The sequence below is a fragment of the Streptomyces sp. NPDC041135 genome (genome assembly GCF_055592085.1).
This window is the reverse complement of the sequence record NZ_JBVIYZ010000021.1, coordinates 1-89,988: the sequence shown is the minus strand read 5'-3', so window position 1 is coordinate 89,988 and position 89,988 is coordinate 1. Positions and strand designations below refer to the sequence as shown.

General features: G+C 68.3%; 103 protein-coding genes and 8 pseudogenes. 67 read left to right on the top strand and 44 right to left on the bottom strand.

What is annotated here, in order from left to right:
• Nucleotides 1–101 precede the first annotated feature (101 nt).
• Nucleotides 102–292, bottom strand: a pseudogene (locus ACZ6CZ_RS31115) (IS5/IS1182 family transposase); the annotation flags it as partial.
• A 206-nt stretch (nt 293–498) separates the two neighbouring features.
• Here ACZ6CZ_RS31115 and ACZ6CZ_RS31110 point away from each other — a divergent pair.
• Nucleotides 499–1,272, top strand: a complete 774-nt coding sequence (locus ACZ6CZ_RS31110; protein WP_469027767.1) for a ParA family protein — start codon at nt 499–501, stop codon at nt 1,270–1,272.
• Nucleotides 1,262–2,266, top strand: coding sequence for a hypothetical protein (locus ACZ6CZ_RS31105; protein WP_469027764.1), 1,005 nt, complete (start codon nt 1,262–1,264; stop codon nt 2,264–2,266). The genes ACZ6CZ_RS31110 and ACZ6CZ_RS31105 overlap by 11 nt, the downstream gene beginning before the upstream one ends.
• A gap of 80 nt (nt 2,267–2,346) precedes the next feature.
• Here the strand turns inward: ACZ6CZ_RS31105 and ACZ6CZ_RS31100 are convergent.
• Nucleotides 2,347–2,541 (bottom strand): annotated as a pseudogene (locus tag ACZ6CZ_RS31100) (IS5/IS1182 family transposase); the annotation flags it as partial.
• An 805-nt stretch (nt 2,542–3,346) separates the two neighbouring features.
• A complete protein-coding gene (locus ACZ6CZ_RS31095; RefSeq protein ID WP_469027762.1) occupies nt 3,347–4,024 on the bottom strand; it encodes a hypothetical protein in 678 nt (225 codons plus the stop codon).
• Nucleotides 4,025–4,660: 636 nt separating this feature from the next.
• Here ACZ6CZ_RS31095 and ACZ6CZ_RS31090 point away from each other — a divergent pair.
• Nucleotides 4,661–4,825 (top strand): annotated as a pseudogene (locus ACZ6CZ_RS31090) (WhiB family transcriptional regulator); the annotation flags it as partial.
• Between the two features lie 410 nt (nt 4,826–5,235).
• A complete protein-coding gene (locus ACZ6CZ_RS31085; RefSeq protein ID WP_469027759.1) occupies nt 5,236–5,370 on the top strand; it encodes a hypothetical protein in 135 nt (44 codons plus the stop codon).
• Between the two features lie 6 nt (nt 5,371–5,376).
• On the opposite strand, the pseudogene ACZ6CZ_RS31080 reads toward ACZ6CZ_RS31085, so the two are convergent.
• The 3 genes and pseudogenes from ACZ6CZ_RS31080 to ACZ6CZ_RS31070 all read right to left on the bottom strand — a co-directional run.
• Nucleotides 5,377–5,472 (bottom strand): annotated as a pseudogene (locus ACZ6CZ_RS31080) (IS5/IS1182 family transposase); the annotation flags it as partial.
• 1,143 nt (nt 5,473–6,615) lie between these two features.
• Nucleotides 6,616–7,716, bottom strand: a complete 1,101-nt coding sequence (ku, locus tag ACZ6CZ_RS31075) for a non-homologous end joining protein Ku (RefSeq protein ID WP_469027757.1) — start codon at nt 7,714–7,716, stop codon at nt 6,616–6,618.
• Between the two features lie 457 nt (nt 7,717–8,173).
• Entirely contained in the window at nt 8,174–8,611 is a 438-nt protein-coding gene (locus tag ACZ6CZ_RS31070) for a DUF4259 domain-containing protein (RefSeq protein WP_469027754.1), read from the bottom strand.
• 749 nt (nt 8,612–9,360) lie between these two features.
• Between ACZ6CZ_RS31070 and ACZ6CZ_RS31065 the strand changes: the two are divergent.
• From ACZ6CZ_RS31065 to ACZ6CZ_RS31050, 4 genes and pseudogenes are all read left to right on the top strand, one after another.
• A pseudogene (locus ACZ6CZ_RS31065) lies at nt 9,361–9,644 on the top strand (hypothetical protein); the annotation flags it as partial.
• Between the two features lie 930 nt (nt 9,645–10,574).
• Nucleotides 10,575–11,060 (top strand): MarR family transcriptional regulator, encoded by a 486-nt coding sequence (locus tag ACZ6CZ_RS31060; protein WP_469027751.1) that lies wholly within the window; start codon nt 10,575–10,577, stop codon nt 11,058–11,060.
• Nucleotides 11,057–11,377: a replication initiation protein, RepL2 gene (locus ACZ6CZ_RS31055; protein WP_469027749.1), complete on the top strand. Its 321-nt coding sequence runs from the start codon at nt 11,057–11,059 to the stop codon at nt 11,375–11,377. The genes ACZ6CZ_RS31060 and ACZ6CZ_RS31055 overlap by 4 nt, the downstream gene beginning before the upstream one ends.
• Nucleotides 11,378–12,153: 776 nt before the next feature.
• On the top strand, nt 12,154–13,095 hold the full coding sequence (locus ACZ6CZ_RS31050; protein WP_469027746.1) for an RNA-binding protein: 942 nt from the start codon (nt 12,154–12,156) through the stop codon (nt 13,093–13,095).
• A gap of 120 nt (nt 13,096–13,215) precedes the next feature.
• Here the strand turns inward: ACZ6CZ_RS31050 and ACZ6CZ_RS31045 are convergent, their stop codons facing one another.
• Nucleotides 13,216–13,476, bottom strand: coding sequence for a hypothetical protein (locus ACZ6CZ_RS31045; protein ID WP_469027743.1), 261 nt, complete (start codon nt 13,474–13,476; stop codon nt 13,216–13,218).
• Entirely contained in the window at nt 13,473–13,778 is a 306-nt protein-coding gene (locus tag ACZ6CZ_RS31040; RefSeq protein ID WP_469027784.1) for a DUF6247 family protein, read from the bottom strand. Before ACZ6CZ_RS31040 ends, ACZ6CZ_RS31045 begins: the two co-directional genes overlap by 4 nt.
• Nucleotides 13,779–13,839: 61 nt before the next feature.
• Between ACZ6CZ_RS31040 and ACZ6CZ_RS31035 the strand changes: the two genes are divergently transcribed.
• Nucleotides 13,840–14,379 (top strand): YfbM family protein, encoded by a 540-nt coding sequence (locus tag ACZ6CZ_RS31035; RefSeq protein ID WP_469027740.1) that lies wholly within the window; start codon nt 13,840–13,842, stop codon nt 14,377–14,379.
• A 191-nt stretch (nt 14,380–14,570) separates the two neighbouring features.
• Here ACZ6CZ_RS31035 and ACZ6CZ_RS31030 read toward each other — a convergent pair whose 3' ends face one another.
• Nucleotides 14,571–14,819, bottom strand: a complete 249-nt coding sequence (locus ACZ6CZ_RS31030; RefSeq protein WP_469027738.1) for a DUF7660 family protein — start codon at nt 14,817–14,819, stop codon at nt 14,571–14,573.
• 902 nt (nt 14,820–15,721) lie between these two features.
• Between ACZ6CZ_RS31030 and ACZ6CZ_RS31025 the strand changes: the two genes are divergently transcribed.
• The 4 genes from ACZ6CZ_RS31025 to ACZ6CZ_RS31010 all read left to right on the top strand — a co-directional run bounded on the left by ACZ6CZ_RS31025 (nt 15,722) and on the right by ACZ6CZ_RS31010 (nt 19,138).
• Nucleotides 15,722–16,156, top strand: coding sequence for a hypothetical protein (locus tag ACZ6CZ_RS31025; protein WP_469027735.1), 435 nt, complete (start codon nt 15,722–15,724; stop codon nt 16,154–16,156).
• Nucleotides 16,157–17,419: 1,263 nt separating this feature from the next.
• Nucleotides 17,420–18,088, top strand: a complete 669-nt coding sequence (locus tag ACZ6CZ_RS31020; protein WP_469027782.1) for a hypothetical protein — start codon at nt 17,420–17,422, stop codon at nt 18,086–18,088.
• Nucleotides 18,085–18,531, top strand: coding sequence for a helix-turn-helix domain-containing protein (locus ACZ6CZ_RS31015; RefSeq protein WP_469027733.1), 447 nt, complete (start codon nt 18,085–18,087; stop codon nt 18,529–18,531). Before ACZ6CZ_RS31020 ends, ACZ6CZ_RS31015 begins: the two co-directional genes overlap by 4 nt.
• 193 nt (nt 18,532–18,724) lie before the next feature.
• The gene (locus tag ACZ6CZ_RS31010; RefSeq protein WP_469027731.1) at nt 18,725–19,138 is read left to right on the top strand and encodes a DUF6281 family protein; all 414 of its coding nucleotides are present in this window, start codon (nt 18,725–18,727) and stop codon (nt 19,136–19,138) included.
• Nucleotides 19,139–19,183: 45 nt separating this feature from the next.
• Here ACZ6CZ_RS31010 and ACZ6CZ_RS31005 read toward each other — a convergent pair whose 3' ends face one another.
• The 7 genes and pseudogenes from ACZ6CZ_RS31005 to ACZ6CZ_RS30975 form a co-directional block, all read right to left on the bottom strand.
• On the bottom strand, nt 19,184–19,528 hold the full coding sequence (locus tag ACZ6CZ_RS31005) for a hypothetical protein (protein ID WP_469027728.1): 345 nt from the start codon (nt 19,526–19,528) through the stop codon (nt 19,184–19,186).
• Nucleotides 19,529–19,736: 208 nt separating this feature from the next.
• On the bottom strand, nt 19,737–20,009 hold the full coding sequence (locus tag ACZ6CZ_RS31000; RefSeq protein ID WP_469027726.1) for a hypothetical protein: 273 nt from the start codon (nt 20,007–20,009) through the stop codon (nt 19,737–19,739).
• A complete protein-coding gene (locus ACZ6CZ_RS30995; protein ID WP_012477033.1) occupies nt 20,009–20,242 on the bottom strand; it encodes a hypothetical protein in 234 nt (77 codons plus the stop codon). The genes ACZ6CZ_RS31000 and ACZ6CZ_RS30995 overlap by 1 nt, the downstream gene beginning before the upstream one ends.
• A gap of 176 nt (nt 20,243–20,418) precedes the next feature.
• The gene (locus tag ACZ6CZ_RS30990) at nt 20,419–21,072 is read right to left on the bottom strand and encodes a hypothetical protein (protein ID WP_469027724.1); all 654 of its coding nucleotides are present in this window, start codon (nt 21,070–21,072) and stop codon (nt 20,419–20,421) included.
• Nucleotides 21,073–21,364: 292 nt separating this feature from the next.
• Nucleotides 21,365–21,749, bottom strand: a pseudogene (gene tpg, locus ACZ6CZ_RS30985) (telomere-protecting terminal protein Tpg); the annotation flags it as partial.
• 112 nt (nt 21,750–21,861) lie between these two features.
• Entirely contained in the window at nt 21,862–22,212 is a 351-nt protein-coding gene (locus ACZ6CZ_RS30980) for a hypothetical protein (RefSeq protein ID WP_469027722.1), read from the bottom strand.
• A gap of 77 nt (nt 22,213–22,289) precedes the next feature.
• The gene (locus ACZ6CZ_RS30975; RefSeq protein ID WP_469027719.1) at nt 22,290–23,357 is read right to left on the bottom strand and encodes a hypothetical protein; all 1,068 of its coding nucleotides are present in this window, start codon (nt 23,355–23,357) and stop codon (nt 22,290–22,292) included.
• Nucleotides 23,358–23,752: 395 nt separating this feature from the next.
• Between ACZ6CZ_RS30975 and ACZ6CZ_RS30970 the strand changes: the two genes are divergently transcribed.
• Nucleotides 23,753–24,031: a hypothetical protein gene (locus ACZ6CZ_RS30970; RefSeq protein ID WP_469027717.1), complete on the top strand. Its 279-nt coding sequence runs from the start codon at nt 23,753–23,755 to the stop codon at nt 24,029–24,031.
• Between the two features lie 296 nt (nt 24,032–24,327).
• Here ACZ6CZ_RS30970 and ACZ6CZ_RS30965 read toward each other — a convergent pair whose 3' ends face one another.
• Nucleotides 24,328–25,431: a hypothetical protein gene (locus ACZ6CZ_RS30965; protein WP_469027715.1), complete on the bottom strand. Its 1,104-nt coding sequence runs from the start codon at nt 25,429–25,431 to the stop codon at nt 24,328–24,330.
• A 987-nt stretch (nt 25,432–26,418) separates the two neighbouring features.
• On the opposite strand from ACZ6CZ_RS30965, the pseudogene ACZ6CZ_RS30960 reads away from it, so the two are divergent.
• Nucleotides 26,419–26,634, top strand: a pseudogene (locus tag ACZ6CZ_RS30960) (hypothetical protein); the annotation flags it as partial.
• A 126-nt stretch (nt 26,635–26,760) separates the two neighbouring features.
• Here ACZ6CZ_RS30960 and ACZ6CZ_RS30955 read toward each other — a convergent pair.
• Nucleotides 26,761–27,465, bottom strand: a complete 705-nt coding sequence (locus ACZ6CZ_RS30955) for a hypothetical protein (RefSeq protein ID WP_469027789.1) — start codon at nt 27,463–27,465, stop codon at nt 26,761–26,763.
• A 209-nt stretch (nt 27,466–27,674) separates the two neighbouring features.
• Between ACZ6CZ_RS30955 and ACZ6CZ_RS30950 the strand changes: the two genes are divergently transcribed.
• The 4 genes and pseudogenes from ACZ6CZ_RS30950 (at nt 27,675) to ACZ6CZ_RS30935 (ending at nt 29,422) form a co-directional block, all read left to right on the top strand.
• Complete coding sequence (locus ACZ6CZ_RS30950; protein ID WP_469027712.1) at nt 27,675–27,995, top strand: hypothetical protein; 321 nt, start codon at nt 27,675–27,677, stop codon at nt 27,993–27,995.
• A gap of 265 nt (nt 27,996–28,260) precedes the next feature.
• Nucleotides 28,261–28,413: pseudogene (locus ACZ6CZ_RS30945) on the top strand (DnaA ATPase domain-containing protein); the annotation flags it as partial.
• Complete coding sequence (locus ACZ6CZ_RS30940) at nt 28,406–28,972, top strand: hypothetical protein (RefSeq protein ID WP_469027710.1); 567 nt, start codon at nt 28,406–28,408, stop codon at nt 28,970–28,972. The pseudogene ACZ6CZ_RS30945 and the gene ACZ6CZ_RS30940, both read left to right, overlap by 8 nt.
• A 303-nt stretch (nt 28,973–29,275) precedes the next feature.
• On the top strand, nt 29,276–29,422 hold the full coding sequence (locus ACZ6CZ_RS30935) for a hypothetical protein (protein WP_469027707.1): 147 nt from the start codon (nt 29,276–29,278) through the stop codon (nt 29,420–29,422).
• A 58-nt stretch (nt 29,423–29,480) separates the two neighbouring features.
• Here ACZ6CZ_RS30935 and ACZ6CZ_RS30930 read toward each other — a convergent pair whose 3' ends face one another.
• The 4 genes from ACZ6CZ_RS30930 to ACZ6CZ_RS30915 form a co-directional block, all read right to left on the bottom strand.
• Nucleotides 29,481–29,822, bottom strand: a complete 342-nt coding sequence (locus tag ACZ6CZ_RS30930; protein ID WP_469027704.1) for a hypothetical protein — start codon at nt 29,820–29,822, stop codon at nt 29,481–29,483.
• Nucleotides 29,823–30,377: 555 nt separating this feature from the next.
• A protein-coding gene (locus ACZ6CZ_RS30925) for an IS5 family transposase (RefSeq protein WP_469027780.1) occupies nt 30,378–31,237 on the bottom strand; the annotation gives its coding sequence in 2 pieces (ribosomal slippage) (nt 30,378–30,871 and nt 30,871–31,237; 861 coding nt in all).
• 334 nt (nt 31,238–31,571) lie between these two features.
• On the bottom strand, nt 31,572–32,678 hold the full coding sequence (locus tag ACZ6CZ_RS30920) for a tyrosine-type recombinase/integrase (RefSeq protein ID WP_469027701.1): 1,107 nt from the start codon (nt 32,676–32,678) through the stop codon (nt 31,572–31,574).
• Nucleotides 32,675–33,532 (bottom strand): helix-turn-helix domain-containing protein, encoded by an 858-nt coding sequence (locus tag ACZ6CZ_RS30915; RefSeq protein ID WP_469027699.1) that lies wholly within the window; start codon nt 33,530–33,532, stop codon nt 32,675–32,677. Before ACZ6CZ_RS30915 ends, ACZ6CZ_RS30920 begins: the two co-directional genes overlap by 4 nt.
• A 113-nt stretch (nt 33,533–33,645) precedes the next feature.
• Between ACZ6CZ_RS30915 and ACZ6CZ_RS30910 the strand changes: the two genes are divergently transcribed.
• Nucleotides 33,646–34,026 (top strand): hypothetical protein, encoded by a 381-nt coding sequence (locus tag ACZ6CZ_RS30910; RefSeq protein WP_469027697.1) that lies wholly within the window; start codon nt 33,646–33,648, stop codon nt 34,024–34,026.
• Nucleotides 34,027–34,159: 133 nt separating this feature from the next.
• Here ACZ6CZ_RS30910 and ACZ6CZ_RS30905 read toward each other — a convergent pair whose 3' ends face one another.
• Nucleotides 34,160–35,080, bottom strand: coding sequence for a hypothetical protein (locus tag ACZ6CZ_RS30905; RefSeq protein ID WP_469027694.1), 921 nt, complete (start codon nt 35,078–35,080; stop codon nt 34,160–34,162).
• 340 nt (nt 35,081–35,420) lie between these two features.
• Between ACZ6CZ_RS30905 and ACZ6CZ_RS30900 the strand changes: the two genes are divergently transcribed.
• Nucleotides 35,421–36,356: a sigma factor-like helix-turn-helix DNA-binding protein gene (locus tag ACZ6CZ_RS30900; protein WP_469027691.1), complete on the top strand. Its 936-nt coding sequence runs from the start codon at nt 35,421–35,423 to the stop codon at nt 36,354–36,356.
• On the top strand, nt 36,353–36,532 hold the full coding sequence (locus ACZ6CZ_RS30895; RefSeq protein ID WP_469027689.1) for a hypothetical protein: 180 nt from the start codon (nt 36,353–36,355) through the stop codon (nt 36,530–36,532). Before ACZ6CZ_RS30900 ends, ACZ6CZ_RS30895 begins: the two co-directional genes overlap by 4 nt.
• Before the next feature lie 139 nt (nt 36,533–36,671).
• On the opposite strand, the gene ACZ6CZ_RS30890 is transcribed toward ACZ6CZ_RS30895, so the two are convergent.
• A complete protein-coding gene (locus ACZ6CZ_RS30890; protein WP_469027687.1) occupies nt 36,672–37,256 on the bottom strand; it encodes a hypothetical protein in 585 nt (194 codons plus the stop codon).
• Nucleotides 37,249–37,809 carry a hypothetical protein gene (locus ACZ6CZ_RS30885; protein WP_469027684.1) on the bottom strand — a complete coding sequence of 187 codons (561 nt, stop codon included), beginning with the start codon at nt 37,807–37,809 and terminating at the stop codon, nt 37,249–37,251. The genes ACZ6CZ_RS30890 and ACZ6CZ_RS30885 overlap by 8 nt, the downstream gene beginning before the upstream one ends.
• Nucleotides 37,810–38,953: 1,144 nt before the next feature.
• Here ACZ6CZ_RS30885 and ACZ6CZ_RS30880 point away from each other — a divergent pair.
• The 3 genes from ACZ6CZ_RS30880 to ACZ6CZ_RS30870 all read left to right on the top strand — a co-directional run bounded on the left by ACZ6CZ_RS30880 (nt 38,954) and on the right by ACZ6CZ_RS30870 (nt 41,142).
• On the top strand, nt 38,954–40,339 hold the full coding sequence (locus ACZ6CZ_RS30880) for a hypothetical protein (RefSeq protein ID WP_469027681.1): 1,386 nt from the start codon (nt 38,954–38,956) through the stop codon (nt 40,337–40,339).
• Nucleotides 40,340–40,484: 145 nt separating this feature from the next.
• Nucleotides 40,485–40,661, top strand: a complete 177-nt coding sequence (locus ACZ6CZ_RS30875) for a hypothetical protein (protein WP_469027679.1) — start codon at nt 40,485–40,487, stop codon at nt 40,659–40,661.
• Nucleotides 40,662–40,974: 313 nt separating this feature from the next.
• Nucleotides 40,975–41,142, top strand: a complete 168-nt coding sequence (locus ACZ6CZ_RS30870) for a hypothetical protein (RefSeq protein ID WP_469027677.1) — start codon at nt 40,975–40,977, stop codon at nt 41,140–41,142.
• Nucleotides 41,143–41,162: 20 nt separating this feature from the next.
• Here the strand turns inward: ACZ6CZ_RS30870 and ACZ6CZ_RS30865 are convergent, their stop codons facing one another.
• From ACZ6CZ_RS30865 to ACZ6CZ_RS30855, 3 genes are all read right to left on the bottom strand, one after another.
• Nucleotides 41,163–41,993, bottom strand: a complete 831-nt coding sequence (locus ACZ6CZ_RS30865; RefSeq protein ID WP_469027674.1) for a DciA family protein — start codon at nt 41,991–41,993, stop codon at nt 41,163–41,165.
• Nucleotides 41,993–42,721: a hypothetical protein gene (locus ACZ6CZ_RS30860; RefSeq protein ID WP_469027672.1), complete on the bottom strand. Its 729-nt coding sequence runs from the start codon at nt 42,719–42,721 to the stop codon at nt 41,993–41,995. Before ACZ6CZ_RS30860 ends, ACZ6CZ_RS30865 begins: the two co-directional genes overlap by 1 nt.
• Nucleotides 42,722–44,718: 1,997 nt before the next feature.
• Nucleotides 44,719–44,985, bottom strand: a complete 267-nt coding sequence (locus ACZ6CZ_RS30855) for a helix-turn-helix domain-containing protein (protein WP_469027669.1) — start codon at nt 44,983–44,985, stop codon at nt 44,719–44,721.
• A 93-nt stretch (nt 44,986–45,078) separates the two neighbouring features.
• Between ACZ6CZ_RS30855 and ACZ6CZ_RS30850 the strand changes: the two genes are divergently transcribed.
• Together ACZ6CZ_RS30850 and ACZ6CZ_RS30845 are read left to right on the top strand one after the other, a co-directional pair.
• On the top strand, nt 45,079–45,726 hold the full coding sequence (locus ACZ6CZ_RS30850; protein ID WP_469027666.1) for an HAD family hydrolase: 648 nt from the start codon (nt 45,079–45,081) through the stop codon (nt 45,724–45,726).
• Nucleotides 45,727–45,730: 4 nt separating this feature from the next.
• Nucleotides 45,731–46,570 (top strand): NAD(P)-dependent oxidoreductase, encoded by an 840-nt coding sequence (locus tag ACZ6CZ_RS30845; RefSeq protein ID WP_469027664.1) that lies wholly within the window; start codon nt 45,731–45,733, stop codon nt 46,568–46,570.
• Nucleotides 46,571–46,577: 7 nt separating this feature from the next.
• Here ACZ6CZ_RS30845 and ACZ6CZ_RS30840 read toward each other — a convergent pair whose 3' ends face one another.
• The 3 genes from ACZ6CZ_RS30840 to ACZ6CZ_RS30830 form a co-directional block, all read right to left on the bottom strand.
• Nucleotides 46,578–47,147: a phosphotransferase-like protein gene (locus ACZ6CZ_RS30840; RefSeq protein ID WP_469027661.1), complete on the bottom strand. Its 570-nt coding sequence runs from the start codon at nt 47,145–47,147 to the stop codon at nt 46,578–46,580.
• Nucleotides 47,144–48,181 carry an AAA family ATPase gene (locus ACZ6CZ_RS30835; protein ID WP_469027659.1) on the bottom strand — a complete coding sequence of 346 codons (1,038 nt, stop codon included), beginning with the start codon at nt 48,179–48,181 and terminating at the stop codon, nt 47,144–47,146. The genes ACZ6CZ_RS30840 and ACZ6CZ_RS30835 overlap by 4 nt, the downstream gene beginning before the upstream one ends.
• 182 nt (nt 48,182–48,363) lie before the next feature.
• Nucleotides 48,364–49,116 carry a GntR family transcriptional regulator gene (locus tag ACZ6CZ_RS30830; RefSeq protein WP_469027656.1) on the bottom strand — a complete coding sequence of 251 codons (753 nt, stop codon included), beginning with the start codon at nt 49,114–49,116 and terminating at the stop codon, nt 48,364–48,366.
• 264 nt (nt 49,117–49,380) lie between these two features.
• Between ACZ6CZ_RS30830 and ACZ6CZ_RS30825 the strand changes: the two genes are divergently transcribed.
• From ACZ6CZ_RS30825 to ACZ6CZ_RS30755, 15 genes are all read left to right on the top strand, one after another.
• Nucleotides 49,381–49,764: a hypothetical protein gene (locus ACZ6CZ_RS30825; protein ID WP_469027654.1), complete on the top strand. Its 384-nt coding sequence runs from the start codon at nt 49,381–49,383 to the stop codon at nt 49,762–49,764.
• Between the two features lie 368 nt (nt 49,765–50,132).
• Nucleotides 50,133–50,993, top strand: coding sequence for a hypothetical protein (locus ACZ6CZ_RS30820; RefSeq protein WP_469027651.1), 861 nt, complete (start codon nt 50,133–50,135; stop codon nt 50,991–50,993).
• Nucleotides 50,994–51,162: 169 nt separating this feature from the next.
• Nucleotides 51,163–51,363 (top strand): hypothetical protein, encoded by a 201-nt coding sequence (locus ACZ6CZ_RS30815; RefSeq protein ID WP_469027648.1) that lies wholly within the window; start codon nt 51,163–51,165, stop codon nt 51,361–51,363.
• A 253-nt stretch (nt 51,364–51,616) separates the two neighbouring features.
• A complete protein-coding gene (locus ACZ6CZ_RS30810; RefSeq protein WP_469027645.1) occupies nt 51,617–51,913 on the top strand; it encodes a WhiB family transcriptional regulator in 297 nt (98 codons plus the stop codon).
• A 193-nt stretch (nt 51,914–52,106) separates the two neighbouring features.
• Nucleotides 52,107–52,295: a DUF5999 family protein gene (locus tag ACZ6CZ_RS30805; protein WP_469027777.1), complete on the top strand. Its 189-nt coding sequence runs from the start codon at nt 52,107–52,109 to the stop codon at nt 52,293–52,295.
• Nucleotides 52,296–52,416: 121 nt separating this feature from the next.
• On the top strand, nt 52,417–52,788 hold the full coding sequence (locus tag ACZ6CZ_RS30800; RefSeq protein ID WP_469027642.1) for a hypothetical protein: 372 nt from the start codon (nt 52,417–52,419) through the stop codon (nt 52,786–52,788).
• A gap of 141 nt (nt 52,789–52,929) precedes the next feature.
• Nucleotides 52,930–55,119: a DUF2637 domain-containing protein gene (locus ACZ6CZ_RS30795; protein ID WP_469027640.1), complete on the top strand. Its 2,190-nt coding sequence runs from the start codon at nt 52,930–52,932 to the stop codon at nt 55,117–55,119.
• A gap of 246 nt (nt 55,120–55,365) precedes the next feature.
• Complete coding sequence (locus tag ACZ6CZ_RS30790) at nt 55,366–55,881, top strand: hypothetical protein (RefSeq protein WP_469027637.1); 516 nt, start codon at nt 55,366–55,368, stop codon at nt 55,879–55,881.
• Between the two features lie 3 nt (nt 55,882–55,884).
• The gene (locus ACZ6CZ_RS30785) at nt 55,885–56,085 is read left to right on the top strand and encodes a hypothetical protein (protein ID WP_366016842.1); all 201 of its coding nucleotides are present in this window, start codon (nt 55,885–55,887) and stop codon (nt 56,083–56,085) included.
• Nucleotides 56,086–56,826: 741 nt separating this feature from the next.
• Nucleotides 56,827–58,515 carry a hypothetical protein gene (locus ACZ6CZ_RS30780; RefSeq protein WP_469027634.1) on the top strand — a complete coding sequence of 563 codons (1,689 nt, stop codon included), beginning with the start codon at nt 56,827–56,829 and terminating at the stop codon, nt 58,513–58,515.
• An 11-nt stretch (nt 58,516–58,526) separates the two neighbouring features.
• Nucleotides 58,527–58,961: a hypothetical protein gene (locus ACZ6CZ_RS30775; RefSeq protein ID WP_467404897.1), complete on the top strand. Its 435-nt coding sequence runs from the start codon at nt 58,527–58,529 to the stop codon at nt 58,959–58,961.
• Nucleotides 58,962–59,048: 87 nt separating this feature from the next.
• Nucleotides 59,049–59,891, top strand: a complete 843-nt coding sequence (locus ACZ6CZ_RS30770; RefSeq protein ID WP_469027631.1) for a hypothetical protein — start codon at nt 59,049–59,051, stop codon at nt 59,889–59,891.
• Entirely contained in the window at nt 59,888–61,327 is a 1,440-nt protein-coding gene (locus ACZ6CZ_RS30765) for a DNA/RNA helicase domain-containing protein (RefSeq protein WP_469027628.1), read from the top strand. The genes ACZ6CZ_RS30770 and ACZ6CZ_RS30765 overlap by 4 nt, the downstream gene beginning before the upstream one ends.
• A 296-nt stretch (nt 61,328–61,623) precedes the next feature.
• A complete protein-coding gene (locus ACZ6CZ_RS30760) occupies nt 61,624–61,833 on the top strand; it encodes a hypothetical protein (protein ID WP_469027626.1) in 210 nt (69 codons plus the stop codon).
• Nucleotides 61,834–61,917: 84 nt separating this feature from the next.
• On the top strand, nt 61,918–62,418 hold the full coding sequence (locus ACZ6CZ_RS30755; protein ID WP_469027623.1) for a hypothetical protein: 501 nt from the start codon (nt 61,918–61,920) through the stop codon (nt 62,416–62,418).
• Nucleotides 62,419–62,503: 85 nt separating this feature from the next.
• On the opposite strand, the gene ACZ6CZ_RS30750 is transcribed toward ACZ6CZ_RS30755, so the two are convergent.
• The gene (locus ACZ6CZ_RS30750) at nt 62,504–62,698 is read right to left on the bottom strand and encodes a hypothetical protein (RefSeq protein ID WP_355399424.1); all 195 of its coding nucleotides are present in this window, start codon (nt 62,696–62,698) and stop codon (nt 62,504–62,506) included.
• 115 nt (nt 62,699–62,813) lie between these two features.
• Here ACZ6CZ_RS30750 and ACZ6CZ_RS30745 point away from each other — a divergent pair, with 115 nt between their 5' ends.
• The 14 genes from ACZ6CZ_RS30745 (at nt 62,814) to ACZ6CZ_RS30680 (ending at nt 69,833) form a co-directional block, all read left to right on the top strand.
• A complete protein-coding gene (locus ACZ6CZ_RS30745; RefSeq protein ID WP_469027620.1) occupies nt 62,814–63,632 on the top strand; it encodes a hypothetical protein in 819 nt (272 codons plus the stop codon).
• Nucleotides 63,633–63,892: 260 nt separating this feature from the next.
• Nucleotides 63,893–64,354, top strand: coding sequence for an RRQRL motif-containing zinc-binding protein (locus ACZ6CZ_RS30740; protein ID WP_469027617.1), 462 nt, complete (start codon nt 63,893–63,895; stop codon nt 64,352–64,354).
• Between the two features lie 28 nt (nt 64,355–64,382).
• Nucleotides 64,383–64,883 (top strand): hypothetical protein, encoded by a 501-nt coding sequence (locus ACZ6CZ_RS30735; RefSeq protein ID WP_469027614.1) that lies wholly within the window; start codon nt 64,383–64,385, stop codon nt 64,881–64,883.
• Nucleotides 64,884–64,885: 2 nt separating this feature from the next.
• Entirely contained in the window at nt 64,886–65,170 is a 285-nt protein-coding gene (locus ACZ6CZ_RS30730; RefSeq protein ID WP_469027611.1) for a hypothetical protein, read from the top strand.
• Between the two features lie 111 nt (nt 65,171–65,281).
• Nucleotides 65,282–65,863 carry a hypothetical protein gene (locus ACZ6CZ_RS30725; protein WP_469027608.1) on the top strand — a complete coding sequence of 194 codons (582 nt, stop codon included), beginning with the start codon at nt 65,282–65,284 and terminating at the stop codon, nt 65,861–65,863.
• Nucleotides 65,860–66,198, top strand: coding sequence for a hypothetical protein (locus ACZ6CZ_RS30720; protein WP_469027605.1), 339 nt, complete (start codon nt 65,860–65,862; stop codon nt 66,196–66,198). Before ACZ6CZ_RS30725 ends, ACZ6CZ_RS30720 begins: the two co-directional genes overlap by 4 nt.
• The gene (locus tag ACZ6CZ_RS30715; protein ID WP_469027602.1) at nt 66,195–67,175 is read left to right on the top strand and encodes an AAA family ATPase; all 981 of its coding nucleotides are present in this window, start codon (nt 66,195–66,197) and stop codon (nt 67,173–67,175) included. Before ACZ6CZ_RS30720 ends, ACZ6CZ_RS30715 begins: the two co-directional genes overlap by 4 nt.
• 103 nt (nt 67,176–67,278) lie before the next feature.
• Nucleotides 67,279–67,956: a GGDEF domain-containing protein gene (locus ACZ6CZ_RS30710; RefSeq protein ID WP_469027600.1), complete on the top strand. Its 678-nt coding sequence runs from the start codon at nt 67,279–67,281 to the stop codon at nt 67,954–67,956.
• Nucleotides 67,953–68,396, top strand: coding sequence for an ASCH domain-containing protein (locus ACZ6CZ_RS30705; RefSeq protein ID WP_469027597.1), 444 nt, complete (start codon nt 67,953–67,955; stop codon nt 68,394–68,396). The genes ACZ6CZ_RS30710 and ACZ6CZ_RS30705 overlap by 4 nt, the downstream gene beginning before the upstream one ends.
• Complete coding sequence (locus tag ACZ6CZ_RS30700) at nt 68,393–68,689, top strand: hypothetical protein (RefSeq protein WP_469027594.1); 297 nt, start codon at nt 68,393–68,395, stop codon at nt 68,687–68,689. Before ACZ6CZ_RS30705 ends, ACZ6CZ_RS30700 begins: the two co-directional genes overlap by 4 nt.
• Before the next feature lie 19 nt (nt 68,690–68,708).
• Nucleotides 68,709–68,915 (top strand): hypothetical protein, encoded by a 207-nt coding sequence (locus tag ACZ6CZ_RS30695; protein ID WP_469027591.1) that lies wholly within the window; start codon nt 68,709–68,711, stop codon nt 68,913–68,915.
• Complete coding sequence (locus tag ACZ6CZ_RS30690) at nt 68,915–69,397, top strand: hypothetical protein (protein ID WP_469027589.1); 483 nt, start codon at nt 68,915–68,917, stop codon at nt 69,395–69,397. The genes ACZ6CZ_RS30695 and ACZ6CZ_RS30690 overlap by 1 nt, the downstream gene beginning before the upstream one ends.
• A complete protein-coding gene (locus tag ACZ6CZ_RS30685) occupies nt 69,397–69,576 on the top strand; it encodes a hypothetical protein (protein WP_469027586.1) in 180 nt (59 codons plus the stop codon). Before ACZ6CZ_RS30690 ends, ACZ6CZ_RS30685 begins: the two co-directional genes overlap by 1 nt.
• An 83-nt stretch (nt 69,577–69,659) precedes the next feature.
• The gene (locus ACZ6CZ_RS30680) at nt 69,660–69,833 is read left to right on the top strand and encodes a hypothetical protein (protein WP_469027584.1); all 174 of its coding nucleotides are present in this window, start codon (nt 69,660–69,662) and stop codon (nt 69,831–69,833) included.
• Nucleotides 69,834–70,077: 244 nt separating this feature from the next.
• Here ACZ6CZ_RS30680 and ACZ6CZ_RS30675 read toward each other — a convergent pair whose 3' ends face one another.
• Nucleotides 70,078–70,272 carry a hypothetical protein gene (locus tag ACZ6CZ_RS30675; RefSeq protein WP_469027581.1) on the bottom strand — a complete coding sequence of 65 codons (195 nt, stop codon included), beginning with the start codon at nt 70,270–70,272 and terminating at the stop codon, nt 70,078–70,080.
• Nucleotides 70,273–70,446: 174 nt separating this feature from the next.
• Here ACZ6CZ_RS30675 and ACZ6CZ_RS30670 point away from each other — a divergent pair, with 174 nt between their 5' ends.
• On the top strand, nt 70,447–71,652 hold the full coding sequence (locus ACZ6CZ_RS30670; protein ID WP_469027579.1) for a ParA family protein: 1,206 nt from the start codon (nt 70,447–70,449) through the stop codon (nt 71,650–71,652).
• Complete coding sequence (locus tag ACZ6CZ_RS30665) at nt 71,649–72,578, top strand: ParB/RepB/Spo0J family partition protein (RefSeq protein WP_469027576.1); 930 nt, start codon at nt 71,649–71,651, stop codon at nt 72,576–72,578. The genes ACZ6CZ_RS30670 and ACZ6CZ_RS30665 overlap by 4 nt, the downstream gene beginning before the upstream one ends.
• A 66-nt stretch (nt 72,579–72,644) precedes the next feature.
• On the opposite strand, the gene ACZ6CZ_RS30660 is transcribed toward ACZ6CZ_RS30665, so the two are convergent.
• A complete protein-coding gene (locus tag ACZ6CZ_RS30660; RefSeq protein WP_469027574.1) occupies nt 72,645–73,208 on the bottom strand; it encodes a hypothetical protein in 564 nt (187 codons plus the stop codon).
• Between the two features lie 364 nt (nt 73,209–73,572).
• Here ACZ6CZ_RS30660 and ACZ6CZ_RS30655 point away from each other — a divergent pair, with 364 nt between their 5' ends.
• Nucleotides 73,573–74,559, top strand: a complete 987-nt coding sequence (locus tag ACZ6CZ_RS30655) for an ATP-dependent DNA ligase (protein WP_469027775.1) — start codon at nt 73,573–73,575, stop codon at nt 74,557–74,559.
• A gap of 5 nt (nt 74,560–74,564) precedes the next feature.
• On the opposite strand, the gene ACZ6CZ_RS30650 is transcribed toward ACZ6CZ_RS30655, so the two are convergent.
• Complete coding sequence (locus tag ACZ6CZ_RS30650) at nt 74,565–74,864, bottom strand: DUF6233 domain-containing protein (protein ID WP_469027573.1); 300 nt, start codon at nt 74,862–74,864, stop codon at nt 74,565–74,567.
• Between ACZ6CZ_RS30650 and ACZ6CZ_RS30645 the strand changes: the two genes are divergently transcribed.
• A complete protein-coding gene (locus ACZ6CZ_RS30645) occupies nt 74,781–75,212 on the top strand; it encodes a Pycsar system effector family protein (RefSeq protein ID WP_469027570.1) in 432 nt (143 codons plus the stop codon). The genes ACZ6CZ_RS30650 and ACZ6CZ_RS30645 overlap by 84 nt on opposite strands.
• A 137-nt stretch (nt 75,213–75,349) precedes the next feature.
• Here the strand turns inward: ACZ6CZ_RS30645 and ACZ6CZ_RS30640 are convergent, their stop codons facing one another.
• The 5 genes from ACZ6CZ_RS30640 to ACZ6CZ_RS30620 form a co-directional block, all read right to left on the bottom strand.
• Entirely contained in the window at nt 75,350–76,462 is a 1,113-nt protein-coding gene (locus tag ACZ6CZ_RS30640; protein WP_469027567.1) for a ParB/RepB/Spo0J family partition protein, read from the bottom strand.
• Nucleotides 76,459–77,607, bottom strand: a complete 1,149-nt coding sequence (locus ACZ6CZ_RS30635; RefSeq protein WP_469027565.1) for a ParA family protein — start codon at nt 77,605–77,607, stop codon at nt 76,459–76,461. Before ACZ6CZ_RS30635 ends, ACZ6CZ_RS30640 begins: the two co-directional genes overlap by 4 nt.
• Before the next feature lie 144 nt (nt 77,608–77,751).
• Entirely contained in the window at nt 77,752–77,994 is a 243-nt protein-coding gene (locus tag ACZ6CZ_RS30630; protein ID WP_469027563.1) for a hypothetical protein, read from the bottom strand.
• Between the two features lie 630 nt (nt 77,995–78,624).
• The gene (locus ACZ6CZ_RS30625; RefSeq protein ID WP_469027560.1) at nt 78,625–80,547 is read right to left on the bottom strand and encodes a tetratricopeptide repeat protein; all 1,923 of its coding nucleotides are present in this window, start codon (nt 80,545–80,547) and stop codon (nt 78,625–78,627) included.
• Nucleotides 80,548–80,669: 122 nt separating this feature from the next.
• Nucleotides 80,670–81,086 carry a hypothetical protein gene (locus tag ACZ6CZ_RS30620; protein WP_469027557.1) on the bottom strand — a complete coding sequence of 139 codons (417 nt, stop codon included), beginning with the start codon at nt 81,084–81,086 and terminating at the stop codon, nt 80,670–80,672.
• A gap of 496 nt (nt 81,087–81,582) precedes the next feature.
• On the opposite strand from ACZ6CZ_RS30620, the gene ACZ6CZ_RS30615 reads away from it, so the two are divergent.
• The 3 genes from ACZ6CZ_RS30615 (at nt 81,583) to ACZ6CZ_RS30605 (ending at nt 83,584) form a co-directional block, all read left to right on the top strand.
• A complete protein-coding gene (locus ACZ6CZ_RS30615) occupies nt 81,583–82,272 on the top strand; it encodes a hypothetical protein (protein ID WP_469027555.1) in 690 nt (229 codons plus the stop codon).
• Nucleotides 82,273–82,310: 38 nt separating this feature from the next.
• Nucleotides 82,311–82,793, top strand: coding sequence for a hypothetical protein (locus tag ACZ6CZ_RS30610; protein WP_469027552.1), 483 nt, complete (start codon nt 82,311–82,313; stop codon nt 82,791–82,793).
• A 419-nt stretch (nt 82,794–83,212) separates the two neighbouring features.
• Entirely contained in the window at nt 83,213–83,584 is a 372-nt protein-coding gene (locus ACZ6CZ_RS30605; protein ID WP_469027773.1) for a hypothetical protein, read from the top strand.
• Here ACZ6CZ_RS30605 and ACZ6CZ_RS30600 read toward each other — a convergent pair.
• From ACZ6CZ_RS30600 to ACZ6CZ_RS30590, 3 genes are all read right to left on the bottom strand, one after another.
• Nucleotides 83,581–83,784: a hypothetical protein gene (locus ACZ6CZ_RS30600; protein WP_469027551.1), complete on the bottom strand. Its 204-nt coding sequence runs from the start codon at nt 83,782–83,784 to the stop codon at nt 83,581–83,583. The genes ACZ6CZ_RS30605 and ACZ6CZ_RS30600 overlap by 4 nt on opposite strands.
• The gene (locus ACZ6CZ_RS30595; protein WP_469027548.1) at nt 83,772–84,014 is read right to left on the bottom strand and encodes a hypothetical protein; all 243 of its coding nucleotides are present in this window, start codon (nt 84,012–84,014) and stop codon (nt 83,772–83,774) included. The genes ACZ6CZ_RS30600 and ACZ6CZ_RS30595 overlap by 13 nt, the downstream gene beginning before the upstream one ends.
• 76 nt (nt 84,015–84,090) lie before the next feature.
• A complete protein-coding gene (locus ACZ6CZ_RS30590) occupies nt 84,091–84,282 on the bottom strand; it encodes a hypothetical protein (protein WP_469027787.1) in 192 nt (63 codons plus the stop codon).
• Between ACZ6CZ_RS30590 and ACZ6CZ_RS30585 the strand changes: the two genes are divergently transcribed.
• Nucleotides 84,241–84,420: a DUF6233 domain-containing protein gene (locus tag ACZ6CZ_RS30585; RefSeq protein ID WP_469027770.1), complete on the top strand. Its 180-nt coding sequence runs from the start codon at nt 84,241–84,243 to the stop codon at nt 84,418–84,420. The two genes, ACZ6CZ_RS30590 and ACZ6CZ_RS30585, sit on opposite strands and share 42 nt — an antisense overlap.
• Before the next feature lie 33 nt (nt 84,421–84,453).
• Here the strand turns inward: ACZ6CZ_RS30585 and ACZ6CZ_RS30580 are convergent, their stop codons facing one another.
• Nucleotides 84,454–84,831 (bottom strand): hypothetical protein, encoded by a 378-nt coding sequence (locus ACZ6CZ_RS30580; protein ID WP_469027546.1) that lies wholly within the window; start codon nt 84,829–84,831, stop codon nt 84,454–84,456.
• Nucleotides 84,832–85,299: 468 nt separating this feature from the next.
• Here ACZ6CZ_RS30580 and ACZ6CZ_RS30575 point away from each other — a divergent pair, with 468 nt between their 5' ends.
• From ACZ6CZ_RS30575 to ACZ6CZ_RS30565, 3 genes are all read left to right on the top strand, one after another.
• On the top strand, nt 85,300–85,839 hold the full coding sequence (locus tag ACZ6CZ_RS30575) for a lamin tail domain-containing protein (protein WP_469027543.1): 540 nt from the start codon (nt 85,300–85,302) through the stop codon (nt 85,837–85,839).
• A gap of 355 nt (nt 85,840–86,194) precedes the next feature.
• Entirely contained in the window at nt 86,195–87,397 is a 1,203-nt protein-coding gene (locus ACZ6CZ_RS30570; RefSeq protein WP_469027541.1) for a hypothetical protein, read from the top strand.
• Nucleotides 87,398–88,391: 994 nt separating this feature from the next.
• Nucleotides 88,392–89,702: a hypothetical protein gene (locus ACZ6CZ_RS30565; RefSeq protein WP_469027538.1), complete on the top strand. Its 1,311-nt coding sequence runs from the start codon at nt 88,392–88,394 to the stop codon at nt 89,700–89,702.
• Nucleotides 89,703–89,988 lie beyond the last annotated feature (286 nt).

The window sequence follows — 89,988 nt, the reverse complement described above, 5'->3', positions numbered from 1 at the left end:
GCTGACGATCACTTCACGAAACGCGTTCCCCACCACATGACCATGATCGACGATTGAGAACTCGACGCCTCACCGCCTACCGTGCACGAGCTCGTAAGCGTTGTCCCGTAACCAGTGGTGCGGCTGGGCAGGGGCATCCCGCTGTGCAGTACGGAGAGGATCCCGCACAGCACATCCCGGTGCAGGGGGGCGCGGTGGGGCACCTGAAACGCCGCTCACGCTGCAGCAGCAGTGGCTCCAGGCGGCTCATCAGCTTATCCGACACAATCCACGGCGAAACAACAAATGTTATACACGAGTCATGTGCTCAAAATGACCTTGCTGCTGCCATATTGAAAAGCATAGTTAATACAATTGACTGGCTTGATGTGCGATAATCGTTTGGCGTGTGGGTGGCATGCCTGCATAAGGTACGAAACGGCTAGCGGGAGAGTAGAACCAGTACAGAGCGCCTAGTACCATACCTGGTAGGCCCGCATCGTAAGCGAAGGAACAATCATGCCTAATCTGACCTCGCTAAGGCCTTCCGCTGCGCAGGACGTTTCCTTCTCGCCGATTCAGGAACCGTTAGTCGTTACATCACTGGCTTATAAAGGTGGCATCGGCAAAACCACTTTGGCCGAGGAGTTGGCTCAGGTTCTCGATGCTGTCGCCGTCGACTTTGACTGGTCAAAAGGTGGACTCACGGCGGGGTGGGGATACAGAGAAGAAGATAGAATCGGCATTCCATTGGTTGAGGCATTCGAGAACTCCAAAGTGCCTTCTCCACTGAAAGGAGGGCGACGTAAACCGGACTTGATCCCGGGTCATACTACATTCGTAGAGCGTCAACCTCCCGCCGAGTTTGTGGCGGAACAGGTCAACAATTGGGCATTTGCGTTGCGCCGGCGACTTGTCATCGACACACATCCCGACGGTTGCCAAGCGACTAACGGCGCCATGGCTGCCGCGCGTGTCATCGTGTCACCCGTCCTTTTGCAGACGCGAGAAATGAGAGCCGTCGAGCAGCTCCTCGAAGAGGCCAGTGACTACCCATTGCTACTGATCCCTTATATGGTTCCCAAGTCCCCCTCGCAGTGGGCTATCAACGAACTTGAACGACTGTCGAAAACCTACGAGGTTCCAGTCGGCCCAATGGTGGGATATTATCCTTGGATTCCGACTCGACGCCGACGGGTAGCGATTTGTTCGGAGCCAATCGCTAAGAAACATCAGCAGTTCTGCGCTGAGATCAAGCAAGTAGCGGAGGCGGTGCTCGAATATGCAAGCTAGGGGTGTCGAGCAGTTGCAGGAACTAAAAAATAGAAAGAGAAATCTGCGCACACCTCCACCTGCACCGCTGTATCCGAGAAGCGGCAGAAAGCTCCCGGTAGGTGCTGCCCCTAAACGTCAACCTGATAAGCTGCTTGCGGATTTGCCGGGCCAGGGGGCGAATGCCAGGCTTGTTGCCCGCACGCAAGAACTCATTAACCGACTAGCGGAAAAGCCCAGTGTATACACCCGCCTTGAAGCGACCGAGTGGCTGACAAGCTCTCCTGCAGATCGGGTCGCCGCAGCTATCCTGGGTATCTGCGAAACTTCCTGGCCCTGTCAGCGGGACGTAGCCCTTGAACTGTTTCCTTTGCTGGGCTCTACAGGCGACTCTGTAATTCGTCAGGCCAGCGTAAGCCCTGCCATTGGGCCATGGATCAAATCCGTCACGGGATATTCGGCCAAGGATGCTTCAAACGTTACGTCGTGGCTGAATGTCGAAGATATGGCTCGAATTCGACAAAGGGGAGGAACGAGTAAATCCTATACGGCTTTGTGGAAGGCTAGTAGATGGGATCTATCCAGCTTCGACGAGCGCCTTGACGCTGTGCTGCAGACGCGTCATCCGCAGGCTGATCAACTGGTGTCAGAATATCGCGCTATTCACGGCACGCAAGACGCACGTCGGGAACCGCTTCGCCTTACCATTCGGTGCGACGTAGGTTCTTCTGTCTCACAATTGCTTCAAATGCCAGCAGATGCGACGCTCGAAACCATGCACCGGGAGGTCGCCGCTTCTCTTTCATGGGATCTAACAGACGGCCGACACCTCTTCTTGGTCGGTTCGCTGAAATATGCAGAGGTGGGGGATGCTTTAGGGTCTATCGCTCCAAGTTATTCTGTTCCCATCGACGAAGCATTCGATGCGGCCGACGAAGGGCGCGTCTACTTGATCCACGCCGATCGGAACATCGCTGCGTTGACGAGAGTCGCTAGGTGTCACGACGGCAGCTAATGGCTGTGGTCCACGAAGGAGCTCGGATGTCATTCCCTTACGCCTTAACGGAGTTACCCGGCCAGCTGCCAAGGCCGGTGGAGTCGGCGGCAGCCGGCGAGCCAGGCCATGGTGCGTTCGATGTCCCAGCGGTGGCGGCCGAGCCTCTGGGAGGACTCGATTCACCTGCGGGCGATGCGGTGCGCGATGCCGCGCCCGCGTAACGATTTTCGCAGGTGGACACAGTCATGGCCTTTGTCGGTGTGGAACTCGGCCGGCTTGCGCCGTCGGCGCCGACGGCGTAAGCGGATGGGCGGTATGCAGCGGACGAGGGGTGCGCAGGGTGAAGAGGCAGCCGGTGAAGACGACCTGGACGATCGCGAACCTTACCGGCAGCGGCTGGTCTTCTCGGCGATCACCGGGCCGACCATCATCAATGTGAAGCCCTCGCCCAAGGAGGCCGTCGCTCTTGTGCGCGACGTCGCCGCCCGCGTCCAGCGCCCGCTTCCTGCGCGTGGCGGGCACGGATCACCGAGCCCTCGTCGTGGACGTACCGTGATCACGGACCGGGAAGGACGCTGGTGGTAGGCCATGGAGTGCTGTTCCCGGTGCGCGGCCGTCACCCCCGGCGCCAAGACTGAAGCCACCTCAACCTGCCGGCCCGCAGACCACCGGCCACCTGGTCCCCACAGCCACGAACGCCGACGCGGGCACTAGCGGGCAGCGGTTCTCCGAGCACCAGGCCGCCGCCGGGACGGCAGTTCCGGCTCCCGCTCGGGACCCGCGTGGTGCCGCCCACCGCAGGCGAAGATCGCCCAGCGGGGCATCCCCCACGACCTGCGGTTCGTCGCCCTGCGGGACAAACTCATCGAGCTCGGAGATCTCTTCCGGGCTTACCAGCCGCGCAACGAATTAGACTGGGCGCTGCTCGCCGAGAGCGCGCTGGAGCGGCACCTGCGGCAGGACGAGGGCGCCGTCGTGTCGACTTGGACGTCGACCGCGGAGGGAAGCTGAGAGGGCTCGGTCTCGCCGTCGACGAGGGGCTCGCCACCGAGGAAGCGCTCCTGTCGGCGCACCAGCGCAACGTCCTCCAAATACGAATCACCCACTACCAGCAGGCACGGCAAGCGCTGGCCGAGCATCGCTTCGCCGCCCGTGAAGGACCCGCGCGAGGTCGACCCTGACAGCTCCGGGACGCCCACGTGAGCCTGCGGTGCCGGTCATGCGGGCCTCCTGCCGGTGGGTGATGGTCGTGTGTGAACTGCGGGCGGTGCTGGCCAACAGGCGGGCGCGGTGCATCAGGTCTGCGCCGTAGATGCGTTCGGCTGCCTCACGGCCCGTGGCGTCGACCGCAAGATCGATCTGGTCGGTCACGCCCCGCATGAGCTCGCTGCATGACTGCGCACGCATCTGGGCGAACTGGAAGTCAGCCCGGCCCAGGCCCTCGCACCGGTCATCCGTGCTGGAGGTCTGGTCCTGGCGGCGGGCGCCGTTGGCCGCCTCGTGAACGTGGGCCACTGCCTGCGCCACCTGGTGCGTGACGGCGCGGCTGCTGTGCAAGTCGCCCTCGAACCGCTCCTGCTGGGCTCGGACCTGCTGGATGCGGTGGCGGCGGGCCGCTTCTTGGGCACCGCGCCACTGCTTTATTGCGCCGGCCCGCTTGGCGGGGGTGTCGAAGACCGTCTCCGCACCGGCCAGCAGTACGGCGAGCAGGCCCGAGCCACGGCGGACCCTGGCCGCCTCGCCGCGCAGGTGCCGCCAGCCACGGACGTCGGTCACGGTCCATCCGGCATCAGCCACGCCCCGCGCCACCCAGGCGATCCGGGCCACCGAGCAGCCGCGCAGCCGGTCCGGCTCCTGGGTGAGCTCATGGGCCAGCTGGAAGCGCGGTTCAGCTGGTGGCGGCCGCCGGCCTTCGCCCCGCCTGCGCGTCGCTGGTCTGCCCTGACTGCAAGACGTGGGTGCCGATTACCGGCCTGAAGACCAGGAAGCCCAAGGTGGTGCCGCACGACGCCAGCCCTGCGGGCAAGGACGCGGCCGTCCGTTGCCGCCTGGGCAGCAACCGCCTGGTCAGCATCTACGTGACGGTGGTCAAGAGGCGGCGGAGAGCGCGGTGGACACCCGCTCTACCAACGCGACAGCCCCTGGGATGAGGCCCCCGGGGCTGTCCAGGACCTGACTCGGAGGACCTGATGCTCAGCATGACACGGGCGGTACCCCGGCCGAACGCGGGGATCATCGACGACATCGAGGACGCAGACAACAAGAAGGGCTTCGCGTCCGACGACCTCACCGGGTTCCACCAGATCGTCCGGCACCTCGCCGCCGACGGCAACCGTCGAGCGGCCCGCTCCGGCCAACGGTCCCGCCGCACGCTCGCCGCCGCGATACCACCGAACAGGGGCGGTGACCGGCATGGACTGGCGCCACCAGGCTTCGTGCCGCGACGAGGACCCCGAGCTCTTCTTCCCCATCGGCAATACCGGCCCGGCGCTCCTGCAGATCGAGGAGGCCAAGGCCGTCTGCCGCAAGCGCTGCCCGGTCATCGAGCAATGCCTGACATGGTCGCTGGAGTTCGGCCACCAGGGACATTTCGGAGATCCCCTGCGCACCCGGCATGTTACGACCTCAGCCCTGATGCCCTGATCCAGCTTGATGTGAACAGTCGGCCCCAGCGCCCCCACGAGCAGCTCGTACAGCACCTGCTTGGTCAGCCGCTGCAGCAGCCTGCCTCACGGGTTAGCTGTGGCCCGTCACACCGGGCATGGTCCACAAGCATCGCGATCAATTGCTCGTCCGACACCGCCCTCACGGCCGGCACTGACCCAGTCTCCGTCCCCACAACGGACTCACTCATCTGGCTTCTCTCCTTGATCAGCAGATCCGCCGTTGATTAGACACTCCCGCCTTTCGTCGGCTGCCCACTTATGTAGTTAGATCCGTCAGCGACGGCAACATAGTCTTGCAATAGAACAAGCATGGAGGGCCCAGTGGGAACAGCGGAAGAAATTGCCGAAATTAGGAAAATCGTTGATGTCTTGGTTGAAGAAGTCATGAAGTTGAACGGTTTGACGGAATCGATGAAGAACACGCTGATGAAACTCCGGAAAGAGTTGAAAAAGTGAGCCTTTTCAGTGTTGCTTCTCCAGGGTGAGGACTGCTTTGGTGGCTGACGTGAGTTGGTTTGGACTGCAGCGAGCGTGGCGGAAGATGCGCCAGCGCTTGACGCTGCTTTCGGAGGATTTTCTGCGGACAGCCGCTGAGGGCTACATAGACGAGGTCACCTGGCACACCCTGGATGAGGACTGGTTCGCCTCCCACCTGACCCGGCTGATTCGGCCACACCGCCAACTGCGGGGGCCGCTGACCCGGTACCGACCGCGTCCCGATCAGCCGCCTGCCTTCGGTCCGCTATACCAGCTGGCGGACATTCTCCATGAGAGAGGCCGGGCGACGAGGGAGAAGGAACGCCCTGCTTCCTCCCTGTGGGCAGCAGCAGCGGCACACTCCCGTACGGACACAGACCTGCGGGAACTTGCACAAGCGGCCGCCGTCTGGGGGCCGTGAACTGTGAACAGCTTCATCAGAAGGCGGCGGCGTGCGGGGACGTAGCTGCGCTGCAATGGTTCACCCGTCGCCTGATGGCCCTTGTACAGTTCGAGCGGGCCGAGGAGCTCATCGACAACCACCGTCTCGACAGCCTGCTCCTGGGTGAGCTCGCCGCGTCTGTCGGAGATGCTGGACGCTTCAGGGACGCCGCACGTCTGGCCCGCCGGGCGTACGAGGGCAGCGGCGATCGTAACGGCGCTCGCAGCCTGGCCCACCACCTGTCGCACCTGTCGGCGCGGGGCAGACAAGCCCAGAACCGCGGACGCCGCGTTACGGGCCGCTTGTCGCGGTGCCCGTCGGCAGGATGCTGGGGCAAGATGCACGCAGGAGGTGACGTGGCGCGATATCCCGGCTCTGGCCGCGTCACGTCACCTCGCGCGACGTTTGAGTGCGCAGGCTGTTGAGCGCCGGGAAGCTGCCGGGTCGTGTCGGCGGCAGAGGGTTCGCCGTCCGGACGCGGTGCTGCGGGCTGTGGAGCGCAAGGCCGGCCTTCGGCGCGTCCCGCATCGGCTGAGACGGGAGAGCCCCGGTCGGCGTGCCGGCCGGGGCTGAACCCGCGAAAGGGGGTGTGATCGTGAAGGGCGGTCGCCTACGCGGCGAAAGGCTCTGCAGGGCGGCAGCCGAACGATCGTCCCTGCAGGCGATAGATGAGGCCCGGGGACACTGTCCCCTTCACCATCACACCCGGGCCCCGCAGGCATTCCCGGGTGCTGAGATCCGCGCAGACCTGGCGCTGGGTGGGCAGGGCCGCTTTGAGGGGGTCAGGCGGCGGTCTTCTTGCGGCGGCGGCCGCTGCCGGCGAGTGCGTCGATGAGTTCCTCGCGGCTCATCTTCGACCGGCCGGCGACGTCCTGCTCACTCGCCCGCTGGTACAGCTCCCCCTTGCTCAGCTTCTGCAGCTCTCGTCTGCCTCCGACGCCGCCGGTGCGGGCCCGCGCCGCCCCGGCCTTCCTCGGCGGCGCTTTCCGCACAGGCGTCTTCGCCGACGATGACTTGCCTGTCGCCGATGAGCGGGCAGCCGCCTTGCGCGGCGCGGCCGCCTTCGTCTTCGGCTCGTCGGCGGGCTCCGTGCGGCCGCGACTGGAGCGGGCGGCTTCCAGGCTGCCTTCGAGGACCTTCATCAGGTCGAGCACATCGGTCGCCTCCGGCGGTGCCTGGGCCGGCGCGATCTCCTGGCCCTCCGCCTCGGCCTCGACCAGTTCGCGGACCTTCTCCTGGTAGGTGTCGTGGTAGCGGGACGGCTCCCAGTCGGAGCTGAGGGCATCGACCAGCTGCAACGCCATGTCGAGCTGCTTGCCGCGCCCCGCCCTGCCTGAGGGCAGCTCCGGCAGCTCCTGGCCCGGGTCACGGACCTCATCGGCCCAGTGCAGCGTCTGCAGCACCAGCACCTCGTTCTCCGCGCGCAGCGCAGTGAGATATTGCTTGCTGCGCATGACGAAGGTGGCGATGCCGGCCTTGTTCGCCTCCGTCAGAGCGGCGCGCAGCAGCTCGTAGACCGTGGTGTATTCCGTGCCGCGGGGGGCGATGTAGTAGGTGCGGTCAAAGTAGACCGGCTCGATGCGGTCGAGGTCGACGAAGTCGGTGATGTCGATGGTCTGCGAGCGGCCCGGCGCGATCTCGTCGAGTTCGTCGGGCTCGACCACGACGTAGTGGCCGGCGTCGAGTTCGTAGCCCTTGACGATGTCGCTGGTGTCGACCTCGTCGCCGGTGCGTTCGTTGACCCGCTTGTTGCGGATTCGGTCCGAGGTGCCGCGCTGCAGCTGGTGGAAGTGGACGGTGTGGTCCTCGGTCGCGGTGTAGAGACCGACGGGCACGCTGACGAGCCCGAAGGTGATCACACCTGTCCAGATCGCCCGCGCCATGACCGTGCTCCATCCCGTGTCATCACGTGCCTGTCCGGCCTGCTGATTCCACGCTCGCACCACCGCCCGGCCCCCGCGCGCCCACACTGGTACGTCAGCCACCCGATCGGACTCCGCCGGCGGGCACTCAAGGTGGCGGCGTGACCTTTCCGCGCGGGCAGGCGTTGGGCATGGCACGCGTACTGGACGTCATCCCCCCGGTGGACGCGTACGCAGATGAGGGGCCCGCGACCTGCCCGGCTCCCGGGCCCCTCATCAGGCCGCTCACTCTCCTGCGGGCGCCCGCGCAGGCCCGCCGCCCAATGCTCCGCCGCAGCCCCTCGCACGGCCCCGCCAGCCGACTTCAGCGGTGTACAAGACTCGGGCGCACGCGATGTGAGGGCGGCCGGCCGGACGAGAAGGTGGTCGGGCGGGGGCGGCTCGGGGGCTGGGTGCCTTGGCCTTGTACGCCTTCCAGTCAAAGATCGGACAGTGCGTCTTGCTGAGGACCGTGCCTGGGTGCAAGGACGGCGCGAAGGCGTTGAATGCTGCGCCGCCACTGCGGGCCGTCGGGTGTCTCGTCCCAGAGTTCGGCGAGCTCGGAATCCTCAGCGACCACTCGGTCGAGTGCGTCGACAGCAAACGGCCGAAGATCGCCGGAGAAGGCCGGAAGCGCTTCGTCGGGCCCGTAGCCTGTGTTGACCGGTTCCCCGCCCGGGCACTGCGCCGCAATGAGAGCAGCGGCTGCGACAGCCTCTGCGCCTTCAGGGCTTTGGAGGTAGTCCAGAGTCTGGATGGTGCGGGTGAGCGTCGAACGTACGAGGTCCTCACGCCTGTCCGGGGCCGTCTCGTCCAGGGTGCAGGCGAAGTCCGCGGCCATGTCGTTCTCGAAGGGACCGACATCCCAAGTCCCCATGATGACCTCCTCATGTCGAGTGTGGTGATCATCGCAGCGGCCACCGACAGCGGTGTACGCATCCCTCATAGCTCAGCAGCCAGCCAGTCCCTGCGGTTACTGTGGTCGCACCCCTACGGCTTACGGCTCCGTATGGGCCCGTAGGGGGTACGACCACAACCAGCACAGCCCGCCCCCGCCGTCCCGGGCGTCCGGGGGGCCACGACGAGGCTTGCTGGGGCAATCCCGACGTGGGTGTGCTTGACCCTTCCCGCCCGCGCAGCCCTGGTTGGTGTCCACGCTCCGCAGCAGAAGGCGAGGACCAGACGGCCGCACACACGGGCGGCCCCGTATCCATCCCGAGGGAATGTGCCGGCGTCCCGTCCCGGTTCGCCCTCGCGCCCGGCGTACCGTCGGTAGCACCGTCGCCTGGCCCAGCTCTCCCCCGAGCACGACCAGGCGACGACACGGCGGGAGTGCCGGCGCACGCGGTTGCCACCACGACAGACGGCCGGGTCGGGCTGAGCGTCACGGGCCATGGACTGCGGGTGGAACGGGCCGGGGGCTGGACGGACAGCCGCAGCACAGGGTCCCGGGCGCGCCTGTACACGGTCTACCAGGGCGACCGCACGGCCCTGACCCGGTGGCGGGCTGCCACCTCACGCCGGGTGGGGATGCGCAGGTACGCGGTCGTGGATCTGCGCCTGCCGGGCGAATCCGCCGGTGCCGACCAGGACGTCGCCACCGCCCGCCGACGGGCCTGCCCGTCTATCACGACGTCGCCGAGATTCCGCGCCGCACCCCGCAGAGGACCATGTGACGAGCAGCCCGGGTGTCGACACCCCGATCACTGCGGACGCATCGGTCTCCACCTCGCCGGACGCGACCTCGACCGCAACCCCGACGTCCGGATACGCGATGTCGAACTCAGCTCCCACAGGGCTGGCACGTCCTGCGCCGCACCACCTTCGACTACCGGCGCCGCGGCAGACGCTGGGAGACCCAGCAGCGCGAGACCTACGAGCGCAGCGGGCGCGGGCAGGGGATGCTGGTCGGCTCAGGCCGTGTCGCGCACTGCAGCCAACTGGGGGACATCGGCCTGCGTCCCGGACTCCCGGGCCGCACGCTTGCCGGGCCCGGCGCAGGCCAGCAGCGGATCCAGAGGACGATGGCACACCTCGCACCGAAGCCCACCCGTCGGCCCGGTTGTAGGGCCGTGGGAGCCGGTGCCAGCGCCGCCCGTTCGCGGCACCTTCGGGCGGCCCGCGCGCACCGGGGCCTCGCTGCCCCGGAGTACGGATCGGGCTTGCGGGCGACTCAGCCTGCCGAGGTTGACCGTCGGCAGGGCCCGTGACGGGCGCCCCAAAGACTGGTCCGAGCGCCAAGTGCCGTGCGGGCCTGGCTGATGTGCACGACGTCGATGACACCCCTGCCGGCCCCTCACATCGGCCACCGAAAGCGCGCCACGACGGCGGGTGCGTTGTACGAGAAGGCACGCGTATGCCACCTGAGCCACCCAGTCAGCTCAGCCACAGTTCCTTGTTACTGCTTCGGCCTTAGCGTCCCGTGGGGCTGCACTGGCTCAGTGAGCGGCAGGAGCACCCCGAGGACCGGCGGCGGAGCCGGCGGCCCGCAGGGCGTCCCGTACGGAGCGTGCGGGACAGATGTGCTTTCGTTGCAGTAAGAGCGCGTAACCCGGGCAAGGCTCTGACCTGCGGATATGCGGGGTTCGATCCGACTCGGAAGTCGGCATACCCGACTGGGGAGACGGCATTCCCGACTCGGGAGTCGGGATGAGGCGACTCGGGAGTCGGGATGTCTCGATCCCTGAGTCGCATTGGTTAGCTATGTGCTAATTAGCGACACGCGCACTGACCCGTCTTCACAGCGGCATCACTTAGCAATCCGGTAATGTTCAATGTGGTAACTGAGCCTGCACGTCCGTCGGATCGGTTGCCGTTCTGATCAGTCTCGGAGGGATCGCATGGGGCAGCCAGCCAGAAGGGTGCTTACGTACCTTGATCGGCTCACAGGCGAGCTGGAAGAGGTGCCCCAGGCTCCTTATGCGTTCGACGGACCCCACATCAACGTGGGCATCCGTAGGGGACGCGAGCTGGCCTCGGCTGCCTCGGGTCTGACCGACCGAGAGTTCAGGGTGCTGGTCTGGTACTGGTTCGCCACCGAGGAGAGCCAGGGTGCCGTGATGATGACGGGTGCCGATGTCGCGAAGGAACTCGGGATGAGCCCTGACACGCTCACCCGTACTGTGAAGGTGCTGAAGGCAGCCCGGCTGCTTGTTGAGGCAGGTGGCCTCGGCCGTACGACGTTCTACCGTTGCACGCCCTACCTGGCGTTCATCGGCAGCGGCTTCGCGCACCGCGAGGCCGTGAAGGACTGGAACCCGCCGGAGACGACGGTGCGACAGCCGCGAGACCACCGGCGGAAGACCACGAAGGGCGGCGAGGCATGACCAGGATCAACAGCGGCGAGGACGTTCAGCGGCTGCTCCGAATGACGGGCGGCGTCCTCACGCCGAACCAGCGGATTGTGGTCATGCTGTACGCATCCTCCGAGCAGAACCCTGATGGCACGGTCATGATTCGCGCGACTCAGCTTGCCGAGATCGCGGGGATGAAGCCGCCGGTCTTCTCCAGGACCAGACGCGAACTGCTCGAAGAGGGCTGGCTGGAGGATCGCGGCAGCATCGGCCCCGTGAAGGTGTACCGACTGAACCCGAAGAAGATAGGGGATGTCGGCGGCCGGCACCTACACGCAGTGGGCAGCTGACCTGTTAGCTATGTGCTAAACGACCCGACTCTCGAGTCGGGTCGCTGTTCTTTCGGGCCGCAGCTTCCCCGCCCTGCTCCAGCGACTGACCGCTCACGCGCGACCCCGCGAGTCCGCCGATCACTTGTGAGCGTCTGCGGTGCCTGCCAGCAGGGGCGCCGGAGCATCCTGGGCGAGGACTCCCTCGCCTGTCAGACCTCGAGGTACGCGACGAACGACCACGTACGCAAAGCCGTCACCCAGTACAGGAGCCGTCCGCGCTCGACTTGATCGACGTACTGGCGCGGCCGGGGGACGGCCGCGGGGATCGCACGCCGATCTTGAGGTCTACGAGACGACGACGGCGCGGTCCAAGACGTGAATAATCCGCCTCACTGGCCAGGCTCCTCCAGCTGCTTCGCGGCAGAGTCGGAGACATGCGATCCGGGCGCGGCGTGGGCAGTGGGGGCATCAGGCGGCGGCTGGGAGGCGAGGCGGGCCTCGCGTGAGCCCTGCATCTGCGTCTTCGCGTCAGGGCCGGTGTACCCCTTGGCCCGGCGCATCATCAGCTCCCGCTGCCACGAGGAGCTGTTCGGCCTCCAGCCTAGAGGCTTGCGTTCCGCCTCCCGGTCGCGGGGCTGATGATTTGGTGGCAGCGGACGATCATCCGTGCAGCCTAATGGCATCGCACACTGTGACTGAGCACTGAATCTGTTGAGCTGAGCAGCGGAATTAAGAACTGTGAGTTCAGCCCAGGACCTACGCTGGCGCTACCTTCCACCCCGTCCAGGAGTAGCGTGCCGCCTGCCTTCGTTCACCGGATCACGAAGTACGACCCCGCCGACCGTGACGAACACGGCAGCTACCAGGGCGCGGAGGAGGTGGTCAGCGACCACGGGCCGGTCGAAGCCGCGTATCTGAAGGCGATCTCCGCGTTTGCGGAGACTGCGGGCATTGACCGGCTGGAGATCCGTGAGCCCTCTGTCGCCGGGCTCGTCCACCTTGGTGCCCAGCCGGCGGTCGAGGGACACGGTCTCAGCGGGCTCTTCCCAGTTGACCTCACCGGTTACCACGACGGGGCCGAGGTCTCCCTAGCGGTGGCCCTGGAACTGGTCCGCGTCATGCTCCGTGAGCAGGGCGCCTGGTGCCGACTGGAGGCGGGAGACGTTTTCACGGTGCACGTCGGATGGGACCAGTACGTGTACGTGGGCAGCGACCAGCACTGCACGGACGCCGTGACCTGTACGCGGGAACTCGGCCTCTTCACGGAACCGGTAGGGGCTTCCCCCTGCGCCGCGGAACCAGAGGTGACAGAGGCCGCCGACGAAGGCTTCTGGGCATCGGTGCGCACCGAGCTGGCGGTGCGAAAGGGTCTGCTCCTGGAGGAGACCCACATCGTCAACGCCACACGCTGGCACCGTCTCACCAGGGAAAACCTCAACGAGGTACGCGCCGGTCTCGGCCCGCGCGCCCTGCTGACCGTCTGGCCCGACCTGCAACCCGACGTCGGCGCCGTCCTGACCGCGCTGCCGTCCGAATGGGACATTGAGTTCGTCTGGGAGACGAAGGATAGAACGATCAGGGACGTGGTCGTCGATGAGACCAAGTACCAGGAACTCGCTGTCCTGGTGGCCGACGCGCGAGCGGCCCGCGCCTTGCCCCTCTACACCGACGAACGCAGTCCATTGCTCCAAGCCGTCCTACCCGACAGTGACGGCGTGCTGCGCGCACGATGGTGACTCGGGCAAAGAAAGTCAGCTACACCGGGCAGAAGGCCGGGAGCCCCCTCGCGAGGCCGGGAAGACGGTAACTGAGCCCGGCAGTTGCGATGCCGGGGTCAGGGCATTGCCACCGGGTGGCTATCCGAGCCAGGTGATGGTGAGGACGGACAGGCGGCGCAGGGGACGGTTCACCCAGTAGGTGAGGGAGAGCTGGCCGACGGAGGCGTGGCGGACGTCCTCGCCCTCGGGGTCGTCGGCGTTCCACTGCCCAAAGCCCCACGGGTCGCCGGCGGCGGCGTCCAGGACGTCCCACACCATGTCTTCGACGTGCTCGGGCAGGGTGGCGAGGACCTTCGCGGACGGGGCGGAGAAGCGGACCGCGTACGGCTGTCCGGTCACCGGCGCCGCCTGCGGAGCTCCGCCATGTCGATGAAGTCGCTGTCGTCGTAGCCGGAGGCGACGAACGCGTCGACGGCCGGGGCGGAGGCGAGGCGGCCCTGCCAGTCCTGGACGATCGCGTACAGCGCGGCGAGGGAGAACGTGCGCCGCGATTCCTCGAGCGCGGCCGCCCACTCCCGCTCGAAGGCCGGCACCCAGGTGTCGGCGCGCCGGTCGGCGCGCAGCTGGGCAAGGAGTTCGGCCGGCGCCCCGGGCGCAGGGGCGTAGGGCGTAACGGGTGCGTGGTCGGGCTGCGCGCTCATCTGGTCCTCCCGGCGGGTCCTCCCCTCACGGTACGCGCGCCGGATCGCCGTGGATGGGGTCATGGGCAGATCCCTCCTACGGGGTGAGCGGCGGCACGAGGGCCGGGTGATCGGTGAGTACCTGCGCGTCACGGCTACTGAACTTGACCGAGCGATCCAAGACCCCGACTGGGCTTTGGGCTTCGTCGAAGACGTCCAGGACGCCGAGGAGGAGACGGAGCCTGCGCCGGCCGAAGCGCGCCACTTCAGCACGTACAAGACCTGGGACATGCTCCGCTTCCTACTGGCACGTGTTGAGTTCCCCTTGAACGTGATCCACGGTGAGGAGCTGTTCGCCGAGGACGAGGACTGGGGATACGGGCCTCCGAGGTACCTGCGGCCTGAGCGGGTCCAGCTCGCGGCGGAAGCTCTGCGCGCCACCAGCTATGCCCAGCTCATCAGTGGCGTGGATCCTGCTGAGCTGAGCAGCGCCGAGGTGTACCCGCTCGGATGGAGTGAGCCAGCCTCGCTGGAGTGGGGACGTCCCTGGTACGACGGCCTCACACAGTTATTCGAGGCTGCTGCCAGGGCGAAAGACGCGATGCTGGTCTGGCTGGACTGACCGGCCATGACAGCGTTGAGCCCTCAGCTTGGGAAGCTTGGGTTTTCGGTGGCGGCTGCTTGGCTGAACCGCGGCGGAGCGGGTGCGGGGCCTGACTGATCGGCGGCCTGGTCCCCGCCATTCCGCGTGATATGGCACGTGTCTGGCACGGGCGTAGCGGTCCGCTCCGGGCCTCTACAGTGAGCCATGGACTACTCGTAGGTGGTCGCAGCCTGCAAGGCTCGTGCGAAGAAGCTCCAGTCACTGCTGGCGGGCAGATTTCGGCCGGCGTTGCTGTACCAGCCGTCCGCGTCGTCGATCCAGGCTGCCAGCGCCTCCAGGAATCTCGCGAGGTCCGCGTTCTCCCATGAGTGGCCCTCCTCGGTATGGCTGCGGTGGAGGGCACGGACGAAGGCAGCCAGATCTTCTCTGCTATCGACGTGATCAGGAGAAGCGTTCACGAGCGGCACCCTACTTGGCACGCCCGTGGTAGGGCCGAGCCTGGTGAGCACCGCTTTAGGAGTTCAATCCGTCCCCGCTTAGGATGCGGTCGGCGACTGGTGCGACGGCCGGGCAGAGTCGCTCGTGCACGCCCCCGTCCGACGTCGTTGATGTCAGCCGCTGAGGAGCTTCGGGTCGGGCACGGTTCCAAGCCTCCGTAGAGCCCGTCCGACCACCTCCACCAGATGTGCCGGCTGTCGCAGGCCGAGACCACGCGGCAGACACGCTGGCCATCCTCCTCCCGCTTGCTGAGCACCATGGCGCCAACCGTGAGGCGGCCATCGCACTGGGGGCAGGTCATCGGTTTTTGGTCCGACATGGCGCGGAGCATACGGGGTTCAGTCCTCAGCTTGGGAAGCTGCAATCATCTGGCATCACTTCGGGCGCTGAGCTGAGCAAACGGATGGAGAGCGACCCCATAAAGCCGGGCCGCATTGTTCCCCGTGCGATCTGGTGCGCTTGTAGTGCAGGGCTGCCGCGCCGCATGCCGGGTATCCGTCCCTGCATGCTGGCCATCGTGTACCGGTCCTACGACACAGCAACGACCGTTTGGGCGTTCGTGCTGTCGCTTCTGGTCGTGCTGGTTGTGGGTTGGTACGTCTGGCGTCGACATTAGGTATGACCGCCGCATTAAGTTTTCGATGTCTCCCCGACGTGGCAGGCATTCACCGCAGGTATAGCTGCCGCGCCTGGCTGCCGGTCGTCACGGCTGTCCGTGGTCGTTAATGTCCACGCTGGGTGTCAGCGGGGCATGGTGGACGAGAGCGCTGTCGCTGGACCTGGCGTGTGGCTGGCTGCCGCCACGTGCTGGGTGCTTGATGGTTAGTTCCTCGGTGGCCGTGGTGAAGGCAGGGGGTGCGTCTTGAACGCTGGGACCGGCTATGGGACGCAGCGTGATGCGATCGCGGGGCTCTTGGCAGCCGTCGGCGATGCGGCGGTGGTGCTGTCGTACGAGGAGGATCGGACATTCGCCGCACTGAGCCTGAGCCGAATCGGTGCCGTGGCGTCGTCCCGGCTGGACTGGGCGGGTGTTGAGGTACTTCAGAGCTCCCCGGTGTTCGACGGCGAGGAACTTCGGAAGCTGTTGCGCGGGTACGCGAGACCGCAGGAACTGGCGGTTGTGTTCTGGGGCAATCTCGCGGTGCCCTCCCTCGCCCTAGAGGCTGGCCTGGCGGCTGCGCACGCCGACGCGGTACTGGAGTGCTGCTACGAGTGCTGGATCTACCTCGTCGACAGCCGTGTCCTGATCGAGTTCCAGGACGGCGAGGGATTCACCGTCGGGCGGGTGCCGAGTTGACCGGGTTCGAAGTCCTCGCAAAGCCATTGAGCTGGACCACCCCGCCCCGTTCGGCGTCACCGTCGTGCTGATGGAAGAGGACGGCTACAGCGTGCGCCTGACCGAAGCGTTCGCCCGCTGAGCTGCGACCGCCCCACCCACCACGCACGCTTCCGCCGCACGTGAGGACCCCTCGGCACCCGATCAAACCCGTGCCAGGTAGAGGCAGCCGCAGCCCCCTGTACCAGCTGAGTTGGCATCAGTTCGACCTATCGGTGCTTGGTTATCGCCGAGCCGACGCGGTCCAGCGTGGGTACCTTCGTCAGACTCCTATGCGTAGTCAGTTACATGCTGGCCTGCCTGCCGTCTGGTGAACGGTAAATCAAGCTCGTGGGTGCGGCGACGCACGAGGCCGGTAGCTCCTCAGCCCTGGCGGGCTTGCGGTGCCCCGGCGGGGCAGTTGGCCACCCTAGGCGGCTGCGGGCAATTCGTCGCTTACGACAAGATAGGCGTGGTTGGGGCCGGAAAGGGGTTCCTGGAGGCACACGCGCCTGCTCGGTTGCCTGCGAGCATCGTCGTGGCTGGCTTTCGGTGGCTTAGGTCAGGACAGGATTTTCAAGTAACTGGATGAGTCGGCGAAGGAACCTGGAGAATCACCCGGCTCGCAGCCATTACGCATTCACTCATTCGAAGGGTGCGCGCCGAGACACCGCAGAGCCCTCCACCGCGTCGCCTATTCCTCACAGCCGATGGGATCATCGCTGGTCCCTGCCTACTGAGACACCCCAGCTGTTGCCAAAGGGCCGCTGATGCCTCCTACGGTCTGCGCGGACCCACGGGCCTGCACGCGAAGCCGCCTCAGCCATGGCAGGCCCGGTCGGCGCCTGCGGGAAGACCTCAGCCACTTGATACTTACCGACATCAAGAACACACAGGTCAGCGCGTTGCGGATTGCGAAATATGCACCGGCTGGAGGGACATATTGAGGTCGATCTGTCCCGACTGAGGGGGCACATCGGCCGTTCAATGTCAACCAGAGGCGACACGTTCCGAGCGCCCATGTCAAGTGCAGGCGACACGTGAGGCGGATATGTCGGGCGGGTGGACCGCCGGGCAGGCTGGGGGGAGATCTGTCCCCCCAGGGGGGACACAACTTGCGCGGGATGTCGTGTCGAAGCGACATCGGTTTCAAGCAGAGCTGACATACTGCTGCGCATCCGGAGATCAAGAAGGTGGGAGAGCAGCCTCGTGTCGACTGAGCCGCAGCGACGCCGTTCGAGCGCCATGGGGGCGCCACAGCCGAAGCTGCCGCTGGATGATCCCGCCGACGCCTGGGACCGGCCGCTACGGCCCGTCAAGGACCTGGACGACGTCGCACGGCAGTACCCGGGCCGGAAGCTCTCGCTGGGCGAGCAGCGCAAGCCCATGGAGTTTTACGGGACGCCGGAGCAGCCGAACGCGTTCTCCATGGACAGCCTGGAGTTCTTCCTGGTCATCGCGCAGTTCTTTCGTGAGGCGCTGCCGCTGCGGCTGATCCTGCTGATGATCGCCTGCCAGAAGGCCGGCGGGCGAATCCCCCTGACCCAGGACGAGATGGCGACCGTCCTGGACGTGGCGCGCACGAAGGTGAACGAGGCCCTGGGCGAGATCATGTCGCACGGCATCGTCTTCCGGTTGAAGCGCGGGGTCTACCAGTTCAACCCGCCCTACAGCTACCGCGTAGCGGAGTTCATCCCGGGCACCGAGACCATGGAGCCCGAGTACATCAAGGTCGACCAGCACGTCACCCTCAAGGAGATCCGCGCGGACCAGAGCCTGCCCGAGTTGGTGCGCTTCCCTTCACTGGAGAAGATGAGGCAGGAGATCGAGCGGCTGCGTAAGGAACGGGCAGACGAGCGAGCTCGCCGGCGCCAGGAGCGGGCGCAGCTGAAGGAGAAGGGGGCCGAACAGTGAGCGGTCTACATTTCGCCGCCGTCAACGCGGAAGGCATCGTTGCCGATCTCGATCTGCTGCCCGCGGCCTACCGCGTGCTGCTGAAGCTGCGCGCCCACAGCGAGCCCGGCGGCCGTATCGAGATCGACCAGGGCACCATCGCCCAGATGCTCAACCTGAGCCGGACGGCTGTCAACGCGGCCCTGCGCGACCTGGACCTGGCGCAGTTGGTGAAGAAGCAGCGCGCTGGCGTCTACCAGCTGAACCCCATGCTCGCCGCCTACCTCTCTCCCGAGGACGCCATCGCGGCTGTCAAGGCGATGCCGAAGAGCGAGCGCCTCAACTCCACCGACTTCGTCGACCGCTACCGCAGGGCCGTCACCGCGTACCAGGACCAGCTCGCCGAGAAGCGCCGGCGCCGGGAAGACGCCAAGCGCCGCCAGAACCTCAAAGCTGTTTCCTGACCCGGCCGCCCGGCCAGGCCAGGCCGGCACTACGGCGCTGCACCCCACGGTGCAGCGCCGTTGATGTCTGGTGTCGGCGCCGACACCAAAGGTCCCTGTCAGCGTGACCCAAGGTCCCCGCGCCGAGGGTGACGTGCTCGGCCTCCGCAGCATCTACTGAGCCGGAGCGTCCGCTCCATGAGGAGGCACGTCGATGAAAACCGCACTCTCGGCCGGCAGGACCCGATCGGTATGGGCGCTGCTGGCGGCGGTCACGGCCACGATGTCCGTCGCCTGCACGTCATCGGGCAGCAGCGACGGTGGAGAGTCCGCGTCGTCCTGCGCGTACCGGGTCCAGTACGGGAACCGGACGTACTCGGGAGCGGAGGCCAAGGGCTTCACACTCGGGGACAAACTCGGTGCCGCCACGCTTCCGCCCTGCGACGACACATCGAACAGCGACAGCAACGGTCAAACAGCACCGACCTCGGCGACCGCCTACGAGATCAAGGGAGTGGATCCCAGCATCGCCATCGCTGTGGAGCAGTCATCCGACGACGTCATCTTCGTCAACGTCGACTCCTCCAAGAAGCTGCCTGAGATCAAGAAACTGATCCACGGTTCCTGATACCGAGTGCGGGGCGCCACCGCAGAGAGGGCGCCCCGCACTCGTTCAGCGGGCGGGCGGCGAGGCGGGCCTCTCGGGCCGGGCGGCGGACCGCTCGGCAGCTGCTCCAGCCGCGCCGCCAGCAGGTACTCGGCTACGCGCTCCCTCGCCGTATCGGCGGCTTTCGTCGCGGCGGCGACGGCGTCCGCGCCGGTCGGGTTGTGCTGGAACCCGGGGGCGGCCCTGCTCGGACCGGTACGCGCGCCGGGCCTCGGCTTCGGCCTCCTGGGTGCGGCCCAGCAGCGCCAGAGCGTTGTCCTGGTACTCGCCGACGGCCTGCTGCGCGACCTGGAACGCGGTGAACGCGTACGCGTCCGCAGCGGCCTGCGGATCGGCCTCCAGGGTGGCCACGTCGGTGATCTCCGGGAACTCCTGCCACGCGGCGGCGGTGCTGTCACCGATGGCCGTGCGGGCCCCGGCGACGGCGGCCGCGATGCTGCCCGCCTCGCTCAGGTCGGACGCGGCCGCCGCGAGGAGACCGGGATTGGGCCGTGCGATTACTGCGCTGAGACCGGCTATGCCAGCAGGACGCGGTCGGCCTGGTCCAGGACGTCGCGGGTCAGACCTCGAGGTACGCGACGACGACCACGGTCTTCAGGGCGGTCACCCAGTACAGGAGGCGTACGCGCTCGACTTCGTCGGCGTACTCGCGCAGCTGGGGGCCGGCGGTGTCGCCGGGGATCGGCGCGCCGACGTCGGGGTCGACGGAGACGACGACCAGGGCGCGGTCCAGGGCGTGGATCTGCGCCTCGCTGGTGATGTTCTCCAGTTGCTTGGCGGCGGAGTCTGAGAACGCGATCCGGGCGCGGCGTGGGCCGTGCTGTGGGGCCATCAGGCGACGGCCGGACGCTGGGACGCGAGGCGGGCGAGGTGGGCCTCGCGCAGCTCCTCCCATGGGGTGCACTGCTCGGGGTCGGGCAGGCCGTTGGTGGCGATGTCCTCCAGGACGGCGGCGAACCGGTCAGCGTCGGCGCGGGTCTTGGCCGCGTATGCGCGCACCGCGTCGGCGGCCGCGGGCTCCAGCTGCCGGGCGGCGGTGTCGGCGGGGGCCGGCTGTTCGCTCATCGAGGGCTCCAGAGGGCAGAACTGGCGTTGCTCACCACGGTATCGCCGGGCCGCAGGGCCCGGGACCACTCCAGCTGAACCGGCCCTTCGTGACTACGCTCCGTACTGCCCGTTAAGCGCTCGGGAGATCAACTTTTATGTGTCACGCTCCGCCCACGAATCAGCCCTGGAGGCCCCTACGGACTCCGAGGAACGCGACGAGGTCTCCGACGGCTTCGGGTGGTGGCGAGCCGGGCCGCGAACGCCAGCTGGTCGACGGCGACGCCGGGCGTGAGGTGGGTGAGGTCGGCGAGCAGCGCGGCGTGGGCGCGGACCGGCGGCGGGAGAAGGCCGGCGGCGGCTTCGCGGGCGGCCGGGTCGCGGTAGTGCCCGACGTGCGTGGCCAGGGCGTGGGCGAGCCAGGCGTCGACGTCGGTCTGGACGTACCCGCCGGCTCGTCGGGTGAGTTCGTCTCGGGCGGCTTCGTTCCCGTCGCGGGGCTCGGTCTGCTCCAGGGTGCGAAGCTCGCGCAGCGCCTGGAGTTCGTCGGCGCGGGCGGCGATCCGCTGCGCCTCGCGTACGGCGGCCTCGCGTACGGCGGCCTCGCGGTCGGCGGCCTCGCGGTCGGCGGCGGCCGCGCCTTCGGCGGCGAGCTCGGCCTGGACGACGTCGTCCGTGTCCGGGTCGTAGAGCGTGCCCGCCTGCGCGGCGGCGAGCAGCTGGTCAAGGCGCTCCCACTCCGCGAGCTCCGCCCGGCTGCGGACGTCGTCGGCCAGGTCCTCGAACCGGAACGCCTGCCGCGCGTCGAAGCGGGCGTCCTCGAGGGCCGCCGCGACAGCGCCGGCGTCCATTCCCTTCGCCCGGCGCCGTACGACGCGCCGTCCGATGCGGGCGGGGTCGACCGGCTCCCGGGGCACGGCGACGCGCCAGGAAGTGTCGACTGCCGAGGTGCACGAGCTGGTCCACGCCTTCGTCGACCAGGCGCTCGCGGCTGGGCAACCCGGGGCCGGGGTGCCGGGTCCGCGAGCGGCTTCCGACACGAATACCCGGACGTGACGAGCCGGAGCTCACCTCCGCACCTTGACCGCAGAAATTGAGCGGGCCCGGACCACACGGTCCGGGCCCGCTCGTCGTTCGGGGCTGCTACAGGTCGAACTCGAGGTGTTCGATGGCCGTGAACCGGACCTCTTCCAGGCTGCCGGCGCGGCGGCCGCCGTCCTGGAAGTACACCTCCTTGAGCGCTTCGGCGGCGATCTCCTGGAGCTGCTGGTCGGTGGCGCCGGCTTCCTGGGCGTCGAAGAGGCGGGCGGCGTACTGCGGGGGCAGGGCGACGGTCAGGTGCCGGATGCGGTCCTGGTCCGTCGACCCGATCGGCGCGGTGTAGCCGAGGCGGGCGCGGGTGTCGATGACGATGCCGCCGGTGGTGGCCGCCTTCACCTTGCCCTTGGCCCGGATCTGCGGCCTGCGACCGCTTCTTCACCTCGCGCTCCAGGCGCGCGGCGAGGTCCGGTCGGGGCTTCTTGATCTGGTCCGTGAGCTGGAGAGCGCGAGGGCCGAACGGTCAAACCGTGCGACCCTCATGGCGTCTGAACCCTGGGGGTATGGCCTGCCTTCTTTCGAGGGCTACCAGAGAGGGCGGTTCAGGCTGTGCGGCGTGCGGGGTTGGTGTCGGCGCGCTGGGTGGCGGCGTTGTTGCTGGAGGTCTTGTCCCATGTGCGGCAGACGGTGATGACGGCGTCGTAGCCGACGACGAGGGTGGTCAGGCCGAGAGCCATGGCGGAGTCGCTACGGGGCAGCGTGTTTGTGAAGTACAGGCTGGAGGTGGTGGCGATCGCTGGCAGAGCGAGGCTGCCGGACGGGCGGCGGATGTTCTTCAGCTTGGCGAGCCAGCGCTCGCGTACCTCCTTGGGCGGAACGATCTTGAACCAGTGGTTGCTCTGGGCCGCGGTGCCGTTCACGGGGACGAGGCTGAAGGGGTTGTCGTTGGTCACCGTTGCTTCCTTGAAGGAAGCGGCCGGCTTGCGCCGGCCGCTGAGAGGGTTCACGGAAAGTGCTGAGCTGGGAGCTCTCAGAGGTCTGTCTCGTCGAAGCCGAAGTCGAGGTCGTCGTAGGGCGCGAGGGGGTCCAGCGGGTCGAGGTCGTCGGCCTCGTTCCTGAGGATGCGGCTGATGCGGTGGGCGTCCCAGCGGTTGCGGGCGACGACGAAGTCACCGAAGGCGATCTCGCCGGTGACCGCCTTGTACAGGTACTTGCTGGCTTCGTAGGGCTCCTTGAGGATCTCGCCGTTGTCGAGGAACCGCACGATCATGCCGTGGCCGACGGCGATCGGGATGATGGCGGAGTGCAGGACCGGTTCGCTCAGGTGGACCGCGCCCGGCACGGCGCCTCCAAGGACGGCCTGGGCGATCGCGGAGCTGGTATCGAGGGGGAAGAGCGGGTCGCTGTAATGCCGGCGGATCCGGGATGCCTGATCCATCATCGAGTGCGGCAGGACCACGCAGTTCGGGTCGGGCTCCGCCACGGGCGGCTCCCCGGACATGGCCAGCCAGCCGTCGTCGAGGGACAGCCGGTAAGACCCTGAACAGTCGCTCAGCAGCGCGGTCTTGGGGGTGACGAGCGCGGCGTAGAGGGGCCTGCCGGGGATGTACGTAGTTACGGCCACCGAGGTCGCGGTGGCGTCGCCGGTGCACAGCCAGCGGCGCGGGGAGCGGGTGAAGGCGACCGAGACGGCGGCCTGCTTGGCTTGCACCAGAGCGCGGAACTCCTCCTCGCGTTCGGCGGGGGTGCCCTCGTCGCCGAGCACGGTGGGGGGCTGGCCGGACTCGTTGTCGAGGCCGTTCAGGGTCTCGCGCACGGCGTGGATGAGGCGGCGTTCGGATGCGCGGGCCAGGTCATCCCAGTAGGCGTCCTGGGCGGGGACACCAGGCGGGATGTAGCGCCGCCCCAGGACGGCCAGGACCATGGCGTCGCGTTCATCCTGCGAGAGTTCGGCTTCCATGTCCTGGCCGTAGATCTTCTCGCGACCGAAGGTGTCCATCATGTGCAACACGGTGTCGCACGCGTGCGCGGTTATGCCGCCGGCGTCGAGCGGCTCCTTCAAGCCGGGGCCGAGGGTGGCGGGAAGATCGTGAAGCACGGGGACCTCTTCCTTGCAGATAGGAGCTCAGGTGAAGGCGTGTGCACGGCGCGCACGCGGCCGCGTGCGCTACGTGACAGTCATCATGACACGACCTTCGTGTAGTTCATTCGGAGGATGGCACGTACGACTACAAGGCGCGCTCGACACGCCCGAAGTCTGGAAGTGTCGAACGCCACACCGAGGTATGTACAACCAGCGACAAAAAACCCATACACGAAAGAACAGTTATGTCGTTGCCACTCCAAGGCATCTCGTAGTGCCGTAGTCTGAGCGGCGTTCAGTCAGCGAGAGTGTCGGCCGGCGGCAACCGGCCAGCACGTCGAACCGGGAATGGCATGCCCCGATCCCTGGCACGAACGGGGCATCCCAGTCCCCGACGAAGGGGAACAAGCATGTCGAGTGATCGCAGGAAAGCGACCGACGAACAAGACCGGCAGGTCGTCGTCTCCGTCCGCTTCCCAGGCCACCTATTGGAGCGCATCCAGGCCATGGCAGCCGTGCTGTCGACCACGGCGAACGCTGTCATCCGCGAGGGCATGGAAACCTACGTGCGTGACCGGGCCGCGAGCGACGAATTCAAACTCGCCAGCGAGCAGTACATCGCCCAAGCCCAGGCCAGGGTGGCTGCAGTCCTCGCGGACCCGCCAGACAGCCGTGCATCGCGCGATTGACGCACTCAGCCGGATCACCAGCCGACTTTTGCACACCGTGCTCACTATTTGATCTGTGCCACCAGCCCACACGAGCCGGGGTCCGTCGCACGGACCCTGGCTCCTACTGCGCACCTTCTGCGACCTCACCGTGCATTGCCGCACTGCTGGTGCTGTGGCAGACCGACGCCGATCAGGCAGTCCACCGGGTCCTTGGTCGGTGCGGCCAGCCGCATCTGATCGGCCAGGCGTCAGGCGAGACAGTCGGCGAGGACCCGCGGCGCGTTCGTGGCCCGAGCGGACTATGCATACGCAGATCACTTGATGACTCCTGCGACGCGGGACGCCGCTGCAGTCCCTGCGTTCGCTGCGGTACGCGGTTGCGTGGCTACAGCCTCCCGTGCGTTAGGCACGTTCCCGGCCGAAACAGATGCCCACTCTGTGGCTCGTGGTGAGGCGGCCCCGGCTTGTGCGTACAGGGCCTGCACGTCAGCGACGAGGTCGGTGTGGTCGTGCAGATCGATGTCCAGGGCGTGGCCGATGAGGCCGAACAACTCGTGGATGAGGCGGTCGTAGGACACGGGAAGGAGCAGCCCGTGAGGTGGCCTGGCGTCCTCGCCGACCTGGGGCAGCGGGCGGGTCTGGTACTCCTGGGAGGCTCGCTGGTGGGTGCGGTAGGTGCGCACGGCGTCGTGCAATCGGTCCGGCCACGGCATGCGGACAGGCGGTGGGGCGGGCCGGCCGTCGAAAACGGCGCCGTTGACCGCACGCTGGTGAGCCTTGCGGGCGGCCTCGGATTCATCGGCGCGCCGCTGCAGGTCGTCCACCGACTCCAGACGGAGTGCCAGGCCGATGATCGGTGCGGCGTGGGTGGTGGCCCAGGCGTACTCGGCACGACGGTCTCGCTGGGCACGGGCAACCTCTACCCGTTCAGCCTGGGTCATGTTCTTGTCGCCGGGGGCGAGATCGTCCAGGTCATCGCGTAGTTGAAGAAAGCGTCGTTCGGCAGCCTGCCGGCTCTTCAGTTCCAGGGCAGCGGCGATGCGCCGCCAGGGGACCTTGCGGGCACGGGCCGCTCCGATCAGGCGTCGTTCGTCCAGGACGAGCTTGTCGCGCAGGGTACGGATGACGAGGAGAGCTGCAAGCAGGCTGGTGTCGTCGATGTCCGGGTCGCGGTACCGGACACGCTGGATCAGTTGGTCATACTTGGCGGCCACGCTGGTCAGGTCGCGCTCGTTGAGCGAGAAATCGCGGGTGGCCAGGGCAAGTGCACCGTCCCATTCGTGCGGGTCTCGTTCTGGTTCGGTATGCAAATGCACCCAGGCTGCGACGCGATTGATTTCTTCTGGGCGAGAAGATTTTGTCGTCCGGGTGACGACGCTTTTTGTCGTCTGAGAGACGACATTTTTAGGGGCAGGCATGAGGGCACCTCGTGATGGGGGTTGATCGCGGGTCAGTCGCGTTCTTCCGCGCGAGCCGCAGCCTCCTCACAGGGGGAAGGGCGACGTCGCTTTATGGCGCGTGCGGCGGCCGCCGCGGCCGCGCCGGTGGCCAGGACCAGTACTCCGGCGATGTACTCAGGCCACATTTCATGTAAAGCGCTCTGCATCATGACCAGTTCAACCCGCGTGCGACGATCCCGTGCGCGCGGACTCCTCTCCGGAAGTAGGCCTTCGACGTCATGGTGCCGCCGAAGGGCCGTGGCCGGACCGCACCAAGCAGCAGCCCGCGACATCCGCCGCCTGCTCGCCGGCGCACGGCACGGCATCTGCGACGGCGGTGTCACCGACATTCAAAAGGTCCTTCTCGGCAGCCGGATGTCGATTTCTCAGAGCGCCACCCTTCGCCACCCCAAAATTGAGAGAGCGCCACCTTCGCCAGCCCTTAATGACAGTTTTGTCCGCGCCAAACGGCGGCGAGTTAAGAGGGCCATCTCGTGGATCACGAGAGTCGAGTCGCGGCTACGCGCGACTCGTACCGCACAGCGAGGACACATCAGGTGCAAGCCGAGGGGGGCGATGCGGTTGCGGTCGTCCATAGCCGGTCGGCTTGCACGCTTCCGCTCGGCGGCAGATCGGCGGCAGATCGGCGGCAGTGGAGGCAGCGCGGCGCGATCCGAGCTGGGTGCAACAACTGGCCGTGCTGCACCGGCCGGGGCTGGCCTGCTACCTGTTGCAGCACCCGTGTCCGCCCGGCCCATGCAGATGCTGCGCTGCACCCGCAACACCGCCCTGCTGCAATCCGAGGACCACCACCAGGACCACAAGCAGCACCCCGACGACGACCGCCGCTACCCACCGGGTAGCGAGCTGCTGCACACCACGGCGAGCAGCACGACCGGACTGGCGCGCGGCCGCCTGGTGGCTCGCCCGGGTGTTCCCCAACCAGTACGGGCCGAACGCCAAGAGCTGGGAGCAGGTCCTCGACGAGTTCGAGGCCCAGGAGCTCCACGCCGAACGGGATCGCGCATCCTCCGCCGAACTCGCCGAACGCCTCCAGCTCGCCCTCGACCAAAACACCACCGACACCCGTACAAGATCTACGTCATCGACGAGATCCACATGGGGGTGGTCGAGGAGTCGCCCGAGCACCTGAAGTTCATCTTCGCAACCACTGAGCCCGAGTCATGCTGCTGCCGATGGACCGCCTGTAGGAGATCATCGACAACTCCGTCGTCGACGCCCAACGTCGGTGTCGTGACCAAGCTGCACGCCGGCGCGAGTTCAGCGGCTCAAGCGCGGCTCGTGACTCTAGGCGGTCCGACCCCCTCGGGCGATGCGTCGGTCTCGGACACGCGCTGCCCTGGCGACCTCGGCAGACAGCATCAAGCGGCGGCCCACGTCCAAGCGGTCCAGATCAGGGAGGAAGGAAGCCAGACGCTCCGTGAGCCTCCAGCACGTTTCATCTGTCGGGATCGACTCCCCCGCCAGGTACCTCTCGACTCGGGAACAGAAGCTCCCGAGCAGGAGCCACAGCTCGTCTTCGAGCCCGGTCTTCCCGATCAGATCATTCAGCTCATTGATGAAGCGCTGTTGCTCTGGTGGCACGGCGATGGCGACACGTGCCGCTCGCGGACGGAACTCTCGTTCGCCGAGGACATCCCTGGTCAGCTCCTGATAGCGGGCTCGCCACTGGTCCGCGAGCCGTCGCCCCTCGTGATCACGAGGAAGCCTGTCGATCCAAGACCAGGTGGGTTCGAGGTAGTAGTCGTCGAGACCTGGATCTTCATTCGCGGGGTCACCCACCCACCAGCGCAACAAGGTGCTTACGGTCTCCCTCTTGGGCAGCCGTGTGCCGGACAGCGCCGCATACAAGGCCGCCTTGGAGACCGTGGTCTCTTCGTGCCCGGCGATCCATGTGACCGAGACCTTCCCCTCTCCCAGTTCGCGAAGGTCGTACGCGAACCGCTGAAGCTCCCCCTCTTGAGGGTTCGGAATCCTTGGGTGCGCAGGCATATGCCAATTCCTTTTCGTGCCCTGTCATCGATGTCTCGCGACATCTTTTTACACAACTCTACTGTCAGTGGGCACCTATAGGCTTCTTTGAAGCGGAGAGAGCAGCCCCTAGAGGAACCCGAGTTGACGGTCTTTCGAAATGGGGGCAACCGCGCCAACGGGCTCTCGCCACGTAGCAGTCCGATGCCGGTCACACACCTGGAGGTGACATGACTGCGGCCCCCCGCGCCAACGGGGGGCCGCACAGCAGTCCGACGGGTCTTGCACCCGAACAAGAAGCACGCCAGCACTTCCGTGATAGGAGAAGAACCATCAGTTCCAACCCCAAGACTACGGGGCAGTCTGACCTGCCGTCGAGCCGGAACCCCCGCTGGAAGTCATCGTGGGCGGCCATCCGTGCCTTCTCTTCCAAGCATCCCGTCCTGACCGCACTGCTCAGCGCTGTCGTACTTGGTCTGATCAGCGGTGCCTGCCGCGCCCTCGGCGAGAACTTCGCCGAGGAGATCCTCACCTGGATCATTCAGCGCTGAGTCACGTAGCAGGAGCCGCATCCACTGGCCACCGCAGGAACGCGGAGTTCGTCTCCGTCCCCTAAGCCCTCGCCCCCCAGGCGGGGGCCTAGGTGCTCCCGACCGGTTCCCCGACGAGGTGTCCTACGACATCGAGGTGGTCAACGAGATCGAGAAGATCGGCAAGTTCCCGCAGATGAGCGTCACCACCAAATGGGGTTCGAGGGGGAACATCCTCGCCATCGCCAACTTCCCCAAACGGATCAAGAAGCAGGTCCCGTGCGAGCGGTACGTGCACTCCATGAAGTTCACCAACGAGTTCATCACCGCTGTCCACGACGGCAAGGGCGACAGCTTGCGCAAGCGCTACCGCGAGATGGTCATCCCCGTCCTCGACGAGCCCCAGTTCGTGACGCGCCAGAATCGCGCCCATGCCTGACTGGATGCCCTCGTGGGGCACGACCGCCCTGATCTCGATCGCCACGTCCCTGCTCACCCTGATAGTCGCCGGGCGATACGTCTCGCCCCTGCTTGAAGTCCGCAACCGGCGCTTCCAAGCGAAGATGCAGACCCGCGAGAAGTTCCAGGCGAACATGCTGAACGTGCTGTCCGCGGTCACCCATCTGCTCGCCGCACCTGTCGCGCCGGAGGCGACCGACACGGTCCGCACCGCACTGCGGGAGGAGCGCGCCCGCTGGCGGGCCCAGGTCGACGAGGCGACCAAATACCTCACCGATCACGCCGTGCAACTTCTCTTCGCGTACACGGGGTCGCGACTCCCGGATCTGGCGGTGCGCTACTCCAGTACCGCGCGCGGGGTGTGGATCTCGGACATGAGCGAGGACCGCAAGCTGACCGCCCTGCAGAACGTCACCCAGCACTGCCACGCGCTGTTCTTCGACAGCCCCGTGTACGCCCGTCAGCGGGCGCGCTCCTGGACGGAACTGGAGCGGCTGCTGGATGAGCTGGAGACGCCGGCGGCACCCAGCAGCGCGTGACAACGGGAAGTCCGCCCGCTCCTTGGGGCGGCCCCTCTGATGCATGACGCAGACCACACCCCGATTCGGTGAGAGTCACCTACCTCTGCGCCTTCGTCGTGGGAATCTGCCCTCAGCTCTCGTCGGGATCCCGCCCGACAGGCGGCTCGTGACCGCCGGAGGGCACGCAACGTGCTGGCCCGCCCTAGTCAATCCGAGCGGGTGAGCCGCCTGGTGATCGCAAGATCGCTGGAGCGGCCGATGCCCGTTGCGGAAAGCCGCCCCGTCAGTGCGGAAGTTCGCACACACTGATGGAGCGTCTTCGTGATCGGCCTGTTCTCCGCGGCTCTGCCCGAGTTCCTTGGCAGCCTCTGCACCACCCTCGTTGCCACCATCGGCGCCTGGGCACTGCGCAAAGCCCGCAGCCGCGCTGCGACCAGGGACAACCAGACGACTCCTGACGACGAATAGCAGGTAAGGCTGTGGGCCCACCCCGTCACCGGCGTGGGCCCACAGTTCACGAGCTCGTCTACTTGGAGCCGTACTCGGCTCGGAGCTGGTCGCGGAAAGCCCGAGCGTCCGCTGCGGAGAAGGCGGTCACCTGGTCCTCCTCCGTGGCTCCGGCAACTGCGATCTCCACCTCGCCGTTCCCTGTCGGCGACACCTGAAGCGGCGGCTGCGCCATCCACATCACGTCGATCCCCCGGCGAACCACCACCGCAACCAGACCGGGCAGCAGTACCTCTGCACCGCCGGCGCCGCCCGGCCCCATGAGCAGATCCGCGAGCGCTTCGTTCGCGTCGTCACCGCGCACGCTCTCCATGGTGAAACCGATCTGACCGTTGCCGACATCGGTGACCAGGACCGCCATGTGCGTACAGTCCTCGTTGCGTTGCCATGGCGGGATCTTCCAAGTAAAGGCCATGGGCGCATCCTGCCCAGGCCACGAAGCCGTTGATGCCGAGACTGAGACAACCGGCCGAAACCGGACACCGGGCGCCCGTACGATGACCGCCGTGACCACCCGCCGCACGCTCGGCGCCGGCCCCGAGGCTTCTGCCCAGGGCATCCGCGCCACCCAGGCTGATCTACTCGCCACCCTGCCCGGTATCCGCCTCCCGGATCTCAACGAGCTTCGGGCCCGCGGAGTCGTCGGAAGCCACCTCCCAGCCCAGCCGAAAAACCGGCGAGGCCTCGGGGCCGGTCCTGCGGAGTCCCCTCCCGGCACCTCCGGCTGAGCCCTGTCACCGGTGAACATGATGCCGGAGGGGTCATGTGGGCCTTTCAGTTCGCCGGTGGGGCTGGCGTCGCTCCGGTGCCGTCGTTAACGGCACCGGGCCGATAACGCTCCTCCTCAGACCCAGGGAAGGATGATCATCAATGTGATCACGATCCCCGCGATCAGCCCGAGTACTAGGGTCCGTCTTCAAATTGATCTTGCCCAGAGCAGGAGTGATGCGAGTGTGACCGCTGCTCCGTAGGAAGTGGCGGTCTTCTCGTAGCGGGTGGCGATGCTGCGGAAGCCTTTGAGTTGGTTGAAGCAGCGTTCGACGGTGTTGCGGCGGCGGTAGATCTCGCTGTCGAAGGCTGTCGGTCGGCCACCTCGGCGGCCTCGGTTGCGGCGGTGGCGTTTCTGGTCGCCCTTCTCCGGGATCGTGTGTCCGATGCCGCGTTTGCGCAGGTAGACGCGGAATCCTCGTGAGCTGTAGGCCTTGTCGGCGATGACGTGGTCCGGTCGGCAGCGGGGCCGGCCAAGGCCGGTGCGGGGCACCCGGATGCGTTCGAGCAGAGGTCGAGCGCAGATGCCGTCGTGTCGTTGGCCGGGAGTCAGGAGTACGGCCAGGGGCCGGCCGCGGCCGTCGCAGGCGAGATGGATTTTGGTGGTCAGGCCTCCGCGGGATCGGCCGAGGGCGTGATCGTCCGGTTCGTCCGTCCGGTGCTTCCCCCTTTTCGGCCGGTGGCGGCGGCGTGCTGGTGGGCGCGGACGATGGTGGAGTCGATCTGGACCAGCCAGTCGATGTCACCAGCAGCGTCGGCCTGGGCCTGGATCTGCTGCAGTGCCCGGGTGAACACTCCGTCGATGGCGTAGCGGCGGAAGCGGGTGTAGACCGACTTCCACGGGCCGTAACGTTCCGGCAGGTCACGCCAGGAAACCCCGGTCCGGATCTTGTAGACCATCCCGTTGATGACCCGGCGATCCTCCGCCCGAGGCCGGCCCCTGACAGCACTCGGTATCAGCGGGGCCAACAACTCCCACTCTGCATCCGACAGTTCATGACGACGAATCACGACACCATGATCCACCATCGAACGATCATTTGAAGACGGACCCTAGCAACACAACCATGTGGAGCCGATCGGACATGCTCGGCTGCTCGAGGACGACGCCATCGCCGAGCGGGGCGTCGGCCAGCTCGAAGCGCTGGGACTGGCCGTTGACGCAGTGGGTGATGACAGTTCCGGTGGGCCAGGTCGTCTCGTACTGGTACGGGCGCCGTCCGGCCCGACGCTGCGAAGCGGGCGGCCAGGGCGTCGGCGTCGTACAGCGGCTCCAGGCCGTGGAAGACGCGCTGCCGGTCGACACGGGCGCGGGTCGTGCGAAGAGGGCCCATTTCCGGTGTCAGGCGGGTTCATCCTCCAGGGCGCCGGCCAGGTCGGCCGCGAGGCTGTAGCCGGGGCTGTCGTCCAGCAGTTCCTTGCGCCGGTTGTAGCGCTGGGTGGTGCGGGAGTCCTTGTGGTCGGCCCAGCGCTGCACCTTGTCCGGCCGGGCGTCCGGCTTCGCCAGGGCGTGGGTGACGGCGTCGCCCTTGATGCCGTGCGGGCCGCGCAGGGGGAGTCCGGCGCGTTTGGCCAGGGACTGGAGAAGCCGCCACACCGCGGGTTCGTCCAGCTGGCCGCCGGTGGCGGTGCAGAACAGCCAGCCGGTGGTGCGGCCGCCGAGGTAGTCCTGGAGTGCGTCCCAGGCCACCGGCGGGATGGGCTTCTTCTTCCGGCCGCCGCCCTTCATCTTCTCCAGCAGCAGCACGCGGTGTCCCTTGTCGTAGCCGAGGTCCTCGACCCGGGCGTTGAGCAGGGAGTCGATGCGCAGGCAGCAGGTGTAGAGCATGAGGAGCAGGGCGTACGTGCGCTTGCGGTACGCCGCGACGCGGTGGTGGTCGCGGGCGGTGACCAGGAGTCTGGCCCACTCCTGTTCGGTGTAGCCGGGGGTGGGCGAGTAGTCCGGGTCGATGTACGGCCGCTGCACCGCGTCGAAGGGGTTCTTCACCCCGTCGTCGCTGACCTTGTCCAGGTAGGTGAAGAACGAGGAGGCCGCCGACAGGGCGTTCGCCCGCGACGCCTCCGAGTACGGCTTTCCGGCCCGCACCATCTCGCCGCGTCGGCCGCCCTTGACTCGCACCCAGGTCGGCGTCGTCTCCAGGTAGAGCCGGAAGGTGTCGGCGAGCGGGAACTTCACCGCCATGGGGTGCACGCCGTGCTCCCGGGCGAACTCCTCAAAGACGTGGAAGCCGCGGGCGTACGACTTCTGCGTGTTGACCGAGCGCTGGTGGGCGATCCAGGCCGCGGCCAGGGTGGGCAGCGGGTCGTCCTCGCCGTACAGGCCGGCGAGGAGGTCGTACAGCTTCCGGGCCTGCTCAGGCCACAGGTCGCGAGGGTCGCGGCGTGTCGTGGCCGGTGTCGCCCGCGCGGCGGCCGAGGGGACGAGCACGGGAGTGGTCGGGGCGGTCATGCCCTCCCCCCGGTGCGCGTCCCCGGGGCCCCGGATCCGGCGTCCTCTTCTTCTGAGGGCCTCACCATCCTGCCGCCGGTCATGGCCGCCTTTTCGAGAGTCATGTCGAGCTGCATCACCTGGACCGCGAGCTGCGGATCGAGTTCCACCTGCCCGTGCACGGTGAGGTTGCGCAGGTTCCGGAGCGCTCGTCTGAACTCGGTGACGGCCTGCTCCGCCTGCAGCACCGAGCCGCCCGACCTGACCTTGAACAGCGGCGGCGCCGGATCAGGGGCGGAGGGAGGTGACCCGAAGACAAGGTTGACCTCGGCCGCCCAGGAGGATCGGTCCTCCTGCGGGATGTAGGAGAGCAGGACGCCCACGATGTCCTCCGCTCCGGCCAGGGATTTCGCTGTGACCGCACGATGGACGGTGGAACGCGGGTGTCCGGACTGCTCCGCCAGCTGACGCACGGAGGGCCTGTCGGCGGCCTCGTACAGGCGTACAAGAAGAGCGGCGCGGTCGAAGTCCCGGTGGTGGTCCCTGAGCGTGTGCGGCGAGGGGCCCGCACCCGGGACGACGGCACCCAAGGAGGCCGCTCGTTCTGTCCTTGCCCGCTCCCACTGTTGCTTCAGCTCCGCGCGGCCTGCCGCATCCAGGTCTGCGGCATCGGCGAAGGCGCTGGCGACCTCCCAGGTCGGCACGGACACGCCGGAGGAGGCCCGCGACAGCGACGACGGGCTTACAGAGGTCCGTGCGGCCAACTCCTGGAGGCTTAGGCCCGACGCGGCGCGCAGCTCCCGCAGTTGCGCGGCTAGCGCCTGCAGGCCCGACGGACGGTCCGGCGCGATGGGCTTCTCGGGGCGTCCCGGCATGTGCAGTGACCTCCTCGTTTGTCGGGTTCTTTGCGTCGTCCCTATTATTGCGGGACATGTGCGTTACGGGGGCGGCAGACGGCCCTCACGGGCGCATCCTCCAAGGGGGACGGATGACGGTGCTCCAGATCGAGTACTTGGCCTTGACGGTGGTCGCGGTGGCCTTCGCGGCGTTCGCGGGCTTCCAGCTCGCCCCGGCCGACGCGGGCGGACTCGTGCCGCCGAAGCGGGCGTGGAGCTGGGCCGGGGGAGCGGCGGCGGCCACAGTAGCCGACCTGGGCATGCTGCAGGACCTTCTGGGGCTGCACGGGGGCCCGCCGGCCGCCGCCCGGGCCGGCGCGGTCGGTATCGGCGTGCTGTGCGCCGGGTTCGTCGCACTGGTCGCGTACACCCTGAACCGCGGTGTCGAGCGCGGTCCGCGCTGGCGCACCACGGCCATCGCCTTCAGCGCGGCCCTGGGCGTGCTCACCGTGGTGATGCACATGGTGACCTGACGGCCGGGTTGATGCGCGTCTACCCGGTGCCGGGTGAAGCGGATCGGCTTCCGTGCGCGCTCCGCCCGCAGGTGGCGCGGATCGCGGCGCCGGGCGGCGGGCACCGTCCAGGGCGAGCGGGCCCGCGTCGTGGTCACGGGCGCTCCCTGGGAGTGTCGGCCGGCGGCGCGTCGGCAGCAGTCGGGATGGGACCCGGGCAGTTGAAGCAGAAGGGCACCCGCTCGCCCGTGGCGAGGTCAGTGTCGTGCACGACGGTGTGTTGAGCGCAGCGGGGGCAGATGTCGATGAGGCTCCCCTCGTCCTCGGGAGTGCCGAGGTACACGTAGACCATCATTTCCGGCGTGGTGACGGTCGCACCGCAGAACAGGCAACGGTTCGTTGCTCCCTCGGCGATGAGTGCCAGCTGCTCGCAGTGGGGGCAGTGGACCGTCCGGTCCTCGCGGCCTTGCAGTTCTTCGCGCAGCCGGCGCATGCGCTGGGTGATGAAGGTCTGCACGCCGGTCAGGCCGTCACGGACGTGGACCATGTCCGCTCCGATGGCGTTGACCTCGTCCAGCTCCAGGCCCGGCAGTAGCAGGTCGTCCAGGAAGCGGACCAGGAAGTCGAGCACGCGCCCGGCCCGCGCTTCGACGGCGCGGGCGTTGTGGCTGAGACCGTAGTGCTGCAGGGCGTTGCGGTCCCGGGCGAGGGCCTTGAGCGCCTGCTGCTCCTTGTCCGTGATGGTGATGCCGACGATGTTGCGCAGTCTCGTCACTGCCTCGTCGACGGCGCAGCTTTTAAAGTCGGCGGAGCGGAAGTCCCGTTCACTGGCCGCGCCCGGATCCTCGAAGACCAGGCTCCAGTGCTCGCGCACGAGCCGGGCCTTGAGGAGGACTTCGGCCGCCGCTTGAAGATGCAGCACGGCGTACTTGATGTCGCGGGGGTCGATCGGGTCGGCGGTGAGGTGATCGACGACGCTGACGAGGTAGTCGACCCCGTTGCGGACCGGTGGGAAGTCGAGCTGGTTCGGGTCCGCCGCCGGCACCCCGGCAGACGCCACCTGCTCTTCCGGCATGTCGGGTGATTCACCTGATTGCGGGACGTTCCGATCCGGCGTCAGCATAGGCACAGGATAACCGTGATTATCCTGTGCCTACTTGCCGGGTCCACGGCTTGCGCGAGTTGCAAGCCGGGCAGCGTCAGCGATCACGTGCTCCGCCTCCCCCAGGGACGGACAGAACGGGCCCCGTGGACCGGAGACGGGGCCAGTGCGGCAGGACGGTCGTGCGGTTTCGCGTCGCGTCCACCCCCTGCATCTTCGACCGCGAAAAGTTGCCGCAAATCACGCGCGATGTTTTTTCCATCTCCTCGCTACGCCGTGCCGAAGGCAGCGCGATATGACTGGGGATGGGCTTATGACAGCACCGCGAATGATCGAACAGCTCAAGAGGGAAGAGTCGTCACGAATCGGCATGATTCCGGACGAGGACCCGAGGGTGCGGGCAGAGCGGCAGCGAGCCGAGGATGCCGCGCTCGTCGAGCGGCTGCGCCGGACCGAGTTCTGCGGACCGGAGATGGTGCTGACCCGGGAGCGGCTGTGGACGTACGCCACGGTGTCTCTGAACGCCTGGTGCTCCAACCGGAAGATCGTGGAGCGCGTGCGCGCCTCGGCACCCGCCCATGCGGAGTTCGACATCGACACCCGGCACGGCGACGTCCTGCGCACCGACCCGCAGGAGCGCATCGACCTCGTCCTCACCGCGGTCAGCGGCGCCTGGCCGGCCTTCGTCCAGCACGCGTTGCACGACGGCGGATGGAATCCGCAGTGGGCGCCGGTGACTCCGGAGCACACCGGCGGGCGGCGCCCGTCGGCCGCCGGGCTGCGGACCTACTTCACCCGTGGGGTCCTGCAGTCCTTCCCGCGCCACTACCGGAAGTGGTGCCTGGAGCGCGACCGGAGACTTGCGGAACTGGGCGTGATGGACGACTGGTCCGTGGACCTGTCGCCCTGGTGGACCGGCAGCTCGCCCTTCGAGGACGAGTCCGTCCTGGTGAACGACTGGCTGAACCGGTACTTGGCTTCCCTGCCGGAGTACACACGCCACATGCTGCGCATGGTCTACGACGGGTACGACTACGCGGAGATCGGCGAAACGCTCGGCATTACCGCCAAGATGGTCGCCGACCGGATCTACCGGGCACGGCGCCGCCTGCGAGAGGAACGGCAGCTCTTCCGCAAGCAGTACTGGGAGATCACGGGCCACTTCCCTCCGCCGGGTGCGGACGACCGCATGACCGCGGCTCTCCGGCGGCGCGCGCAGCAGACGCGGCAGGCGGGGGTGCGGCGATGACCAAGGCCACCGTCGTGGCAGCGCTCTACGACTTCGTCCTCCACGACGTCGCCGGCAATGTCGTGGCCGGGCTGGTGCTACTGGCCACCACCGCCGGATGGCAGCGCGCCCGTACCCGACGGCAGACGCGCCGGATGCCCCCAGGTGTCATCGAACGTGACGAGCCTCCCAGCTGACTCTCGCCGAACTTGCCGTTGAGCGCGTCGCCCTCATGCGCGGCAACCGTGGAGAGCTGAGAGCTGGTTGTCCCTGTTGGACCCAACGGGGGCAACCAGGAGACCGACGCCTTGTTCCTGCCACGCGGAACGGCCTCTCCTATGAGGGGCTCTCGCTGTCGGCTTCTTGCGGCGCCGGGTTAGTACTGCGTGGCGCCCTCCGGGTGACCCGCTTCAGGTGGTGGGCCAGCGTTCCGATCCTGGCTCCCGACTCCGTGTGCGAGGCGAGCAGCTCGGAGACCTCGTGCAGGGCCTGGAGAGCTCTCGAAGGCCTGCCTTCCCGAATCGACAGAGCACATACCGCAGTCAGGACCTGGGCGCTCCCCTCCCAGTCGCCGGCGTCATCGAAGATCTTCCTGGCCTCGCCCAGGAGCTCGAGTGCTGCATCGACATTTCCGTGTCGCCGAGCGAGGCTATGGGCAGCCCTGACGAAGGGCAGGGCCGCCGCGGTGCCCTCCCTGCTCTTCTGCAGCTCCTCCCACGCCCCGTCGAGCTCGTCGGTGACGCGCACCAATGCGAGCCGGCTGGTCTCGGGGGAGGCCGAGTCGAGGGCCTGGCGTAGTTCGACGACTCTCAGGACGAGACGCGCCCTGTCGAGGGACGTCCTCTCACGGAGGCGCCGAGCGCCCGGTGATCCGAGCGATCCCTGGTTCATCAGTTCCTCGAAGGACTCGTCGTCAGCCACGCTGCTCACCCTCCTTCGTCGTCTGACGCTTGGCCTTGGTACGCCACCGGTAGATCAAGGCCTCGACCGCGCGCTCGCTTTTCGCGTCGAGAACTTCCTGGATCTCGGCTTGGCTGTAGCCGTCGAGCGTCAGGGCCACCGCCGCCTTCGTCCGCACATCGTCGATGCCGTTGAGGTCGTCCAGGACGCGCAGATTGCCGAGCACCTCATCGGCCACGCTGAGGGTGCTGACCGGCGGCTGGTAGTGCTCTTGCTGCCGGCGGAGCGAGCGTCGATGCCTCTCCTCGGCGGCCCGGTACTTGCGGAACTCGTTGGGGAAGTCGTAGGCGCAGGCCCCCATGAAGTAGGTGGTGATGCTGGCGCCTCCCTCGTAAGACCAGCCGCCGTCGACGAACGCCCGCTGGCGGAACCGGGGCAGGGCAAGGGCAACCGTCATGCTCGCCAGCTCCTCCCTCAGCTCGCTGTTGGCCGCCAGTTCCTCCAGGTCCAGCTCGTGTGGCTTGAGGCCGTAGCCACGCTCGGCGACGAGCTTGAAGATGTAGCCCGAGTGCATCCATGCCCGCAGTACCGAGATCCCGTACCTGACGAGTCCTGAACGAACCGGTCGTACCGGGGGCCCGTGAAGCCGTCCTCCGACAGCATCTGCAGCAGCCGCTTGTCCGCCATCCTCCGATCGATGCTTTCCTGGATGCGCTGCGCCTCTCGCTTCTGCTGCGGAGTCATCCCGTCGAAGCTGGCCGGCACCGGCGCGCCCAGGTCGCGTCGCATGGACTCGTCTGAGGGTTGTAGGTCCCGGGCACGCGCGGCCGCGGCCTCCCCGCCCGCGCTGCCGCCCTGCATTTCCTCCCCTTTCGGTCGTCTCCCCGACCCCGCTCCCGCAAGGGGCCGGCTCCCTCACCGGCCGCGTCAGCCCACTCGCAAGCTCCCGTGCTGCCACGCCCGGTGACGAAGACGACCCCTTGTAAGTGGGCTGGTCCCTGGCACCCCACGGACTTTTTCAAGATTTTTTTGGAGCAGTTCTCGCCGAAGAAAACTCCGTGGGGTGGTGGGCCGGATCCAACTTAAGAGCGGCGTCTCCGCCCGGACAATCAGAAGGACAGATACGTGAGTTCGTTTACGCCGCCGCGCGATCCCGAGCACCTCCCGGCCGTTCATACGGCCGCCCGAGCGGTGAGCCGACCTCGCTCACGTGTACCCGCCCGCCTCGCGGGCCTCGTCGGTGGCGGCGCCGCGGTCGGCCTCTCGGCCTTCGCCCATGCCTCCTGGTGGGTCTACCTCATCGGCATCCTGGTCGCACTCGTACCGGCGGCCCTACCGCAGGAGTCCGAACACCGGCGCGACTTCTACCGCGACTACTTCCGTCACCGCGAGCGGATGGTGCGGATCCGACAGGAATTGCCGCGACGCCGCTTCACTTGCCGGCATGCCAACACCGCGGAACCGCCAAGCGAGCTGCGGAGCGCAAGAGTGCCCGGCGGGTAGCGACAGCAGCTCGCCACAACCTGGATCGCGTCGGATAACGAGGGCTTATCCGATGTGATCACTCAACGGGGCCCCGTAACCCGTGACTTGCGCGCGTCCGCTGCGGAAGGTTGGCCGAAAACGGCTGCGCGACAAGGATTGTCACGCATGTATAAGGGGATAAAAGCAGTGCTGCACAAGGAGTGCAGCACTCGGAGTGAAACGAGGAATCAGCGTTGAGTCACATTCTTCCGCTCGCCAACGGCCTGCGCACCGACCACCCGGTGCCGGGCCTGCCCTTCGTCGACGACTCCCACCTCCCCCTCGACGAGGGCCCGGAGGCCATCGAGGCCGTCGGCCGCCACGAGGCCAGCGGCATGTGGGGCCGCTACGACAAGAACCGCGCCGACGGCGGCTGGCACGCCTTCACCACCGACCCCAAACAGCACACGCTGGGCTGGGCCGTGCGCTACCACCCCGAGCACGGCCGGACCGTGTTGCTCATGCGCGACAACGACACCTCCGTCTGCCACACCCAGTGGGCGGCGGACGAGCTGCTGTTCCGCGCCGGCGGCTACTGGTGGAACGGCACCACCTGGTACCGGCCCGGCCAGGTCTGGGACCCCATCGAGCAGGACTACGAGCGGCGCAAGGCTCGCCTGGCCGTCACCGTCAGCGCCGCCGACATGCTCGACGGCCGCGCCGACCCGAGCCGCGCCTACCTCGGCAAGGTCACCACCTTCGACCCCGACAGCCCGAAGCCGGACAACTGGCTCGACCACCTGGCCTTGTGGGCCAAGCACCACCAGGAGCAGGACAACGCACTCCCGCTCGAGCGGTGCGTGGTCGACCTCTCGAGCCCCGAGCTGACCGCAGCACAACTGATCGGGGCCCCCGAGATGGCCGAGCTCGGCGGCATCACCGCCTCCACGCTGCGCGCCTACATCTCGCGCGGGAACAGCGAGGTACCCCTGCCGCAGGCCACCGTCGGCGGCCGCGACCAGTGGGCCCGCGCGGTGGCCCAGGACTGGGTGGAGGCCCGCCAGCGCTCCTACGAGGGGGCGGGGGCTGCCATGTCCTCCGGCGACCGCGACAACCTCTCGCCCGGTGCCGCCGCAGTGCGCGACCGGTTCGCCGCCGACTTCCAGCACACGCTGTTCGACCGGCCCGACGTCCGCAAGCGGTGGGTGCTGCGCCAGCGCAACAAGGAATCCGTCGCCGAGATCGCCAACGAACTCGCCTGGTCCGTCGCCGTCAGCCTCGACCGGATCATCCCCACCCAGCACCTGAGCCGGGTGGTCCAGGCCGCGGTGATGCACGACTTCGCCGACTCCGTCGAGCTGTTCACGGACGAGGCCAAGAAGCGCGGGAAGAGGTCCTGGTGGTACTTCAACCTGACGCCGTCGGTGGCCAAGATGCTCGACTGGTACGTCCGTCACTTCCCCGGCTCCGCGTACTCCGCCATCGGGGAGATCCAGCGCCAGGCCCACGAGACGTGGGACGCGCCGGCCGCAGACACCCTGCGCGCGCTGCGCTCTGCGTTGTCGCTCGACGGCAAACTGACCGAGCAGCAGCGCCAGACGTACTTCGCGCTGCTCGAGCCGCATGAGAACACCGATTGACACCGCTCGTACCGTCGGCCAGGGGGCCGGAGCCAATCCCAGGGGCTCCGGCCCCCTGCCGCGTGCTGTAGCCGTAGCCGTTCAGCCATTGTCACAGGACGCGTCACAGCCGTTACAGGCAAGGGCCGCCCGTACGATGATCACCGTGACCGCCCGCCGCACCCTTGGCACCGGCCCCGATGCTCCCGCCCAAGGCATCCGCGCCGCACAGGCCGACCTGCTCGACGCCCTGCCCGGCGTCTGTCTGCCGGACCTCGACGAGTTGCGCGCCCGTGGAGTCCTCGGAGCCACTCCTGCCGTGCCACCGAGCCCTCGACGGTAGCTCGGGAGGGGTAGTGCAGACTCGATGCTGACGTCTTCCGGCTGATCGTGGGAACCTCCAGACGGACGTCACTGCACCTGCCTGGTCCGCTGACGGGCGTGCGGCAGGCAAAAGCGGCAAACAGCACGTGATCGCCTTAACCTGCGATCATGGGTACTGAGCCGGACGTGGCCGTGCGCCTGGCCACCTCCCGCCGGATGCGGCCCAGCGTAGAGCGCGCTTCCCGGCGTGCCCGCCAGGCGCTCCTCATCGAAGAAGTACCGCCCTTGACGATTTGGCGTCGAACTGCCGACGTCTATTGGAGGTGGGTGCGGTGGCCCTTCTTCGCAACCGCATCGCCCACCACGAGGGGATCTGGCACCTGTCCCTCGAAGCCCGCCGGGACGACATCCAGACCGTGCTCGGCTTCATAGCGCCGGCCGCCGCGACGTGGGTCGCCGAGGCCTCCCGCATCGACGGCGTCCTCGTCCGCCGCCCCTGACACCTCGAGCTCTCCCCCTCTCACGCGGTCTTGCTCAGCGGCGCCGGCTGCGGGACCGCGGCCGCCGACCCGGCCTCCCCCGCCGCGCGCTCTGCACGGGCCCGGCGCAGGGCCGCGGCGTAGGAGGCGTCGGCCTGGCGGCGGCGTTCGGTGCGGGCATGCTCGATCGGGGCTGGCTGGTCGTCGGCTGCCGGCTCCGGCTCGGGGAACGCCCGGCGGCTGAGCGCCCGCATCGCGGCGGTCTGGCGCTCCATCGCCTGTGCGATGGCCGGGTCCACCCGCGACGGCGGCGCCGCCTCCTGGTGCGCGGCGAGCGCACGGTGATAGCCGTCCGAGGCGGTCTCCCGGGTACGCGGCGGCCCGGCGGGCGCGGCCGCGGGCTCCGGATCGACGTCGGCCGGCTCGGGCACCGGCACCGCGCCGGGCGCCAGGATCCGCAGGGACCAGACGACCGTCCGACCCGCCGACTCGTTGGCGGCCGCGACGATGCGGGTCTGCTCCAGCCGGGTCTTCGTCGCCCAGGCCGACGACTCGGGGCACACGGTGAGCCGGCCGGAGTCGGCGTCGTAGCCGACGGCCGCGACGTGCCCGGCGAGCTCGGGTGCGATGGCCTCCCACCGGGCGCGCAGCGAAGCGCCGGCGGCCGGGAGCTCCCAGGCCCGCTCGGTCACCAGCGCGCCGATCGCGGCACCCAGGCCCATCGGCTCGCGCCCGTCGCGCCGGACCACCCGTGTCGTGCGCGTCTTCGGCTGCACCGTCCGGTCGCCGCCGTTCTTCTGCGCCGCCACCTTGGCAGCGCGCAGTGCGACGCGGGCCAGGTCGACGCCACTGAGCTGCGGGGTCTCGGTCATCACGCGACCTCCCCGGCGAGCTCCTGGACGCGGTGGACACCGCAGACGCTGCGCGACGGCAGGGGCTTGCGCCCGCACGGCACGTCTCCGTCCCGGCCCGCGCAGGTCTCCTGCCCGGCCGGTGCGGTCGGGGCGGGCACGACGGCGGCGCCCAGCATGGCGGCCTCCTCCCGGCAGAGCTTGCACAGGCTGTCCTCGAGGGCGCGGCCAGTCAGGAAGATCCGGACGCCGCAGTCACCGCAGGAACCGCGCGGACCCTCCAGCTCGCGCTGCGCCGGGACCGCGGCGGGGGCCGGGTTGCGGGCCGCGTCGTCCAGCACGCAGTCGACGCAGCGGCCGCCCGGGCCGGGACGGGTGCCGTGCTCGGGGCACAGGCCCTGCTCGATGCGTTGGGCACGCCTGCGGGCGACGGCCTTGTCCTGGACGATCTCGGCACAGACCTCGCAGTCCTTGCCGGTCGACCACAGGACACCGACCTCGCAGTCCTGGAAACCGCACCCCCAGCGCGGCAGGGCCACCCCCAGCAGCCAGCGGCCCGGGTCGCGGATCTCCGAGAGCATCACCTTGGCGAACCGGGCGGTCAGCCGGTGCTGCAGGCGTTCGGCGTCGGTGCCCTTGCGCAGCTGGCGGCCCACCTCACGGGCGATCTGCCGGGCGACGAAGTCGCTGGTCACCCGCTCCAGCAGCAGGTGCACCGGCTCCAGCACGGCGTAGATGTGCGGGCTCATGGCCAACTGCGGTCCGTCGTACGACGACCCGGCAGACCCCCCGCCCCTGCTGCGCTTTTCCGTTTCCGGCTTCGAGGGGGAGGGCTGGCTGTCTCCACCCGCGCGAAGCGCGCGACCACCGCCGGCTTCCGTACGCGCAGCAGCGTCAGCCGGGTTTTCCACAGCCCCAGCGCCCTCAACTACCGGTACCTCGCCTACGGCGGATGAGAAGAACGCGCGCTCGTCCTCCGGTGAGTCAGTCCTAGGTGATTCCTCATTCGCGAGGGATCCCTCACCAACCGGCGAACCCGATCCCTCACCAACTTGGGAACTGACCGACTCCTGAGAACCACCGGTCACAGCCGCCTCAGCAGCCCCGGCGACCGCCGCGCAGCCACCCTCCGGACGGGCCTCGGGAGCGATGTCGTGCGCGATGTAGCGGTGACGCCCCTGCGCCCCCGCACGCCGCTGCACCGTCACCCAGCGCGCAGCCTCCACCTCGTCCACCACCGCCGACGCGGCCATCACCGACAGCGGCTGACCCGCGCTCTTTCCCGAGTGGTGCCGCAGGCCGGCCGCCAGCTCCGCCTCCGTCAGCGCGATCCCCCGAGCCTGCGCGAAGGCGATCAGCGCGAACGCACGCAGCTGCCGGGGCGTGAGGTCCTCCGCGGCCGCCACCGGCAGCCACACGAACGCCTCCGTACGAGTCATCGTCCGCACCGTCCGCACCGCAGACGTGCCCGTGCCACCCGGCAGCGTCCGACGCTCCGAGAACAGCTCCACCACACCATCCGGGCCCGGACGACGCAGCTGCGTCATCCCCCGCTCCACCGACGCCGTCGACAGCCCCAGATACGAGGCGATCGTCGACGACTTCGCCTGGCACCCCTCCGGCCGCGACGCCAGCGCCTTCACCTTCACGTACACCGACAGCGCGACGTCCGCGTACGCCGCCGACGACACCAGACGCATCGGCACCCGCACCCGCTGCCGCCGAACCGGCACGGTCGCGTCCACGGCGGCCGGTGTCGCCACGGCGCTCAACGGCCCACCGTCCCGACAGGAGCAGTGGACACCACAAGTGCCGAACATCCCAACGTCGTCTGTGTCGCCATCGGGCTGGTGTACACGCCAAAGCGGACACCCTCCTCAGCAGGCAGAACTCGCGTTTCCTTGTTCACCCGCCGACCCTGCTGCGAACGGCCTGTGGACAGAGGACGCTCAGCCCCGATCACCCCGCGAGCTCCCGCGCAGCGGGCAACAATCTTGAGAGCCGTCCCGCCACACGGGACGAAACCCTCCTGGACGCCGCCGCCGACGGAGCTGTCGACGACATCCGAGAGCGGGTGCATGAGCGGGGCGGCAGACACCGCGACCACGCTCATCGAGCAGACCCCGAAAGAGTTGCTCTTGGATCTTCCTACTGGAAGACCCTCTTCCTGTACGAAGCGGGTAAAGCCGAACGAACCGGACGCCGATTCCGTCACACGGGAAGCCTGTAGAGACTGAACCGGTGTGAAACGGGCAGGGTCAGGCTGACAGGGGACACCACTTTCGGGCACTATGAGGACGACCGCCTTGATGTATCACTCGGCGTATCACCGAGTGTGTTTCAGCAGATGGGTGGGTGCGCCCCCTCCGGGAGGAGCGGGCGACGACCGGACGAAGAACCTGAGGCGAGTCCTTTCTCTCCTTGCGTGATTCGGACGGACGGTCTGCGGAGCCCTTGGCAGGGACCCTGCGGAACGGATTGCAGAACCCCCTGGCAGGGGTTCTGCGTTTGTTGTTGGCCTGTGAAGGGCCGAACTGGTATCTGCAGCTCGTTGAGCTGCGGTTCAGAACCGGCTGGCACCGGGATCTGAACGCCCGCACTGGAGGGATCCAGGCGGTAGACGGGCCGCGCGAGGCCGAGGGAGGGCGGCAACCCTCTTCTGGTGCGCGCGGCCGGTGGCGGTTACGTCACCCCGACCCCCTCGATTCCGATGGCGGAGTCGGCATGCCCGAAAGCGGGCTCGAGATCAGGTCTCATTCGGCATCTCCTGAAGGGCGGCCGGGTACTTCTCGGCGAGCCTACGAAGGAAGTGCGCGTACTTCAGACGATTGCCGCGGTGGGGCTTGGTGAGCCCCGCCTCCCACCGCGCGACTGCAACGCGCTTGACGCCGATGGCGTCGGCGACCTCGGCCTGGGTGAGACCAGCAGTGACACGCAAGAGCTGCCGGACGGCAGGTGCTGGGAGCGTGTCGTCATCCACCAGGGCATCAACTCGACGCAGCGGATCCGACATGCCAGCCTCCAGCCTAGAGAACAGTCCCGGAAAAGATACACGAAGTGATCTCCAGAACTGCACTCCATTCGGTGCCCGGTAGTCTCCGTGCCCGTGTCCCGCCTCGTGTTCTTCGACTTGGACGGCACGCTGGTCGACCGTCAGACGGCGCTCAGCGACGCCGTGACCGGCCTTTGCCGTTCCCGTAGTCTCCCTCCGGCCGCCGATCAGTGGCTGCGCACCCAACTGGCCGACCGCGCGAACGCCGCCGACTTCGCCCGCCTGCGGGAATCCTTCCGCCTGGAGGTGTCGGCCGCGGACCTGTGGCAGGAGTACATCGACCTCATGGCGGCCTCTGTCACCTGCCGCCCCGAGGTCCTCGAGGGCCTGGCCCGCCTGCGCGCGGCCGCATGGACGATCGGCGTCGTCACCAACGGGGCTGGAGACATCCAGCGCGCCAAGCTCGCCGGGACCGGCCTCGCCGGACTGGTCGATGGCGTCGCCGCCTCGGGTGACCTGGAGATTCGCAAGCCGGACCGGCGCCTCTTCGAGCTCGGGGCCACGCGGTGCGGCGTCGACCTCGCGGGCGGCGGCTGGATGGTCGGCGACAACCCGACCGGAGACATCAGTGGCGGCCACCAGGCCGGTCTGCGCACCATCTGGCTGCGCGGCCGCCCCTGGCCCGAGAGGCTCCCCGACGCGCACCACGTCGTCGACGACGTCACCGACGCCATCACCATCCTGCTCAACGAGACGGAGTAGCACCGTGGACCAGCCGACCGTCGGCATCCTCCACCCCGGCAGCATGGGCGCCGCCGTCGCTGCCTGCGCCGCGACCAACGCGGCAGAGGCCTTGTGGTGCGAGACCGGGCGCAGCACCGCGTCCGTGGAGCGAGCCGCCCAGTTCGGGCTGACACCCGTGGCCACGCTGTCCGAGCTGCTGGACCGCAGCGACATCGTCATCAGCCTCTGTCCGCCGGCCGCTGCCGAGGACTTGGCCCGTGACGTCGCCGGGCACCGCTTTGCCGGGGTGTACGTGGAGGCGAACGCCATCAACCCCGAGCGAATGAAGCGGATCGCCGCGCTGCTCGAACACGGCGCGACCGTCGTGGACGGCGGCGTCGTCGGCTCCCCGCCGGTCGGCGGCAAGACGCCGACCTTGTACCTGTCCGGCCCGGCTGTCGCGACCGCGCGCCTTGAGGCGCTGTTCGCAGGCACTGCCGTTCGGACTGCGGTGCTGGGCCCGGAGGTGGGGAAGGCGTCTGCGCTGAAGTTGTCGTACGCAAGTTTCCAGAAGACCAGCCGGGCGTTGGTGGCGCTCGCGGTCGCGATGGCGCGCGAGCACGGCGTCGACCAGGAGCTCATCGCGGTCGCCTCCCGGCGAGCCGACTCGTATCTTTCCGAGCCGCGGTACGTCGCCAAGACCGCCGCGCGCGCCTGGCGCTGGGGTCCGGAACTGGAGGAAGCTGCCGACGCGCTTGAGGCAGCCGGCCTTCCACCGGAGATGCTGCGCGCGGCCGCGTCCACGCTGGCACGGTGGAACGACGCCAAGGACGACGGCTCGCTCACGCTCACCGAGGCCTTGGACCGACTCGCCCAGCCGTAGCCCGCGCTCATGCCGTCGCTGCTCCCGCCCGCTGCGCCAGCAGCTGGTCGATGAGCCGCGCCGAGTCCTGCGGGGCCGCCGTCGTGGTGTCCACCGTCAGGTCCCAAACCATGCCCGGGTGCGCATCCAGGTCTTCGCGGGTCGCGTCCCATGCTGCCAGGCGCGCTGCGGTGTCGCTGTCGCCGCGCCCCGCCGATCGCTGCTCGGTTACCTCGCGCGGGCACCACAGGAGCACGACCGACCAGTCGGCCGGGTAGCCGTTGACCAGCGCCCGGATGCCATCGACCTGCCCGAGGTGCACTACGGGCACTCCGGCCGCGAACGCGGCGTCGACGCCGGGCCTGTCGATCGCGTACGTGTTTCCGTACCGGGCGTTCGCGTAGACGACGTCGCCCGCGGTCTCCAACTCATGCAGCTGCTCCGCCGTGCCCATCCGGTAGCCGGCCGACTTGCCCGTCCCAACTTTGAGCCGCGCGAACTGTGCGTACTTGGAGTCGAGTGCGTTGAGCGCGGCGGTGACAGTGTCCTTACCCGAGGCCGGTGGGCCGTACAAGATCACGCCTTGACGACCGGTCATGCGTACATCGCCCCCATCGCCTGCCGGGCCTGGTCCGCGAGTGTGACTGCGGTCCCGAGCCGGTTGTCGACGACCAGGTGCGGTACAGCTGGGCGCAGGCCGAGGTCGATCGTGGCCATGTACTCCTCCCACCGCTGGAGCTTCCACGCGTCGCGGGCTGCAGAGCGGAAGGTGATGTACTCGCGCATCGACTCCTCATCGCAGCGCACCCAGACGGGGAAGACGTCGACGCCCATGGAGGCGGCCCGGTTGGACAGGCGCTGCATCCAGTCCGGGTCGGTCATTTCCGCGATGAACGGGGCGGTCAACACGGTAGAGATACCGCACTTGATGTTGGCCATGGCCGACTGCATCAGGCAGTCGTACTCCACCGGCCGTACCTTCTCGCGGTAGAGCTCGGTGTGCCGGTCGTTCGCGTCGCCGCCCAGCGCAACCAGGAGGCGCTCCACGAGCGGGCGGGTGAGCGGGTCTTTGTCGAGCAGCGGCCAGCCAGTGAGCTGAACGAAGAAGCGTGCGAGCTCGGTCTTGCCGCTTCCGGCGAAGCCGCCGACCAGGATGAGCACCGGACGGTGAGGGTCACCTCCCGTGTGCCGACGCTTCCACGCGTCGATGATCCGCTGCTGCAAGTCGACGTGGTCGGCTTCGCCGGAGCCCGGCGCGATGCGGTGAACGGCTCGCTCAACCGCCAATACTTGCGCCCCGTTGAGGCGGTCGTCCATCGGTGTGATCTTGAAGGACGTCTCCTCGCCAGGCAGGGCGGTTCGGAAGCCCAGGTCGGGCTCAGTGGCCCGGTACAGAAGGCAGTAAGCGCGTCGGTAGTGCGGGCCGGGGTATACCTCGCCCTGCTCATGCTGCCAGAGAGTCTGCGGATTCGCGGCAGGGATGCCCTTCAGCCTGGCCTGCTCAGCAACCTGACGGAGGCGTTCACCGGCCTTCTCCAGGGTCAGGCCGTGAGCCTCGCGCTGCTCGCGCAGCTTGTCCGGACGCCAGCCCGCTCGGTGCTTCCCCACCCTGTGACCCTCCGTGATCGTCATGGCCGTGAGCCTAGAGCCAGGCCCGCAAATCCCATATGTACGTAGTTGTTGAAAACCCGTGAACACGGGTGTGCACGAGCTTCGACAAGCCTTTGTGATGTTGCGCTGCGGCGCTCGCGACTGTGATGGCCCCCACAAGACGACTAGTCACGAGGGGGCTCGAAATGGGCGAGGCGGGGCGCTCAGGCATCGAACGCGTACTCCAGCACGTAGGCCGCGCTGTCCATGGTCATCTCGTTCACTTCGACGGCCTCAAGCTCAGCGTCGAAGGCCGTGCGACACAGCTTGATGACGGGGCGCTCCAGGGGCATGGCCAGTCGTTCGGCCTCCTCAGCGACGGGCAGCCGGCATCGGATCTCTTCGCGGAAGTGAGCGGGCGCGTGCCCGATCTCAGCGAGCCGCGCGTATGTGCCGCCTTCGCCGGTGTCCACGCTCATGATCGCTGTGCCTTCGGCCAGGCCAAGAGGCAGGTACGAGGTCGCGAGCATGACGGGCCTGTCGTCCAGCACGAAGCGTCGGGACCGAGCGCAGACGAGTTTGTTCTCATCGACGTCCAGCATCCGAGCGATGTGCGGCGGTGCGGCCACGGTGTCCACGCGGATGTCGATCGTGACGGGCCGTTCCTCGTCAGCGGACCAGATGGACTTGCCAGCACCCCACTGCTCACGTGCGAGTCGCTGGATGCCGTGCCGCCGGATGGGGCGGAACTCGATGACCCGAGCGCCGGCACCCTTCTTCGTCTCCACCAGGCCCTCGATCCGAAGGATCTTCAGCGCCTGGCGGGCGGTAAGTACAGCGACCGCGTACTGGGCGGCGAGCGCGCTCTCGCCCGGCAGCCGATCGCCGGGGCCGTACTCGCCGGACTCGATCGCCGCCTTCAGGTCGTCGGCAATCCGCTGGTACTTGGGCCGCTGGTCGCCCGTGTCACTCGCCATTTGTCTCCCTACCTCGTTAGCGATCCTACGGCCGCTGGCTATCGAGGAACCGGCAAGGCCGCCCCAGTGTGTGAGGGAGCGGCCGGAGGAGCATATCTCGTTAACGTAGCTCTTGACATCGCTAACGAGGATCGGTGTACTGAAGACGCGCCGAACCTCGCTAACGAGGTCGAGGTGGGGGTGCCGAAGAGGTGCTGCTTCGCCCTGCCCACTCGCCATCGGGACGCGTCCCAAGGTCAGCACATCCCAGAGGAGCACCACTCCATGAACGTCATCTCCCGCCCCGCCGCCAGCCTCGCCACCGAGCACTTCGACACCGAGACGCTCGCGCTGCTGGACGAACTGGACGTCGAGATCCCCGAGTTCGGCGGAGTCGACCTGGACGTGGCCTTCGGGACCCCGCTCGAGATGTACGAGGCCGGTGAACTCCCCCACGAACGGCTGGACGGCCTGGACATCAACGCCGCCGTCGCCGCGATCGAGGCCCGCGAGAACCGCAGGCTCGCCGCCCACGACATCCTCGCCACCGACCCGACCGCCACCGAGCTGGTCCGCGAGCGCCTGGTCGACGTGCTCTTCCCCTACACCGCGCAGCTGCGCATCACCAGGCCATCCACAGCCGCCGAGCCTCTGCCGCTCGCGTCTTAGCTCCAGCCGGGTCCTCGCGGACCCGGCTTCCCCACCCGGAACCGCCCACAGGCGGTGCCGGATGAGGGAGCCGGAACGTCGGCCCTCTACCAGCAAGATCGCCAGTGGTGTGCTCATGCGTTTTGGAGCCCTGCTGGATGTACCACTGCACCATCGCGGTTCCTGCGGCCCGCCTCTTCGGAGGTGGGCAGGTGGTCGGAGGCGGTAGCACGATCAAACCCCCCGGCCGGCAGGACTGCTTGTACAACCTCAGCGCTGATGCGCTGTCTTCCTGCCGGGATTCGGGCTGTTGGCTAGTGGACCTGGTGGGTGGAGAGAGCATCCGCCCCGCGAACACCCTCCCTCTCTTTTCCTGTCGAGGAGCCGCCATGCCTGAGCTCGCCATGCCCAAGGCCGCTAAGCGCAAGGGCCGCACCCGTACCTCCCGCGTCAGCCACCTCGACGCGATCGCCCTCTCGACCCTGTCACCCGGACACATCGACATGCGGACCGTGGAAACCACGCAGACCCGCCGCATCTCGCTGGTGTGCCCGGACTGCGGCACGTGGGTGCCCGTGACCCCCCACCGAGGCACCTACCTGCTCAAGACGGTCCCGCACCACACCGGAAAGGCCGGCGTCGCCGACGCGATCCGCTGCCGCTCCAGCAACCGCCTCGTCGACGTGGACATCACCGACTACGCCTGGCGCCGCCAGTACAGGGACTGGGCGCGCGAAGAACGCCTCGCCGTCGACCTCACCCGCCACCGCCGCGCCACCGTCCAGACCCTCAAGGTCGCCCGGCCCCAGGAGCGCCCCGCCGACCGGCGAGCCCAGTGGGAGCGCGCGATGCCCGCTGCCCGCCGGGCCGACGCCGCCCGGACGGTTCCTGCCGACGCGATCCCCACCACTCGCGGTCGGGCCGTCGACGGCCCCGTCGGCGCCCCGCTGGCCATGATCCCCCAGACCGCTGGGGACCAGCGCTCCGTCCGCGCCCTGGCCAACGGCATCCTCCGCGCCCTGGCCGACGCCGACCAGGACCGGCGCGCAACCGATGTCCTTACGGAGCAGCTCACCCGCGCCGCCTATACGCACCTGGCCACGGCTTGGCGCCGCCCCTTGACCCCTGCAGACCAGACGGCGCACACCGCTCTGATGGCTGCGGTCAGGGCCGCGCTGCCCGCTCCGGCCCCGGGCGAGACCGCGGCTGTGTACACCACCCGCTGCCGCAGGCCCGCGCTCAACGCCTGAACAGTCGGTCTGGACGGACGCCCACGATCACCGGCCATCCCCACTATGCCCAGGGGTGGCCGCTGGTCGTGGCCGGTCGTACGACCCGCCAAAACCGCGACAGCCCCGGCGACTTGGAACCCTCCGGGGCTGTCCAGGACCTGTCTCGGAGGACCTGATGCAGCACAGCATGACACGAACCATCCCCGCCCCGGCAGGCGGCCTCTACGACGACATGGAGGACGAGGACAACCGCCGCGGACCGGAGCCGGACGAGACCGAGGCCTTCCACCGGCTGGTCCGCAACCTGGTGGCCGATGGCGACGCGCGGGCCGCACTGGCCGGCCGACGTGCCCGCCGCACCCTCTCCGAGATGGCGACGGTCCGGTGAACGCCGTCCTCAGCCTGACCGACGCGGAGCGCGATGAGCTCTCGCGTAAAAACGCTGAGCAGAACAAGCGGTCGGAGAACAACCGCCGCTGACCGATCCCCCGGCATTGCCCGTCGGCCCCGCCCCTTCCCGGGCGGGGCCGACGGCAAGCGTCGGGAGTTCACCCCCGCTCCGGCCATCCGGCCGCAGACACGCGAACAGCCCCGGGGATTGCGCCTCCGGGGCTGCCGAACGGACCTTCAGGGAGGCCCTGATGAACCGCTCCATCGTACGCACCCCCTACTACGGCGCCGTCGCCACGAGCGACACCGAGGACCCCCGCGCGCTCTGCGCCGACGAGGACCCCGAGCTGTTCTTCCCGATCGGCGACACCGGCCCGGCGCTGCTCCAGGAGGAGGAAGCGAAGGCGGTCTGCCGTCGCTGCCTGCTGCTGGAGTCCTGCCTCCGGGGCGCGTTGGAGCGGGGTGAGAACTACGGCGTGTTCGGTGGCCTGTCCGCGAAGGAGCGCCGCTCCCTCAAGCGCCGCGCCGCCCGCAACCGCACCGCCTGACGGGAGCGGCGGGCAACTTGCGGCCCGCCTCGCAGCACCGCCACACAAGGGCTGTCCGCACGACGGGCGGCCGGCCCCTTCGCACGTCTCCGACCCGGGAAAATCCCGGGATCGCTTCCTCCCCGCAGGAGAGCCCATGCGTAGCAGTACCCAGCTCGGCACCGCGACGACCGGCACCACGCTGCCGGACTCGCTGTGCACGCACACCCCGAAGTGCCCGACCGCCGCCAGCACCGACGCCGAGGCCGCGCAGGTCGTGGCCGCGCACCCGGAGCAGGGCTGGAGCCTGCTGTGCAACGCAGTTCTGCTCTTCGAGGACACCGGTGAGCTGCTCCCCGACGGCCAGGTCGTCGCCCCGCACCGCCCCCTCGCCGCGGTCTGACGGCTGCCTGATCCGCCCGCACCGGCCGCCGAACCCCGGCGGCCGGGACGGGCGGTGACTGGGAGCCGGACAGCCCCGGACCCACCGGCCCCGGCCGGTGTACGCGATGTGAGGACAGCACATGACCCAGCCCCAGACGCAGGCCGTACAGCCGAAGGTCACCTACACCAAGGCCGACATCGTCCTCTTCCGCGACGTCGAACGGTTCTGGCTCGGGCTGCCCGGTCACACGTTCGTCGGCCGGGTGGAGCGGTCCTGGACGAACGGTCACAGCGGAAAGCTCCTGTACGACCTGACGGACCTGAGCGGCAACCGGGCCCGCGCCGGGATCGACCCCGACTACATGCGGCTGCTCCCGCCGACCGACGCGATGCACGACATCGACACCGCGCCGCTGAGCGAGCCGGACACCGGGGCGATGACCCCGGCCTCCGTCGCCTGGCTGCGCCAGCACCTCGGGCAGGACAGCAGCGCGCTGCCCGCCCGGCCCTGACCAGCTGCCTCACGGAGAGGGCCCTCCGAGTCCTCGGCATTAGAGCTGCCGGGGCCTCGGAGGGCCTGGTCACGACCCTACCGACCGACGTCGACCCGCGGTGACCTCTTGCACGAGGCGCCGGAAAGAGAGGACACCCCCGTGGCCAACACCACCACCCGGTGCAGGCGGAAGCCCGCCCCGGCCGCGAAGCCCCGAGGCGCCGGGCGCACCAAGGCGCCGGCGGCTCCGGCCGCCATCCCCGCCCAGGCCGTCTCCGAGGAGACCGTGCCGCTGGTGTTCGAAGAGGCCAACCCGGTCCTGGCCGACGCCGCCGACCGTGCAGCCGACCTCCGGGACCTGGCCGCCGACGACGCCGCGCGCATCCTCGCCGACGGCGAGACCCGCGCTGCCGAACTCCTGGACGGCGCCCGCTCGGAGGCGGCCTCGATCACCGAGGCAGCCACCAACGAGCAGGCCCGCGTCCTGGCCGACGCGCAGGCCGCCTCCGACCGGGTCCGCACGGAGGCCGCGACCGCCGCGGCCGCCGACGCCGACCAGGTCCTGGCCGACGCCGACGCGAAGGCCAAGCAGCTGCTCGCCGACGCGCGCGCGGAGGCCGACACCGTCACGGCGACGGCGTCCAGCGAGGCCGACCAGGTCCTCGCCGACGCCAAGGCGGCTGCCGAGCAGCTGCTCGTCGACGCGCGCCGCCAGGCGCAGGAGGTCACCACCACGGCGGCCTCGAAGGCTGACGCCGTGCGGGCGGAGGCCGCGCAGGTCCTCGCCGACGCGGAGACCAAGCGCACCGAGCTGCTCGCGGCGGCGGAGCGCACCGCGGCGGAGACCCGCAGTCGCGCCGCCACCGACGCCGACCAGGTCCTGGAGCGGGCGCGGAGCGAGGCCGACCGGATGCGCGAGAGCGCGGACGGACAGGCCGCGCAGATCCGGGCCGGAGCCGAGAAGGCCGCGGCCGGCCTTCGCCAGGACGCCGAACGCGCCCTGGCCGACGCCCGCACTTCTGCTGAGGAGTTGCGGGCCGCCACCGACAAGGACGTCACCCGGCTGCGCGAGCAGGCGGAGACGGACGCGACGACGGCCCGGGAGGCGGAGGCCAAGGCCACGGCCGACCGGGCCGCCGCCGAACGTGCCCTGGCTGAGGCCGAACGGATCCTCGAGGCGGCGACGCAGCGCACCGTGCAGCGAGCCCGCCGCCGGGAGATCCGGACCGAGTCCCGCGCCAAGCGGCGCAAGGCCCGCAACGACGCCCGGCCCGCCGGCGGTGTTCCGCCCCTGTCCGGGCAGGAGCTGGTCCTGGTCGTCGGGATCGTCCTGGCGGCCGCGACCGTCTCCACCCTCGGTCTGCTGTCCTCCTACACCGCGCTGGAGACCAAGGCGACGGCGTGGGGCTGGGACTGGCCGTGGCTGCTGCCGGTCGGCATCGACGTCGCAATCCCGGCGTTCACCGGCGCCAACCTGGTCCTGATCCGCATGGGCATGGAGCTGCGCTGGATCCGCTGGGTGCCCCGGGCGCTGACGGCGGTGACCGTCTACCTGAACTGGAACGCGGCGCACTCCGCCTCGGGCCGCCTCGGGCACGCCGCCCTCACACTGCTGTGGGTGATCTTCTCGGAGATCGCCTCCCACGTGTACGCCACGCGGATCGGCGCGGTCACCGGCAAGAAGCGGATGGAGACGGTGCGGCGCTCGCGCTGGATCCTCGCCCCGATCCCCACCGCCCGGCTGCGCCGCCGGATGATCCTGTGGGAGATCACCTCCTACGAGGAGGCGCTCACCCGGCTCCAGGAGCAGACGTACCTGCGGGCGCGGCTGCGCGAGAAGTACGGCTGGATGGCGTGGCGGTGGAAGGCCCCGCTCAAGATGCGGATGGCGCTCAAGCTCAACACCGCGCCCGCCGCGCTCGCCGACACGCTCACCCCCGAGGACGCTCACACCGTCGAGCGGATCGAGGAGGGCGACGACGCTCACGACGCTCACTCGGAACCGAGCGCCCTCACCTCCGGGAAAGCCGAAGGTGAGCGTGAGCGTCCGGCGCTCACCACGGGCGCTCGCCACGGTGAGCGCGACACGGAGGGCGACGACGCTCACCGAGCGGACAGCCCCCGGACGCGCAGCGAGCGGGACACGCTCACCGAGCGCCGCCACGACCGCATCCGTCTCCTCTACACCGAGCTCGGGCGCCGCCCGCAGTGGACGGAGATCCGCGACGCGCTCACCAAGGCGGGCCTGTCCGATGAGCCGGTCTCCCGCCCGACCGCGCAGCGCCTGCGCGATCAGGTCGAAGCGAGCGCCCCGGTGAGCGCCAAGGCGAGCGCGCCCGCCAACACCTGAGCGCCCGCACCCCCGCACAGCACCTGCCGCTCATGGTCGCCCCCGGTCCGCGCCCACGCTCCCGAGCGTGAGCGCGGACCGGTGACGGCCACGGCCGGCAGGCCGCTCGCCCGCGCCCGCCCCGAGCGGGGCGCGGCCGATCAGCCCGAACCGAGCACGATCCCGGCCCCGCACGCACGCCTCGGGGACACGGACCCATGAACCCCTTCCCCCTCCCCACCCCCCGAGACCTGGAGGTCTTCTGCCATGCCCGAGAACAACAACCGGTGGACCTCGGACCACCTGATGAAGCCCGGCGGCACCGCCCTGTACGGCGCCCAGCAGCGCGAGCGGCTGCGGCAGATGGCCGACGAGGTCAGGGCGCTGCTCCGCGAGTACCGGGCCGACCTGGAGAACATCAAGTTCGACGGGGACAAGCCCTTCGAGGCCCGCATCCGGGCCTTTCTCGCGTCGCGTCCGCTGGCGCAGCTCGAAAGCGACCTTCGGGACGCTGTAAATCACGCCGGAAAGCTCGACGCCGAATTCCAGCGGCGCTATGTCGAGCTGCCCGAGAAGCGTGAGAAGAAGGCGGAGAAGAAGGAGCTGGAGAAGGCGCGCAAGAAGGGCCTGAACACCGCCCGCGCGGTCAGCACCGCCGGACAGCTCAACGGCCTCTCGCAGGCCCTCAACGAGCCGACCGGCGACGGGAAGGGAGTCGCGAAGAAGACCGGCACGGACGGCGGCGACCACACCTTCCTGGACTTCCTGGAAAAGAGGGCCTGATAAGTGGCTGCGCCGCTTTCCAAGGGCCAGGTCGCCCGCTGGGACAAGCGCCTGGCGGAGACCACGACGAACAAGGCGCGCGCGACCGCGCTGTGGGACCTGGCCCGCCTCCTGGCCGGCGACGACGACAAGGCATGGGCCGACCTGGTCCTGCTGCTCCAGGGGTGGACCCAGAGGCAGCAGGGCCGGGGGCCCGGCTCGTAACGCTCCGCGCTCATCACTGCTCATCATCACCGCTTCACTCTGTGGATCCGGGGGTCCTATACACGCGCGCCTGTACGCGCGCGTGAGGCCCCCCGGGTTCGTGACCCTGAGTGACTGATCAAAAGGAGACGGCCGATGGCCGACGACGACGCCGGGGGAACCGTCCTCGGCTTCCCCGGCGGGCTGACGATCCCGGGGCCGGTGGGCAGCGGCCCGCCGCCACCCGGGGCCGCGGCCCCCACCCTGAGCGACCTGCCGGAGCTGGCACCCCCGCCCTCCCTGCTGGTGGCGGGAGATTCCGATGTCAGCGGCGGGAGCACGACGACCGCGCACGCGGACCCGGGAATGCCGGACAGCCCCCAAGGGCAGGGAATCGCCGCCATGTCGGTGGTGATGATGGCCGGTATTACCGTCGCCGCAATGCGCGGAGCGTGGAATGCAGCCGCATATCTGAAAGCCCGGCATGAACACCACCGGGCAATTGCAGATCAGCAGCGAGCGGCGGCCGATAAAGCCTCGATCGGTGTTGAAGTGGCGCGTCAGAAAAGCCGCTTGCAGGCCGGTCCGGAATTCGGGCGCAGTACTCGCACATCAGGCGGCGGAGGCGGCCGGACAAACTCCGGAAAGAATTCCCCGCCCAGTACGTTCCGCTCGCCCGGCGGCTCCAAGCCGCCGGGCGGCTCCGGGACCAAGACGCCCAACAAGGCGCCTGGAGGCGGTTCTGGCGGCCGTACGCCCTCGTTGGGCGCTGGCGGGCGCGGAGGCGGTGGAGGAGGCCGCAGGGGAGCCCTGGAGTCCTCCGGGACAAAGGGCGGCGGAAACACCGGGAACGGGGGCCGAAAGACCCCGACAACCGGCACGAAGAACAACTCCGGCAGCCTCTCCGGAGCCGTACGCGACCGTGCCGCCGACCGGATCCGCAACGGCCCCAAGCCGAAGAACAGCACCGGCACCCTCGGCACCGGCAAGTCCGGCTCGGGCGGCGGCACCGCACCGTCCTCCGGGTCGAGGCCGGGCCGCGGGCCCGGGTCGAAGTCCGGCACCTCCGGCTCGAAGTCCGGCACGACCGGGACCAAGTCCGGTACCTCCGGAACTGGTTCGGGGGGCAAGGGCCGGGTCACGCTGCCGGAGGCGGTGGCGAAGGAGTCGGCGCGGCGGCTGAAGAAGCGCCGCAAGCGGCTGTCCCCGCCCGTCCTGACCACGGTCCGCAAGGGCAAGGGCAAGAAGGGTGCGGGGAAGTCGGGCAGCGGCGGCCCCGGCCCGAAGCGCAAGGGCAAGGGTCGGGTCACGCTGCCGGCGGCCATCGCGAAGGAGTCGGCGCGGCGGCTGAAGAAGCGCCGCAAGCGGCTGGACCCGCCGGTCCTGACCACGGTGCCAAAGAAGAAGGGCAAGAAGGGCAAGAAGCCCGCCGCGGCCGGGACGACGCCGACGACGCCGAAGGTCAGCCTGACCAAGAAGCCCAAGCCCGGCACTCCCGGCGCGGGCGGCACGGCGACGCCGAAGGTCAGCCTCACGAAGAAGCCGAAGCCGGGTACGGGCGGCGCGGCCGGCACCGGCGGCACGGCGACGCCGAAGGTGAACCTCCGCAAGAAGGTCAGGCTCACCAAGAAGCCGCGCAAGCCCGGATCGGGCACGGCCGCCGGATCCGCCGGCAGCACGAGCACCACCAGGCCGAAGCCGACCGGCCCGGGTGCGACCCCCAAGCCGAAGGCGGATAAGCGCCGTTCCCGCCGCGGCTGGTGGGAGCGATCGAGTGCCCGGCGCTCCGGCCGTCCGGCTCCCGACCCGTCCAGCTCCACCAGCTCCGGCACCACGCCGGGGCCGGGGCCGGGGCCGGGCGCAGCGCCGGGCGGAGGGTTCGGCCCGCCCCCGGGCTGGGGCTACGCACAGGGAACGACGATCACCGTCGAACAGGTCGGCGGCGAGGGCTGGACCGCCCGCCGCGAGGAGAACCGCCGCGCGGCCCGCATCCCGGCCGGAGCCATTCCCGCATCACGAACAGGAGGAACCGGAGTGACCGTGCCCGTCCCGGCGAAGGCACCGAACACCCAGTACGCGGACAGCGACCTGACGATCTACGACGTCATCGAGTCCGACGCCGACATGGCGGAGGAGATCATGGCGGGCGTCGACGAGGCCAACGCCGCCGCTGAGGGCTGCGACAGGATGATGACGCGGCTGGAGGCCCTCCACACGAAGATCGTCGACCTCAAGGTGCCCGGTGTCCTGGAGGGCTGGGTGCTGATCCTGGCGGAGAAGGCCGTCAGCGTGAAGGCGAAGGCGGAGGCCCTGGCGGAGAAGCTGCCCGCCGCCTCCGAGGCCATCCGCACCGCCGGCGAGAACGCGGAGCGCCGCCACAAGCCGCTCGCCGACGCCGTCCGCGATGCCGGACACGCCGCCCCCGCTGAGCGCGACTACCACGTCGAATAGGAGAACTCACCGTGTCTGACCTCGTTCCCGTCATCGGCGGAGCCCTCCAGAAGACCGGCTCCGTCATCGTCGGCGCGGTCCGCTTCGGCATCGTCGTCGCCCAGCTGACCGCCGCCAGCGCCACCATGGCGGGCCTGTCCAATCAGGTCCGCTCCACATTCAAGTACGTGGAGGACTGCGCGGACTCGGTCGACAAGCTCGCCGACCTCGCCGCGGCCAAGGCCGTCGACCAGTCCACCGTCAACGAGCACCGCGAGGCGGCGACCGTGATGCGGTCCTGCAAGGAAGAGGCGGAGGCCATGGCGGTGGAGTGCGAGGAGATGTCCTCGCTGTTCCACGAGACCGCCGACGCGCACATCGCCGACTACGGCGCGGTCGCGGACGCCGCCAACAACATGCCCGACGGCATCGAGATGGCCGACCGCACCTTCTACAGCAACCGCTGATCCACCCTCACCCCCTCTCACCACGAAGGGCGGCGAACCCACTGCGGGTTCGCCGCCCTTCCTGATGCCTCGAAGGAGAGCCCACCGATGATCCGCCTCGGACCCCTGCGCGGCCGCTTCGCCCTGGCCCGCAACGCCTTCGGCCGCGTTGCCACCGTGGCCGGCACCGGCGCGCTCGCCACCGGAACCTTCACCCACGACTTCTACGGCCCCTCCGTGCTGGCCGCCCTCGGCTGCGTCGGGTGGGGCGCCCTGTGGTCGCTGACCCTGCCGCGCAACGCGGCGGGCAACACCGCCATGGGCCTGTACCTGTCCCCGTCGGTGTCCATGGCCGCGCTGCTCACCGCGCAGCGCATCGTGCCCGGCATCGACTGGTACTGGCAGCTGCTCGCCGACGCGGGCTGGACCGCCGTGATGCTGTACGTGCGCCCGGCCCGCATGGCCCGCGTCCTGGTCGGCCGCGAGAAGTCGCTGACCCCGGAAGCGATCGAGCAGACCCAGGTGCTCCTGGCCGCCGACACCGACCAGGCCGGCCCGCAGCACCCGATGTCCGCCTACTGGACGCAGCACGTCGCCATCGAGGGCGGTGCCGCCCCGAACACCGTGCTGGAGCAGATCGAACGCACCGGTGAGGAGTCGATGACCGCCGTCATCCGCTCCACCCTCCCCGGCAAGCCGGTGCCGAAGATCGACCTGCTGGAGCTGTCCGCGGCCATCAACTGGCCCGAGGACGACATCGCCATCACCCCCGTGCCCCGCCAGGGCGCCGGGGTGCGACGGCTGACCGTCGGCCAAGCCCCCGAAGAGGCCCTGGACATCTACACGGCCTGGGAGAAGCTCATCGCCCCCAAGGGCATGCCCTCCACCGTCATCACCGCGATCCGCACCGTCGACATCCCCGACGAGGAGACCAAGGAGCTCCCCGCATGAGCAAGATCTACGAGCTGACCGTGGAAGCGGTAGAGGCCGGCGACATCATCACATTCCACCCGATGAAGCTCGCCAACGCCCTGCGCATCAAGGACGTCAACCGGCTCGCGGTGGAGACCAGCGTCATGGGCGACAAGGCCCTGGTCACCATCTACCCGCACGACCCCCTCGCCCGCGTCATCCTCGCCGACCCGCAGATGCTGGTCATGGACGAACGAGGGCGCATCTGGATCGGCCGCTACCACAACGGCCGGCCCTCCCTGCTGCGCCTGTACGACCCGGCCTCCGGCTCCGCGCAGCGTCTGCTGCTGTTCGGCACGACCGGCGCGGGCAAGTCCACGGCCGGGCAGATCGTCCTCGCCGCGATGAAGCGTTCCGGGATCGCCGTGCTGTACGCCGACCTCAAGGGCGGCCAGTCCGCCCCCGAGGCGTACGGGCAGACCGGGCCCGGCGCGGACGGCAACGTCGCCTGGCGGGTCACCACGCAGGAAGGCACGATGGCGCAGCTGCGCACGACGTGGCTGACCATGATGGACCGCCAGGAGCGCTACGCCCGCCTGGGACGCTCCAAGTTCCTGCGCGACAGGCCCGACCCGCTGATCTACCAGATCGTGGACGAGGCCAACCGCCTCCTGGAGAAGGGCGCGCCCTACCGGGACGAAGCCACCTTCTACATCAAGGACATCGGCCGCACCGGCCGTTCCCTCGGGGTCGGCATCGGCCTGTTCGCGCAGGCCGGCCACCTCGAGGAAATGGGTGGCAGCGACACGCTGCGCGCGATGTTGAAGGAGGGCGAAGTCGTCCTGCTCCGCTGGACCAGCTCGATGATGAAGCAGCTGGTGACCGACGGCCTGCTGCCCGCCGGGCAGGTCCTCGCGCCGATCCCGAAGTACGCGGGCGAAGTCGACCTCATCTCGCAGTTCGACGAGGAGCACGACGACAGCGACCAGCCCGGCACCCAGGGCACCGCGTACAACGTCAACGGCCGCTACCCGACGTCCAAGATGCGGTTTTGGAACATCGGCTCCGACATGCCCACCGAGGAACTGGACCCGATGGTGCTGGACCTCTACGGGCCCGGCGCCCCGCCCGAGATCGAGCAGGACGCCTGGGACCTCATCGGTGACGCCTACTGCCAGCGCCTGGACGGCATGGAGGCGTACCGGGCTGTCTTCCCCGAGCCCGAGGAAGACGAGGACGGCGAAGGCGGCGGGGGCAAGAAGAAGGGCGGCGGAGCCAAGAAGGCCGCCTCCCCGGTCCCGGCCGCCACGGCCAAGCCCCGCGCCCGCACGCTGCGCGAGCGCATCCAGACCGTCCTGGACGCGCACGACGACCCGCTGGACGCGCTCCAGATTCTGGAGCTGGTCAACGACGACGGCGGCCGCGAGGTCAAGCTCGGCAGCGTCCGCAACACCCTGACCGCGATCAGGAGCTGACCCCCTCTCCCCCTCTTCCGGCCGGGCCGGGCCCCGCGCCCCGGCCCGGCCGGCCTTCCCGAAGGAGTTCTTCGCTGTGGCGCTGACCGTCTCCCTGGTCGTCTTCGCCGGAATCCTGGTCGTGGTCCTGCTGCGCACCGGCTATCTGCGCCTGTGGCCCGCCCTCGCCGCCGCCCTGTTCGGCTTCACCCTCGCCTCCACCGGTGTCGCGCCCGCCATCACCAGCGCGATCAGCAGCGTCGCCGGATGGATCAGCGCCTCGGATGACCCGCCCCACGAACCGATCGGAGCCCGCCATGGATCGCCCCCTGGTCGTCATCGACGAAGCCACCACCGTCCTCGCCGCCGACCTCGAGGCCCGCCGCCTGGTGAACGAGCTGCTGCTCGCCGGACGCAAGAACGGCGTCCAGGAGCAGCCCGAGCCGGAGACCGGCCCGCTGGCCGCCCTGCACCTTCGCCAGTACGCGACGCTCACCGAACTCGAGGCCGCCGCCCGACGGCAGTAACCCGCCCCGCCCTCGCCGCCCTTCGCGCCCTCCCCGCCGCCACGGCAGGGAGGGCGCGGCCGTACCCGAACGGAGAACACCACGATGGACTTCCACACCTCTGGCCGCCCGATGTCCGACTCCGAGGCCGCCGCCGAAGCCAAGCGGATCATCGAGACCGAGTTCCGGCCCGACCAGCCGGTCCGGCACTTCCCGACGTCGTTCCGTGACGACTCCCCCATCCCCGCCTACGGCGACACCCCGCCCGTGAAGCAGGAGGACCACCGGATCGTGCCCGCCTGGGCGGCCGGGATCGCGGTGGCCTCCATCGGCGTCGGCGCCGGGGTCACCGGCATCGGCTGCGGTGCCTGGCTGGTGCTGCAGGGCCTCGCCTCGGTCACGCTGAACAGCGTCTTGATGGTCACCCTGCCGTTCGCCGGCCTCGCCATGGCCGCCACCGCGATCGGCGGCGCGATCAGCCGCGCCCGCTCCGCCGTCACCAAGAACATCTACGAGGGCCCGGTCACCCAGAAGACCGAGATCAACAACCACAGCACCACGCGCGGCATGTTCTTCGCCCGCACCTGCAACGACATCCACAACTGAGCCGGACATCCTGCGTCGTACTCGAACCCCGCCCGTGTGGCCGGGAGTCGAGTGCGGCGCAGGCCGCCCCGGGCAGCCCGCACGATCAGTCGTCGTCCAGGTAGATCAGCAGGCGGCCGTACTCATCGACCTCCGCCTCGTAGATCACGCCGTCGACGACCGCGTGGTCGACGACCACCTCGAAGTCATCTTCGTCGTCGATCCACAGCACGCCGTCGTCGTCCGTGAACGCCGGATAGATCACCCCATCGGCGATCACCGAGTCGAACTCGACTGCCATCGCGCCCCCCTTGCTGCTCCCTGGCCTCGCCCCAGCCTGTCGCATCACCAGGCCCGGCAACAGAGCCATTCCCATCCCGTACGCAGCGTCACCGCCTCCGAAGGAGAAGCCGACCGTGGCTGACCACAACGACCGCACCCCGAACATCCCCGGCCAACGCCAGGAGTCCCTGGTCGCCGACCACGGCCAGGCCCCCGGCCTCCCCGAGACGCCGCCCGCTCCCTCGCTCGAAGATCTCCCCGGACACAAGGAGCCGCGGCTGGCCGGCCTGCGCGAGTGGTGGGACGACGCCTGGGACGACGGCGGCTTCCTGCACGACCGCTGGGAGGACCTGCGCCGCGCCCCCGAACTCGGCTGGCACGGCATGGCGAACTGGGTGAAGGCGGCGCTCGGACTCGCCGGGATGTGCGCGGTCCTCATCCTGTTGCACGGCGCGACCGATGCCCTGGCCGACACGCTGCACCGCCTGCTGACCGCCGTGCCGCGCGTCCAGGTCGGCGCCGACACCTCCAACGGCATCTTCGCCGTGGTCGACCAGCCGATCCGCACCTACATCGCGGCCCACTCCGCCGCGCTGCCGATCAGCGCCTCCACCGTCTACACCGTCTGGCAACTGGTCGGCATCTCCGGCCTGGTCGGCGGGTTCTTCCGCAGCAGCGGCGCCCGCCTCACCTGGACGGCGTGGGGCGCGGCCAGCATCGCCATGGTCTGGGACGCCGCACCCGACGAGGGCCGCACGATCGCCACCGGGCTCGCCGTCCTCGCCTGGACCGCCGCCTCCGCGTTCGCGCTGCGCGGCCTGACCCTGCGCCCGTCGCTGTTCATCCACAACGCAGCCCCCGGCATCGAGATCCGCCCCGAGATCCACGTCCCCACCCCGGCCGCACCGGTCGAAGAGACGCCGGACAACGTGCACCCGCTCCAAAAGCGCTGACCCGCCGCCCTGCCTGGTCCTCGCCCGCCCTGCGCGTGCGAGGACCGGACAGGCCGACCGGCCGACTGCCTCACCCCACGCCCCGCCGACGAACCGTCCGCCGGCGGGGCGCAGCACTGCACTGCCCGCCACCAACCAGCTGGAGGACACACCGTGCTCATCCCCCGCCCGCGCTGCCGGATCGGCCGACCCCGCCCGCAGCGCCCCGGCCCCCGCTACCCGCAGCGCCCCGCACAGCTCCCCGGCGCCTGGAGCAGGTGATGCCCCACCCCCGGAAGAAGCGCCGCCGCGAGATCAAGAAGGTGCCGCGCAGCGACGCGATGCTGGAGGAGTTCGACCGGCGCGCTTGTCCCGAGGGCCTGGTCACCCGCAGGCAGTTACGCGAGCGCGGGCTGAGCCCCGGCGGGCACGGCCCGGTCGCGGTGCTGCGCTGCAAGGGCTGCTCCTACCGGCCCGATCAGGCGTGCATCCATCCCACCCGCGCCTGGCTCTACAGCCTGGATTTCGCCCGACCCAAGCGGGTGCCGACGCTGGCGCAGGAAGATGCGCTGGACCGGGCCATGGCCGCGAGGTCCACGTGCCCGCAGTGCCGCCGCCGCTACTACTTCTGTCTCCCGCTGCGCACCCAGGGCGTCTGCGACCCCTGCGACAAGGGATACGAGCCCAGCCCCGACACCTACATGGCGTCCACGGCCCCGGTAGTTCACCGGCTGGCCGCCTGATCAACGCTCCCCGCGAAGGAGAGTCACCGTGGCTCTGTTCACCCGCCCCGCACCCGAGACCTGGACCCCGGAGGGCACGATCGTCTCCCAGCGCTACCGGGCGCTGGAGGGCGCGACCGTCCTCGTCTTCACCGCCGACACCGACCCGGGCGCCTCCCGCTACGCCGCCGCCTGCCTCGGCTGCACCTACCGCGCGGACCGCAACGCCCGCGGGAACGTGATGACGGAGCCGGAAGCCGCCCAGGACGCCAACGCACACGCAACGGCCTGCCGGGCCGTTCCGCGCGGTGTGCCCGCCCGGCCCGACGACACCGAAGCCGCGAAGCTGATCCGCACCCGGGTGTGGGCCCGTCGCTACAGCAGCGCCCCGCACCAGGTGCGCCTGTCCGACTTCACCGGGTTGCGCGTCGACCTCCAGCCGATCAAGGACCTGTTGAGCGGCATCGCGCAGGCCAACCCCGGCTTCCTCACCGCGACACCCTCCAGGCAGGGAGTCCGCTTCACCGTCCAGCCCTTCGCCCGGCCCTGACGGTGCGCGCCCGGACCGCCGCGCTGGCCGCGGCCGCCGTGACCATCACGGTCGCCGCGGCCGCCGCCGTCCTCAAGGCCGGCCACTGGCAGCTGTACGCCGACCGGCACCGCATCGAACTGCGACCCCAGCCCCGCCGCTCCTGCCCCGACTGCCGGGGCGAAGGCGGCTGGTGGGTCGACGGCGCGAACCCGGAGATGGAGGCATGCGGCTGCTGGGCGAACCGGCCCACCCTGCGCATCCGGCTCCTGCCCGTCCCGGCCTGGCCGGACGAGCCTCCGTTCTGAACGACCCGACCCCGGCCAGTGCGGCCGGGGTCGGACCTCGGGTGGCCGCGCATCGGCAAAGGGCCGGCCACCCGCTCCCTCACCCAGATCCGAGATCAGGAGAACTCCAGCATGCCCCATCACCTCACCACCGAGCGCCTGGCCCTCTTCGCCACCCTGCTGGCCACCTTCGGCGAGCTGCATCCTGCCTGTGACCACTGGGTCCAAGGCAGCAAGACGGCCTCACGGAAGCGGCTGTACGGCAAGGACCTGGTCCACGCCGACGGCTCCCCCGCCACCTCCGACTCCACCCGCCCGACCATAACCACCAGCACCCTCGGCAGGCGCGCGGTGGCCTGCCACGTCGCCTCGTACACCGCGGTGCAGCTCGGGGCGACCGTCGCGATCACCCGCGCGTTCGGCTACCGGGTCACGCCGACCGCGCTGCTCGCCGGCGCGGCCATCAACGCCGGAACGCACGCCGCGATCGACCGCGGCGCCTTACTGCTGTGGCTGGCGAAGAAGACCAAGAAGACCGGCTACATCGAGCACTGCCAGGCGGTCCGCCTCGACGACGAAGGCGCGGTCACCAAGGAGCTCACCGGCCCGGGTAGTGCGTGGATGGAGCTGGACGCGGCCCTGCACCGGGCCATCGGCATCGGCGCCGCCGCCGTCACCACGTGGCTCACCACCCGCCCCGGCGCCCGCCGGTGACCCGCACCCGCCTGGACCGCGTACGCGCGGCGGCCGGGATCGCCAAGCTCGCTCTCCAGCAGATCGAGGACGACCTCACCGGCGAGATCGACGCCCAGGAGCTCGCGGAGATCCTGCGCGAGTTCCACCACGAGGATCACCGCCAGGACGGCATCTTCGGCTCCCTCGCGCAGCTGCTCACCACCGCCGCGCAGGCCGCCGGACGGATCGAGTCGGACCGCGACGGCGGGATGTCCTGCCCGCTGCACGAGGCCGCCGCGCTGATCACCGACAACGCCGGCCTCCAGACCTACTACGCCACCCGTGTCCTTGACCCGCAGGGAGAATCCGCATGAAGCCCTTCCGCCTGGACAACGCGCTGCCCGTCGACACGACGATCCCCGACCCCTCGCTCGTGGTCCTGATCGGCGCGGCCGGGTCGGGCAAGTCGACGTGGGCGCGCACCTGGCCCGCCACGCAGGTCCTGGAGCTCGACAGGTTCAGGGCCCTGGTCAGTGACGACGCCGGGGATCAGGAGGCGACCGACGACGCCGTGTTCGCGCTCCAGGCCGTCCTCGAGGCACGCCTCGCCCGCCGGAAGATGACGGTGGTCGACGCGACGAACTGCGAGCAGGCCGTGAGGGCCAACCTGATCGCCACCGCCCGCCGCCACGGCGTGCCCACCGTCGCCCTGGTCGTACCCACCCCGGCCTCCGTGTGCGTCGCACGCCAGGCAGGCCGACCCGCGAACCGGCGCGTGCCCGAGCACGCCGTCCTCGCGCAGCACGCCGCCATGGTCGACGCCTGGCCCGGCCTGCCCGCCGAAGGGTTCGACCACGTCGTCGTCGCGGAGAACCTCTACCGCCTGGAGGCGATGCTCAAGCCACTCAGCGACGCCCGGCGCGCGGATCTCGGCTGGGACGGAAGCGAGGGCCTGGGCGAACTGCTACTGGTGCGTCGCTACTTCGGCCCCGAGATCCTGCCGCTGTGGCGCTGGCGCGACGGCTCGCAGCTCGCTGGCGGCGACCGCGTCGCGGAGATCCGGCTCGGAGCCGACCGCATCGTCCTCGCCCTGCGGACCGACGTTGACGGGGCGGGCGACGTCGGCTTCGAGGTCCTGGTGGGCTGCCTGTCTGACGACGAATGCGAGGGCCGGGCGTGGGCGCCGGTCTACAACGTGACCGACCTCCTGCGCGCCCTGACCGGCGAGCTGATGAACGACCCGGACGTGCGCTGCACCGTCCACGGTCCGCACGAGGACGACGACCAGGAGGACGACCCCGAGGGGCGCGCCGACCTGGAGGCGCAGTACGCGGACGCGGTCAGCGCGTGAACTCCGATCTGTAGCTCTGCCCCGGGACAGCCGCTCTGCTTGCCGGCGTGACGGCTGCCCCGGGCCCATCCATCCCGTACGAGACGAGACGGAGAACCCAAGTATGTCGTCCCTCCCGCGCGTTCAGGGCCGGATCGGCCAGCGCACCCTCTTACTGACGACCGCCGCCGTGCCATTGACCGGCTGGGCGGTCCACGCGGTCACACTGCACAAGCAGCTCGCCGCGACCCGCCGCGATCCGCTGACCGGCCTGCTGCGCCGCGACTCCTACACCGCCCGCGCCCGTCGGCTCCTGGCCCGCCACGGCGACGACACGGCCGTGGTCCTGGTCGACCAGGACCACTTCAAGGCCGTGAACGACACGATGGGCCACCCGGCCGGGGACGCCGTCCTGGCCGCGACCGCCGCCCGGCTCACCGCGTGGGCGGGCCCGCGCGCCGCCATTGGTCGCCTCGGAGGCGATGAGTTCGCCGTCGTCCTGGAGCTTCCCGCCGCACGCCTGGAGCAGCGCCTGGCGCAGCTGGTCCGCATGCTGCACACCCCGGTCGTCCTCGAGGACGGCCGCACCGTCGATGTGGCCGCCTCGGTCGGCGCCGCGACCCCGAACACGGTCGGCTCCCGCGACCTGACCGTGCTGCAGCGGGCCGCCGACGCGGCCCTGTACGACGGCAAGCACTCGGGCCGCGCCGCCGTCGCCTCGCCCGCGCACACCACGCTGCCGTCCATCAACGGCCGCCGCCCCGGGCGCCCGGGAACGGCCGTATGGGGGCGAGCAGCATGAGCACCGCGACCCTCCCGCAGGGCGACTGGATCCGCGGAATCAGCGTCCAGCAGCCGCACGCCACCTGCATCCTGACCGGCGCCAAGGGCATCGAAAATCGCCCCAAGCCCTGGAGCTGGCGCGGCTGGATGCTCCTGCACGCGAGCCAACGGATCGACCGGCCCGCCCTGCGCGTCCCGCTGATCGCCCGCACGATCCGCGGCCGGGAGCTGACCACCGGAGCCGTGATCGGCATCGCACGCCTGGTCGACTGCCACCAGGACCCCGAGGGCTCCGAGCCCTGCACGCCGTGGGCGCAGGTCGGCACCTGGCACCTGGTCTTCACCGACGTCCAGGAGCTGCCGCTGCCGGTCCCCGCCGTCGGGCAGCTCGGGCCCTGGAAGCCGACCGAGGACCTGCTGGACCGCGTGTTCCAGCAGCTGCCCGACTTCCGGCCGTGACCCGCCCGGGATGCACGAAGGAGAAGCCGCCGTTCGAGCCGGGCCTGATCCCGGCTCCCGGTGAGCTTCTCGTCTGGCGCGATGGCCAGCACTTCGACCGCTGCCAGGACCTCCCCTGCACGCTGTGCGGCCAGCCCACGCCCATGCGCTCCCACTCCGGCGAGCCCGTGCACAAGGCATGCGCGGAGGGCTGGATCACCGCCAACCCCGTTGAGGCCCGCCTCGGGCGGTTCGCCTCCGACCTCACGCCGAAGCCCAAGTCGAAGGACAAGGGCCAAGGTGACCACGCCTGACCTCCAGTGGAGGAACTCCATGAGCAGCACCGAACGCGACGTCGACCACGCCCTCGCCTACCCCGAGCCGCCGGCCTCCCCGCTCTGGCACCGCCACGGCGGCGTGAAGGCCCGCCCGCTCACGCCCGCTCAGCAGCGGCGCAACCGCGAGCTGCTGGACATCGCCCAGCGCACCACCCGACCCCGCTCCCCTCGCTCCACCGAGACCCTGGCGGAGGCCAGCTGATGGACGCCAAGCACTGCGCCGTCGACGGCTGGGTCGACGCGATACCCGTCCCCGGCGCGCGCGGCACCGCCACCTTCGACCTGATCGTCCGGCCCGCCGGCATCGACGCTCTCGCCGACGACGCCACCGACACGGTCGTCACCTGCACCAGCGGCGACCCCCGGATCACGCACGAGCTGCTGAACGGCATACAGCCCGGCGACCTGCTGCGCGTCACCGGCACCCTGGTCCAGCCGCCGGCACCCGGCGAGCCCGCCCGGCTCACCGTCGACGCCCTGGAGGTCCTGGACACCGGACTCATCCCGGTCCTGCGGGACATGGTGATGGACCGGTACGGCGACTATTGCGTCATCTTCGACGCCGACCGCGAGAAGGTGCCCGTCTTCACCGCGCTCGGGCAGTGGGTCGGCGAGGCGGACAACCCCGACGCCATCGCCACCCTCATCGACATCCACGAGCGCGTGAACGGCGGTGACGCCTGATGGCCACCACCAGCACGCAGGCCACCCGGACCATCCTGGAGCGGTTCCCCGCCGGAGGCCCCCGCGGCTCCTGGCCGGCCGAAGAGTACGCCGCCAACCAACGCGCCCAGGGCACCAACGCCCAGGTCGACCTGCGCACCGACCAGTTCCTCGTGGTCACCGACACCACCACGCAGTAGCACCACCGCGGAGCGCCGCGCCCCTTCCCGGACGGGCGCGGCGCTCCACACGTTCCCGCCCTCGTCCCGAGCAGGAGGCTCCCTTGCACCCAATCCGTCTGATCTCGTTCGGCTACCTGCACCTGCCCACCAGCCAGGACGGCTCCCCCGTCGCGCCCGTCGCCGACCGGATCGAAGACGTCCGCGACCGGCTCCGCGACCCGGTCGTCCCTGATCTCGGCCCGCCACCGACCTCAATCCACGCGTGCAGGACTTAGTTCCTGAACACCCCGGCGGCCGCGAGCTGCTCGCCAACTTCACCGACTACACCGACCGGGCGCTCTGGATGAACCTGCGTCCTGGTCTGCCTGACAGGCCGTGATTGCAATTACTGAAGGCCCGTGCCTCCCCGTGCTGACGGGGACGCACGGGCCTTCTTGCGTTTCCAGCTGTATCCCGGTCCGATCGGCCACCGAAGCGGATCACAGCGCATCGCCGGTCAGCGTGCTGTCTGCTGCACCATCAGCCGCGGAAGACGTCTTCCATCTCCCACAAGGTGGAGCTGATCTTGCTCACGTTTTCTCCGCCGCTGAGCACTGCGTGAGTCAGGGCCAAGAGGGCGTACACACTGGCCCGCTGACCAGGATCCGTGACCTGTGCGAGTTCCTGGTCGGCCAAGTTCGCGTAGTTCCGGGCTTCGCTGCCGTGGTCAGCCACAAGTCCTCCTCGTTGTCGGGTCGACTCTATGACTGGGGACTGACAGCAACCGGATACGCATGCGGGGTGCTTACCCGGTAAGCACCCCCGGCGTGCAGGAGCTGACGTCAAAAGGAGTGAATCACCCACTCCCCATACGTTCATCCAGCTTCCGGCGGCAGTATGCTGCCGCGCATGACGTCTCCGACTTCGGGAGGGGAGCGGGAAAAGCTCGCATCGAAGCTGCCCGCCTCCCTCCGACAAGCCCTCAAGGTCCGGGCAGCGCAGCTCAGTACCGACGTGCAAGACGCTGTCACTGACGGCATCCAGGCGTGGCGCGCCCACTCCGAACCGCTCCCCGCCATCGACACGGCGGGAGCCGAGTCATTCGGGACATGGCTACCCGAAGGTCTCTATGACGACTTCAAGCGGGACTGCGCCACCCGCGGCGTCTCCTACATCCAAGGGCTTGCCCAGTCCGTGGCACTGTGGCTCGAGCAAAATCCCGCAGACGAAGAAGCCGCACCCACACGGCGCATCATCGTCTGCAACCAGAAAGGCGGCGTAGGGAAGACCGCCGTCACCGCCGGCCTCGCGCAGGCACTTGCAGAAGACACCCACGCGCTGCCCGGCAAAACAGACGACACCGCGTCTTTCGCTCAAGCCGTTGCACGGGCTGGACTCCGTGTCCTCATGGTCGACTACGACCCCCAGGGGCACCTCTCCCACCAGTTGGGCCTGAAGGCCATCCCTGCTGGCAGCGAGAGCCTCATCACTCACATGCTGAACAGGGAGCAGGCGCGCACCCCGCTCATCGACCTCACCGTCACCATAGAGGAAACCCGCTTCGGTGACCGGCTGCGGATCCTGCCCGCGGCGTTCGACGCCTTCCTGCTCGACTCCGGCCTCACCATGTTCCGCGGGCCCCGGCACGCTGCCCTTGAGCGAGCACTGTCCCCACTCGAAGAGCACTTCGACGTCATCGTCATCGACTCACCGCCCAGCCTGGGGCTGGCCATGGATGCCGCCATCTACTACGGCCGTCGCCGCGAGGGAGAAAAGCCCGGCGCCTCTGGCCTGGTGATTCCCGTCGAAGCAGAGGACACCTCCGCGCAGGCGTACGGCATGCTCATCAACCAGGTCCACTCCCTCGCCACCGACTACGACATCGACGTGGACCAGCTCGGCCTCGTAGTCAACAAATACGACTCGCGGCGCGGCTACATCGCTACCTCCTCCCTCGAAAAATGGCGGAGTTTGGGGACACCGCCCGTCCTTGCGGTCATCGGCGACTTGAAAGAGCAGCGCGAAGCAGTTCGGCTTCAGCGAGCACTCCTCGCCTACTCCCCTGAATCCGACCAGGCCCACCACATGCGTGAGATCGCTCGGAGGCTGACATGAGCAAAGCCGATGCCCTCGGCGGCTCCGCCACGTTCGATGCCGTTGCCCGACCGATGAGTAGTCGCGCCGCGAGCTTCGCCGCCTTTGCCGGACAGACCACAGCGGCCCCGGCTGCCGCAGCCGCCACCCACAGCTCACTCCGGGTTGCTGTCGACCGGCTGGCACCGAACCCGTACAACCCCCGCGCCACCCTCGCGGCCATAGAGGAGATGGCGGACAGTCTCACCAGCAAGGGCATCATCCAGCCCCTCACCGTCGTCACACGCGAAGCGTTCCTGGCAGCCCACCCCGACCATGCACAGGAACTCGCATCAGCCGACTACGTCGTTGTTGACGGCAACCGCCGCCTCGCCGGCGCGAGGCTCGCCGGTCTTGACGAGGTTCCCGTCCATGTCGATGACGCGCTCGCCCACGATGCCGACACCTTGCTGGAGACCGCACTCATCGCGGCTGTCCAGCACGAAGACCTGGAGCCGCTCGACGAGGCAAAAGCCCTCGAACGGCTTGTCCAGGTTCATGGCTCCCAACGTGCCGTGGCCCGGGCTTTGGGCAAGTCCAGCGGATGGGTGACCCAGCGCCTCGCGCTGCTGAAGCTCACACCGGAACTCAAGCAGGCCCTGGAAGACAAGGCACTGCCGGTCAAGATCGCCCGCACCGTCGGGCAGTTGCCTGAACAGCAGCAGCAGAGCGCCGCAGAAGAGGCACTCGCGCAGCGGGCCCAGCAGAAGAGCGAGTCCAGCAGGAAGTCGAAGGGTGCTTACCCGGTAAGCACCCCACCGGCTGCCGCTGCCAAGCGTCAAGGCGAGCCCGCGACCGCTGCCAGCGCGCCACGGGCGGAAGAGGATATGGAGGCACTTGCCGCAGACCTCAAGCGGCGCCTCACGCCGCAGCAGATCGAAGCGCTAGTTGAGTTGCTCATCGACTGACGGGTGCTTACCCGGTAAGCACCGAGCCATCGAGGGGCTGTAGCCGCGTCGTCCGGCTACAGCCCCCTACTGCATCGGTCGACGCCTCTCGTCGCCTTGATGTGCAGCGCACTCGGCGATCTGCCTGCCGATGAAGTGCCATGTAGGTTCTTGCCGGCCCTCCGCGACGGGCCTGCCCATCAGACCTGCGAGTAGGTCGAGGGCTTCCTGATTGATGTATCGATCGGGGTCGGGGGACTGGAGGTGCCGACGTAGAAGATCCGCGTCCAACCCCTGCTCTTGCAGGTACGCAGCGAGCGTGCCGACCAGCAAAAAGTTGTAGGCCAGGGCGTCCGTGAGGGCATAGAGCACAAGACGGTGCCAGTTCGTCGGCGATTCGATGTGCTGGCGCGCGACGCTTACAGCATCATCCAGATGGCGTCGCTCCCAGTGAACGAAGTCTTGGACGAGAGCGATCAGTTCAGCTGGTACAACTTCCGCGTGTGCTTCTCCGCCCGGGCTCCTGGTTGCGTTTCTGGCCTGCGGAACGGGCGGGAGCACGTTGCGGATATCCTGCAGCGCTGCGCGACGGTTCGTCCCCGTTAGATCCTGCTGCCGACGAGCGGCGTTCTTACGTGCGTGGAATGCCATGACTTGTCCTCGTGCGTGAGCCCATGACTCCACGCGGACTGTGGCTAGCCACAACTCCTCTGCTGCGATGACGCGGTGCGTCTAGGGCCTACTCGTCTCCCGGTCATGGGCCGGAGCTCTCGGCCAGGCACCGTCGCGGCAGCTTCATCCGGCGCCAGCCATCTCAACGAGTCAACGTCGTGCAACGTTACGGGAGCCCCGAAAGGCCAGCTCGTCGATGTCCCGCCCAACGAGATGTGACCGAGCAAGGCCGTGCGCGCTGATCACATGATGACGCCCGCGACACCGTTGGCCGTGCCAGGTCGCGCGGGCACCGGGTAGCCCGTAGACCGGACGTATGGTGCTTCGGCCGCCCGTGGAACCGATGCTGGCGCAGGCCCGCGACACGGTGCCCGCGCCGGGCGCGCTGCCCGGTGAGCTGCGATTCCAGCCCAAGTTCGACGGCTACCGGGCGATCGTCTTCACCCCGTGGCCGGCGCCCGGCCCGCTCCTGGTGCAGTCCCGCCGCGGCAGCCTCCTACAGAGCCGCTTCCCGGACCTCGTGAGCGCGGCCATGGACCTGCCCGACGGCCTGATCCTCGACGGCGAGCTGGTCGTGTGGTCGGGGGACCGGATGTCGTTCGAGCCGTTGCAGCGGCGCACGGCCGCCGGTCACCGCAGCGCGCCCCGCCTTGCGGAGGAACTGCCCGCCCACCTGATCGTGTTCGACGTCCTCCAAGTTGACGGCCGCGAGCTCCTCCACGCCCCGTATGCCGAGCGTCGCGCCCGCCTGGAACAGCTCTTCACAGACCACGATCTACGCGCCCCCTGGACGCTGTGCCCGGAGACGGACGACCCGGCGACGGCTCAGGAGTGGCTCACGTCCTGGACACAGGTCCCCGGCGTGGAGGGACTCATCATCCGGGGGACCGAGCAGCGCTATCTGCGCGGTGCCCGCGCCCTCTACAAGGTGCGCCGCCGGGACACCACGGAGGCAGTGATCGGCGCCATCACGGGAACGCTGGGACGGCCGCAGACGCTCGTGCTGGGCCCCCTCGACGAAGCAGGCGCACTGCGACTGGTCGGCCGGAGCACACCGCTGCGCCCGGACGCCGCGCGCGAACTTGCCAAGCGCCTGCGGCCAGCGGGAGCAGAGCATCCCTGGCAGGGTGTCCGCTTCACGACGTCGTGGGGATCGAGAACGCCGCTGGATGTGCTCCTGGTTGAGCCGGGCCTGGTCGCTGAGATCGCCGTAGACACGGCGCAGGAGCGGGGGGCGTGGCGGCACCCGGTCCGGCTCGCACGGCTGCGCCCGGACATAACGCCAGTTGACGTGGCCGCCTTCGGCCAAGGCGCGATGCCCTCATCCTGAGGTGATCAGTCGAGGAGGCCGAGCGCGGTGTCGGGCCGGCAGTGCGCGCATGCGGGGACCTGCTGACGCAGCGCCTCCAGCGCCTGGGCCCTTGTGGCCGGGCGGCACCGGCCGCTCTTCTCGGCCGCCCAGCAGTCGCCGGTGTGCACCCAGTCGACGGTCTTTCGGTTGAGGCCGTACTGGATCAGCCAGTCCGGATCAGGGGGCCGGGCAGCGAGTCCGTGCTGCCGTTCTGCCTCACGGCGTTCTTCCTCGGCGATCCACCGTCTCCCGCACCGACGGCAAAGCCAGCCTGCTCCTCGCATTCGACGGCGCGCTCTGCGGGTCTCGCCTCCCTCACCGACGCCCACCTCCCGGCCCTCACCCGGGCACTCGGAGCCCTCGCCGTCGCGTCCATCGGATGCGCCACCGTCGCTCTGCTGCTGGTCGTCCGGCCCCGCCTCGCGTGCACAGACCGCGCCTCATTCCCCTACTGGGCACGCCTGCCCGAAACCGAAATCCCCGCCAGCATGAGCAGCGACACCCGCGCCACCCGCATCCGCGTCCTGTCCGGCATCGCCCTGACCAAGTTCACACAGCTGCGCCGCGCCATCGACTGCACACTCCTCGCCATCGCGCTCCTAGCGCTCGCCGCTGCGGCCGCACTCCTGTGACCTGCGGAAAAAACGTGCCCCTCTGCCGCCCAAGTCGGGCGGCAGAGGGGCACGTTTTTGCGTTCCGGTTTAGACCTACAAGAGCGGCCCCGTGAGCCGGACATGATTCGGAAGCGGGACCGTCCTGCGTCAGCGGATCAGGCGGGCTGCTCCCGCTGGCTCAGCTCAAGCAGCAGAGCCTGATACTCCTCTGGGTGCTGCTCCCGCAGAACTCGCATCCAGACGCGTGCGCCCTGGATGAAGTTTTCAGTGGTCATCTTCACATGCAGGTGCTGGACGACGTAGGGGACGTCGTCGTACGGCAGCCGCTTCGGCTGACTCCCATCACCATGCCCCGCTGATGTGTCCCTGGTGCTGGCTGCCGCCTCCGTCGCCGAGGTCTCGCCAGGAGTATTAACGGCGTTAACGGTCTCCGGGATGCCTGTGTCCGAGGTGGCCGGCGTCTCGGAGGTATTAACGGCGTTAACGGTCGCCTCGCCGCTGTTGCCGTCTGCCGACTGCCGCTGCCTCTGACGGGGAGGCTTAACGGCGTCTATAGTCCTCTCCGCCTCAGCTTCCTGTTCGCTCTTGGGCAGTCGGCCGATCCGGCGGGCAGGCTCCACCTTCAACTCGCCCGTCTCGACCTTCGCCTGCAGCTCCGGGGTGAGTTCCAGCAGCGCCAGGCGCTGGGACACCCAGGCCGGCGTCTTGCCCAGCCTCTTAGCCACCTGCCCTTGCGAGCCATGAACGTGTACGAGTTCCTGGATGGCTCTCGCCTGGTCCAGTGGCGGCACGTCCACTCGGTGAACGTTGGCGATCAACGCCGACTCAAGGAGGTCCGCAGCACTGGCCGCCAGGTCGTCATTGACATCGATCCGAAGTTCGGCGATCCCCGCGACGACTGCGGCCTTGAGCCTGCGGTTGCCGTCGATGACGACATACTCAGCGGTCCCGATCTGCTCCTCCTGATCGGGGTGGGCGACCAGGAACGCGGCCCGACGTGCGACAGTGACCGGCTGGATCTGCCCCCGGACGCGAAGCGACTGCGCAGTCTCCTCGATGTCGGTGTACTCATCGCGAGGGTTGAACGGGTTGTGCGCCAGATCCGCCAGCGGCACTGCCGCCGGCGGCCGCTTGCCCTCTCCGCTGATGATCTGCTGACGCGTCCGCACCCGCCGCGGCGTCCCCTGCACGTCGCCCTGACCGTCCTCGTCCAGGGTGAAGCCGCGCGTCACACGCTCCTGCGGACTCTTGGGGTTGGTCTTCCTCATACCGCCAGTTCCTTCGCCAGGTCGCGCATCGCCTGCGCGTGCTCACTGTCGGGCGCATACTCCAGCAACGGGATCTCCCCGTCTGCGGCCTCGCGCCCCTCCTTCAGATCACCGATGACCGCGAGAACCGCCGGCGAGCTGCTGCGCTCCCACTGGTCACGGTTCTCCTTGACCAGCTTTCCGCGGCGGCTGTCATAGGCGTTGATGACCAGTCCGAGGTAGTCGATGGTGATGCGGCCCTTGCGGCACAGGTCTTCCATCTGGGAGCGAAGCAGCCGGAAGGCACGGTGAGACGCCTTGTTGGCCCACACGGGCGTGATGACGCCCGAGCGGTCGGACAGTTCACCCTCGCGGCGCCGGACGTAGTACAGCGCGGTGTCCATGTTCAGACCGAGGCTGGGCGGGCCGTCGATGATGATGATGTCGTACTCGCTCTCGAGCGGCTCCAGTGCCCGCTCCAGGGCTGCCTCGCTGAACGACACCTTGGACAGTGCCACATCCCGTAGGAACGCGTCGTCACTGGCGGGCAGCAAGTGCAGCCGCTCACCGAAACGTTCTTGATCCATGGCGACCAGCAGGTCGTGGATATCGCCCCTGGCGGTGCCGTCCATATGCATCAGCAGCGTCTCGACACCGTCCTCATACATGAGGTCCTCGAAGCCCAGCTCCGCGGTGAGATGCCCCTGAGGGTCGTAGTCGACGATGAGCACCCGATGACCGGCCTCTGCAAGCGCCTGGGCGATCCCGCTGGAGATAAACGTCTTGCCCACTCCCCCCTTCTGGTTGGCCACTATGACGCGGATGACCGGCTGTTCGGTGAGGGGGGACGTGGGGGAGGGATGAGCCTCAAGCCAGAGCGTCAGCGCCTGAGCCAAGCCTTGGACATAAGTGACGCCGCGCTCGCTGCACGCTGCCTTGAACGCGTCCGGCTCGCCAGCCGGCAGGAACGTCCCCCACGTCTTGGCACCAGTGGTGTCCACCTCGGGCAACTCAGTTGCTGTGTACCAAGCTTTGATGGCGTGCTCAGCCGCATCCTGGATGTCCATTCCGTGCTCAAAGGCGCGGATCTTCAAGTGTCGGCGCAGCTGAGGAGTGAGGGCTGTAATTAGCTTCTCTCGCTCCCCGCGGGGGCTTGGGATGCTCATGCTGCCAAACTTTACTAGGTCGACGGAAGATGGAGCCTCACCGGCTTGCAAGTTGAGCGCATCCACAGGACGAGGAGGTACGACACCAGATCAACACTGGCACCGACGCAGACGGCTATGACTACCTCGCACGCCAGCCGAGGGTCAGGAGCCGGGCAGACTATGAATGAGCCGACGCACCGCCCGACGAACAGCGAGCCTGCGCAAAACCCTGGCGGGCCGCCCAACGTAGACGGCAACGATAGGCACGGCAGAAGTCGCGAACGCCACGTACGGACCGACGACGGCATCCAGCATCAACACACCACCGATGAGCAGTAAAAGCGAAAGGGTGACGGCGAGCGCCTGATCCTCACCCTTGCACCCGGAACGTGTGCGCTGCTGCATCCATCCCCCTCACAGTGATCAACGCAGGCAGGCTAATTAGTCACGCGTTGCCACTCCAGCGGGTGATCACCGAATCACAAGTGTGATCACTGAAGGCGAGCGAAGTTGGGCATGTATGACCCACCGCTGGCTCACCCTTGCAGCCGCAGGCAGCATGCTCGCTGCGCTCCTCAGCAGCCCTGCCGCCGCGTCTTCGCTCCCTGCGCCCGCTTCCGCGAGCAAGTCGTCCGCTGCGGCCTGCGCCAGTCACTGGCGCGCCGTCCAGCGGGTGGCGGTGCACCGCCCCGACCCGTTCGAGGGGCCGGTCGCCAGCATGCACTCCCCTGTTCATGACTACCTACGTAGAGGACAGGTCGTCCGGTCGTGTGTGGTGGCCATCGCGCGCACGTCCAGCTGGCCGGCGTACCGAGCCTGCGGCGAACAGGGCACTATCTGGCGCATCGTCCCCGGAGGGCAGTTCCGCAGGCTTGCCTCAAACGCGTCTAACCGAATCAAGGCGCGGTCCCGTTACTGCGGCACCCCCAGGGGCAGCCCTGCGCCTTGCGGGGCACAGCTTCGGTAGGGTCGTCTTCGCCGTGCTGCGCGAATGTCGCCGGACAATCAGATCGCCCTCAACCGGAGGGGCTATACCTACAGCACTGGTCGATCCCTGTCCTGCACTGCTTGAGTGATCTGGCGCGCTTGAGCGAGGTTGTTGCGGCTGCTGAGGGTGTCGGGGTGGGTGTCGCCGAGGACCTGCTCGCGTTGGGTGAGGGCGGTTTCGTATAGGGGGATGGCGCGGGCGAGGTCTCCGGCCGACTCGTAGGCATAAGCGAGGTTGTTGCGGCTGCTGAGGGTGGCGGGGTGGGTGTCGCCGAGGACCTGCTCGCGTTGGGTGAGGGCGGTTTCGTATAGGGGGATGGCGCGGGCGAGGTCTCCGGCCGAGTGGTAGGCATAAGCGAGGTTGTTGCGGCTGGTCAGGGTGTCGGGGTGGGTGTCGCCGAGGACCTGCTCGCGTTGGGTGAGGGCGGTTTCGTACAGGGGGATGGCGCGGGCGAGGTCTCCGGCCGACTCGTAGGCGTCGGCGAGGTTGTTGCGGCTGGTCAGGGTGGCGGGGTGGGTGTCGCCGAGGACCTGCTCGCACTGGGCGAGGGTGGTCTCGAACAGGGGGATGGCGCGGGCGAGGTCACCGGCCGACTCGTAGGCGTGGGCGAGGTTGTTGCGGTTGGCCAGGGTGGCGGGGTGGGTGTCGCCGAGGACCTGCTCGTACTGGGCGAGGGCGGCCTTGTGCAGGGTGATGGTGTGGGCGTCGCGGCCCTGTCGGCGCAGATACTGCGCGACGTCGTGCCAGGCGTAGGCGGTTTCAATCGAGGCTGTGTCTGTGGTCGGAGATGTGGCGGCAAGGGCGTTCGCCTGGGGAATCAGTTGTTCCCAGTGGTCGGTCTCGGTGCTGTCGTTAGGGAGGGCCTGACGAAACAGCTGTTCGGCGTCTCGCCGCCCAGGTGGGCAGCCGTCGGGTTCCGTGGCGGGTTGCTGTCGCAGGACGGTCTGCACCAGGCGGTGGACGGCGACGCTGTGGCGGTCGTCGCTGTAGGAGATCATGTTGTAGGCGTGCAGGGCGCCGAGGGCTTCGCCGAGGGCGAGCGGGTCGGGCAGCAGCGGGGCGAGCAGGGTGCGGGGGATGTTGCCGGGGGATAGCCAGGCCATGGCGTTGAGCAGGGTGATGGCCTGCGGGTTGCGGCGGTGGATGGCGGTCAGGGTGTGCTGCCAGATGCGGGCGATGGTGCGTTCGGGGTCGATGCCGCCTGCGGCGGTGTCCATGACCCGTCCGAGCATGGCCTGGTAGTCGGCCATTTCTGTGCCTGTCTCGTAGAGGTAGGCGCCGGCCTGTTCCAGGGCCAGCGGGAGGTGGCCGAGCTCCGCGGCCAGAGCGGCCGCCTCCTCGCGCTGCCGCGGAGTCGGACTGTGCCCGGGGCCGAAGGCGAGGGTGCACAGCAGGTCGGCGGCCGCCTGCGCGGGCAGCAGACCGAGGGGCATGGTGGGGGCGATGGTGTGCCAGCCGGTGGCGGTACGGCTGGTGGCCAGGTGATGCCCGTCCGGCAGGGCACCTAGGTAGTGGGCCAAGTCGCGCGGGTCGTCGACGTTGTCGTGGATCAGCAGCCAGCCCGGGTGCCACTGCAGCCACAGCATCGCCCACGCGGCCCGCTCCTCCACGCCCGCGCCGACGGCCCACTGCGGACACAGCCGCACGGCCAGCGAGGCGAGAGCGGTGATGATCTGCTCACTGCTGGCGGCGTTGAGCCACCACACCAGCGTGTAGGTGCTGCGGTGGGTGTGGGCGTAGTGCAGGGCGAGGGTGCTCTTGCCGATACCGCCCAGTCCATGGATCGCCCGCGCCCCGGTCACCTGGGTGACCACAGCCTCGCCACCGGCAGGCAGCTCTTGGCGCAGCCGGGCCAGTTCGTCCTGGCGGCCGACGAACACACCTGAGGCGGAACCAGGCAGGTTCCCCGAACCAGGCGGAGCCTCGGTGCGCCGGACCCAGTCCACGGCCTCGGCCGGCAGCGTCACCACACGCGCCCCGTCACCGGTGATCGCGACACCGACACTGCCACCCGCAGCGATCGACCGCCGGCCCGACGCCCGCGCAGCCGGTGCTCTTGCGCTGTCAGCCCCGCCGGCCACAGGACTGCCGGTCACGGCTGCAGCTTGGCGTTGTCGCCAGTGATGGCTGTGCGGATGGTCTGGGCTGCGATGGACCGCTCTCCGGAGGCCGTGATGGTCACCGCCCCAGCGGGAGGCAGGAGACCGGCCAGTTCGGCCCGCAGCTTTTCGTCGTCCCGCAGGGCCCGCTTGATCTGCTGACGCAACGCCGCCGCGGCGTCTTCATCGTCCGGATCGCCAGCCGCGTCCTGTACCGCGGCCTCGAGTTCCTGCTGGCCCTGCTCGTCTCGCCGGCGCCACACCACCTGCAGAATCCGCCGCCCCAGGTTCGCGGTGGCATCCACCGCCGCGTCTTCGGCCCGGGACAACACCCCCGCCCCGTACGCACTCACGGCCGTCGACACATACGGCGCCGCCTGCCCCACCAATTCCGCGATTTCCGCACCCATACCGTCCCCCCAGGACCGTCTCTCGACCGTGGACCACCAGCCTAGGAACTATCCGACCGCCGCACGCAGAGACCTTCGAAAACAGCGTGCCGATCCGGGCGCGGTCTTCTGAGTTGCCCCGAACCGATCCCTGCCCATGTCCCGTTCATGCTGGACAGGTCAGGCCACTGTGCGCCCTCACCCGTGCAGCGTGTCTAGCCGGGTCTCGGTGGGCAGCGCCGGGCCATTCCAGCGGCTCAACTGGAGGCGGGCAGGACCGGATGGTCGACGCGGTGGTGTTCGACCTAGACGCCGCGCTCACTGCCTCAAGCGGTTCGAGTTGTCTGTGGGAGCGGCCGTGGTGGCCCCTTTTCCATCTCTTGGGTAACTGATGGGCAGTAATTGATCATGTTTCTCAGATCCACCTCAATTCGCCCATATCTCCTTGACCTGGAGAAACGCGATAGGCGAGTGTTCTGCACATGCCATCTCCCACGGGGGGAGAGAAGGCGAAAGGATGAACATGCACCTCGCCATGAAGCGCGCTGGGACGACCGCCTCTGCCGCGCTGCTCATCGCCTTGGGAGTGGGCGGAGGCGTCGCATCTGCCGATGACACTCCCACGGACGCGGGCGTAGTGATCAACAGTGAACCGCCGCAGGAGACCGATCCGGCCGACACTGACCTCGTCGATGTCCCCGCAGACCAGGTGGACACTGAGCCCGACATCCCGGGCAGTGACAGCACTGGGGACGGCAACCACCCTGACGGCCGCCGATGCGAGGTGTCGCGCGTCTACACGCCCACCTACAAGGGCGGAGACCACCACAAGGGGGTTGGTGCACCCCAGGCCAACACCAACAACACCAGTCACACTGCCACGTCGACCTTCACCGCCGAAGTCTCCGGCACCGTGGGCGTGACCTACACCGGCCATCTCTCCGTCAGCGTGGACGCCCTGGTCGCCAAGGTCGAGGCGAAGTGGGACTTGAGCCTGTCCGCTTCGCTGACGGCCAAGCTGGGGAACAAGATCTCGGTCCCCACCCCGGCGCACAAGGTCTCCCACGGCACCTACGGCGTCTACCGCGTACGGACTAAGGGAACGAGCTACGTGATAACCGAGAACTGCGACATCGCTCACAAGAGCACTGTCACGAGCTACACCCCTCACTACGTCGGCTGGTACATCTGGGAGACGAAGGCCTGATGCCAAGTACAAGGCGATCCGCCCGACTGGCCGGCGGCATGCTTCTCGCCACGTTGGCGGCGGCCGGCTGCACCAGCGGCCATCACGACAAAGCCGCGACAACCGGCTCCACCCGAAGCGCTACTCCCTCACCAGTCCCTTCACCGCCCAGCCAGACCCCCAATGCTCACGCGCCTTCCGTCCGCAAGGCCCCGAAGATCAGCTCGGACGGCATCACCCCCCTGACCAGCGCCACCGCCCTCAACGGCAATGCCGTCTACCCGATCCCGGGCGGAATCAAAGCGGGCAAGACCCTAGCGATCGCCATCAACTGCCAGGGCGCGGGCCGACTCACCGTGCACGTCGACCCAACCGGCATCGCCTTTCCTCTCCTGTGCGAAAAGGGCAAGGTGTTGCCCACGATGAACGAGATACACATGTCCAAGAACCACACCCGTGGTGCGCTGCGTTTCACCTCGAAGCCCAACGTCACGTGGTCGTTCTCGATCGGCTGGGACCCGCACCCACCCGAACAGCAGTAGCATCCCCCGCCCGCCCCTAACGAACGCCGGCAACTTCTCTCGTGGCGACCGGAGCTGAGCGGATGCAAGCAGACAGAGGGCCGGTTTCCCAGACCCGGGATGCCGGTCCTCTGCCATGTGTCGCCGATCCGTCAGGGCCGGGCGGCGCGCTCGGGCACACTGGAAGACCTCGCTCTAGTGACCGCGCCGTGCTTCAAGCTCAGTGGCGGCAGCATCAGCACACCACCGGTGAGCAGTAAAAGGCCGAGGGTATGGCGAGCGCCTGTCCATCGCGCTCGCATTCAGGCCGTGTTTGCTGCTGGATTCATGCCCCTCGCCGTGATCAACGCAGGCAGGCTACTCAGTCAAGCGCGGCCACTCCACCGGGTGATCATCTGATCACGAGTGTGATCGCCGGAGGTGAGCGAAGTTGGGTGTGTATGACCCACCGCTGGCTCACCCTGGCCGCCGCCGGCAGCATGCTCGCTGCGCTTCTCAGCAGCCCTGCCGCCGCGTCCTCGCTCCCTGCGTCCGCTACCGCGAGCAAGTCGTCCGCTGCGGCCTGCGCCAGTCATTGGCGCGCCGTCCAGCGGGTGGCGGTGCGCCGCCCCGGACCGTTCGAGGGACCGGTCGCCACCATGCGCTCCGCGATTCACCACTACCTGCAAAAGGGGCAGGTCGTCCGGTCCTGTGTCGTGGCCATCGCGCGTACGTCGAGCGGGCCGTCGTACCGGGCCTGCGGCGGGCAGGGCAACCTCTGGCGCATCGTGCCCGGCGGGCAGGTACCGCAGGCCTGCCTCAAGCGCGTCTAGCCGTTCTCGCGCGGCAGTAGCACGGTCCCGGTGTCGTCGTCGGTGAGGGTGACGCGGGCGCCGGGCATGTCGCGGTACTGCTCTGTCCAGCGCTTGAACTTGGTGCGGGCGGTGTCCTCGCGTTCCCACCAGCCTCGCTGGACGGGGCGGTCGCCGATGTCCAGCAGCAGCTGGTAGCGCGTGCCGCTCACGGTGTCCATGCGGCGGTGACCATGCAGTCGCGGCAGGAGTCCTGCCACCGCAGGCCCAGGCCCGGGATGCTGCGGCGGCAGGTCGCGACGGCCGGCGCCCCGCAGGAGGAGCATGGGTAGCGGCCCGGTGGGTGGATGCGCTCACGCTCTCCGGAGAAGCGCAGCGGCCCGCCGGGCGCCTGGTCCAGGCGGGCGGGGTCGATGCCGAGAGTTTCGAGTTGCCGCAGGTCATCCTGCATGCCCTGTCTCCTTGTCGCTCTCCCCCTCGGTGTGCCGGTGGGCAGCCTACCTCCTAGAATCGAACGCGTGAACGATTCACCGTCCCGTCTCGTCCTGCTCCGCTTTCTGCAGCGGGTGCAGGAACGCGACCTCGCGCGCACGCGGCAGTGGATCGCGGATGAGGAACGGCGTGAGGCGGAACGTCGGCGGGGCGAGCAGGCGCGGCCGGCGCAGGCGGAGTGGCTCGTGCAGCACGGCCTGAACCGGGCGAACCTCGATGCCGTGCACGTGGGGGACTGCTGGGCGGCGAGAAAGAGCGGCCGGTGCCGCCCGGTTACCCGCGACCAGGCCGTGGACGCTCTGCGGCGGCAGGTCCCGGCCTGCGTGCACTGCCGACCCGATACCGCCCTGGGCGTCCTCGACTGACCATGCCAGGCGCCGACCTCGCCCGCGGCAGGGTCAGCGGTGGATCTGTGCGCAGGGCGCCCCGGGCGCCCGGTTGAACTCGATGCACAGCCACGTCCCGCCCCTGAAGGACCGCCCGTGGAGCGTCCAGTCCACGACCGCGTACCTGCGCATCCCCACCCTGCGTGAGGCGGCAGCCCGCCACCGGGTCAGGGCTGTGCGGTCGCCCTGGTAGACCGTGTATAGGCGCGCCCGGGACCCTGTGCTGCGGCTGTCCGTCCAGCCCCCGGCCCGTTCCACCCGCAGTCCATGGCCCGTGACGCTCAGCCCGACCCGTCCGTCTGTCGTGGTGGCATCCGCGTGCGCCGGCACCCCGGTGCCCACCATGGCGAGGGCCAGCGCTGCGGCGGCAGTGATCAGTCGATGTCTCATGCCCGGTAACCCCGCCCAACCCCCTGCAGGTCACGCGCAGCCCGGGTCCGGAGAGAGTCGACCTGCTCGCTCATCGGGACCCCAGCTCGGAGTCGGTGGCTGACTGTCGCTTGCAGGCGGCCGCGGCTGTGTGGCTTTCCGTTGCTCACTTCCGGGTGAAGGCGTTCCCGGTGGTGGGGTGGCGTGCGTCGCCGGATGCCCGCACGGGCCCGAAGTCTCACGGCGCGTCGGTTTGATGATCCGTCAACCGCACGCTTTCTCCGCATAAATGGACGTTACAGGCGACTGTCACAGAAACCTGTTGAACTTGTAATCGCCTTCGCATTTCCCACACAGGGTGGGGGTGCGGGCTGCATGGTGTGCGTGTGCGGCTGACCGGCCGCACACCAGCACAACGCAACCGGCCCTACCTGCGGTTTTCCCTGACGCGGGTGGCTGGTGCGCGCACCTGCTCGAAGGGGGACACTCGTGTCCGCATTCTCTTCCGTCCGTCGTCTGACCGCCGCTGCCGGTGTCGCGGCTGCTGTCGTGGGAGTTGTGGCTCTGCCGGCCGCGGCCGCCGACCACTACCCCGGCCGCTCCCACGCGCACGTGATCATCAGCGACGTGCAGTACAACTCCCCGGGACGCGACGACCGCTCCAACCGCTCGCTGAACAGGGAGTGGGTGGACGTCACCAACACCGGCCGCCGTTCGGTCAACCTCGACGGCTGGACTCTGCAGGACGAGGACGGCCACACCTACACCTTCCACTACCTGCGGTTGGAGGGGCGCTCCACCGTCCGCGTCCACACCGGCACCGGACGCGACACCCGTACGGACGTCTTCCAGGACCGCAGCAACTACGTGTGGGACAACGACTCCGACACCGCGACCCTGCGCAACGACTACGGCCGCTTCATCGACGACGCCTCCTGGGGCCGCGACGACCGCGACCACGACGGTGACCGCAACTACCACGGCGGCAACCACCGCGACGGCGACCACCGTGAGGGACACCGCCGCTGACAGCCCGGCCGGCGGCAGGTGACGCCGGCTGAGTGATCCGCCGGCGAGAGGTGGGACACCCCGTGTGCATGCGGGGTGGCCCACCTCTGCACGTAAAGCGGCACGCGCTGCACGGCCCCCGGCAGCAACGAGCCACACGCACGGATCGGGTCTGTCAAACGAGCGGGGCTTTGAGGACCGCACCACTCGGCCGGCACGACAGGCAAAGGCCAGTTGAGTATTGGATGCTCTTCTACGTGCCCGGAAGTACACTAAGATCTGTTTGTCCATACCCTTACCGTTTGGGGAAATAATGCGCCGCACCTTATTGCCTAGCCTTATTGTCGCCGGAGTTTGTGTCACTTCCCTCGGAGCCATGGAAGCCATACCCGCCTCCGCGAGTGGCGCCTTTCCTGACCAGCGCCCCCCGGTCGCTGCCGCAATCGCTTCTGTGTTAGATGCCGACACGCCTCTCCTTCAGGAAAAGGCACTGCCTGCCGGACAGCATGCTTCTTCTGGCAACTCTAGCGTCACATATACGCATATAGAAACCGGCCGCTGGGAACTGAAGTTCCGGTCATTCCTTGACGAGGCGAAAGTGTACGGTGGTGCTAACTTCCGTCATGAGCCAGTTGTTCACGTGACCCCCATCGGAAGCTCGAGTAAGTATGTGGCCTGCTACCTGAATGGAGTTGTGAACCTCGAAAGGCAAACTAATACAACGAGCGTAGACGATGTGAGGCTGCAGATTCAGTGCATGGATGATCATGGCGCTCCGATCAACCAGGCCTTTTCCGTCTCAGTGTCTGAGGGCGGGGCAGAGGAAGGCTCTGTTGCGGATATGCAGATACACACTGCAATGACGCAAAATGGTTCATACACCCCTGATTTTTCTCACGCTGACACGACAGCTGCCGTGAACATCAGCCAGTCGAGTTCTATCAGTCGGACCAGCATCGGTCGCTATACCTTCACGCGTGAACGCCTCCCTGGGGCGGGCGCCGAGAGTTTCGTCGTAGACGCAGTTCACCGTTACCCTGCCGTCCCAAATACTGCATGCCACATCGTTTCGGCAGGACCGACGGGAAGTGGTAACACTCTTGAGCAGATCAACGTGGCGTGCGACACCTTCACGCACGCTGGTAACTCCATCCCTGCGGACCCGATCGGTGTTGCTGTCTCCTATTCTCGTGACGCGAGTCTGATCGGTCTCAAGAATGCCGCTTCCGACGGGCACGCTCGTGTGCCACTGATTACGAGTTCTTCGGAATTCAAGCTGACGGGTATGCGTAACAGGATGTACGGAGACGAGTCTGGGGCAGGCTCTGTTATCCGTCAAAGCGCAGGTGTTTACAAGGTGAAGCTAGAGGGGCAGGCGTCGGGCGTCGGTACCTTTGGTGTGCCTTTCGTGACAGCAGAAAACTCTTCGCCAGTGACGTGCCGGCCAACTGATCAGTGGTTCACGGCATCGCAGACTACTGCCGGAGCTATGGATGCTCAGCTGGTCGTAAGCTGCCTGAACTCAAGCGGAACGCCTGTTGACAGCGCCTTCGATCTGCAGTTCATGATGCGTCAGTAACCTTGACGAAGTCGACCAAATGATGTTTTGGACACCTCGTCAGAGTAAAAAGAGGGCTAGCTGCGCAGGCAGTCTTTAATTCAAGAAATTAAAGACTGCACCATTGGAGTCGTGGAGCTAGCGCTCCGCTTGGATACCCTGTCCCCGGGCGTCCGCGCGGGCGTGACCTGTTGAGCATCTTGTCGTTGTTGGGGGTCGCGGTCATCCCCCGCTGCGGATGCGCGGCGTCAGGGCCTGGGCACGCTTTCGTTAGTGAGCCCGGGCCCTTCTTCTCTCCTGGGTCCAGCTGTCGCGGAACCGGTGGGATCGGTTACCCGGATTGTCCCGGTTGCCGTCCTTGGGCCGGGGCACGTTCTGCAGCAGCCCTCCGTGCGGGCAGAGGTGTGAGGTGTGAGGTGTACGGGGGTGTCAGGGCGGGCCGCAGTCAACCCCCGAGTCGACTGCGGCCCGTGCCCGGCCGCCGACATAATGTTCCGGCTCTCCACCCGCGTCCTCAACCCCGAACACGCTGGCGAAGCGGCATCGAAGCCGCCACCCTTTCCGCCACCACGGCGACCTGCACGTGCCGTTCACCTACCGCGTCCCCACCGGCAACTTCAGCAGTTCCCGGGCTGGTACCGACAGCCGGTCGCTTCGGTCGCTGGCCTCGTCTTCACCCTGGTCGCTGTTCAGGTGTCAGCCGGCCGAGTGCGGCTTGTCGGCGGCGCCGGTGATAGGTCCGCTCGATCCAGGACACGATCGCGATCCGCAGTTCCTCGCGACTCGCACGACGTCCTGGCGGAATTCTTCCGGATAGGGCTTGGGCACAGCGACATCCTTCCCACCCGCCCCTCAGAGCAGGCCAGTTGAGATGTCACCCGATCGTGCAGCAGACCCTTACAAGATCCGGAGTGCTGCCCAGGCGTGCGGGTTTAGCTATGGGTAGCCACTACTCACTAATCCCTTCCGATGATGAGTGAACATGAGGTTGTCGTCATATCTCTGGAGGAAATCCGTGAAAAAGTTGCATTTCAAGACGTCTATCATACTGGCTGGAATGGTCATCTTAGCTGTACCGGATTTTGCCCATGCAGGGACGACGCCGCCAGAAATAATATCGCGCACCGCGACGACTCAGGGAAACGCCAACTCGATCACTTCAAGCATCAGTGGAGACGGACTCTACGTCGTTTTTGAATCGTCATCGAACAACTTGGATTTGTCAGATACGGACACGCAAAAAGATATTTATGTCAAGAACCGGGTTACAGGAAATTTGCAACTGGTCAGCAAGTCCGGAGCTGGAGTTAAGGGCAACGGGGACAGTTTCCTTCCTGGGCCCCGATCCATTAGCGGCGATGGGCGCTATGTGATATTTTGCTCAACCTCAACTAATTTGGTGGGAGATGATGGAAATAATTCTCTTGACCTGTTTCGAAAGGATCTCATAACGGGTGCGGTCGATGTGGTCGACTCAACAGTCGGGGGATCATTGGGAATTCACGGAGCGGCATGTGGCGGTTCCATATCCCGGGATGGAGGTCTGGTCGCATTCGATTCACGTTCAGACAACTTGGTCAACCCCTATCAGGGCGCCTTCAATAACAACATATTTGTAAAGAATTTCCACAACGGCTCCGTTATTCCAATCAGTCTCACCGCATCTGGGCATCTCAGTGTCAGCACATCGAGAAACCCTGTGATCAGTGGAGACGGGAATTATGTTGCGTTTTCGTCGTTCGCGACTGATCTCCCTACAGCTGTAGCTCCCGCAGCAGGGGAAAATATATTTAGGACGCGGGTGAGTGACCATCAGACCGATCTCGTGAATTCTGAGAACGGAACCGCGGCGGATAAGTCTTCATCGGAAATCGACTTGAGCTATAATGGCAGATTCGCCGCATTTTCGTCACAGGCGGAGAATATCGCAATTCCGAATACGTACTCTCTTCAGCGGGTTCTCCGTAAGGATATGAACTCGGGCGTGATTGTAAACATGAGCACGTCTTCGATCGGAGTTCAGGGGGACGCGAGCGGGCGGCATCCTGTAATAAGCGATGATGGCTTTAAGGTTGCTTTTGTCTCTAAGGCGACAAACTACATGGCCGGAGTGACTAACACCCAAGTGTATCTGAAAGATTTGAGTAGCGGCTTTATTGAGGCGATCAGCAGATCCGTAGCGGCAGTATCGAACGGGGCCGGGTCGGATTACCCGTCAATCAGCGTGGACGGCAACCAATTTTCTTTCGAAAGTGACGGAACCAATCTTGTTCCAAACGATACCAATGCAAAATTTGACATATTCTACGTGCGGCGCGGGGTTTGATGTATTTCGAGATTAAGACCGTGTCCTACATGGTCAGTTTGAGCAGCCGTTTGTAGCAGCAGAGGGGCGGCCCTTCATGGAGCGTCAGCTCCGGAGCCGGTGGGGGCGGGAGCGCAGCGGACGCCCCTGGTCCTGGACGCGTAGCGTCCAGGACCAGGATTGGAGCGGAGCGGAAATCCGAATTCTCGCGGAGCGAGAATTCCTGAACACGCGGAGCGGGTTCAGCGAAAGGCGCGCAGCGCCTTTCTGGGATTGCGCGCAGCGCAATCCCGCTGTCCTATCGCGC

Coding starts and splice junctions, on each gene's coding strand:
- ACZ6CZ_RS31110 (WP_469027767.1), top strand. CDS start 499: ATGCCTAATCTGACCTCGCTAAGGCCTTCCGCTGCGCAGGACGTTTCC.
- ACZ6CZ_RS31105 (WP_469027764.1), top strand. CDS start 1,262: ATGCAAGCTAGGGGTGTCGAGCAGTTGCAGGAACTAAAAAATAGAAAG.
- ku (WP_469027757.1), bottom strand. CDS start 7,716: ATGGCGCGGGCGATCTGGACAGGTGTGATCACCTTCGGGCTCGTCAGC.
- ACZ6CZ_RS31070 (WP_469027754.1), bottom strand. CDS start 8,611: ATGGGGACTTGGGATGTCGGTCCCTTCGAGAACGACATGGCCGCGGAC.
- ACZ6CZ_RS31060 (WP_469027751.1), top strand. CDS start 10,575: ATGGGGCAGCCAGCCAGAAGGGTGCTTACGTACCTTGATCGGCTCACA.
- ACZ6CZ_RS31055 (WP_469027749.1), top strand. CDS start 11,057: ATGACCAGGATCAACAGCGGCGAGGACGTTCAGCGGCTGCTCCGAATG.
- ACZ6CZ_RS31040 (WP_469027784.1), bottom strand. CDS start 13,778: ATGAGCGCGCAGCCCGACCACGCACCCGTTACGCCCTACGCCCCTGCG.
- ACZ6CZ_RS31035 (WP_469027740.1), top strand. CDS start 13,840: ATGGGCAGATCCCTCCTACGGGGTGAGCGGCGGCACGAGGGCCGGGTG.
- ACZ6CZ_RS31020 (WP_469027782.1), top strand. CDS start 17,420: ATGGGGGCGCCACAGCCGAAGCTGCCGCTGGATGATCCCGCCGACGCC.
- ACZ6CZ_RS31010 (WP_469027731.1), top strand. CDS start 18,725: ATGAAAACCGCACTCTCGGCCGGCAGGACCCGATCGGTATGGGCGCTG.
- ACZ6CZ_RS31000 (WP_469027726.1), bottom strand. CDS start 20,009: ATGGCCCCACAGCACGGCCCACGCCGCGCCCGGATCGCGTTCTCAGAC.
- ACZ6CZ_RS30995 (WP_012477033.1), bottom strand. CDS start 20,242: ATGAGCGAACAGCCGGCCCCCGCCGACACCGCCGCCCGGCAGCTGGAG.
- ACZ6CZ_RS30990 (WP_469027724.1), bottom strand. CDS start 21,072: ATGGACGCCGGCGCTGTCGCGGCGGCCCTCGAGGACGCCCGCTTCGAC.
- ACZ6CZ_RS30970 (WP_469027717.1), top strand. CDS start 23,753: ATGTCGAGTGATCGCAGGAAAGCGACCGACGAACAAGACCGGCAGGTC.
- ACZ6CZ_RS30965 (WP_469027715.1), bottom strand. CDS start 25,431: ATGCCTGCCCCTAAAAATGTCGTCTCTCAGACGACAAAAAGCGTCGTC.
- ACZ6CZ_RS30955 (WP_469027789.1), bottom strand. CDS start 27,465: ATGCCTGCGCACCCAAGGATTCCGAACCCTCAAGAGGGGGAGCTTCAG.
- ACZ6CZ_RS30950 (WP_469027712.1), top strand. CDS start 27,675: ATGACTGCGGCCCCCCGCGCCAACGGGGGGCCGCACAGCAGTCCGACG.
- ACZ6CZ_RS30940 (WP_469027710.1), top strand. CDS start 28,406: ATGCCTGACTGGATGCCCTCGTGGGGCACGACCGCCCTGATCTCGATC.
- ACZ6CZ_RS30930 (WP_469027704.1), bottom strand. CDS start 29,822: ATGGCGGTCCTGGTCACCGATGTCGGCAACGGTCAGATCGGTTTCACC.
- ACZ6CZ_RS30920 (WP_469027701.1), bottom strand. CDS start 32,678: ATGACCGCCCCGACCACTCCCGTGCTCGTCCCCTCGGCCGCCGCGCGG.
- ACZ6CZ_RS30915 (WP_469027699.1), bottom strand. CDS start 33,532: ATGCCGGGACGCCCCGAGAAGCCCATCGCGCCGGACCGTCCGTCGGGC.
- ACZ6CZ_RS30910 (WP_469027697.1), top strand. CDS start 33,646: ATGACGGTGCTCCAGATCGAGTACTTGGCCTTGACGGTGGTCGCGGTG.
- ACZ6CZ_RS30905 (WP_469027694.1), bottom strand. CDS start 35,080: ATGCCGGAAGAGCAGGTGGCGTCTGCCGGGGTGCCGGCGGCGGACCCG.
- ACZ6CZ_RS30900 (WP_469027691.1), top strand. CDS start 35,421: ATGACAGCACCGCGAATGATCGAACAGCTCAAGAGGGAAGAGTCGTCA.
- ACZ6CZ_RS30895 (WP_469027689.1), top strand. CDS start 36,353: ATGACCAAGGCCACCGTCGTGGCAGCGCTCTACGACTTCGTCCTCCAC.
- ACZ6CZ_RS30885 (WP_469027684.1), bottom strand. CDS start 37,809: ATGCACTCGGGCTACATCTTCAAGCTCGTCGCCGAGCGTGGCTACGGC.
- ACZ6CZ_RS30865 (WP_469027674.1), bottom strand. CDS start 41,993: ATGACCGAGACCCCGCAGCTCAGTGGCGTCGACCTGGCCCGCGTCGCA.
- ACZ6CZ_RS30860 (WP_469027672.1), bottom strand. CDS start 42,721: ATGAGCCCGCACATCTACGCCGTGCTGGAGCCGGTGCACCTGCTGCTG.
- ACZ6CZ_RS30855 (WP_469027669.1), bottom strand. CDS start 44,985: ATGTCGGATCCGCTGCGTCGAGTTGATGCCCTGGTGGATGACGACACG.
- ACZ6CZ_RS30840 (WP_469027661.1), bottom strand. CDS start 47,147: ATGACCGGTCGTCAAGGCGTGATCTTGTACGGCCCACCGGCCTCGGGT.
- ACZ6CZ_RS30835 (WP_469027659.1), bottom strand. CDS start 48,181: ATGACGATCACGGAGGGTCACAGGGTGGGGAAGCACCGAGCGGGCTGG.
- ACZ6CZ_RS30830 (WP_469027656.1), bottom strand. CDS start 49,116: ATGGCGAGTGACACGGGCGACCAGCGGCCCAAGTACCAGCGGATTGCC.
- ACZ6CZ_RS30825 (WP_469027654.1), top strand. CDS start 49,381: ATGAACGTCATCTCCCGCCCCGCCGCCAGCCTCGCCACCGAGCACTTC.
- ACZ6CZ_RS30820 (WP_469027651.1), top strand. CDS start 50,133: ATGCCTGAGCTCGCCATGCCCAAGGCCGCTAAGCGCAAGGGCCGCACC.
- ACZ6CZ_RS30815 (WP_469027648.1), top strand. CDS start 51,163: ATGACACGAACCATCCCCGCCCCGGCAGGCGGCCTCTACGACGACATG.
- ACZ6CZ_RS30810 (WP_469027645.1), top strand. CDS start 51,617: ATGAACCGCTCCATCGTACGCACCCCCTACTACGGCGCCGTCGCCACG.
- ACZ6CZ_RS30800 (WP_469027642.1), top strand. CDS start 52,417: ATGACCCAGCCCCAGACGCAGGCCGTACAGCCGAAGGTCACCTACACC.
- ACZ6CZ_RS30790 (WP_469027637.1), top strand. CDS start 55,366: ATGCCCGAGAACAACAACCGGTGGACCTCGGACCACCTGATGAAGCCC.
- ACZ6CZ_RS30770 (WP_469027631.1), top strand. CDS start 59,049: ATGATCCGCCTCGGACCCCTGCGCGGCCGCTTCGCCCTGGCCCGCAAC.
- ACZ6CZ_RS30765 (WP_469027628.1), top strand. CDS start 59,888: ATGAGCAAGATCTACGAGCTGACCGTGGAAGCGGTAGAGGCCGGCGAC.
- ACZ6CZ_RS30760 (WP_469027626.1), top strand. CDS start 61,624: ATGGATCGCCCCCTGGTCGTCATCGACGAAGCCACCACCGTCCTCGCC.
- ACZ6CZ_RS30755 (WP_469027623.1), top strand. CDS start 61,918: ATGGACTTCCACACCTCTGGCCGCCCGATGTCCGACTCCGAGGCCGCC.
- ACZ6CZ_RS30750 (WP_355399424.1), bottom strand. CDS start 62,698: ATGGCAGTCGAGTTCGACTCGGTGATCGCCGATGGGGTGATCTATCCG.
- ACZ6CZ_RS30740 (WP_469027617.1), top strand. CDS start 63,893: ATGCCCCACCCCCGGAAGAAGCGCCGCCGCGAGATCAAGAAGGTGCCG.
- ACZ6CZ_RS30725 (WP_469027608.1), top strand. CDS start 65,282: ATGCCCCATCACCTCACCACCGAGCGCCTGGCCCTCTTCGCCACCCTG.
- ACZ6CZ_RS30715 (WP_469027602.1), top strand. CDS start 66,195: ATGAAGCCCTTCCGCCTGGACAACGCGCTGCCCGTCGACACGACGATC.
- ACZ6CZ_RS30710 (WP_469027600.1), top strand. CDS start 67,279: ATGTCGTCCCTCCCGCGCGTTCAGGGCCGGATCGGCCAGCGCACCCTC.
- ACZ6CZ_RS30705 (WP_469027597.1), top strand. CDS start 67,953: ATGAGCACCGCGACCCTCCCGCAGGGCGACTGGATCCGCGGAATCAGC.
- ACZ6CZ_RS30695 (WP_469027591.1), top strand. CDS start 68,709: ATGAGCAGCACCGAACGCGACGTCGACCACGCCCTCGCCTACCCCGAG.
- ACZ6CZ_RS30690 (WP_469027589.1), top strand. CDS start 68,915: ATGGACGCCAAGCACTGCGCCGTCGACGGCTGGGTCGACGCGATACCC.
- ACZ6CZ_RS30685 (WP_469027586.1), top strand. CDS start 69,397: ATGGCCACCACCAGCACGCAGGCCACCCGGACCATCCTGGAGCGGTTC.
- ACZ6CZ_RS30670 (WP_469027579.1), top strand. CDS start 70,447: ATGACGTCTCCGACTTCGGGAGGGGAGCGGGAAAAGCTCGCATCGAAG.
- ACZ6CZ_RS30665 (WP_469027576.1), top strand. CDS start 71,649: ATGAGCAAAGCCGATGCCCTCGGCGGCTCCGCCACGTTCGATGCCGTT.
- ACZ6CZ_RS30660 (WP_469027574.1), bottom strand. CDS start 73,208: ATGGCATTCCACGCACGTAAGAACGCCGCTCGTCGGCAGCAGGATCTA.
- ACZ6CZ_RS30655 (WP_469027775.1), top strand. CDS start 73,573: ATGCTGGCGCAGGCCCGCGACACGGTGCCCGCGCCGGGCGCGCTGCCC.
- ACZ6CZ_RS30650 (WP_469027573.1), bottom strand. CDS start 74,864: ATGCGAGGAGCAGGCTGGCTTTGCCGTCGGTGCGGGAGACGGTGGATC.
- ACZ6CZ_RS30640 (WP_469027567.1), bottom strand. CDS start 76,462: ATGAGGAAGACCAACCCCAAGAGTCCGCAGGAGCGTGTGACGCGCGGC.
- ACZ6CZ_RS30635 (WP_469027565.1), bottom strand. CDS start 77,607: ATGAGCATCCCAAGCCCCCGCGGGGAGCGAGAGAAGCTAATTACAGCC.
- ACZ6CZ_RS30630 (WP_469027563.1), bottom strand. CDS start 77,994: ATGCAGCAGCGCACACGTTCCGGGTGCAAGGGTGAGGATCAGGCGCTC.
- ACZ6CZ_RS30620 (WP_469027557.1), bottom strand. CDS start 81,086: ATGGGTGCGGAAATCGCGGAATTGGTGGGGCAGGCGGCGCCGTATGTG.
- ACZ6CZ_RS30615 (WP_469027555.1), top strand. CDS start 81,583: ATGAACATGCACCTCGCCATGAAGCGCGCTGGGACGACCGCCTCTGCC.
- ACZ6CZ_RS30610 (WP_469027552.1), top strand. CDS start 82,311: ATGCTTCTCGCCACGTTGGCGGCGGCCGGCTGCACCAGCGGCCATCAC.
- ACZ6CZ_RS30605 (WP_469027773.1), top strand. CDS start 83,213: ATGACCCACCGCTGGCTCACCCTGGCCGCCGCCGGCAGCATGCTCGCT.
- ACZ6CZ_RS30600 (WP_469027551.1), bottom strand. CDS start 83,784: ATGGACACCGTGAGCGGCACGCGCTACCAGCTGCTGCTGGACATCGGC.
- ACZ6CZ_RS30595 (WP_469027548.1), bottom strand. CDS start 84,014: ATGCAGGATGACCTGCGGCAACTCGAAACTCTCGGCATCGACCCCGCC.
- ACZ6CZ_RS30580 (WP_469027546.1), bottom strand. CDS start 84,831: ATGAGACATCGACTGATCACTGCCGCCGCAGCGCTGGCCCTCGCCATG.
- ACZ6CZ_RS30570 (WP_469027541.1), top strand. CDS start 86,195: ATGGAAGCCATACCCGCCTCCGCGAGTGGCGCCTTTCCTGACCAGCGC.